This is a genomic window from Streptomyces sp. NPDC020983 (assembly GCF_044333485.1).
In the GTDB taxonomy this organism is placed as follows: Bacteria; Actinomycetota; Actinomycetes; order Streptomycetales; family Streptomycetaceae; genus Actinacidiphila.
The window spans coordinates 86,298-199,324 of sequence record NZ_JBIRRA010000010.1 but is presented as its reverse complement, the minus strand read 5'-3'; the positions used below and the strand labels follow the sequence as shown (position 1 = coordinate 199,324).

The 113,027-nt window shown below is 72.6% G+C and carries 103 protein-coding genes and 2 pseudogenes (1 of these 105 only partly in view); 40 read left to right on the top strand and 65 right to left on the bottom strand.

Going from position 1 to position 113,027, the window contains the following annotated elements; all coding sequences use genetic code 11:
• From ACH4SE_RS23585 to ACH4SE_RS23560, 6 genes are all read left to right on the top strand, one after another.
• Nucleotides 1-1,011: the 3' portion of a hydroxyacid dehydrogenase gene (locus tag ACH4SE_RS23585; protein WP_398545418.1), read on the top strand. Its footprint begins 9 nt before the window's first position; 1,011 of the gene's 1,020 nt are visible here — the last part of the coding sequence; the start codon falls outside the window, past its left edge; it ends in the stop codon at nt 1,009-1,011.
• Between the two features lie 98 nt (nt 1,012-1,109).
• The gene (locus tag ACH4SE_RS23580) at nt 1,110-2,381 is read left to right on the top strand and encodes an ABC transporter substrate-binding protein (protein ID WP_398545417.1); all 1,272 of its coding nucleotides are present in this window, start codon (nt 1,110-1,112) and stop codon (nt 2,379-2,381) included.
• Nucleotides 2,378-3,301 (top strand): carbohydrate ABC transporter permease, encoded by a 924-nt coding sequence (locus tag ACH4SE_RS23575; RefSeq protein WP_398545416.1) that lies wholly within the window; start codon nt 2,378-2,380, stop codon nt 3,299-3,301. Before ACH4SE_RS23580 ends, ACH4SE_RS23575 begins: the two co-directional genes overlap by 4 nt.
• A complete protein-coding gene (locus tag ACH4SE_RS23570) occupies nt 3,298-4,200 on the top strand; it encodes a carbohydrate ABC transporter permease (protein ID WP_398545415.1) in 903 nt (300 codons plus the stop codon). Before ACH4SE_RS23575 ends, ACH4SE_RS23570 begins: the two co-directional genes overlap by 4 nt.
• Before the next feature lie 7 nt (nt 4,201-4,207).
• A complete protein-coding gene (locus ACH4SE_RS23565; protein ID WP_398545414.1) occupies nt 4,208-4,924 on the top strand; it encodes a hypothetical protein in 717 nt (238 codons plus the stop codon).
• Nucleotides 4,925-4,975: 51 nt separating this feature from the next.
• A complete protein-coding gene (locus ACH4SE_RS23560) occupies nt 4,976-5,836 on the top strand; it encodes an Fpg/Nei family DNA glycosylase (protein ID WP_398545413.1) in 861 nt (286 codons plus the stop codon).
• Nucleotides 5,837-5,858: 22 nt separating this feature from the next.
• Here ACH4SE_RS23560 and ACH4SE_RS23555 read toward each other — a convergent pair whose 3' ends face one another.
• Complete coding sequence (locus ACH4SE_RS23555) at nt 5,859-6,254, bottom strand: molybdopterin-binding protein (protein WP_398545412.1); 396 nt, start codon at nt 6,252-6,254, stop codon at nt 5,859-5,861.
• Nucleotides 6,255-6,334: 80 nt separating this feature from the next.
• On the opposite strand from ACH4SE_RS23555, the gene ACH4SE_RS23550 reads away from it, so the two are divergent.
• Nucleotides 6,335-8,038 (top strand): VWA domain-containing protein, encoded by a 1,704-nt coding sequence (locus ACH4SE_RS23550; RefSeq protein WP_398545411.1) that lies wholly within the window; start codon nt 6,335-6,337, stop codon nt 8,036-8,038.
• Nucleotides 8,039-8,122: 84 nt separating this feature from the next.
• Here the strand turns inward: ACH4SE_RS23550 and ACH4SE_RS23545 are convergent, their stop codons facing one another.
• Nucleotides 8,123-9,808 carry a discoidin domain-containing protein gene (locus tag ACH4SE_RS23545; RefSeq protein WP_398545410.1) on the bottom strand — a complete coding sequence of 562 codons (1,686 nt, stop codon included), beginning with the start codon at nt 9,806-9,808 and terminating at the stop codon, nt 8,123-8,125.
• Between the two features lie 363 nt (nt 9,809-10,171).
• Here ACH4SE_RS23545 and ACH4SE_RS23540 point away from each other — a divergent pair, with 363 nt between their 5' ends.
• Nucleotides 10,172-11,113 (top strand): serine hydrolase, encoded by a 942-nt coding sequence (locus tag ACH4SE_RS23540; protein WP_398545409.1) that lies wholly within the window; start codon nt 10,172-10,174, stop codon nt 11,111-11,113.
• A 166-nt stretch (nt 11,114-11,279) separates the two neighbouring features.
• Here ACH4SE_RS23540 and ACH4SE_RS23535 read toward each other — a convergent pair whose 3' ends face one another.
• Together ACH4SE_RS23535 and ACH4SE_RS23530 are read right to left on the bottom strand one after the other, a co-directional pair.
• On the bottom strand, nt 11,280-12,149 hold the full coding sequence (locus ACH4SE_RS23535) for a Gfo/Idh/MocA family protein (RefSeq protein ID WP_398545547.1): 870 nt from the start codon (nt 12,147-12,149) through the stop codon (nt 11,280-11,282).
• A 14-nt stretch (nt 12,150-12,163) separates the two neighbouring features.
• A complete protein-coding gene (locus ACH4SE_RS23530; protein ID WP_398545408.1) occupies nt 12,164-12,538 on the bottom strand; it encodes a 5-carboxymethyl-2-hydroxymuconate Delta-isomerase in 375 nt (124 codons plus the stop codon).
• A gap of 198 nt (nt 12,539-12,736) precedes the next feature.
• Here ACH4SE_RS23530 and glnII point away from each other — a divergent pair, with 198 nt between their 5' ends.
• Both glnII and ACH4SE_RS23520 read left to right on the top strand, forming a co-directional pair.
• A complete protein-coding gene (gene glnII, locus ACH4SE_RS23525; RefSeq protein WP_398545407.1) occupies nt 12,737-13,756 on the top strand; it encodes a glutamine synthetase in 1,020 nt (339 codons plus the stop codon).
• Nucleotides 13,757-13,855: 99 nt separating this feature from the next.
• On the top strand, nt 13,856-15,823 hold the full coding sequence (locus tag ACH4SE_RS23520; protein ID WP_398545406.1) for a hypothetical protein: 1,968 nt from the start codon (nt 13,856-13,858) through the stop codon (nt 15,821-15,823).
• Between the two features lie 105 nt (nt 15,824-15,928).
• Here the strand turns inward: ACH4SE_RS23520 and pulA are convergent, their stop codons facing one another.
• A complete protein-coding gene (pulA, locus tag ACH4SE_RS23515) occupies nt 15,929-21,421 on the bottom strand; it encodes a pullulanase-type alpha-1,6-glucosidase (RefSeq protein ID WP_398545405.1) in 5,493 nt (1,830 codons plus the stop codon).
• Between the two features lie 442 nt (nt 21,422-21,863).
• On the opposite strand from pulA, the gene ACH4SE_RS23510 reads away from it, so the two are divergent.
• The 6 genes from ACH4SE_RS23510 (at nt 21,864) to ACH4SE_RS23485 (ending at nt 29,164) form a co-directional block, all read left to right on the top strand.
• Complete coding sequence (locus tag ACH4SE_RS23510) at nt 21,864-23,162, top strand: extracellular solute-binding protein (protein WP_398545404.1); 1,299 nt, start codon at nt 21,864-21,866, stop codon at nt 23,160-23,162.
• A gap of 162 nt (nt 23,163-23,324) precedes the next feature.
• Nucleotides 23,325-24,323: a carbohydrate ABC transporter permease gene (locus ACH4SE_RS23505; protein ID WP_398545403.1), complete on the top strand. Its 999-nt coding sequence runs from the start codon at nt 23,325-23,327 to the stop codon at nt 24,321-24,323.
• Nucleotides 24,324-24,336: 13 nt separating this feature from the next.
• Entirely contained in the window at nt 24,337-25,239 is a 903-nt protein-coding gene (locus ACH4SE_RS23500; protein ID WP_398545402.1) for a sugar ABC transporter permease, read from the top strand.
• Between the two features lie 113 nt (nt 25,240-25,352).
• Nucleotides 25,353-27,089 carry a glycoside hydrolase family 13 protein gene (locus ACH4SE_RS23495; protein WP_398545401.1) on the top strand — a complete coding sequence of 579 codons (1,737 nt, stop codon included), beginning with the start codon at nt 25,353-25,355 and terminating at the stop codon, nt 27,087-27,089.
• A gap of 34 nt (nt 27,090-27,123) precedes the next feature.
• Entirely contained in the window at nt 27,124-28,224 is a 1,101-nt protein-coding gene (locus tag ACH4SE_RS23490) for a LacI family DNA-binding transcriptional regulator (protein ID WP_398545400.1), read from the top strand.
• 37 nt (nt 28,225-28,261) lie between these two features.
• On the top strand, nt 28,262-29,164 hold the full coding sequence (locus ACH4SE_RS23485) for a phosphatase PAP2 family protein (RefSeq protein ID WP_398545399.1): 903 nt from the start codon (nt 28,262-28,264) through the stop codon (nt 29,162-29,164).
• 15 nt (nt 29,165-29,179) lie between these two features.
• On the opposite strand, the gene ACH4SE_RS23480 is transcribed toward ACH4SE_RS23485, so the two are convergent.
• Together ACH4SE_RS23480 and ACH4SE_RS23475 are read right to left on the bottom strand one after the other, a co-directional pair.
• Nucleotides 29,180-32,176: a bifunctional [glutamine synthetase] adenylyltransferase/[glutamine synthetase]-adenylyl-L-tyrosine phosphorylase gene (locus tag ACH4SE_RS23480; RefSeq protein WP_398545398.1), complete on the bottom strand. Its 2,997-nt coding sequence runs from the start codon at nt 32,174-32,176 to the stop codon at nt 29,180-29,182.
• A 104-nt stretch (nt 32,177-32,280) separates the two neighbouring features.
• Complete coding sequence (locus ACH4SE_RS23475) at nt 32,281-33,042, bottom strand: group II truncated hemoglobin (RefSeq protein ID WP_398545397.1); 762 nt, start codon at nt 33,040-33,042, stop codon at nt 32,281-32,283.
• 77 nt (nt 33,043-33,119) lie between these two features.
• On the opposite strand from ACH4SE_RS23475, the gene ACH4SE_RS23470 reads away from it, so the two are divergent.
• The gene (locus ACH4SE_RS23470) at nt 33,120-33,476 is read left to right on the top strand and encodes a winged helix-turn-helix transcriptional regulator (RefSeq protein WP_398545396.1); all 357 of its coding nucleotides are present in this window, start codon (nt 33,120-33,122) and stop codon (nt 33,474-33,476) included.
• 218 nt (nt 33,477-33,694) lie between these two features.
• A complete protein-coding gene (locus ACH4SE_RS23465; RefSeq protein WP_398545395.1) occupies nt 33,695-34,222 on the top strand; it encodes a ferredoxin in 528 nt (175 codons plus the stop codon).
• A gap of 125 nt (nt 34,223-34,347) precedes the next feature.
• Here ACH4SE_RS23465 and ACH4SE_RS23460 read toward each other — a convergent pair whose 3' ends face one another.
• Nucleotides 34,348-34,875 carry a GNAT family N-acetyltransferase gene (locus tag ACH4SE_RS23460; RefSeq protein WP_398545394.1) on the bottom strand — a complete coding sequence of 176 codons (528 nt, stop codon included), beginning with the start codon at nt 34,873-34,875 and terminating at the stop codon, nt 34,348-34,350.
• A complete protein-coding gene (locus tag ACH4SE_RS23455; protein ID WP_398545393.1) occupies nt 34,872-36,134 on the bottom strand; it encodes a helix-turn-helix domain-containing protein in 1,263 nt (420 codons plus the stop codon). Before ACH4SE_RS23455 ends, ACH4SE_RS23460 begins: the two co-directional genes overlap by 4 nt.
• Before the next feature lie 198 nt (nt 36,135-36,332).
• On the opposite strand from ACH4SE_RS23455, the gene ACH4SE_RS23450 reads away from it, so the two are divergent.
• The 10 genes from ACH4SE_RS23450 to ACH4SE_RS23405 all read left to right on the top strand — a co-directional run bounded on the left by ACH4SE_RS23450 (nt 36,333) and on the right by ACH4SE_RS23405 (nt 45,191).
• Entirely contained in the window at nt 36,333-36,755 is a 423-nt protein-coding gene (locus tag ACH4SE_RS23450; protein WP_398545392.1) for an ATP-binding protein, read from the top strand.
• Complete coding sequence (locus ACH4SE_RS23445) at nt 36,752-36,961, top strand: hypothetical protein (RefSeq protein ID WP_398545391.1); 210 nt, start codon at nt 36,752-36,754, stop codon at nt 36,959-36,961. The genes ACH4SE_RS23450 and ACH4SE_RS23445 overlap by 4 nt, the downstream gene beginning before the upstream one ends.
• 3 nt (nt 36,962-36,964) lie before the next feature.
• A complete protein-coding gene (locus ACH4SE_RS23440; protein ID WP_398545390.1) occupies nt 36,965-38,086 on the top strand; it encodes an adenosylhomocysteinase in 1,122 nt (373 codons plus the stop codon).
• A 9-nt stretch (nt 38,087-38,095) separates the two neighbouring features.
• Nucleotides 38,096-38,647: an NUDIX hydrolase gene (locus ACH4SE_RS23435; protein WP_398545389.1), complete on the top strand. Its 552-nt coding sequence runs from the start codon at nt 38,096-38,098 to the stop codon at nt 38,645-38,647.
• 135 nt (nt 38,648-38,782) lie between these two features.
• Complete coding sequence (locus ACH4SE_RS23430) at nt 38,783-39,601, top strand: hypothetical protein (protein WP_398545388.1); 819 nt, start codon at nt 38,783-38,785, stop codon at nt 39,599-39,601.
• 24 nt (nt 39,602-39,625) lie between these two features.
• Nucleotides 39,626-40,297: a response regulator transcription factor gene (locus ACH4SE_RS23425; protein WP_398545387.1), complete on the top strand. Its 672-nt coding sequence runs from the start codon at nt 39,626-39,628 to the stop codon at nt 40,295-40,297.
• Nucleotides 40,294-41,781 (top strand): sensor histidine kinase, encoded by a 1,488-nt coding sequence (locus ACH4SE_RS23420; protein WP_398545386.1) that lies wholly within the window; start codon nt 40,294-40,296, stop codon nt 41,779-41,781. Before ACH4SE_RS23425 ends, ACH4SE_RS23420 begins: the two co-directional genes overlap by 4 nt.
• 168 nt (nt 41,782-41,949) lie before the next feature.
• The gene (locus ACH4SE_RS23415; RefSeq protein ID WP_398545385.1) at nt 41,950-42,819 is read left to right on the top strand and encodes an alkaline phosphatase family protein; all 870 of its coding nucleotides are present in this window, start codon (nt 41,950-41,952) and stop codon (nt 42,817-42,819) included.
• Between the two features lie 3 nt (nt 42,820-42,822).
• A complete protein-coding gene (locus ACH4SE_RS23410; RefSeq protein WP_398545384.1) occupies nt 42,823-44,100 on the top strand; it encodes an MFS transporter in 1,278 nt (425 codons plus the stop codon).
• Nucleotides 44,097-45,191, top strand: coding sequence for a TolB family protein (locus ACH4SE_RS23405; RefSeq protein WP_398545383.1), 1,095 nt, complete (start codon nt 44,097-44,099; stop codon nt 45,189-45,191). The genes ACH4SE_RS23410 and ACH4SE_RS23405 overlap by 4 nt, the downstream gene beginning before the upstream one ends.
• 68 nt (nt 45,192-45,259) lie before the next feature.
• On the opposite strand, the gene ACH4SE_RS23400 is transcribed toward ACH4SE_RS23405, so the two are convergent.
• The 28 genes and pseudogenes from ACH4SE_RS23400 to ACH4SE_RS23265 form a co-directional block, all read right to left on the bottom strand.
• Entirely contained in the window at nt 45,260-45,478 is a 219-nt protein-coding gene (locus ACH4SE_RS23400; protein ID WP_398545382.1) for a DUF6059 family protein, read from the bottom strand.
• 34 nt (nt 45,479-45,512) lie between these two features.
• Nucleotides 45,513-46,088 carry a hypothetical protein gene (locus ACH4SE_RS23395; RefSeq protein ID WP_398545381.1) on the bottom strand — a complete coding sequence of 192 codons (576 nt, stop codon included), beginning with the start codon at nt 46,086-46,088 and terminating at the stop codon, nt 45,513-45,515.
• 6 nt (nt 46,089-46,094) lie between these two features.
• Nucleotides 46,095-46,547, bottom strand: coding sequence for an SRPBCC family protein (locus ACH4SE_RS23390; RefSeq protein WP_398545380.1), 453 nt, complete (start codon nt 46,545-46,547; stop codon nt 46,095-46,097).
• Nucleotides 46,523-47,968: an MFS transporter gene (locus tag ACH4SE_RS23385; protein WP_398545379.1), complete on the bottom strand. Its 1,446-nt coding sequence runs from the start codon at nt 47,966-47,968 to the stop codon at nt 46,523-46,525. Before ACH4SE_RS23385 ends, ACH4SE_RS23390 begins: the two co-directional genes overlap by 25 nt.
• A gap of 101 nt (nt 47,969-48,069) precedes the next feature.
• Nucleotides 48,070-48,828 (bottom strand): annotated as a pseudogene (locus ACH4SE_RS23380) (SDR family oxidoreductase); the annotation flags it as partial.
• A gap of 34 nt (nt 48,829-48,862) precedes the next feature.
• Entirely contained in the window at nt 48,863-49,807 is a 945-nt protein-coding gene (locus ACH4SE_RS23375; RefSeq protein ID WP_398545378.1) for an aromatase/cyclase, read from the bottom strand.
• Nucleotides 49,808-49,877: 70 nt separating this feature from the next.
• On the bottom strand, nt 49,878-50,663 hold the full coding sequence (gene fabG / locus ACH4SE_RS23370) for a 3-oxoacyl-ACP reductase FabG (RefSeq protein ID WP_398545377.1): 786 nt from the start codon (nt 50,661-50,663) through the stop codon (nt 49,878-49,880).
• On the bottom strand, nt 50,660-50,923 hold the full coding sequence (locus ACH4SE_RS23365; protein WP_398545376.1) for an acyl carrier protein: 264 nt from the start codon (nt 50,921-50,923) through the stop codon (nt 50,660-50,662). Before ACH4SE_RS23365 ends, fabG begins: the two co-directional genes overlap by 4 nt.
• Nucleotides 50,923-52,176: a ketosynthase chain-length factor gene (locus tag ACH4SE_RS23360; RefSeq protein ID WP_398545375.1), complete on the bottom strand. Its 1,254-nt coding sequence runs from the start codon at nt 52,174-52,176 to the stop codon at nt 50,923-50,925. The genes ACH4SE_RS23365 and ACH4SE_RS23360 overlap by 1 nt, the downstream gene beginning before the upstream one ends.
• Nucleotides 52,173-53,444, bottom strand: a complete 1,272-nt coding sequence (locus ACH4SE_RS23355; RefSeq protein WP_398545374.1) for a beta-ketoacyl-[acyl-carrier-protein] synthase family protein — start codon at nt 53,442-53,444, stop codon at nt 52,173-52,175. Before ACH4SE_RS23355 ends, ACH4SE_RS23360 begins: the two co-directional genes overlap by 4 nt.
• Before the next feature lie 2 nt (nt 53,445-53,446).
• Complete coding sequence (locus ACH4SE_RS23350; protein WP_398545373.1) at nt 53,447-53,770, bottom strand: TcmI family type II polyketide cyclase; 324 nt, start codon at nt 53,768-53,770, stop codon at nt 53,447-53,449.
• Between the two features lie 67 nt (nt 53,771-53,837).
• Nucleotides 53,838-55,457 (bottom strand): NAD(P)/FAD-dependent oxidoreductase, encoded by a 1,620-nt coding sequence (locus ACH4SE_RS23345; protein ID WP_398545372.1) that lies wholly within the window; start codon nt 55,455-55,457, stop codon nt 53,838-53,840.
• Nucleotides 55,458-55,491: 34 nt separating this feature from the next.
• Nucleotides 55,492-56,067 carry an NADPH-dependent FMN reductase gene (locus ACH4SE_RS23340; protein ID WP_398545371.1) on the bottom strand — a complete coding sequence of 192 codons (576 nt, stop codon included), beginning with the start codon at nt 56,065-56,067 and terminating at the stop codon, nt 55,492-55,494.
• An 85-nt stretch (nt 56,068-56,152) separates the two neighbouring features.
• Entirely contained in the window at nt 56,153-56,716 is a 564-nt protein-coding gene (locus ACH4SE_RS23335; protein WP_398545370.1) for an ester cyclase, read from the bottom strand.
• Entirely contained in the window at nt 56,713-57,261 is a 549-nt protein-coding gene (locus tag ACH4SE_RS23330) for a nuclear transport factor 2 family protein (protein ID WP_398545369.1), read from the bottom strand. Before ACH4SE_RS23330 ends, ACH4SE_RS23335 begins: the two co-directional genes overlap by 4 nt.
• Nucleotides 57,258-58,808: pseudogene (locus ACH4SE_RS23325) on the bottom strand (FAD-dependent monooxygenase); the annotation flags it as partial. The gene ACH4SE_RS23330 and the pseudogene ACH4SE_RS23325, both read right to left, overlap by 4 nt.
• Nucleotides 58,809-58,832: 24 nt before the next feature.
• A complete protein-coding gene (locus tag ACH4SE_RS23320; RefSeq protein WP_398545368.1) occupies nt 58,833-59,216 on the bottom strand; it encodes a hypothetical protein in 384 nt (127 codons plus the stop codon).
• 135 nt (nt 59,217-59,351) lie between these two features.
• Nucleotides 59,352-60,260, bottom strand: a complete 909-nt coding sequence (locus ACH4SE_RS23315) for a MarR family winged helix-turn-helix transcriptional regulator (RefSeq protein WP_398545367.1) — start codon at nt 60,258-60,260, stop codon at nt 59,352-59,354.
• Nucleotides 60,261-60,298: 38 nt separating this feature from the next.
• Entirely contained in the window at nt 60,299-61,288 is a 990-nt protein-coding gene (locus tag ACH4SE_RS23310) for a hypothetical protein (RefSeq protein ID WP_398545366.1), read from the bottom strand.
• A 41-nt stretch (nt 61,289-61,329) separates the two neighbouring features.
• On the bottom strand, nt 61,330-62,805 hold the full coding sequence (locus ACH4SE_RS23305) for an MFS transporter (protein WP_398545365.1): 1,476 nt from the start codon (nt 62,803-62,805) through the stop codon (nt 61,330-61,332).
• Nucleotides 62,806-62,835: 30 nt separating this feature from the next.
• On the bottom strand, nt 62,836-63,486 hold the full coding sequence (locus tag ACH4SE_RS23300; protein WP_398545364.1) for a hemerythrin domain-containing protein: 651 nt from the start codon (nt 63,484-63,486) through the stop codon (nt 62,836-62,838).
• A 191-nt stretch (nt 63,487-63,677) separates the two neighbouring features.
• Nucleotides 63,678-64,091: a VOC family protein gene (locus tag ACH4SE_RS23295; protein WP_398545363.1), complete on the bottom strand. Its 414-nt coding sequence runs from the start codon at nt 64,089-64,091 to the stop codon at nt 63,678-63,680.
• 1 nt (nt 64,092) lies between these two features.
• Nucleotides 64,093-64,530 carry a nitroreductase family deazaflavin-dependent oxidoreductase gene (locus ACH4SE_RS23290; RefSeq protein ID WP_398545362.1) on the bottom strand — a complete coding sequence of 146 codons (438 nt, stop codon included), beginning with the start codon at nt 64,528-64,530 and terminating at the stop codon, nt 64,093-64,095.
• A 112-nt stretch (nt 64,531-64,642) separates the two neighbouring features.
• The gene (locus ACH4SE_RS23285) at nt 64,643-65,221 is read right to left on the bottom strand and encodes a flavin reductase family protein (protein ID WP_398545361.1); all 579 of its coding nucleotides are present in this window, start codon (nt 65,219-65,221) and stop codon (nt 64,643-64,645) included.
• A 2-nt stretch (nt 65,222-65,223) separates the two neighbouring features.
• On the bottom strand, nt 65,224-66,918 hold the full coding sequence (locus ACH4SE_RS23280) for an NAD(P)/FAD-dependent oxidoreductase (RefSeq protein ID WP_398545360.1): 1,695 nt from the start codon (nt 66,916-66,918) through the stop codon (nt 65,224-65,226).
• A 15-nt stretch (nt 66,919-66,933) separates the two neighbouring features.
• Nucleotides 66,934-68,574 carry an FAD-dependent monooxygenase gene (locus ACH4SE_RS23275; protein WP_398545359.1) on the bottom strand — a complete coding sequence of 547 codons (1,641 nt, stop codon included), beginning with the start codon at nt 68,572-68,574 and terminating at the stop codon, nt 66,934-66,936.
• A 5-nt stretch (nt 68,575-68,579) separates the two neighbouring features.
• Complete coding sequence (locus tag ACH4SE_RS23270; RefSeq protein WP_398545358.1) at nt 68,580-68,897, bottom strand: hypothetical protein; 318 nt, start codon at nt 68,895-68,897, stop codon at nt 68,580-68,582.
• A 422-nt stretch (nt 68,898-69,319) separates the two neighbouring features.
• On the bottom strand, nt 69,320-69,832 hold the full coding sequence (locus tag ACH4SE_RS23265; protein WP_398545357.1) for a MarR family transcriptional regulator: 513 nt from the start codon (nt 69,830-69,832) through the stop codon (nt 69,320-69,322).
• Between the two features lie 918 nt (nt 69,833-70,750).
• On the opposite strand from ACH4SE_RS23265, the gene ACH4SE_RS23260 reads away from it, so the two are divergent.
• Together ACH4SE_RS23260 and ACH4SE_RS23255 are read left to right on the top strand one after the other, a co-directional pair.
• A complete protein-coding gene (locus ACH4SE_RS23260; protein ID WP_398545356.1) occupies nt 70,751-71,944 on the top strand; it encodes a sensor histidine kinase in 1,194 nt (397 codons plus the stop codon).
• An 81-nt stretch (nt 71,945-72,025) separates the two neighbouring features.
• On the top strand, nt 72,026-72,640 hold the full coding sequence (locus ACH4SE_RS23255) for a DNA-binding response regulator (RefSeq protein WP_398545355.1): 615 nt from the start codon (nt 72,026-72,028) through the stop codon (nt 72,638-72,640).
• A gap of 71 nt (nt 72,641-72,711) precedes the next feature.
• On the opposite strand, the gene ACH4SE_RS23250 is transcribed toward ACH4SE_RS23255, so the two are convergent.
• The 3 genes from ACH4SE_RS23250 to ACH4SE_RS23240 all read right to left on the bottom strand — a co-directional run bounded on the left by ACH4SE_RS23250 (nt 72,712) and on the right by ACH4SE_RS23240 (nt 74,483).
• Nucleotides 72,712-72,954, bottom strand: coding sequence for a transcriptional regulator (locus tag ACH4SE_RS23250; RefSeq protein WP_398545354.1), 243 nt, complete (start codon nt 72,952-72,954; stop codon nt 72,712-72,714).
• Nucleotides 72,951-73,454, bottom strand: coding sequence for an OvmZ protein (locus tag ACH4SE_RS23245; protein WP_398545353.1), 504 nt, complete (start codon nt 73,452-73,454; stop codon nt 72,951-72,953). Before ACH4SE_RS23245 ends, ACH4SE_RS23250 begins: the two co-directional genes overlap by 4 nt.
• A gap of 384 nt (nt 73,455-73,838) precedes the next feature.
• On the bottom strand, nt 73,839-74,483 hold the full coding sequence (locus ACH4SE_RS23240) for a TetR/AcrR family transcriptional regulator (RefSeq protein ID WP_398545352.1): 645 nt from the start codon (nt 74,481-74,483) through the stop codon (nt 73,839-73,841).
• A 149-nt stretch (nt 74,484-74,632) separates the two neighbouring features.
• Here ACH4SE_RS23240 and ACH4SE_RS23235 point away from each other — a divergent pair, with 149 nt between their 5' ends.
• Complete coding sequence (locus tag ACH4SE_RS23235; protein ID WP_398545351.1) at nt 74,633-76,114, top strand: MFS transporter; 1,482 nt, start codon at nt 74,633-74,635, stop codon at nt 76,112-76,114.
• A gap of 9 nt (nt 76,115-76,123) precedes the next feature.
• Here the strand turns inward: ACH4SE_RS23235 and ACH4SE_RS23230 are convergent, their stop codons facing one another.
• The 19 genes from ACH4SE_RS23230 to ACH4SE_RS23140 form a co-directional block, all read right to left on the bottom strand.
• Entirely contained in the window at nt 76,124-76,867 is a 744-nt protein-coding gene (locus ACH4SE_RS23230; RefSeq protein WP_398545350.1) for a GPP34 family phosphoprotein, read from the bottom strand.
• Nucleotides 76,868-77,009: 142 nt separating this feature from the next.
• Nucleotides 77,010-77,420, bottom strand: a complete 411-nt coding sequence (locus ACH4SE_RS23225; RefSeq protein WP_398545349.1) for an SgcJ/EcaC family oxidoreductase — start codon at nt 77,418-77,420, stop codon at nt 77,010-77,012.
• Between the two features lie 76 nt (nt 77,421-77,496).
• On the bottom strand, nt 77,497-78,495 hold the full coding sequence (locus tag ACH4SE_RS23220; protein ID WP_398545348.1) for a sigma-70 family RNA polymerase sigma factor: 999 nt from the start codon (nt 78,493-78,495) through the stop codon (nt 77,497-77,499).
• An 84-nt stretch (nt 78,496-78,579) separates the two neighbouring features.
• On the bottom strand, nt 78,580-79,941 hold the full coding sequence (glnA, locus tag ACH4SE_RS23215; protein ID WP_398545347.1) for a type I glutamate--ammonia ligase: 1,362 nt from the start codon (nt 79,939-79,941) through the stop codon (nt 78,580-78,582).
• A 152-nt stretch (nt 79,942-80,093) separates the two neighbouring features.
• The gene (locus tag ACH4SE_RS23210; protein ID WP_398545346.1) at nt 80,094-80,849 is read right to left on the bottom strand and encodes a hypothetical protein; all 756 of its coding nucleotides are present in this window, start codon (nt 80,847-80,849) and stop codon (nt 80,094-80,096) included.
• Nucleotides 80,850-80,877: 28 nt separating this feature from the next.
• The gene (locus tag ACH4SE_RS23205; protein ID WP_398545345.1) at nt 80,878-81,549 is read right to left on the bottom strand and encodes a nuclear transport factor 2 family protein; all 672 of its coding nucleotides are present in this window, start codon (nt 81,547-81,549) and stop codon (nt 80,878-80,880) included.
• Nucleotides 81,550-81,560: 11 nt separating this feature from the next.
• On the bottom strand, nt 81,561-82,241 hold the full coding sequence (locus tag ACH4SE_RS23200) for a hypothetical protein (RefSeq protein WP_398545344.1): 681 nt from the start codon (nt 82,239-82,241) through the stop codon (nt 81,561-81,563).
• A gap of 19 nt (nt 82,242-82,260) precedes the next feature.
• The gene (locus ACH4SE_RS23195) at nt 82,261-82,761 is read right to left on the bottom strand and encodes a hypothetical protein (RefSeq protein WP_398545546.1); all 501 of its coding nucleotides are present in this window, start codon (nt 82,759-82,761) and stop codon (nt 82,261-82,263) included.
• A 119-nt stretch (nt 82,762-82,880) separates the two neighbouring features.
• The gene (locus ACH4SE_RS23190; RefSeq protein ID WP_398545343.1) at nt 82,881-84,182 is read right to left on the bottom strand and encodes an MCE family protein; all 1,302 of its coding nucleotides are present in this window, start codon (nt 84,180-84,182) and stop codon (nt 82,881-82,883) included.
• A complete protein-coding gene (locus ACH4SE_RS23185; protein ID WP_398545342.1) occupies nt 84,182-85,321 on the bottom strand; it encodes an MCE family protein in 1,140 nt (379 codons plus the stop codon). Before ACH4SE_RS23185 ends, ACH4SE_RS23190 begins: the two co-directional genes overlap by 1 nt.
• Nucleotides 85,318-86,433, bottom strand: coding sequence for an MCE family protein (locus ACH4SE_RS23180; RefSeq protein WP_398545341.1), 1,116 nt, complete (start codon nt 86,431-86,433; stop codon nt 85,318-85,320). Before ACH4SE_RS23180 ends, ACH4SE_RS23185 begins: the two co-directional genes overlap by 4 nt.
• Nucleotides 86,430-87,515: an MCE family protein gene (locus ACH4SE_RS23175; RefSeq protein ID WP_398545340.1), complete on the bottom strand. Its 1,086-nt coding sequence runs from the start codon at nt 87,513-87,515 to the stop codon at nt 86,430-86,432. The genes ACH4SE_RS23180 and ACH4SE_RS23175 overlap by 4 nt, the downstream gene beginning before the upstream one ends.
• Complete coding sequence (locus tag ACH4SE_RS23170; RefSeq protein WP_398545339.1) at nt 87,512-88,543, bottom strand: MCE family protein; 1,032 nt, start codon at nt 88,541-88,543, stop codon at nt 87,512-87,514. Before ACH4SE_RS23170 ends, ACH4SE_RS23175 begins: the two co-directional genes overlap by 4 nt.
• On the bottom strand, nt 88,540-89,820 hold the full coding sequence (locus ACH4SE_RS23165; RefSeq protein ID WP_398545338.1) for an MCE family protein: 1,281 nt from the start codon (nt 89,818-89,820) through the stop codon (nt 88,540-88,542). Before ACH4SE_RS23165 ends, ACH4SE_RS23170 begins: the two co-directional genes overlap by 4 nt.
• Nucleotides 89,817-90,632: an MlaE family ABC transporter permease gene (locus ACH4SE_RS23160; protein ID WP_398545337.1), complete on the bottom strand. Its 816-nt coding sequence runs from the start codon at nt 90,630-90,632 to the stop codon at nt 89,817-89,819. Before ACH4SE_RS23160 ends, ACH4SE_RS23165 begins: the two co-directional genes overlap by 4 nt.
• A 4-nt stretch (nt 90,633-90,636) precedes the next feature.
• Nucleotides 90,637-91,449, bottom strand: coding sequence for an MlaE family ABC transporter permease (locus tag ACH4SE_RS23155; RefSeq protein ID WP_398545336.1), 813 nt, complete (start codon nt 91,447-91,449; stop codon nt 90,637-90,639).
• The gene (locus tag ACH4SE_RS23150) at nt 91,446-92,426 is read right to left on the bottom strand and encodes an ABC transporter ATP-binding protein (RefSeq protein ID WP_398545335.1); all 981 of its coding nucleotides are present in this window, start codon (nt 92,424-92,426) and stop codon (nt 91,446-91,448) included. Before ACH4SE_RS23150 ends, ACH4SE_RS23155 begins: the two co-directional genes overlap by 4 nt.
• Nucleotides 92,427-92,490: 64 nt before the next feature.
• Nucleotides 92,491-94,206 (bottom strand): hypothetical protein, encoded by a 1,716-nt coding sequence (locus ACH4SE_RS23145; protein WP_398545334.1) that lies wholly within the window; start codon nt 94,204-94,206, stop codon nt 92,491-92,493.
• 267 nt (nt 94,207-94,473) lie between these two features.
• Complete coding sequence (locus ACH4SE_RS23140) at nt 94,474-95,091, bottom strand: hypothetical protein (RefSeq protein ID WP_398545333.1); 618 nt, start codon at nt 95,089-95,091, stop codon at nt 94,474-94,476.
• 457 nt (nt 95,092-95,548) lie between these two features.
• On the opposite strand from ACH4SE_RS23140, the gene ACH4SE_RS23135 reads away from it, so the two are divergent.
• From ACH4SE_RS23135 to ACH4SE_RS23105, 7 genes are all read left to right on the top strand, one after another.
• On the top strand, nt 95,549-96,823 hold the full coding sequence (locus tag ACH4SE_RS23135) for a helix-turn-helix domain-containing protein (protein ID WP_398545332.1): 1,275 nt from the start codon (nt 95,549-95,551) through the stop codon (nt 96,821-96,823).
• A gap of 282 nt (nt 96,824-97,105) precedes the next feature.
• The gene (locus ACH4SE_RS23130; RefSeq protein ID WP_398545331.1) at nt 97,106-98,131 is read left to right on the top strand and encodes a LacI family DNA-binding transcriptional regulator; all 1,026 of its coding nucleotides are present in this window, start codon (nt 97,106-97,108) and stop codon (nt 98,129-98,131) included.
• Between the two features lie 371 nt (nt 98,132-98,502).
• Nucleotides 98,503-99,909 carry an ABC transporter substrate-binding protein gene (locus tag ACH4SE_RS23125; protein WP_398545330.1) on the top strand — a complete coding sequence of 469 codons (1,407 nt, stop codon included), beginning with the start codon at nt 98,503-98,505 and terminating at the stop codon, nt 99,907-99,909.
• Nucleotides 99,910-100,014: 105 nt separating this feature from the next.
• The gene (locus ACH4SE_RS23120; RefSeq protein WP_398545329.1) at nt 100,015-100,971 is read left to right on the top strand and encodes a carbohydrate ABC transporter permease; all 957 of its coding nucleotides are present in this window, start codon (nt 100,015-100,017) and stop codon (nt 100,969-100,971) included.
• Nucleotides 100,972-100,986: 15 nt separating this feature from the next.
• Entirely contained in the window at nt 100,987-101,877 is an 891-nt protein-coding gene (locus tag ACH4SE_RS23115; RefSeq protein WP_398545328.1) for a carbohydrate ABC transporter permease, read from the top strand.
• 142 nt (nt 101,878-102,019) lie between these two features.
• The gene (locus tag ACH4SE_RS23110; RefSeq protein WP_398545327.1) at nt 102,020-103,660 is read left to right on the top strand and encodes a glycoside hydrolase family 13 protein; all 1,641 of its coding nucleotides are present in this window, start codon (nt 102,020-102,022) and stop codon (nt 103,658-103,660) included.
• A 173-nt stretch (nt 103,661-103,833) separates the two neighbouring features.
• On the top strand, nt 103,834-105,588 hold the full coding sequence (locus tag ACH4SE_RS23105; protein WP_398545326.1) for an NAD+ synthase: 1,755 nt from the start codon (nt 103,834-103,836) through the stop codon (nt 105,586-105,588).
• Nucleotides 105,589-105,659: 71 nt separating this feature from the next.
• On the opposite strand, the gene ACH4SE_RS23100 is transcribed toward ACH4SE_RS23105, so the two are convergent.
• Nucleotides 105,660-106,376, bottom strand: a complete 717-nt coding sequence (locus tag ACH4SE_RS23100) for a class I SAM-dependent methyltransferase (protein WP_398545325.1) — start codon at nt 106,374-106,376, stop codon at nt 105,660-105,662.
• Nucleotides 106,377-106,486: 110 nt separating this feature from the next.
• A complete protein-coding gene (locus tag ACH4SE_RS23095) occupies nt 106,487-106,948 on the bottom strand; it encodes a glycine-rich domain-containing protein (protein ID WP_398545324.1) in 462 nt (153 codons plus the stop codon).
• Nucleotides 106,949-107,347: 399 nt separating this feature from the next.
• Here ACH4SE_RS23095 and ACH4SE_RS23090 point away from each other — a divergent pair, with 399 nt between their 5' ends.
• Nucleotides 107,348-108,406 (top strand): transcriptional regulator, encoded by a 1,059-nt coding sequence (locus ACH4SE_RS23090; RefSeq protein ID WP_398545323.1) that lies wholly within the window; start codon nt 107,348-107,350, stop codon nt 108,404-108,406.
• Between the two features lie 282 nt (nt 108,407-108,688).
• Here ACH4SE_RS23090 and ACH4SE_RS23085 read toward each other — a convergent pair whose 3' ends face one another.
• From ACH4SE_RS23085 to ACH4SE_RS23070, 4 genes are all read right to left on the bottom strand, one after another.
• Nucleotides 108,689-109,621, bottom strand: coding sequence for an endonuclease/exonuclease/phosphatase family protein (locus tag ACH4SE_RS23085; protein ID WP_398545545.1), 933 nt, complete (start codon nt 109,619-109,621; stop codon nt 108,689-108,691).
• 636 nt (nt 109,622-110,257) lie between these two features.
• On the bottom strand, nt 110,258-111,187 hold the full coding sequence (locus tag ACH4SE_RS23080; RefSeq protein ID WP_398545322.1) for an anti-sigma factor RsbA family regulatory protein: 930 nt from the start codon (nt 111,185-111,187) through the stop codon (nt 110,258-110,260).
• Nucleotides 111,187-111,567, bottom strand: a complete 381-nt coding sequence (locus ACH4SE_RS23075; RefSeq protein WP_398545321.1) for an STAS domain-containing protein — start codon at nt 111,565-111,567, stop codon at nt 111,187-111,189. The genes ACH4SE_RS23080 and ACH4SE_RS23075 overlap by 1 nt, the downstream gene beginning before the upstream one ends.
• Nucleotides 111,568-111,793: 226 nt before the next feature.
• Nucleotides 111,794-112,303 (bottom strand): MarR family winged helix-turn-helix transcriptional regulator, encoded by a 510-nt coding sequence (locus ACH4SE_RS23070; protein ID WP_398545320.1) that lies wholly within the window; start codon nt 112,301-112,303, stop codon nt 111,794-111,796.
• A 38-nt stretch (nt 112,304-112,341) separates the two neighbouring features.
• Between ACH4SE_RS23070 and ACH4SE_RS23065 the strand changes: the two genes are divergently transcribed.
• Nucleotides 112,342-112,848: a carboxymuconolactone decarboxylase family protein gene (locus ACH4SE_RS23065; protein ID WP_398545319.1), complete on the top strand. Its 507-nt coding sequence runs from the start codon at nt 112,342-112,344 to the stop codon at nt 112,846-112,848.
• Nucleotides 112,849-113,027: the final 179 nt, after the last annotated feature.

Below are 113,027 nucleotides of genomic sequence, written 5' to 3'. Positions count from 1 at the left end.
AAGCCGCACGCGCTGGTCGCGATGAGCCGGTCGAGTTTCGAGGCGCACTTCGACCAGCGCCGCCTGGAGCGGCTCGCCTCGCTGGTGACGCTGGGCGACCCGCTGTGGACCGACGACCTGGACAGCCGCGCGGCCCGGGCCCGCCTCGCCGGCGTCGAGGTGCTGCTCACCTCGTGGGGAGCCCCCGAGCTGACACCCGCCCGGCTCGCGGCGGCCCCGCAGCTGAGGGCCGTGCTGCACTGCGCGGGCAGCGTGCGCGGCCTGGTCGGCGAAGGGGTGTGGCAGCGCGGCATCCGCGTCACCAGCGCGGCGGACGCCAACGCCGTCCCGGTCGCCGAGTACACCCTGGCAGCCGTCATCTTCGCCGGGAAGAAGGCGCCCTTCCTCGCCGCCGACGAGCGCTTCGCCTACGGCGGCTGGGGCAGCGTCACCGGCTACGGCGACCTGTCGAACTTCGGGCGTACGGTCGGCGTCGTCGGCTTCTCCCGGATCGGGCGCCGGGTGGTCGAACTCCTGGGCCTGCTGGACGGCACGACGTGCCTGGTGGCCGACCCCTACGCCGACCCCGCCGAGGTCGCGGCGGCGGGCGCCGTCCTGCTGCCGCTGGACGAACTCCTGCCCAGGGCCGACGTCCTGACCCTGCACGCCCCCGAACTGGCCGAGACCCGGCATCTGATCGGAGCCGCGGAGCTGGCCCTGCTCCCGGACCACGCGACCGTCATCAACACCGCGCGGGGCAGCCTCATCGACGACGCCGCGCTCGCCGCGGAGTGCGCGGGCGGGCGGCTGTTCGCGATCCTCGACGTCACCGACCCCGAACCGCTGCCGCCGGACTCCCCGCTGCGGCGGCTGGCCCGGGTCATGGTGACGCCCCACGTCGCCGGTTCGCTGGGCAGCGAGATCGGCCGGCTGACCGACCACACCCTCGACGAGCTGGAGCGCTGGACGGCGCACCAGCCGCTCACCGCCGAGATCACCGCGGAGAACTGGGCGCTGGGTCTCAGCGCCTGACCCTTGTTTGCGCAACCACGCTGCGCCACCATCCTGTATCCCCTCGCCCGCCACACCCCGGGCACCCCCCGCCACCCCGGCACAAGGAGCCGCTTCCCATGAGTCCCACCAGAACCACCACCGCGAGAGCCCTTCCCGTCGCGCTGGCCGCCCTGCTCTTCGGCGCCGCGGCCTGCGGCGGCGGCGGTTCCGGCACCACGTCGGACGGCCGGACCACCATCAAGGTCGCGCTGTGGAACTACCGGACCACCCCGGAGTTCAAGGCGCTCATCGACGGCTTCGAGGCGAAGCACCCGAAGATCCACGTCGAGCCCGTCGACATCCTCGCCGACGACTACCCCGACAAGGTCACCACCATGCTCGCGGGCGGCGACCGCACCGACGTGCTGACGATGAAGAACGTCACCGACTACGCCCGCTACGCCACCCGCGGCCAGCTCCTCCCGCTGACCGACGACGTGAACAAGCTCCCGGACAAGGCGTCGTACGCCGGCCTGGACAACTTCGACCTCGACGGCAAGTACTACGCCCTGCCCTACCGGCAGGACTTCTGGGTGCTCTACTACAACAAGGCGCTGGTCGGGAACACGGACATGTCCCACCTGACCTGGGACCGGTTCGACGCGCTCGCCAAGCAGCTCACCAAGGGCTCGGGCTCCTCCAAGGTCTACGGCGCCTACCTGCACACCTGGCGCTCGGTGGTGCAGGCCATCGCCTCGGCGCAGACCGGCGGCGATCTGCTCAAGCCCGACTACGGCTGGATGAAGGACCAGTACACGGTGGCGCTGGACATCCAGAAGGCCGGGGCGGCCATCCCCTTCGGCACGGCGAAGAGCCAGAAGATCACCTACGACTCGCAGTTCACCACCGGCAAGGCGGCCATGGTCCCCATGGGCACGTGGTGGGGCGCGGCGCTGCTGGCGGAGAAGGCGCAGGGCAAGAACCCCGTCGACTGGGGGATGGCCCCGATCCCGCAGGTCAGCGCCGATGGCAGCGCAACCACCTTTGGCTCGCCGACCGCCTTCGCCGTCAACAAGAAGGCCCGCAACGCGGACGCGGCCACCACGTTCGTCGAGTGGGCCGCCGGTCCCGAGGGCGCCGCGACGGTCGCGAAGATCGGCATCGTGCCCTCCTACCACAGCGACTCGGTCATGAACGCGTTCTTCGCCGTGAACGGCATGCCCACCGACGCCCTGACCAAGCAGGCCATGCAGCCCTCCAAGGTCCAGCTGGAGATGCCGGTCAGCGACACCTCCTCGGACATCGACCAGATCCTCACCGAGGAGCACGAACTCGTGATGACCGGCGAGAAGTCCGTCGACGACGGCATCAAGGAGATGGACAGCCGCGTCAAGAACGAGGTCCGGTGACCACCGCCCCCACCCCCTCGGTGCCGGTGCGCGCGCGGGACAGCGCGTCGCGCCGCCGCCGGCGCAACGTGCTGGTCGGCTGGAGCTTCATCCTGCCGAACTTCCTGGGCTTCGCCGCCCTGACGCTGGTCCCGGTGGTGGGGGCGTTCGTGGTCGCCTTCACCGACTGGGACTCCTACTCCACCCCGCACTGGACCGGTACGGCCAACTTCCGCCGGATGTGGCACGACGACACCTTCTGGACCGCGGTGCACAACACCTGCTGGTACGCGGCCGGGCACATCCCGCTCACGCTGGCGGCCTCGCTGGGCCTGGCGGTGCTGCTCAACCAGAAGCTGCGCGGGGTGGGCCTGCTGCGCACCGCGTTCTTCTTCCCCTACGTCACCTCGCTCGTCGCGGTGGCGGTGGTGTGGAACATGCTGCTCAGCCCGGACGTCGGCCCGGTCAACCAGCTGCTGCGGCACCTGGGGTGGTCGCACCCGCCGGGCTGGACCACGTCCACCGACTGGTCGCTGCCCGCGCTGATCCTCACCAGCGTGTGGCGGGACATGGGCTACTACATGGTGCTCTTCCTGGCCGGCCTGCAGACCATCCCCGCCGAGCTGTACGAGGCGGCGCGGATGGACGGGGCGGGCCCGTGGAAGCGGTTCCGCCACGTGACGCTGCCGGGCCTGCGGCCCACCACCTACTTCGTGACGATCATGCTCACCATCTCCAGCTTCAAGGTGTTCGACCTGGTGCAGGTGATGACCGAGGGCGGGCCCGGCCGGTCCTCGCTGGTGCTGTCGCAGCTGATCTTCCGCGAGGGCATCACGCAGGGCCGCTTCGGCTACTCGTCGGCGATCTCGCTCGCGCTCTTCGTGATCGTGCTGGCCGTCACGCTCGTCCAGTTCCAGTTCCAGCGCAGGAGCGAACGATGAACACCACCGTGCTGCGCAAGGGCCGCCTCCCGGCGGCGGCCGCCCCCGCCCCGCACGCCGCCGCGGCCCGGCGGCACGCGGGGCGTACCGCCGGGCGGGCGCTGGTGTACGCCTTCCTGGTCGTGCTCGCGGTGGCGATCCTGCTGCCCTTCGGCTGGATGGCGGTCTCGTCGGTCAAGGCCGACCGGGACGTCTTCACGGTGCCGATCCAGTGGCTCCCGCACAGCTACCACTGGCGGAACTTCACCGACATCTGGACGCAGATACCGCTGGCCACGTACCTGGAGAACTCGCTGCTGCTCAGCGTGGCGATCACCTTCCTCCAGGTGCTCACCGGCAGCTTCGCCGCCTACGGCTTCGCGAAGATGCGCTTCCCGGGCCGGGACGCGCTGTTCATGGGCTACATCGCCACCATCGCGGTGCCCTGGCAGGCGTACATGGTGCCGCAGTACATCATCATGCAGAAGCTCGGCCTGGTGAACACCCGCTGGTCGCTCATCCTCATCCAGTCGTTCGGGGCGTTCGGGGTCTTCCTGATGCGGCAGTTCTACCTCACGATCCCGGACGAGATCAGCGAGGCGGCCCGCCTGGACGGCCTGAGCGAATACGGCATCTGGGCGCGGATCATGCTGCCGCTGTCCAAGCCGGCCCTGGCCAGCCTGGCGCTGCTGACCTTCGTCAACACCTGGAACGACTACATGGGCCCGTTCATCTACCTCACGGACAACAACCTGTGGACGGTCCAGATCGGACTGCGCTCGTTCATCGGGCAGTACGACGCGCAGTACGCGATGATCATGGCGGGTTCGGTGATCTCCGTCGTCCCGATCCTGGTCATCTTCCTGCTCGGCCAGCGCTACTTCGTGCGCGGCATCGCCACCACCGGAATGAAGGGGTGACCCGGCCATGACCGCACCCGCAACCTCCGCCTCCTCCGCCGCCGAGGGCGGGCGGCGCCTCCGGCTCAACGTGTCCTACGGGTCGTGGGAGCTGCTCTGGTCCCATGTCCACCTGGTCCTGGTGGTGAACGCCGGCATCGCGGCCGGCTGCCTGCCGCTGCTCGCGGGTCTCGCGGCGACGCACCAGCCGTGGCGCCACCCGCTGCCCTTCACCGTCCTGTGGCTGTGCGTCGGCCCCGCCCTCGCGGGTGCCTTCGGCTACCTGGAGCGGGCCGCGGACGACGACGGCTCCGCGCGCGCGATCGGCCTGCTCCGCGCCTACCGCCGCCTCTTCCGCCGGGCGGCCGCGCTGTGGACGCCCTACGCGCTGCTGGCGGCGGTCTGCGGCACGGACGCGGTGCTGCTGCGGCACACCGCGCCGGGCCTCGCGGTCTGCCCGGCGCTCGCCCTCGTCGCGGTGCTCGCCGCGCTGTCCGGGGTGCACGCCATGGCGCTGGCCGCGTCCGGGGAGGCACCGCCGCTCTCCCCCGCCCTCTACCTCGCCGCCCCCTACGGCGTGCTCCGCCGCTGGCCCCTGGCCCTGCTGAACCTCGCCCTCCTCCTCGCCGCCGCGGCCCTGGTCGCCCGCTCCCCGCTGCTGGGCCTCGCGACCCTCCCGGGCTGCGCCCTCTACGCGGTGTGGCGCAACGTCCGCGCGGCGGGCCCGGGGGGCGCCGGGGGCTGACGGCGGCCGGGCGGCGCCCCGTTCCGGCCGCGGCGCGGCACACTGGTGGGTATGCCGGAATTGCCTGAGGTCGAAGCGTTGCGGGGGTTTCTCGGGGAGCGGGTCGTCGGGGAGACCGTCGAGAAGGTTCATGCCGTGGGGGTGCACGCGCTCAAGACGTACGAGCCCGGGGTGGGGGTGCTGGAAGGGCGGCGGGTGGACGAGGTGGGGCGGTTCGGGAAGTTCCTCGGGCTGCGGGCGGGGGACGTGTGGCTCGTGATGCACCTCGCCCGGGGGGGCTGGGTGCGGTGGAGCGACTCCGTGCCGGAGGCGCCGCCGCGGCCGGGGAAGGGGCCGCTCGCGCTGCGGGTGCGGCTGGCGGGCGGGGCGGGCTTCGACGTCACGGAGGCCGGGACGCAGAAGCGGCTGGCCCTCCACATGGTGCGCGACCCCGCGGAGGTGCCGGGGGTCGCGCGGCTTGGACCCGACCCGCTGGCGGCGGACTTCACGCCGGAGGTCTTCGCCGGGCTGCTCGCGGGCGAGCGGCGGCAGATCAAGGGCGTGCTGCGGGACCAGAGCGTGATCGCCGGGATCGGCAACGCCTACTCCGACGAGATCCTGCACGCCGCCCGCATGTCGCCCTTCAAGCTGGCGGCGAGCCTCACGCCGGAGGAGGCCGCGCGGCTGTACGAGCTGGTGGGGACGACGCTGACCGACGCCGTGGAGCGCTCGCGCGGGCTGCCGCTGCGCGACCTGAAGGCCGAGAAGAAGAGCGGGCTGCGCGTGCACGGGCGCAAGGGCGAGCCCTGCCCGGTGTGCGGCGACACCGTCCGCGAGGTGTCCTACCGCGACTCCGCCCTCCAGTACTGCCCCACCTGCCAGACCGGCGGCAAGCCGCTCGCCGACCGCCGGATGTCGCGGCTGCTGAAGTAGCGGCCGCGCGGCGCGGGCGGGGTCAGGCCCTGTCGATGTGGACGTTTGTCGACTTCACCCGCGCCACCGCCTCCGCGCCGACCTCCAGGCCCAGTTCCTCGACGGCCTCGCGGGTGACCAGGGAGACCAGGCGGTGCGGGCCCGCCTGGATCTCGACCTGGGCGGCGACGTCGCCGAGTTTGACGGCCGTCACGATGCCGGGGAAGGCGTTGCGCACGGAGGTGTGCGCCGGCTCGGCGTCGGGGTCGGCGGACTGGGCGATCTCGACCGAGAAGGCCGCCAGGTCCCGGCCGTCGACGAGCCGGCGGCCCGCCTCGTCGCGGTGGGTGGCGACCCGGCCCGCGTCCGCCCAGCGGCGCGCGGTGTCGGGGCTGACGCCGAGCAGGCGCGCGGCCTGCCCGATGGTGTACGACGGCATGGCGCCAGCCTAGGGTCCGCGGACGGGGTTTGCGGCCCGAAGACATTCCGGACCGCCGCCGCTCGGGGCAGACTTGCCGCATGACGTCGAAGCCGCTGAGCAAGGGTGCCAACACACCGGTCACCGCGACCGCCGTACGGGTGGTGCTGACATGGGCCGCGGGGCCGCCGGGAGGTACGGATCCGGACGCCTCCGCGCTGCTCCTGGCCCGGGACGGGAAGGTGCGCGGCGACGACGACTTCGTCTTCTACAACCAGCCGCGCCACTCCTCGGGCGCGGTGCGCCACACCGGCAAGCAGCAGGCGGGCGGCGCGCACACCGACACCGTCGAGGTCGAGCTGTCCCGGCTGGAGGCGGCGGTCGACCGGGTTGTCCTCGCCGCGTCCGTGCACACGGGCACGTTCGGCTCGCTGAGCGGCCTCGGGCTGCGGCTGGTGGACGCCGCCACCGGTGCGCAGTTCGCGCACTTCGACGTCACGGCGACGACCGAGACCGCCCTGGTCGGCGGGGAGTTCTACCGGCGCGACGGGGGCTGGCGCTTCCGCGCGATCGGGCAGGGTTACGCGTCCGGCCTCGCGGGGCTCGCGACGGACTACGGGATCAGCGTCGACGACGACCCCGCGCCCGCCGCCCCCCTGCCGCCGCAGGCCGCGCCCGCTCCCCCGCCGCACGCCGCGCCGACCCTCGCCGGGCCCGTGCCCCCGCCGCCGCCCGCCCAGCAGTGGCCGGCCCCGCAGCCGCCCCCGCCCGCGTACGGGCAGGCCCCGGCCCCCGCGTACGGCCAGGCGCCGCCGCCTCCGCCCCCGCCGCCCGCCCCGTACGGTGCGCCCCCGGCCCCCACCGGCCCGGCGGCCCCGCTGCCGCCCCCGCCCCCGCCCGCGTACGGGCACGCCCCGGCCCCCGCCTACGGCCAGGCGCCGCCCCCCGCGTACGGCCAGGCGCCCCCGCCCGCGTACGGCCACGCGCCGGCCCCGGCGTACGCGGCGCCCTCCTACGGCGGCGGCACCCCGCCCAGCCTCGTCAAGGGCGAGGAGCACCTCCCCCCCGACATGCGCAAGCGGCTCTCGCTGCGCAAGGAGCAGGTCGCCGTCAGCCTGCGCAAGCACGGCGCGGAGAACGCCCGGGTGCGGATCGTGCTGGTGCTGGACGCGTCCGGCTCGATGTCGCACCTGTACTCGACCGGCGTGGTCGGCGGGGTGGTGGAGCGGATGGCGGCCGTCGCCGCGCAGCTCACCACGGACGGCACGATGGAGGCCTGGACCTTCGCGACGAACGCGGCGCGGCTGCCGACGCTCATGCTGGGCGACCTGCCGGCCTGGATCGCGCTGCACGTGCGGGTCGGCGAGTTCGCCTTCGGCCGCAAGCGCAAGAAGCCCCCGCAGGGGCTCCAGCCGGGTCAGGTCGACATGCGGCAGATCGGCATCCAGAACGAGGAGCAGAAGGTCATCGCGCAGGTGCGGGACTTCGTGCGGGCGGCGCCGTCGCCGTACGGCACCTTCGTGCTCTTCTTCTCGGACGGCGGGGTGCACCGCAACGCGGCGATCGAGCAGGAGCTGCGGGCGGCGGTGGAGGAGCCGATCTTCTGGCAGTTCGTGGGGCTCGGCAACGGCGGCTACGGCGTTCTGGAGCACCTGGACACGATGACCGGGCGGCGGGTGGACAACGTCGGCTTCTTCGCCGTCGACGACATCGCGCGGCTGTCGGACCCCGAGCTGTACGACCGTATCCTCACCGAGCTGCCGGCCTGGCTGAGGGCGGCCGCCGCGGCGGGCATCCTGCGCTGATCCGGCCCCGGGCGGGCGCGCACGCGGGTGCGGCGGCGGTGCGGCCACGGGATGGCGTCGTGGCCGGGCCGCCGCCGCGGGCTGTCAGGGCCCGTAGACGTGCAGCCCGGAGGCCTGGCCCGCGGGCCAGCCGGTGTTGGCGGTGAAGACCAGCCGGACGTAGCGGGTGGTGACCGCGGCGGGCAGGGTGAGCGTGGCGGTGTTGCCGGTCGCCGGGTCGAAGGTGACGGGGGACGCGGCGAGCAGCGTGCCGAAGGTGCCGTCGGTGCTGCCCTGCACGCCGATCGTCTGGGTGCGGGTGGCCCAGGCGGCGGCCGGCGGCAGGTCGACGACGACGCGCGTGACGGGCCGGGCGCTGCCGAGGTCGACCTGGAGCCACTGGGGGAAGGCGTTGTTGGCGCTCTCCCAGTAGGTGTTCCGGTCGCCGTCGACGGCGTTGCCGGAGCCGTAGTCCTGGGTGTGGCTGCTCTCGGCGGTGGGCTTGCCGCGGGCCAGGTCGGTGGTGCCGCCGCCGGGTGAGGTGCCGGTCGTGGGCGGGGTGGGCCGGGTGGCGGTGAGGGGGATCTGGCCCTTGAGCATGCGGCCGCCGTCGCCGGTGAGCCGCAGGTAGTAGTCGGAGGAGCACGCGGTGCCGTCCTCGTCGAGGGCGAGGAAGCCGGAGCCGGCGGGCACCCAGGCCTGCGTCTCGGCGGTCTTGGCGATCTGGTTGCCCTCGTTGAACTCGTCGAACATCGAGATGTAGACGCCCTGCACGCCGGCGCGGCACATGTTGTAGAACTGCCGCCACATGAAGTCGCCGTGGGCGCGCTGCCGCCCGGTGACGGAGCCGGGCAGCACGCACGGCTGGTAGTCGATGCCGTGCGCGGCGCACTCGGCGAGGTCGGGGACGGTCGCGGCGCCGTAGAAGGTGTCGGCGTCCGCGACGTTGCCGATCCGGCCGACCATCCACGGGCTGAGCATGTCGAAGGCGTGGTAGACGTCGGAGAAGCCCGGCCGCGAGTCGCGGTCGCCGGTACGCCACCAGGTCGGCACGCCGCCGATGACGTAGCAGCCCTGCGCCTTGAACCAGGTGACGACGTCCAGGCACGGCCCGGGGGCGAAGGGGCGCTGGTCGTCGGCGAAGCCGAAGCCCCAGACGCACACCACCGGCCTGCCGTTCTGCCTGGCGTACGCGGGGGAGGCGGTGTGCGCCTTCATCCTGCCGGTCCAGTCGGCCTTGATGTCGGACTGCATCGTGAGCCAGTCGGACACGTCGTACATGACGTAGAACTTCCGCCCGTACGTCTCGGCGGCGCTGCGCACCTTGACGGCCATCGCGTCGCGGTTCGGGCCCTCGGCGCCGGTGGGGTTGAAGCGCTGGAGCGCGGCGGTGTCGATGCCGTTCTGCTGCATCCACAGGAAGTGGGTGTCGACGGTCTGCTGGTCGTACGACGAGAAGAGCGTCGCGGGCTGCCCGTTGCCGAGCGCCGCGTAACCGGTCGGGTACGTCCTGGTGTACTCGCGGACGTCCGGCCAGGCGACGATCGTGGTGTTGGACGGCGACGGGGCCTGCCCGCCGTTCCGGCTCCAGTGCCACCACGAGTTAATGGGCGAACCATCACCAATGCAGGCAAACCACCCCTGGTAGCCGACAGTGATCTTGCCCACAACATCCCCCGCGGAACTGGCCGCGGAGGCGCTCGCGGCGAGGGCCGACCCGCCGAGTCCGGCCGTTCCGGTTGCGCCGGCCGCAAGAGCGGCCCGTACCACCGCCCGGCGTGTGACACCCATGTCCGGTCCCTTCGATCGGCTGGCAACTCCCTTGCCGCGCGGCCGATCCAGCGCCGGCGGCGGTCCGGGAGTCCGTGGTCCGGGGGATCGTAACGACGGGGTTACGCGTCCGCAATAGATCGCGCATCAGGCGAAATATTTGGCGGAAGTTACGCAAGAAGCGGGCACGCCCCCTTGGCCGTCTGACCTGCGGTTGACACGCACCTCAGCCAACTCGGTACGAAAATCTTAGGAGAATGAAATATTCCGCTCTTACGGTCGTGCTCCATGACGCATGCACCACGACCGCCGGGCGGCGGGCACGCCGGAGGGCGGTCCCGATCCCACCGGAGGAGGCCCAAGCCGCGTTGGTGGAAGCGCCCGGTGGTGGTCGGCGCCGCCGTCCTCGCCACGATCGGACTGGTCACCCTGGCCGTCGTCAACCGGTCTCCGTCCTCGAAGGACGACGCCGCCGACGCCGGGCCGCCGGCCGCCACCACGACGGCCACCACCGCCCCGAGCAGCCCCCCGGCGTCCACCACGCCGCCCGCGCCGACCACCACCGCGGCCCCCACGACGCCGAGCGCCAAGACACCGGCCGAGGCCACCAAGGACCTCAGCTCGGCGATCAGGACGCTGTCCGGCGAGCACAGGGGCCGGCTGTCGGTCACCGTCAGCGAGCTCGACGGCGATCTGAAGGCCACCTACGAGGACGGCTCGACGACGTACGACACCGCGAGCATCGTCAAGGTCGACATCCTCGCCTCGCTGCTGCTGCGGCACCAGAAGGCCGGCACCACCCTCACCTCGGCCGAGCGGTCCGAGGCCACGGTCATGATCCGGCAGAGCGACAACAAGGCGGCCACCGCGCTGTGGCACGCCATCGGCGGCAAGCCCGGGCTGGACGGGGCCAACAAGACCTTCGGCCTCACGCACACCTCCGGCGGCGCCGGCGACCTGTGGGGCCTGACGCAGACGACGCCGGCCGACCAGCTGAAACTGCTCCGGGTGGTCTTCGACGGGGACGGCTCGCCGCTGTCTTCTGCCTCCCGCGACTACATGACGGGCCTGATGAGCACGGTCACCAAGGGCCAGCAGTGGGGCGTGTCCGCGGCCGACCAGGACGGCTCCGGCTTCGCCCTCAAGAACGGCTGGCTGCAGCGCAGCGCGACCGGCCTGTGGGACATCAACAGCATCGGCAAGGTCCAGTACCACGGCCACACGCTGCTGGTGGCCGTCCTGTCGAACGGCAACAAGTCCGAGACGTCCGGGATCGACAAGGTCGAGGCCGCCGCCGAGGCCGCCGCCGAGGCACTGCTGTCCTGACGCGGGGCCCCGCGCGGCGCTCGGAGGTACCCGCGGCACCGGCCGGGCACGGTGGACCGAGCAGGCCGCGGACGGGTTCCCCGGCACCCTCCACGGGCGCGGGAGGGGTTTCCGGCGGCCGGGGCGCCGAGGACCGGCCGCCCGGCCGCCGCCCGGCGCGTACGGCTCAGCCGAGAGCCGCCTCGGCCGCCGCGAGGATCTCGGTGACGCGCAGGCCGAAGCGGACGTCGCACGCGTGCGGTTCGGGCGCGAGGAGCGCGTCGACGGCTCGGGCGTAGGCCTCGTCGCCGTCGACACCGGCGGCGCCGGGGTACGTGGCGACCCCGTGGGTGCCGCGCAGTTCGCACGCGACACCCGCGGCGGCCGGCGGCGCGGCGAGGGTCAGCGCGCAGGTGCTGGACGCCCCGCCGGCGTGCCGCAGGGCCAGGTGGACGAGGTCGCCGGCGCCGCGGAAGGCGGCGACGTCCGTGACGTCGCCGAGCACCGGCAGCAGCACCGACAGCGCGTGCGGGCCGACATCCCACAGCCCGCCCTTCTCCCGGCGCCAGGGCGAGGCCGCGAACGGGCCGTCCTCGGCGCCGCCGAACACGGCCCCGTACCAGTCGGCGCGGCCGGTGAGCCAGCCGCCGGCCGCGGCCTGCCCGGCGATCCAGGCGGCGCCGGCCGGGTCGAAGCGGACGGTGAAGAAGACCACCGACCGCACCCCGGCCTCCTCCACCGCCGCGACGACCTCGCGTGCGTCCTCCACGGTCGCGGCGAGCGGCTTGTCCAGCAGCAGGTGCCGCCCGGCGCGGGCGGCGCGCGCGGCCAGCGGCGCCTGGAGGGCGGGCGGCAGGGCCACGGCCACCGCGTCGCAGTCGGCGATCAGCGCGCCGGCGTCCGCGTAGGCGCGGGTCCCGAGCGCCGCCGCGGCCTCGGCGGCGGCACCGGGCCTGCGCCCCCACACACCGGCCAGCTCGACGCCGGGGTGCGCCGCGAGTCCGGGGCCGTGCACGGTGCGGGCCCACGGCCCCGTGCCGAACAGCCCGACCCGCAGCGCGGGCGCCGTGCTCACGAAGCCGCTCTCGGCTCTTCGTGCCGGGCGTAGGCCTCGCGGTCGAGGTCGCGCAGGTCGACGGAGAACTGGACCGCGTACTGCGGGGTGGGAGCGGTGTGCGCGCGCAGCGCGGCGAGGACCGCCTCGGTGACGGCGCGCTTGGTCTCGGGGGTGCGGCCGGACAGCAGCGCGATCTCGACGTGGATCATCGCGTGGTGCGGCCCGCCGTCGGCGATGTGGAGATCGTCATGGCGTACGAAACGGGTCTTGCACCCGTCCGCCCGGCCGCCCGCGACGGTGACCAGGACCTCGTGCAGGGTTGTGGCGAAGCCCGGTTTGTCCAGGGCGTCGGCGAGCGTTCCGGAGTATTCCACGGTGGTATGCGGCATGCCCGGACCCTAGTACCGCCGGGCCGGCGGGGGTACGGGCGTCTCACGTCGCAGACCGGTGACAACCGACGCCTCGGTTACATCCTGTTAACACAAGGGCAATGGCTGGGAAAACCGTCCTTGCGACGCTGCGAGCGGTCCGATCAGCGCAGCTCGGCAGCCGACCCCGCGCCCACGTTCGACAAGGATGGCGTCACCGTGACCTACAAGGCTGAGTACATCTGGATAGACGGCACCACGCCGACCGCGAAGCTGCGTTCCAAGACGCGGATCCTGGCCGACGGCGCGGAGCTGCCGATCTGGGGCTTCGACGGCTCCAGCACCAACCAGGCCGAGGGCCACGCCTCGGACCGCGTGCTCAAGCCGGTCGCGTCCTTCCCCGACCCCATCCGCGGCGGCGACGACGTCCTCGTGCTGTGCGAGGTCTTCAACATCGACGGCACCCCGCACGAGTCCAACACCCGCGCGGCGCTGCGCGAGGTCGCCGAGAAGTACGCGGGCCAGGAGTCGCTGTTCGGCATCGAGCAGGAGTACACCTTCTTCCAGGGCTCGCGCCCGCTGGGCTTCCCGGAGAACGGCTTCCCCGCCCCGCAGGGCGGCTACTACTGCGGTGTCGGCGCCGACGAGATCTTCGGCCGGCCCGTCGTCGAGAAGCACCTGGAGAACTGCCTGGCCGCCGGCATCGGCGTCTCCGGCATCAACGCCGAGGTCATGCCCGGCCAGTGGGAGTTCCAGGTCGGCCCGCTGAGCCCGCTGGAGGTCTCCGACCACCTGTGGGTCGCCCGCTGGCTGCTCTACCGCACCGCCGAGGACTTCGGCATCTCCGCGACCCTCGACCCCAAGCCCGCCAAGGGCGACTGGAACGGCGCGGGCGCCCACACCAACTTCTCCACCAAGGCGATGCGCGAGGACTACGCCGCGATCATCGAGGCGTGCGAGGCGCTGGGCCGCGACGACAAGCCGCTGGAGCACATCAAGAACTACGGCGCCGGCGTCGAGGCGCGGCTGACGGGCGCGCACGAGACCGCCCCGTGGAACGAGTACAGCTACGGCGTGTCCAACCGCGGCGCCTCCGTGCGCATCCCGTGGCAGGTCGAGGTGGACCAGAAGGGCTACATCGAGGACCGCCGCCCCAACGCGAACGTCGACCCGTACGTCGTCACGCGGCTCATCGTCGACACCTGCTGCACCGCGCTGGAGAAGGCCGGCCTCGTCTGAGCCCCCGCGCTGCCTACGAAGGGCGCCCGTCACACGCGTGACGGGCGCCCTTCGGCGTACGCAGGGTGACCATCGGCGGGGACACTCGTTTGACGCACCGTGAAGAGCCGACCCGTGCAGCCGACCGGAACGACCGCGAAGAAGCATGCCGCGCAGGGCGCGGTGGCGGAGGCCGAGGCGGCACTCGTCGAGCACTATCCGCGGCTCGTGCGCCTGGCGTATCTCGCGCTGCCGGCGAGCACCGCGCGGCACCGCCGGGTACTCGTCGCGCACCGCATCGTGCAGCGCGCGCTGCGCGCCGGCGCGGTCGCGGGCAACGGCACCGAGGCGTACGAGCTCCTGCGCCGCGAGGTGCTGCGCGGGGCGCTCGCGCACGGCACCGGCGGGCGGGTGCGGGAGGCCCTCGCCGGGGCGGCGCTGCCGTACGTGCTCGGGCTGCGGCTGCACCCGCGCGCCGGCGGCAGCGACGAACTCGCCCTGGACCGCGCCCTCGCCGCGCTCCCCGCGCCCGCGCGGGCCGCGTACGCGCTGCTCGGCTTCGAGGGCCTCGACGAGCCCGCCGCCCGTGCGGTCCTCGACGCGGCGGGCGCCGCCGACCCGCGCGGGGCGGTCCGCACCGCCACCGGCCTCGGCGGTGACGCGGCCCTGCTGGCCGCGGGCGAGTTCGACCCCTGCACGGTGCAGATGCGGCCCACCGACCTGCTGCGCCGCCGGCAGCGCGCACGCGCCGGGACGGCGGTCGCCGCGGCGGGCGTCGCCGGCGCCCTGCTGCTCGCCTTCGCCGGCGGCGGCTCCCCCTCCCCCACCGGCGCGGCCGGACCCCCCGCCGCCGCGTCCGGCGCCGCCGCCCGGGCCCTCGACCCGGCGGCGCTGGTACGCGTCGCCCCCACCGCGTGGACGGCCACCGGGCGGCTGGAGTTCACCGTGTGGCCGGCGCGCGGCGGCCGCGCCGGGGACACCGCGCTGCTGCGCCGGGCCCTCGCGGTGTGGGCGAGCCCCGGGCCGTCCGTCCAGGTCTCCGCGACCCCCGGCACCCCGCGCACCGCCCCCGCGACGCCGCCGCAGCTCCTCTACGCCGGGGACGCCGACAAGGCCACCGTCGTCCTCTTCTACGACGGGCTGCGCATCATCCGCTACGCCGAGGCGCGCGGCGGCAACGGCAGCGGGGGCGCGGCGCTGGACTTCGCGCAGGTCCCGGACGCCGACATCACGACCGCCGCGGCCGTCGTCCTCGACCGGATCGACGGCAACACCCGCTACCTCACCGCGCCCTGGGTCGCCCAGGCCGAGACCCGCGACCTGCTCGACCCCGCCCGGAAGGCCGCGCCGCTCGCCCTCGCGGCCGACGGCACCACCGGGCCCGTCCGCATGCCGGGGGCGGGCGTGCCCGCCGGGCAGTGCGGCACGGCGTGGACGGCGATGCAGCTGCACTCCTCGGCGAAGGTCGCCGAGCAGCACGCCTTCCTGCTCACCGACCTCGGCGACCTCAGCCCCGTCCACCTCACCTTCACGCCGCCGCCCGCGGCCACCGCGGCCGCCGCGCCCGCCGGGCCCCCCGCCGCGCCCGCCGAGGCCACCGGTGCGGCCGCCCTCGCGAGCTGGGCGCACAGTGCGTGCCGGCTCGGCGAGCTGCGCGGCGAGGGCGTGCGGGCCGTCGACGACTGGCAGTTCGCCCGCAGCGTGCTCCCCGAGAAGGCCGGCGAGGGGCTGTGGACGTGCGACCGGGCCGACACATGGCGCGGGCCCGGCCGCGCGACCGTCCAGTTCGTCCCGCCCAGCGCGCTCGCCGGGGCGCCCGGCACGCTGGCCGGGCAGCAGAGCGACGGCTCCGCCTGCAGCCGCTTCGGGCAGCACGTCATGGCGGGCGTCATGTGGCAGTCCCCCGCGGGCAAGTGGTACCTGCTGGCCGCGGGCAGCAGTGACGTGACGTCTATCACCGCCTCCGCCGGCGTCACGGCCCGCGGCAAGGGCCCGACCCTCGCCGCCCCCGCCGCGCGGGGGGCCCGGGCCACCCTGACGGCGACCACGAGGTCGGGCCTGACCCTGCACCCCCTCGCGGGCAACTGACCGCTCCGGCCCGGTTCCCCCGGCGGTGACGCGAGGGCCCCCTGCGGCGGGAAGGTCGTGCTTCCCGCCGCAGGGGGCGGCCCGGCGCGCGGCCCCGCGGTGGCGTCAGCCGGCCCGGAAGACGGCCACCGTGCGGGCCGGCACGGTGAAGGTGCCGGTCGCGGGAGCGTAGGCCGCCGTCCTGACCACCGGGTCGGAGCCGTGGGCCTGCACGGGGTGCAGTCCGTACGGGCGCCCGGCCAGCGCGCTGACCCGCTGCGAGGTGGCCCGGGGGGTCGCGTTGAAGACGACCACCAGCGGGCCCGCCGTCATCGTGATGACGCCCGGCGTCTCGTCCGCCCCCGACAGCGGGAAGCCGACCTGGCGCTGGACCTCCTCCGCGGTCGTGAGCCGGAAGGCCGGTTCGGTGGTGCGGATCCGCAGCAGGTCCTGGTACGCGGCGGAGGCGGCGCCGATCTCACCGCACCCGGGCACCGCCGCGGAGTCGGTGAGCAGCGGCGTGGCGTAGGGCCACTTGTCCTTGTTGTCGGCGGCGGGGGGCAGGCCCCGTCCGATGCCGTTGCCCTGCGTGCAGTCCCAGTGGATCGCGTTGAACCAGTCGCCGGAGTCGAAGGAGTTGCGGTCCAGCGACTTGGAGCGCAGCAGGTCGGAGCCGGCCTGGTAGAGCGCGGGCCCCTGGGAGAGCGCCGAGGTGGCCTCGGCGAGGACCTGCATGCGGGCCCGGTCGGCGGCGGAGGTGCCCTGGGGGAGCTTGTAGGTGAGGGCGTCGTAGAGGGATTCGTTGTCGTGGGCGTCGGCGTAGGCGAGCGCGTCGCCGGGCGCGTCGGCGTATCCGGCGGGGGCGCCGTTGTAGTCGATCTCCGCGCCGGTGACCTTCTTGCCGGCGGAGTCGGTGAAGCCGAACTGCCGCAGGTTGCCGGTGAGTCCGACCTTGATGAGGTCCTGGTAGTGCAGGAGGCGGGCCTTCTGCTCCTGCGGGGTGCCGTTGGCGGCCGAGGAGTTGGGGTCGGTGAAGAGGCCGGAGGCGAAGCCCTGGACGCCGGGGTCGGCGTCGAAGGGGCTGCCGCCGCGCACGGCGTCGCGCGACCGGTCGGAGAAGGTCGCGATGCCGGTCCCGGCCATGTTCGCCTGCGTGGCCTGCACGAAGCGCGCGTCGTCGGCGACCTCGCCGAAGTTCCAGCCCTCGCCGTAGAGGATGATCTTCTTGCCGTCGACGCCGTCCCTGGCGGGGGTGAGCGCGTCGAGGGCCTTGCGGACGGCGAGGATGTTGGCCTTGGGGTGGTGCCCCATGAGGTCGAAGCGGAAGCCGTCGACCTTGTACTCCTTGGCCCAGGTGACGACGGAGTCGACGACGAGCTTGCCCATCATCGCGTTCTCCGGCGCGGTGTTGGCGCAGCAGGTGGAGTTGGCGACGGAGCCGTCCGGCATGAGCCGCTGGTAGTAGCCGGGCACGATCTTGTCGAGCACGGAGGTTGCGGCCTGTCCGGCGGCGGACGTGTGGTTGTAGACGACGTCCATGACGACGCGCAGCCCTGCTCCGTTGAGCCCCTGCACCATCTGCCGGAACTCCCGCGTGCGGCCGGCGCCGTCCGGGTCCTTGGCGTACGAGCCCTCGGGCACGGTGAAGTGGTACGGGTCGTAGCCCCAGTTGTAGGCGTCGGTGGCCTGCTGCGCGGTGACGCAGGCCTGCTGGGCGTCGCTCGCCGGCCCGTAGGAGGACAGGTCGCATTCCGGGGTGGTCCGGTCGCCGGTGCGCTCGGGGACGGTGGCGAAGTCGAACGCCGGGAGCAGGTGGACGTAGCTGATGCCGGCCTTCGCGAGGTCGCGCAGATGCGTCATGCCCTTGGACGAGGTGTCGGTGAAGGCGGCGTACGTGCCGCGGTCGGCGGCCGGGACGGTGGTGTCGGCGCTGGAGAAGTCCCGGATGTGCAGCTCCTGGATCTGCGCCCGGCTCATGGGGACGGCGGCGGGCTTGCGCTCGCCGGACCAGCCCTCGGGGGCGAGCTCCGGGTCGTCGAGGTCCACCAGCAGGCTCTGCTCCGAGTCGGCGGTCAGCGCGACGGAGTAGGGGTCGGTGACCTTGTTGACGACGAGCTGCCGGACGCTCGGCGCCCACACCGTCACGTCGAACAGATAGGCCTTGCCCGTCCAGGACGCCGGGCCGCTGACCGACCAGACGCCGCTCGCGGCGTCCTCGCGCATCGGGACGGTCTTCCCGCCGATCTCCAGCGCGACCCGGTGCGCGGTCGGTGCCCACACCGACAGGCTCGGCCTGCCGTGGGCGTCGAACACCGGGCCCAGCACGGCCTGTCGGGCGGAGGCCGCGTAGAGGTCGTCGAGCACGCCCTGCGTCTGCACGCCGGTGGCGGCCAGCAGGGCGCCGTTCGCGGCGCGCTGGGTCGCGACGATCTGGCCGCGCAGCGCCTCGCGCACGCGGGCGCGGTCGCGCGGGTCGACGGTGAAGGCGGAGTAGCCCTTCAGCTGCGGGAACGCGGCGAGCTGTGCGGCGGTGAGGCCGCCGGGCACCTTCACCAGCCGCAGCCACCTGCCCTCACCGGACAGCGCGCCGTCCTTGACCGTGATGCCGCCGTCCGCCGCGTAGACGAGCTGCTGGGAGGCGGAGGGGGCGCTGGTCTGCCAGGCGACGGTGTCGCGGTCGATCCACTGGGCCTGCGCCTTGCCCAGGTCCAGGTCGGCGCCGCTGCCCTGGGGCTGCGGCAGCAGGCGGGCGGGGGTGGCCTCCAGCAGCCAGACCTCGTGGCCGGTGCCGGTGAGGTCGAGGGACTGGTCGCTGGGCAGGTCCTTGGTGTCGCCCTTGTGCAGGATGTAGCTGAGCGATGTGGCGCCCGCGGCGAGCGGGACCTCGTAGACGGCGCCGTAGGAGTCGATCCGGGCGGGCTTCAGCGGCGCGGTCCAGTCGGTGGGGTTCGCGGCACCGGTCCAGGTGTGCAGGCCCCAGCCGTCGTAGTCGCCGTCCGCCCGGTGGTAGTGCAGGATCGCCGTGGTGGTGTCCTGCGGCGGGTAGGCACCGTCCGGCGCGCTGGTGGCGACGGCCGGGCTGCCCTGGCTGATCCACACCTCGCCACCGGTGGTGAGGTCGACGGTGCGGTCGCCGTCGGTGTCCTTGACGCCGTCCTTGTTCACCACGATGAAGCCGACGGTGGACGCGCCCGGCTTGAGCCTGACGTACGCGAAGGCGCCGTAGGCGTCGCGGCCGGTGAAGGGGTGCCCGGCGGGCCAGGTCGTGGCCTCGCCGTCGGCGATGTCGCCCCAGGCGTAGAGGTTCCAGTCGGCGTAGTCCCCTCCCCCAGCGCCTTCGGCCTGGGAGGTACCCCCATGGCGCTTGTAGTGCACGATCGCGTAGTCGCGGCTGACCGCGGTCGGCGGCGCCGTCACGGGGGCCGCGCCGGTCACCGTCGCCGCGGTCGCGGAGGCGGTGCGCCCGCTCGCGTCCACCACGACGGCCTTGTAGCGCACGGGCGTTCCGGCGGCGGTACCGGCGTCGAGAACCTGCGTCACCCGGTAGGGGGCGTGGTCGGCCGAACCGAGCACCTTCCACGGGGCGTTGCCGACCTGCGCGGCGAAGACGACGCGGTTCAGGCCGCCCCCGGTGGCGACGGCGGACAGCTCCACGGTGCCGGTGGCTCCGGCGGCGGGCGCGGTGAGCGCCAGGCGCGGGGCGGTCGCGGGCTTCGGCAGCGGCCCGGCGGCGTGCAGCACGACGGCCTGGAGCGGCGGCACGGTCAGGGTGACGCTGCCGCCGCCGTCCGCGGTGAAGGCGCCGGTCGTGCCGTAGATGCCGGTGTAGGCGGCGCCCGCGGTGTTGCCCGTGGGCACGGTCACCTTCTGCGCGGTGGTGGCGTTGTTGACGGCCACGAGGTAGTCGTCGCGGCTCGCGGCGTCGGTGCGGGAGTAGGCGTAGACGCCGGGCCCGTCGCCGGGGGCGGTCCAGCGCTCGGTCTGGACGCCGTCGCGCAGTGCCGGATGGGCCTTGGTGAGCTGCGACAGCGCGGCGATCGTGCGGTAGAGCGGGTGCTGCGGGTCGTAGGCGTCGCTCGCGGCGGTGCGGTCGGTGCCGATCTCGTCGTCGTCGAGGTAGTCGGCGACGTGCGAGGCGAACATGGTCTGCCGGGCGTTCTTGTCGCCGCCGGGGGCGCCGGTGAAGCCCTGCTCGTCGCCGTAGTAGACGACCGGGTTGCCGCGGCCGAGGAACATCACCTCGTTGGCCAGCTCGTCCCGCTTCAGCAGCTCGGCGTCGCTGGCGCCCGGGTTGTCCTGGGCGAGGAAGCTGCCGATGCGGCCCATGTCGTGGTTGCCGAGGAAGGTGACCTCCTCGTACGCGTTGGCCTTGTCGGTGGTGTACCGGTAGTCCTGGCCGTAGACGCCCGCGAGCCCGGCGGGCGAGGCGCCTTGCGAGGCGTAGCGCCGGGCGGCGTCCTGGAAGGGGAAGTCGAGCGTCGCGTCGAGGCGGCCCTGCGTGACGTACGGGGAGGTGACGGCGGGGTCGGCGGAGTAGGTCTCGCCGAACATGAAGAAGTTCTTCCGGCCGTGCCGCGCGGCGTACGCGTCGAGGGCTGTGGCCCACTGCGTCCAGAAGGGCATGTCGACGTTCTTGACGGTGTCGATGCGGAAGCCGTCGACCGCGAAGTCCCTGACCCACTTCTCGTAGATCTGCTCCATGCCGTGCACGACCTCGGGGCGCTGCGTCCACAGGTCGTCGAGGCCGCTGAAGTCGCCCTGGTCGGCGCTCTCGCCGGCGAAGGTGGAGTCCCCGCGGTTGTGGTACATCGTGGGGTCGTTGAGCCAGTCCGGGACCTTGGCGTGCTTCCGGTCCGCGGGCACGGTGGGGGTGCGCGGGAAGGACGCGGCGGTGACGTCCGGGAAGCCCCTGGACCCGTCCGCGTAGGTGTCGTCGTCGAAGGGCGTGCCGTCGGCGGCGATGTACGGGAAGGCGCCCTTGGAGAGGTAGGCGGAGGTGCTGTCGGTGGTGCCGATGACGTCGGCGGTGTGGTTGGTGATGACGTCGAAGAAGACCTTCATGCCCTTGGCGTGGGCCGCCGAGATGAGCGTGCGCAGGTCGTCGTTGGTGCCGAAGTGCGGGTCGACCTGTGTGAAGTCGGTGATCCAGTAGCCGTGGTAGCCCGCCGACGCTCCCCCGGTTCCCGCGCCCTGCACGGGCTGGTTCCTGAAGATCGGCGCCATCCAGATGGCGGTGGTGCCGAGGCCCTTGATGTAGTCCAGCTTCCCGGTGAGGCCCTTGAGGTCGCCGCCCTGGTAGAAGCCCTTGTCGGTGGGGTCGTAGCCGGTGGCGAGGCGGCTGCCGGTCAGGCCGCCGCGGTCGTTGGACGGGTCGCCGTTCGCGAACCGGTCCGGCATCACGAAGTAGAACTGCTCGCGGGTGTCGTCGTGCCGGGCCGCCTGCCCGGCGAGCGCCGTGTCGGACGGCGGCGCGGGCGGCGGCGGTGCGCCGTGCGCGGCCGCGGCCGGTCCGAGGGGGACGAGGGAGGCCAGCGCCGCGAGGGCGGTGGCCGTGGCCACGCGCCGTATACGGCCGCGGTGCCTGTTCCGGTACGCGGGCAGCCTGAAGTCCAGGGCCACGGGCGGTTCTCCTTGCTGGGGACAGCCTCGCGCCCGGGTCCACGCGCATGAACCGGTCGCCACTGCGGCGTCGGTGCCGAAGCTGTCCGGGAAGGTATCGCCGCAAGGGCCTTTGCAGCAAGAGTCTGTAACCACTTCCCGTCACCTGGGGGTTCACCCCCCGCGCGGGCACGGTCCGGATCCCGTCGCCGCCCGCCGGGCCGGCGCCCGCAGAGCTCGGGCTTGCGTTCGGACGGCCCGCCGTACGGCGTACGCCAGAGCACGCCCAGGTCACGGCGGTGTCACGGATGCAGGATCTTGCAGGAAATTTCTTGCAGCCTCTTTCGCAAGGCATTACAACGCTGTTACCTTCCTGCCCAGCCCGACGGCCCACAGGGACGACATCGGCCGGCAGTCAGCCTGGCCAGGGCGAACGGGCACTTCCCTCATCAAGGAGTCAGGTATGCGACGCGGCATATCCGCCGTGGCGATGGCCGCGGCCATCGTTCTCGGGGCGACCGCCTGTGGCGGTAGTGGTAGCGACGACACGAGCGACAAGGGGGCCGCCAAGGACCCGGCGGCCGTCTCCGGGACGATCACCTACTGGGACACCTCGGACGCCAAGAACGAGGCCCCGACCTACCAGGCCCTCATCAAGGACTTCGAGGCGAAGTACCCGAAGATCAAGGTCAACTACCAGAACGTCGACTTCACCACCGTGGAGCAGAAGTTCAAGGCGGCGGCGCAGAGCGGCAAGGGCGCGCCCGACGTGATCCGCACCGACGTCGGTCTGATCCCGGAGTACGCCTCGCTGCACTACATCGCCCCGCTGGACGGCACGGCGGCGCTGAGCGACACGCAGGACTTCATCGCCGGGCCGATGAACACCACCAAGTACGACGGCAAGACCTACGGCGTGCCGTCGGTCACCGACACGCTGGGCCTCCTCTACAACAAGGAGATCTTCGCCAAGGCCGGCATCACCAAGCCGCCGGCCACCTGGGACGAGCTGATCGCCGACTCGGCCACGATCAAGGCGAAGGTGCCGGGTGTCGCGGGCACGTACGTCAACCCCGACTCGTACTTCCTCTTCCCGGTGCTGTTCGGTGAGGGCGCGGACCTCGCGGACCCGGCGGGCAAGAAGGTCACGATCAACTCGCCGGAGGCCGTCAAGGCCGTCACCGAGGCGAAGAAGGTCTACGACACCTCCTCGCTCAAGGTCGACTTCGCGAGCGCGTACGACAACATGCAGACGTCCTTCAAGACCGGCAAGGTCGCGATGCTGGTCCAGGGCCCCTGGTCGGTGGGCGACGACCTGACCGGCTCGGCCTTCAAGGGCAAGGAGGACAACCTCGGCTACGCCCCCGTCCCGGCGGGCTCGACCGGCAAGGCGCAGGCCCCGACCGGCGGCCACGACCTCGCGGTCTACCAGGGCTCCAGGAACCTGGACGCGGCCTACCTCTTCACCCAGTTCATGACGTCCTCGGCCAGCCAGCAGACGATCGCCGCGAAGAACGGCACGCTGCCCACCCGGACGTCGGCCTACACCCCCGAGGTGCTGAAGAACCAGACCATCGCGGGCTTCAAGCCGATCATGGACACCGCCCGGCCGCGCGTCGCGCTGCCGCAGGTCGGCAGCCTGTTCACGCCGCTCCAGCAGGAGTACATCAAGATCCTCCAGGGCAAGAGCTCGGTCCAGGACGGCCTGGACGCGGCGGCCAAGGAGTTCGGCAAGCTGCTCCCGGGCTACACCGTGCAGTAGCCGCCCGCGCACTCCGGACCGGCCGGCCGGGGCCCCGCCCGCACCGCGGGCAGGGGCCCACGCGCCCGGCCGGCCGGTCCGGTCCCCCGCCGCCGCACCCCACCGCCGCCACCCCGCCACAGCCGCGCACCGCCGCGGCCCAGCCGAGAGAGCCGAGGAGCGATGACCACCGCCACCATGGACGACCCCGCCCCGGGGACGTCCGCCCGCCCGCCGCGCCTGCCGCGGCCCGGCCTGATGACGTCGATCAGGCGCTCCTGGGACCGGTACTGGTACGCCTGGGCGATGGTCGCCCCGGTCGTGATCGTGCTGGCGGTCCTGGTCTTCTACCCGCTCGGCTACGGCGCGTACCTGTCGCTGACCAACGCCAACGAGACGAACGTCGCCAAGGACATCGGCCCGGTGCACATCGGCGCCACCTACCACTGGGTGGGCCTGCACAACTACTGGCAGGTGCTGGCCGGCAAGGACGGCGACTTCTACCCGCGCCTGGAGTGGACGCTGGTGTGGACGGTCGCGTGCGTCGCGATCACCTACGCCATCGGCCTGGCCATGGCGATGCTGCTCAACCGCAAGGTGAAGTTCCGGCTCTTCTACCGGCTGTGCCTGATCATGCCGTGGGCGGTGCCGGCCTTCATCGGCGTCTTCGCCTGGCGGCTCATGCTCAACTCGCAGTACGGCGTCTTCAACGACATCCTCACCGGCGTCGGGCTGCCCGCGCAGGACTGGCTCGGCTCGCCGCTGTCGCAGAAGATCGCGGTGATCATGGTGAACATCTGGGTCGGCGTGCCGTTCATGATGGTCGCCATGCTCGGCGGCCTCCAGGCAATCCCCGGCGAGCTGTACGAGGCCGCCGAGATGGACGGCGCCTCGCCGTGGCAGCGCTTCCGCAACGTCACCGTCCCGGGGCTGCGCCCGGTGACCAGCACGGTGGTGCTGCTCAGCACCGTGTGGACGTTCAACATGTTCGCGATCATCTACCTGCTGCTGGGCAACAACACCACCGGCGACACGGACATCCTGGTCACCTACGCCTACGAGAAGGCCTTCACCGGGATGTCCGACTACTCCGGTGCGGCCACCTACGGAATCGTCATCCTGCTGATCCTCGTGGCCTTCTCCACCTTCTACCGCCGCAAGTTGAAGCCCGAGCAGGCCTAGGAGCCGGATCACCATGACCGCCACCACCCACACCGGCCCGGCCGCCGCTCCCACGACCGCCCGGCCCGCCGCCGCCCCGCGGCGCCGCTCCCGGAACGAGCGCAGCCGGGGCGCCTCGATAGCCCTGCACGGCACGCTGCTGGTCGCGAGCGCGATCGCCGTCTTCCCCGTGCTGTGGATCCTGTTCATCTCGCTCGGCCCCAGCACCGCCTGGCAGCAGCCGCACGAGGTGCTGCACCACCTGGGCCTGGGCAACTACCGCTTCGTGCTGTTCCACTCGCACTTCCCGACCTGGTTCCTCAACTCGCTGATCGTGGCCGGTGCCACCACCGTGCTGGGCGTGCTGGTGTCGGCGAGCGCCGGCTACGCGATCTCGCGCATGCGCTTCCCCGGGCACAAGTCGCTGATGTGGACCTTCCTCGTCACCCAGATGTTCCCGATGGCGGTGCTGATCGTGCCGCTGTACAACCTGCTGGCGCAGCTCGACCTCATCGACACCTACGCCGGGCTGGTCCTCGTGTACTGCACGATCGCCGTGCCGTTCTGCGCGTGGATGCTCAAGGGCTACTTCGACACCATCCCGCGCGACATCGACGAGGCGGGCCGGGTCGACGGCCTCACACCGTTCGGCACCTTCTGGCGGCTGATCGTGCCGCTGGCCCGCCCGGGCCTGGCCGTCACCGCCTTCTACAGCTTCCTGACCGCGTGGGGCGAGGTGGCCTACTCCACCCAGTTCATGAGCAGCGACCACTACACCCTGGCGTCGGGTATCCGCACCTTCGCCTCCGACCAGCGCGCGGACTGGGGCTCCATGACCGCCGCGTCGGTGCTGATCGCGATACCCGCCTCCCTCGTCTTCCTGCTCGTCCAGAAGCACCTGGTGACCGGTCTGACGGCCGGCGGCACCAAGGGCTGACGCACCGCACGCACTCCCCCGCAGCACTCCCGCACCGCACGTACGTACGTACGTCCGCCCCCGCCCCGGTCGCTCCGGGGCGCCGGGCGGACCCGCACCCGACAAGGGAATCCATGAGCCAGCACCTCTCCGACGCGCCCCGCTCCGCCGCCGCTCCCGCTGCCGCCGCCGGGCACAGAGACTGGTGGCGCGATGCGGTCATCTACCAGGTGTACCCGCGCAGCTTCGCCGACGGGAACGGCGACGGCATGGGCGACCTGCCCGGCATCACCGCCCGGCTGCCGTACCTGCGCGACCTCGGCGTGGACGCGGTGTGGCTGTCGCCCTTCTACGCCTCCCCGCAGGCCGACGCCGGCTACGACGTGGCCGACTACCGTGCGGTCGACCCGATGTTCGGCACCCTCAGCGACGCCGACGACCTGGTGCGCACGGCCCACGGCCTCAGCCTGCGGGTCATCGTCGACCTCGTGCCCAACCACTGCTCCGACCAGCACGAGTGGTTCAAGCAGGCGCTGCGCGAGGGCCCCGGCTGCGCGATGCGGGACCGCTTCCACTTCCGTGCGGGCAAGGGCGCGAGCGGCGAACTGCCGCCCAACGACTGGGAGTCCATCTTCGGCGGCCCGGCCTGGACGCGCACCACGAACCCGGACGGCACCCCCGGCGAGTGGTACCTGCACCTCTTCGCGCCCGAGCAGCCGGACTTCAACTGGGACCACCCGGCCGTCCACGACGAGTTCCGCTCCGTGCTGCGCTTCTGGCTCGACCTCGGCGTCGACGGCTTCCGCATCGACGTCGCCCACGGCCTGGTCAAGGCCGCGGGCCTGCCCGACATCGGCCACGCCGAGCAGCTCGCCCTGCTGGGCAGCGCGCCCATGCCGTACTTCGACCAGGACGGGGTGCACGAGATCTACCGCGGCTGGCGGCGGATCCTCGACGAGTACCCCGGCGAGCGCATCGGCGTCGCCGAGGCGTGGACGCCCACCCTGGAGCGCGCCGCGCTCTACCTGCGGCCCGACGAGCTGCACCAGGCCTTCAACTTCGAGTACCTGGGCACCTCGTGGGACGCCGCCGAGCTGCGCCGGGTCATCGACCGCTCGCTGACGGTCATGAGCGCGGTCGACGCCCCCGCCACGTGGGTGCTGTCCAACCACGACGTCACGCGGCACGCCACCCGCTTCGCCAATCCGCCCGGCCTGGGCACGCAGCTGCGCGAGGCCGGCGACCGCGAGCTGGGCCTGCGCCGCGCGCGGGCCGCGACGCTGCTGATGCTCGCGCTGCCCGGTTCGGCGTACCTCTACCAGGGCGAGGAGCTGGGCCTGCCGGACGTCACCGACCTGCCGGACGAGGTGCGGCAGGACCCGTCGTTCTTCCGCGCCGCCGGGCAGGACGGCTTCCGCGACGGCTGCCGGGTGCCGATCCCGTGGTCGGGCAGCGAGCCGCCGTACGGCTTCGGTCCGGTCGCGGGCGGCCCGAGCTGGCTGCCGCAGCCGGCGAGCTGGGCCGGGCTGAGCGTCGAGGCGCAGACCGGCGACCCGGACTCGACGCTGGAGATGTACCGCTCGGCCCTGGAGCTGCGCCGGCGCCTGCCCGCGCTGGGCGCGGGCACGCGGGTGGAGTGGCTGGACGTGCCCGAGGGTGTGCTGGCCTTCCGGCGGGACGCGGCGGACGGCGGCGAGGGCTTCGTGTGCCTGGTGAACCTCACCGCGGAGCCGGTCACGCTGGCGGTGCCCGGCGGCCGCGCGCTGCTGTCCAGCGCCACCGGGCGGGCCCGGACGCACGACGGCCTTCAGGGCAACGGCGGCACCGCCGTCACCATCGCCGCTGACACGACGATTTGGTGGGCGATCTGACGTGGTGGCATTCCGTCCAATAGCATCCGGTGCTGTGACCGCGCGGCTCGCAGACATCGCAGCGCAGGCGGGGGTCAGCGAAGCGACGGTCAGCCGGGTTCTCAACGGCAAGCCCGGCGTCTCCGCCACCACCCGCGAATCAGTGCTGGCCGCGCTCGACATGCTGGGGTACGAGCGGCCCGTGCGGCTGCGCCAGCGCAGCGCCGGCCTGGTCGGGCTCATCACGCCCGAGCTGGAGAACCCGATCTTCCCCGCCTTCGCGCAGATCATCGGGCAGGCGCTGACCCGCGAGGGCTACACGCCCGTGCTGGCCACCCAGACGCCCGGCGGCTCCACCGAGGACGAACTGGTGGAGATGCTGGTGGAGCGGGGGGTGGCCGGCATCATCTTCGTGTCCGGCCTGCACGCCGATTCGACGGCGGACATGGAGCGCTACTCCCGCCTCCAGGGCCAGGGCGTGCCCTTCGTGCTCATCAACGGCTTCACGGAGAAGGTCAACGCGCCCTTCGTGTCGCCCGACGACCGCGGCGCCATGCGGCTCGCCGTCACCCATCTGGCGGCGCTCGGGCACCGGCAGATCGGCCTCGCGGTCGGGCAGAAGCGTTTCGTCCCCGTGCAGCGCAAGATCGAGGGCTTCGTCACGTCGATGGCCGAGGTGCTCGGCCTCGCCGAGGACGAGGCGCACGGGCTCATCCGGCACTCGCTGTTCACCCTGGAGGGCGGGCAGGCCGCCGCCGGGGCGCTGATATCGGCGGGCTGCACCGCGATCGTGTGCGCCTCCGACATGATGGCGCTCGGCGCGATCCGGGCGGCCCGTCAGCAGGGGCTGTCCGTGCCCGGGGACGTGTCGGTCGTGGGCTTCGACGACTCGCCGCTGATCGCCTTCACCGACCCGCCGCTCACCACCATCCGGCAGCCCGTCACGGCGATGGGGCAGGCCGCCGTCAACGCGCTGCTGGAGGAGATCGCCGGTACCCCGGCACCGCACAGCGAATTCGTCTTCCTCCCCGAACTCGTCGTCCGGGGCTCGACCGCCGCGGGCCCGAGCGGGCAGGGCACGCCGAGCGCGCCGCTGCCCGCGCAGGGCTCCCCCGCGCGGGCCACCCGTACGGGCGACGACCCGGCGGGAGTCTGAGCCGCACCAGGGGACAGATCTGGCAGACTGGTGTCCTATGGGGGAACCGACTGCGAAGACCGCGAATGAGACGGATGACCACTCCGTCTCGGCGCAGCACTCCAGCGGATCCCGGGCCGCCCTCGGCACGTCCGGCGAGAGCGGCACCGGTGAGCCGGGCCTGGCCCGTACGCTGCTGGAGCGGCTGCGAACCCCACGGCAGCCCAAGTTCTGGTTCGAGATCCTGCTGATCGGCGTCAGCTACTGGCTGTATTCGCAGATCAGGAACGCGGTCCCGGAGCAGCAGGTCGTCGCGCTGCGGCACGCCGACGCCGTGTGGGCGCTCGAACACCACCTCGGGTTGGCGTTCGAGCGCTCGGTCAACCACGCCGTGAACTCGGTGACGTGGCTGATCGTGGGAATGAACTACTACTACGCCACGCTGCACTTCTTCATCACCATCGGCGTGCTGGCGTGGCTCTACCTCTACCACCCGTCGCGCTACGGGCCCGCCCGGCTGGTGCTGTTCGTGACCACATGGGTGGCCCTCGTCGGCTTCTGGGCCTACCCGCTGGCGCCGCCCCGGCTGATGACGGGCGGCGGCTTCGTCGACACCGTGCTGGTGCACCACACCTGGGGCTCGCTGTCGCAGGGCAGCCTGGCGAAGGTGTCCAACCAGTACGCGGCCATGCCGTCGATGCACATCGGCTGGTCGCTGTGGTGCGGGATCACCATCGTCTCGCTGGCCAAGCCGCTGTGGGCGCGGATCCTCGGCGGCCTCTACCCGGTGTTCACGCTGCTGGTGATCGTCTCGACCGGCAACCACTTCTGGATGGACGCGGTGGGCGGCGCGGTGTGCCTGGGCTTCGGCTTCGGCGTGGTGTGCCTGGTCTACGGGCGGTGGGTGTACGCGCTGCCGAAGTACGCGACGGGCGCGCTGATACTGGAGGACCCGGCCTGACGCCCCCTGCGTGCGTCAGCCCTGGTAGAAGATCCGCTCCACGACCGCCCTCGCCCGGCGGGTGCGGCGGCGGTAGTCGTCGAGCATGTCGCCGACGTGGCCGGGGGGGAAGCCCAGGTAGCGGGCCACCGCCGCCAGCTCGCGGCCGTCTCCGGGGAAGGTGTCGCCGGGGCGTCCGCGTACCAGCATGACGGCGTTGCGGACCCGGGTGGCCAGGACCCACGCCTCGTCCAGCACCTCCGCGTCCGCCGCGTCCACGAGCCCCGCCGCCGCCGCGGCGGCCAGGGCCTCCCGGGTGCCGGTGGTACGCAGCTCGGGGAGCCGGCCGGCGTGCTGGAGCTGGAGCAGCTGCACCGTCCACTCGACGTCGGACAGCCCGCCGCGGCCCAGCTTGGCGTGCAGCGTCGGGTCGGCGCCGCGCGGCATCCGCTCGGACTCCATCCGCGCCTTGAGCCGGCGGATCTCGCGTACGGCCTCGTCCTCCAGGCCGCCGGCCGGGTAGCGCAGCGGGCCGACCAGCTCGGTGAAGCGCTCGCCGAGCCCGGTGTCCCCGGCGACCGGGGTGGCCCGCAGCAGCGCCTGGCTCTCCCACACCAGCGACCAGCGCCGGTAGTAGGCGGCGTAGGAGGCGAGGGTGCGGACCAGGGGGCCGCTCTTGCCCTCGGGCCGCAGGTCGGCGTCCACCAGCAGCGGCGGATCGGCGGTGGGGATCTGGAGCAGGCGGCGCAGCTCGTTGGCGACGGCGAGCGCGGCGCGCCCGGCCTCCTCCTGGTCGGCACCGTCGCAGGGCTCGTGGACGAACAGCACGTCGGCGTCGGAGCCGTAGCCGAGCTCGCGGCCGCCGAAGCGGCCCATGCCGATGACGGCGAAGCGGGTGGGCATCGGCCGGGTGTCGTCCCCGGTCACCGCGTTGACGGCGGCCCGCAGCGCGCCCGCGACCGTCGCGGAGGTCAGGTCGAAGACCGCGCGGCCGACACGGTCGACGAGGTCGGCGGGGGGCACCCGGTCGGCCTCCCGTGCCACGTCGTCGCCGTAGGTGTCGATGAGGTCGGCCGCCGCGGTGCGGAACAGCTCGCGGCGGCGCACCCCGCGGACGGCGGCGATGGCCTGCTCGGGGCCTTCGGCGCGGCCCACCGCGGCCAGCACCTCCTGCTCCAGCGCGGTGCCGTCGCGCGGGGCCAGGCCCTCGGCGGAACCGAGCATCGCGACCGCCTCGGGGGCGCGCATCAGCAGGTCGGGGGCGAGCCGCCCGGAGGACAGCACGCGGGCCAGCCGCTGGGCGGTGGCGCCCTCGTCGCGCAGCAGCCGCAGATACCAGGGGGTCTTGCCGAGCGCGTCGGAGACCTTGCGGAAGCCGAGCAGGCCGGCGTCCGGGTCGGCGGAGTCCGCGAACCAGCTGAGCAGCACGGGCAGCAGGGTGCGCTGGATCGACGAGGCGCGGCTCACGCCGCTGGCGAGCGCCTCCAGGTGGCGCATCGCGGCGGCCGGGTCGTCGTAGCCGAGCGCCTGGAGGCGCTGCCGGGCGGCGTCGGTGCTCAGGCGGGTGTCGTCGGTGCCGAGCTGGGCGACGGACTCCAGCAGCGGGCGGTAGAAGAGCTTCTCGTGCAGCCGCCGCACCTCCACGGCGTGCCGCTTCCACTCCCGGTTGAGGCTCGCGACGGGTTCGGAGCGGTAGCCCAGGCCCCGGCCGAGCCGGCGCAGGCCCGCCTCGTCGTCGGGGACGAGGTGGGTGCGGCGCATCCTGTACAGCTGGATGCGGTGCTCCATGAGCCGCAGGAAGCGGTAGGCGGAGTCGAGTGAGGCGGCGTCCGCGCGGCCGACGTAGCCGCCCTCGGCGAGCTGCGCGAGCGCGGTGAGCGTGGTGGGGCTGCGCAGCGAGGCGTCGGTGCGGCCGTGCACGAGCTGGAGCAGCTGCACGGCGAACTCGACGTCCCTCAGGCCGCCGGGACCGAGCTTGAGCTCGCGGTCCACCTGCGCGGCGGGGATGTTGTCGACGACCCGGCGGCGCATCTGCTGCACGTCGGTGACGAAGTGGTCGCGCTCGGCGGCCTGCCACACGAGCGGGCGGATCGCGGCCGTGTACTCGGCGCCGAGCGCGGGGTCGCCCGCGACGGGGCGGGCCTTCAGCAGCGCCTGGAACTCCCAGGTCTTCGCCCAGCGTGCGTAGTACGCCAGGTGGCTGGACAGCGTCCGCACCAGCGGCCCGTTCTTGCCCTCCGGCCGCAGGTTGGGGTCGACCGGCCAGATCGTGCCCTCGGCGGTGGTGTCGGAGCAGATCCGCATCATGCGCACCGCGAGCCGGGTCGCCGCCTGGAGCGCCTCGGTCTCCGCGACGCCCTCCGCGGGCTCGGCCACGAAGATGACGTCGACGTCCGAGACGTAGTTCAGCTCGTGGCCGCCGCACTTGCCCATGCCGATGACGGCGAGGCGCGCGGCCGCGGCGTCCTGCGGGGTCTCGGCGGAGGCGATGGCCAGGGCGGCACGCAGCGTGGCGGTCGCGAGGTCGGCCAGCTCGGCGGCCGTACGCACCAGGTCACTGGTCCCGCACACGTCGCGCGCGGCTATCCCGAGCAGGCACCGCCGGTACGCCGCGCGCAGCGCGTCCGGGTCGGTGGCCGCCGCGAGGCCCCGCTCGAACTCCGCGACCCCCGGGTGCAGGTCGGCCGCCTCGTACGTGACGAGTGCGTGCCAGTCCGCGGGGTGCCGGGCCAGGTGGTCGCCGAGCGCCTCCGACGCGCCCAGCACGCCCAGCAGCCGGTCCCGCAGCGGCTTCGCCGTCGTCACGGTGTCCAGCAGCACCCGGCGCTCCTCGGGCGCGAGCGCCTCCACCAGCCGCACCAGGCCCAGCAGCGCCAGATCCGGATCCGCCGTCGCCCCCAGCGCCTCCAGCAGCACCGGATCGGTCCTGGCCTCCGCGAGCGCGTCCCCCTCGAGCAGCCGCTCGGCCCCCGCGGGGTCGGTGAACCCGTGCCGGAGCAGCCGGGTGAACGTACTGCTGCGGCGTCCCTGCATCGGCCCTCCCGGTCCGTCCCGTCCACCATATCGGGCCGCCTTGCGCCCCGCGCCCCGGCGTGGGGGCGGGGCGGAAGGCGGCCCCGGGGCCGGGAGGAGCCGGGTCAGCCGCGGTAGGGCGGGGTGACGCCCCAGTCCCAGCGCGGCATCGGCGACTCGGGCAGCGGCGGCGGGTTCGGGCCGGAGTAGAGCAGCGCCATCCGCGTGCCCCACTCCAGGTAGTACGCGAAGACGGCACGGAATTCCGGGTCGTCCGGGAGGCCCACCTCGTCCGCGGTGTCGGTGAGCAGCCCGACCCAGCGGCGCCGCTGCTCCTCGGTGAGACCCCGGCCCAGGTGCCGGGAGGCCATGTGGCGGTGGCCGCCGTGCCCGGTGCTGTAGACGGCGGGGCCGCCGAAGACCTCGCCGAGCCAGGCGGCGACGTGCCGCGGGTGGTCCGGGTGCATCCCGGCGAAGACCGGCGCGAGCACGTCGTCCTCGGCGACGCGCGCGTAGAAGCGGGTGAAGAGCCTGTCGAAGGCCTCGGCACCGCCCGCCCACGCGTACAGCGTCGGCAGCGAGGCGCCCTTCCCCGCCACATCGGTGACCTCGTAGTGCCGCATCTCCTCGACGGCCCCGACGTACGGCCGGATCTCCGCGAAGAACGCCGGGAAGTGCCCGCCCTTGCGAAAGCCGTCGAGGTGGCCGGCGGCGGAGGTCCAGCGGATGCGGAGGACGTAGGCGCCGGGGTCCTCGGCGCAGCGGGCCAGCTCGTAGTCCACGCACTGCTCGGCCTGCCCGAGCGGTACGGCGGCCCGCGCGTAGGCCTGCTCGAACGCCTCCCGGTCGGATGCGGCGATCCGGTAGCGGATGTACTCGACAATCATGGGAGGACCCAAACAACGCGCCGGGACGGGTGGCAAGAACCCACCCGGTGGTGAGCAGCCGGAACAGGACACGCCAGATGACGACCGTACCGCCGCCCCGGGAGCCGTCGTGCCCCGTCGAGCTGACCCTGGAGGTCATCGGCGGCAAGTGGGCCACGGTGATCCTGGCCCACCTCAAGGAGGGCGTCCACCGCTACGGCGAACTGCGCCGCCGAATCCCCGGGGTGAGCGAGAAGATGCTGGTCCAGCGCCTGCGCGGCCTGGAGTCCCGCGGCCTGGTCGAGCGCCGCGCGGCCGGCCCGAAGGGCTCGGAGGTCGTCGAGTACCGCCTGACGGAGGAGGGCGCGAGCCTGGTCCCGGTCCTCGATGCCCTCTATACGTGGGGCCTGTCCCGGGCCGCCCGGACCGGTGTCCGGTTCCCGCCCCCGGAATGAGTGATTCCGCAGCCGCGGGGCGCGGGGAGGTCGCTCTTGCGCCGCGGCGCTCAGCTCCCGAAGGCGTACGCCGCCGCACCTTGACCCCGCGCATGCGGGTCCTCGCCGACGCGGTCAACTTTCCGCTGTGACCGGCACTTCATCCTCACCGCACCCCACGAGGAACGGGGCACGGCACCCCGAAACGGGGTGGAGCCGCGCGCGATTAGCATTCCGCCGTGGACCTCTACTTCGACGCGGTGCCTCTGCTCGGCGACGCCCGTGATTCCTTTCGGGGGCAGTGGTCGGAGCGTCAGTGGCTCAACGTACCGGGGCCGTTCTACGGGGCCGAGACCGACAACTGCGGGACGGGGCGGATCCACGCCCCGGGGCTCGTTCTCTACGAGGCCGACTACTTCACCGAGTACGTGTACCGACAGCCGCGGAATCCGGAAGAGCTTCGGCAACTGGTCGACGCGGCCCAGCAGGAGGTCTTCGGCGGTTACGGCTGCGACGGGGACAGCCACTGGACGCCGGCGTCGGTCCGGGAGTGGTGGCGGGAGCGGCGGCGGGTCGTCGAGTATCTGGCGGATCGGCGGGCCGACTGGGAGGCCGACGACGCGAAGGCCGGGCAAGGGGTGGCCGCCGCCGCTCTGGAGTACACCGCCTACATCGAGGGCGGGTTGGCGTCGCACCTCCGCGTCTACCTCTTCTGGCTGGAGGAGCGGCGTTCCCCCGCGGCCACGGACCGGCTGCCCGTGCTCTGACGGACGGAAGCGCTCCGGTCCACCGGCAGGGGATGCGGGGTCTCTCTCCGCCCGGAGCCCCCGCGCGATGCGCCGGTACGTCGCGTCCGGCCGGACCTCGGCGGACTGCCCCGGTACGCCAGGGCCTACGCCAACGGCAGCTCGACGATCATCACGGCGTACACCGGCGAGTCGGGGAACGGCTGGCGCTCGCCGACCTTGCGGTACCCCCAGGACTCGTAAAGGGCCTGGACGCGGGGGTGTTCGACGTCCACCAGCAGCACCGCCAGGTCCTCCACCCGGCCCTCCATGAGGGCGCGGGAGAGCAGTTCCGCGACACCCTTCTTCCGCCAGCGCGGGACGACGGCCAGCTCCGAGTACGAGAACGTGCGGTGCTTCTCGGGCGCGGGATCGAGGTGGTCGCGCCACCACTCGCGCCCGGGTGTCCCCGGGGCCCCGTACGCGAAGCCCACCGCGTCGTCCCCGTCGTAGGCGATCACGCAGGCGAAACCGGGGTTGCCGCCCCAATGGTCGACGAACCAGGGGAAGCGCTCGTCGAATTCCGTCATCTCCCCGGCGTAAGCAGCGGCGTGGACATCGAGGATCGTCTGCCGTATCCGCGGCAGGTCGTCGTGCGTGTAGTGACGAAGGTCGAGAGCGGGGGCGGTCGTCATGCACGGCTCCATTCGAGTCGGTACCGGTCGCCCCACTCTCGCGCGACCGGGGACTTCGGCGCCAGGGTGATCAGGTCCCGGTAGTAGTCCCCGAGCAGCGACCTCATCCGGCCGGGGATTGGGGAGGTGGCCATCAGGCTGAAAACGCTGGCAGCCGTGTCGCAGGACTGCTCGACGTCGCGCTGGTGGAGTTGAGCGAGGGCCAGCCTGGCGGTGGCGAGGGCCCGGTTGCGGCGGAACTGCACGGGGATCGCGGAGAGCGCTTGGTGTGAGGCTGCCTCAGCCTCCGCGGGGTCTCCGATGCGGTCCCGGACGATGGCTGTGATGGCATTGAGTTCGGCTGAGCCGTAGAAAGCGACCCAGCTCGGGCGGGGCGGCAGCGGCTCGGCCTTGATGAGCGCTTCCCGGGCGTAGCCAAGAGATCGCAACGCGGCCTGCCGGTCGCCAAGGTTCGCATGCCCGATGGCGGTGCGTGCGTGCGCGAGAGAGGCGAACAACGGGTCCCGGCGAGTGATGGCAGTAGCCTGGGCTGCCTGGGCGGAGTCCACGGCCTGATTGAAGTCCTGCCGCTGGTGGGCAAGCATCGCGAACGAGTTCCAGACGCGCAATTCGGCTACCGGGTCCTGGGCCAGCCCTGCGAGGTAGAGGGCCCTGTTCAGGTGTTGCTCGGCCCGGTCGGAGTGCCGGGCGTCCAGGGCGGACCAGGCCGCTGTGGCAGTGAAGTCAGCTGCCACGGAGAAAAGGCGCTGGCGGATTCTCTGAGAGGCCGCCCGTCGCTGCATCTCCAACGCTTTGGATGCCCCGGACACGGCCGAATGCTCCAGGCTCTCGTGACCGCCACGGGTGTCGTCGAGAGCCATCAGGTCATCAAGACCGTCGCGCAGTCGTATCACGTCGGAGATACCGACGGTGGAGGGCCGGGAGTCAAGGGGGGCGAGCACTCCGGCAGTCGTGCCGGTAGTCGCGATCAGGAAGGTGCGGCGCTCCACGTGCTGCTCCGATTCGCGAGGGTGGCCGGGTCGGCTCGGCGGGGTGAACCCCAGTTCCGCAGCCGTGCAGCCGAATACTGCCTCCAGAGCCGCACGTTGGCGCGGGTGGGGCCACCGGGTTTTTCCGGTGACCCAGTAGCGGACGGTGCGGTCGCTGACCGTTCCCTCGCAACCGTCCAGTCGTAAGCGGGCGTTCATGGCATCGGCCAGCTCGGACTGCGTAAACCCGGCTTCGGTCATGGCCTGGGTCAGTTCCTGGTTCGGCAGCACTTACCCAACGTAGCTACCTGAAACGCTTCCGTGAAAGCGGGCGACGGGAAATTTCCGGTCCGGGCAGACACGAACCAAAACAGCATTTCCTCCCGCACTGCGCATCGCTGTCGTTCACTCGGCAACGGCGGCCGTTCCCTGACGGCCCGGAGGGGCGGGCTCCTCCCGCCGCCGACTGTGCCGACTGATGAGGTTCTGATGACCGTGAGCGAGAGCGTCACCGGCGCCCGAGACCACCCCGATTACTCCCGTACTCTGCCCTGCGCAGCAGAGAGCGCGGAGGACGCCCGGTACCTGGTGCGTACCGCCCTGCGCGCGTGGGGACTCGAACAGCTGGCGGACGACGGCGCCCTCGTCGTCACGGAGTTGGTCGCCAACGCCGCCCGGCACACCCGGGGACGACTCATCCGCGTCACGATCAGCCGCCCGGCGCACGCGCAAGTCCGGATCGACGTCGTCGACCGTTCCAAGACCCGGCCCGAGCGGCGCCACGCCGGCGAGCTCGCCGAGTGCGGGCGCGGCCTGAACCTCGTCGAAGCCCTCACCGCCCGATGGGGCACCGACCCGCTCCCTTTCGGCAAACGCGTCTGGGGCCTGCTCGAAGGAGACCCCCTCGCATGACCCGCAACGGCAAGCCCTGGGTCGGCGACCAGGTCACGGACAAGGCCACCGGACGCGAAGCCGTCATCACCGACATCCGGCAGGGCGTCTACGTACTCAGGCCCGTGCGTGGGCCCGTCGTCACCTGGACCGCCGACTCCGACGAGCACCTGACCCTCACCGCACCCCGCGAGCAGCGGCGGCACGACACCCTGGCAGAGAGGTGAACCGTGGAGTCCTTCGAACGCGCCCGCCTGGACACCTACTTCAGCAAGATCGCGTCCCGCTTCCGCCCGGACGAACCGCCCGTCTCGTTCCTGATCACGCACCTGCTGCCCGAACGCCCCAGCTTCGTCCGCGCCGTGGCCACCGCCTCCAGCCTGCGGGCGGTTCTACCGAAACCCAAGTCCGTCTCCCCCACCGCCAAGCGCGAAGCGGAGCGCATCGCACCCTGCGACCCGCTCTCCCGCGAGACCTTCGCCGACCCGGACCAGGCCGTGGAGTACGTCGAATCCCGGGCCGCCGGGGAACGCGTCGTCCTGCTCGACGTCGGGGGCTACTTCGCGCCCACCCTCAGCGCCCTCGCCGAGCACTTCTCGGGAACGATCCTCGGCGTCGTCGAGGACACCGAGAACGGCCACAAGCGCTACGCCGAACTCGACAAGCTCCCCTGCCCCGTCGTCTCCGTCGCCCGCTCTCCGCTGAAGGACCCCGAGGACTACCTGGTCGGGCAGTCCGTCGTCTTCTCCACCGAAGCCCTCATGCGCGAACGCGGCGACATCCTCCACGGACGCCCCGCCCTCGTCATCGGCTTCGGCAAGCTCGGCTCCAGCATCGCCCGCCTTCTCCACGCCAAGGGCGTCCAGGTCACCGTGCACGACATCGACCCCATCCGCCGCACCCAGGCCCTCTCCCAGGGCTTCACCGTCGCTCGCGACCGCGACCGCGCCCTCCACAACGCCGGCCTCGTGCTGTGCGCCACCGGATCGCTCTCCCTGCGCGCCGAGGACTTCTCCACCCTCCGTAACGGCGCCTACGTCGCCACCGTCACCAGCAGCGAGGACGAACTCGACCTCGACGGAATCCCCTCGGTCTACCAGCGCGCCCGCGACACCGACCACATCACCCGCTACCAGACCACCGGCCACTACTTCTATCTGCTCAACGGCGGCAACGCCGTCAACTTCCTGCACGGCGCCAGCGTCGGTCCGTTCATCTTCCTCGTGCAGGCCGAGATACTCGCCGCCCTCCACATGCTCACCCGTGGCAATCTCGCGGCTGGTATGCACGACGTGCCCGCCGTCGACCGGGCCGCCATCGCCGACGCCTGGCTCACCGCCTTCAACCGCTGAGAGGCACCCGTGACCGTCACCGCCCAGCACATCCGCGACACCCTGAGCCGCTACCTGGACCGGCACCCCGAGGACGAGGGCGCCCTCTCCGCCCTCACCGGCTCCCTCGCGGACACCCCCGACACGATCACCTCGCGCAAGGAATTCCGCGGGCACGCCACCGCCGGGGCCCTCCTGCTCCGGCCCGACGGGCACGTCCTGCTCATCGAGCACAAGGCCCTCGGCACATGGCTCTTCCCCGGCGGGCATTTGGAGGACACCGACACCACCCTCATCGGCGCTGCCCTGCGGGAGTTGGGCGAGGAGACCGGCATCCCGGCCGGGAGCGTCACCCCCGCCGGTCCGGTCCCCCTCCACGTCGACGTCCACCCCATCCCCGCCAACCCCGCCAAGGACGAACCCGTGCACCAGCACTACGACTTCCGCTACCTCTTCCGCACCGACACCCCCCACCTCATCACCCTCCAGGCCGAAGAGGTCACCGGCTGCGCCTGGCAGCCCGCCGGCACCCTCACCGCCGAGCCCCTGCGCAGCCGGCTCCTGACGGCCCTCACGCGCTGAGCGCCCCTGCCGGGCGGACGAATTCCTGGGCGGCCTCGGGCCGTGCCGACTTCCAAGGAAGTCCTAAGGTGCGGCGAGGGCGGCCCGAAGTGCCGGTTGGTGTGCTGGAGGCAGCCAATCGAGAGGAGGCGCACGATGCGCCACAAGACCACCGCGCTCGCCGCCGCGACCGCCCTGCTCCTCACCGCCGGGGCCACGGCCGCCACCGCCGCCACCGCCGGGACCGGGGGCGCCAAGGGCTCCGGCAAGCCCGGCGTCTGCGCGCCGGACCGGCCCGACAGCAGGCTGGAGAACGCGCTCCGGAACGTCAAGATCGCGCTGGGCGCGAACGGCGGGAAGCTCACCGACAAGGTCGTCGCGGGCTTCGCCAAGGACATGGGGATCTCCACGGCCCAGGCCCGCAAGCAGCTCACGGCCATCTTCTTCGAGGCGAAGCCCGGCGAAGGCGGCAAGCCCGGCGACGAGAAGGCCCGGTTCCCCTTCACCGCCACGCAGTTGGCGAAGGTCCTGGGCGTCCCGACGGCGAAGGCGCAGGCCGCGCTGGACGCCCTGGCGAAGCTGGCGACCGGTCCGAGGGGGACCATCGACGAGAGAACTCCCGCCTACGCGGCCGTCGCCGCCAAGCTGGGGGTGAGCCCGCAGCAGCTCACGAAGGCGCTCATCCAGCTCAAGGTGGCCGCGGGCAAGCCCGCGCCCGGCGGGGAGAAGGACACCAAGGCAGGCAAGGGGGACAAGGGAAGCCACAACGGAAAGGGCGAGGGCAAGGGGAAGGGCAAGGGCAAGGGGAAGCCCGGCCCGTGCAAGCCGGGCGACGGCAAGCCGGGCCCGGTCGCTCCCGGCAAGGGCAAGGGCACCGACCCCGGCAAGGGCACGGACGAGGGCAAGGGCACGGGCGGGAAGACCGCACCGGCCGGAGCCGAACAGGCGGCCTCGCCCACGCTGATCGCGCGCTGACGCGGCGTACGGCACCCTTGCGCCATGCGGCTGCTGGTGGTTGACGACGATGACGCGGTGCGCCGCTCGCTCGCGCACGCCCTCACCCGGGACGGGTACGAGGTGACGGTCGCGGCGGACGGTGCCGCCGCGCTCGCGACGCTGGCCGCCGGCCGGCAGGACGCGGTGGTGCTGGACATCCTCATGCCGGAGCCGAACGGCCTGGAGGTGTGCCGCCGGCTGCGGGCGCGCGGCGACCGCACGCCGATCCTGATGCTCACCGCCCGCGACCTGGTCGACGACCGGGTCGCGGGCCTGGACGCGGGCGCGGACGACTACCTCGCCAAGCCCTTCGCGCTGGACGAGCTGCGCGCCCGCATCCGCGCCCTGCTGCGGCGCAGCGGCGCCGACCAGGAGGTACTGCGCTTCGCCGACCTGGAGATGGACACCGCCGCCTGCCGGGTGACCCGCGGGGGCCAGCCCCTGGACCTGACGCGGACCGAGTACGCGCTGCTGGAGCTCTTCCTGCGCAATCCGCGCCGGGTGCTGAGCCGTACGCTCATCTTCGACTCGGTGTGGGGCTACGACTTCGGGCCCTCCTCCAACGCCCTGTGGGTGTACATCAGTTACCTGCGCGGCAAGCTGGAGGCGGACGGCGCGCCGCGGCTCGTGCAGACCGTGCGGGGACTGGGGTACGTGCTGCGGGAGGAGCCGTGAGCCTGCGCAACCGGCTCGCGCTCGCAGGGGGCGCGGTGGTGCTCGCGGCGCTGGTGCTGGCCTCGCTCGTGCTCTACCCGGCGCTGGGCGCGAAGCTCAACGAACAGCACGACGCCGATCTGGTGTCGGCGGCGGGCCAGGCGCCGGACCTGATCCGGGCCTTCAAGCAGAAGGGCCAGGCCGCCGCCGAGGAGGCCGCGTCGGGCGGTGCCACGGACGGCACCAAGGGCCGGGCCAAGGACGGCACCAAGGACCCCGCCAAGGACAATTCCAAGGACGGTTCCAGGGACAGCGGCGGAGACGGCGGCGAGGTTTCGCCGCAGGCCGTGTTCCCGACCGGGCCGGTACAAGTCGGCTCCGCACTGCTCCAGTTCGTGCTGCCGCCGGTGGCGGTCGGCCCGACCGACGGCTTCGTCGGGGTCAGCGCGCTGGACGTGCAGGTCGCCCGGGGCACGCGGACGGCGTACTTCCACGACGCCGACTACGCCGGACGGCACTACCGCATCTACACCACGGAACTGGCGGACAGCCCCGGCGTCCTGGTGCGCACCGCGGTGCCCACGGCGGTGGTGAGCAGCACGCTGCGGCGGCTGTCGATGCTGCTGGTCGCGATCACCGCGGGCGGCTGCGTGCTGGCGGCGGTCGCCGGCCGGCTGGCGGCCGGACGGGTGCTGCGGCCGGTGCGGCAGCTCACCGAGACCGTCGAGCACGTCACCGCCACCCAGGACCTGACGGCCCGTCTGACGGCGGACGGGCGGGACGAGATCGCCCGGCTCACCCGGTCCTTCGCGGCGATGATGGCGGCGCTGGAGGAGTCGGTGGGCGCGCAGCGGCGGCTGGTCGCGGACGCTTCGCACGAGCTGCGCACCCCGCTGACCAGCCTCACGACCAACCTCGAACTGCTCGGCGAGGGGCCGGGACTGGCCGATCCGCAGGCGCCCGCGCTGGTCGCCGAGGCCCGGGCGCAGGCCGCGGAGCTGACGTCGCTCGTCAACGACCTGGTGGATCTGGGCCGTTACGAGCAGGCGCGGCCTCACACCGAGGACGTCCGCCTCGATCTGCTGGCGGCCCGGGTACTGGAGCGGGCGGCGGCGCGCTCGCCGCGGGCGGACCTCGCGGCGGAGCTGGCACCGTGCCTGGTCCATGCCGACCCGGACGCGGTCGAGCGGGCGATCGGCAACCTGGTCGACAACGCGGTGAAGTGGAGTCCGGAGGGCGGCCGGATCACGGTGGCCACCGACGCCGCGGGCAGTGTCACGGTGAGCGACGAGGGGCCCGGTATCCCGGCCGCAGACCTGCCCTTCGTCTTCGACCGCTTCTACCGCTCCCCCGCGGCGCGCTCCCTGCCCGGTTCGGGACTCGGGCTTGCGATCGTGCGGCAGATCGCGGAGACGTACGGTGGAGAGGTCACGGCGGAGCCGCTGCCCCAGGGCGTACGGATGCGGCTGCGGCTGCCGCCGGTGGAGCCGGCCGCCGGGAGCTGAGCCGGGAGGCGCCTGGGAGGAACGCGGGGCTCACCGCGCGTACACCGGGCGTACCGCAGCGTTCGCCCGTTCTTCACCCCGCGCACCGCTCGGACGTACCCGGGACGCCCCTAACTTTGGCATGCACATCGCACGTTCGTCCCCCACCCCCTCACCGGAGGTAACCCCGTGCGCAGCCGTAGCCGTACCGCCCTGTTGACCGCCGGCGGCCTCGCCGCCGCCTCCGCCGGCCTGTGGGCCGGTCTCGGCGGGAACGCCCAGGCGGCCGGTTCCGTCCCCACGCCCGACCACACGGTCGTGGTGGTCATGGAGAACCACGCCTACAGCCAGGTGATCGGCAGCTCCAGCGCCCCGTACATCAACTCGCTCGCGACCGGCGGCGCCAACCTGACGCAGAGCCACGCGATCACGCACCCCAGCCAGCCGAACTACTACGCCCTCTTCTCCGGCTCGACGCAGGGGATCACGTCCGACAGCTGCGTCACCATCGGCTTCAGCTCGGCCGCGAATCTTGGCTCCGAGGTCGCCGCCGCGGGCAAGACGTTCGGGAGCTACAACGAGACGCTGCCGAGCCAGGGTTCGACCACCTGCAAGAGCGGCAACTACGCGCAGAAGCACAATCCGTGGTTCGGCTTCTCGAACGTGCCGACCTCGTCCGCGAAGACCTTCGCGCAGTTCCCGACCGACTACTCGACGCTGCCCACGACGTCCTTCGTGGTGCCGAACCTGTGCAGCGACATGCACGACTGCTCGGTGGCGACCGGCGACACCTGGATCAAGAACAACCTGGGCGCGTACGCGACCTGGGCCAAGACCCACAACAGCCTGCTCGTCGTCACCTTCGACGAGGACAACTCGCTGAGCGGCAACCGGATCCCGACCGTCTTCTACGGACAGCCGGTCAAGGCGGGCTCGTCGGTCTCGACCACCTACAACCACTACAACCTGCTGCGGACGCTGGAGGACCTGGCGGGCACGTCCTCGCACGCCGGGCAGGCCGCCTCGGCGTCGGACATCACCGGCATCTGGTCCAGCTGACCGATGTACGTCAGCGAGAGCCGCGCGAGCACACCCGCGGTGGCCTCGCCGGCCGCCGCCCGGGGCGCAACCCGCCCCGGGCGGCGGTCCGCCGTGGCCCCCACTGTGCTCGCGCTGGGCGCGGTCAGCCTGATCACGGACGTCTCCTCGGAGATGGTCACCGCGGTGCTGCCGCTCTACCTGGTCACCGGACTCGGCCTGTCCCCGCTGGGTTTCGGTCTGCTGGACGGCGTCTACAACGGCTTCAGCGCGCTGGTACGGCTCGTCGGCGGGCACCTCGCCGACCGCGGCGGGCGGCACAAGCGCGTCGCCGTGCTCGGCTACGGGCTGTCGGCGCTGTGCAAGCCGCTGCTGCTCGCCGTCCACACCCTGCCGCTGATCGGTGCGGTGCTCGCCGCCGACCGCACCGGCAAGGGGCTGCGCACCGCGCCGCGTGACGCGCTCATCTCGCTGTCGAGCGAGCCGCGGGCGCGCGGCCGGGCCTTCGGCGTGCACCGCGCGATGGACACCACGGGCGCGCTGCTGGGCCCGCTGGCCGCCTTCCTGATCCTGCGCCGGGCCGCGGAGGGCTACGACGCGGTCTTCACCGTGAGCTTCTGCGTCGCGGCGGTGGGCGTGCTGGTGCTGCTGCTGTTCGTGCCGTCGCGGGTACGGCAGGCGGGCGCGGGCGGGCAGGAGGCGGACGCGCCGCGTGCCTCGCTGCGGGCCGCGGCCGGTCTGCTGGGGCGGCGGGAGCTGCGCGGGCTCGCCCTGTGCGCGATGGCGCTCGGCCTCGCGACCGTCAGCGACTCCTTCGTCTACCTCATGCTCCAGCGCCGCCTGGGGGTGCCCGACCGCTGGTTCGCGCTGCTGCCGCTGGGCACGGCGGCGGCCTTCCTGCTGCTGGCGGTGCCGCTCGGCCGGTGGGCGGACCGGGTGGGCCGCTGGCGGGTCTTCGTCGGCGGCCACCTCGCGCTGCTGCTCGCGTACGGGCTGCTGCTGTCGCACCTGCGGGCGGGCGTGCTGCCCTACGCGGTGCTGGCGCTGCACGGCACGTTCTACGCCGCCACGGACGGCGTGCTGATGGCGGCGGCGGCCGGTTCCGTACCGGCGGCGCTGCGCTCCAGCGGGCTCGCGCTGGTGCAGACGGGGCAGGCGGCCGCGCGCTTTTTCTGCTCGATCGCCTTCGGCGCGGCCTGGACCGCGTTCGGCGACCGCTCGGCGCTCACCGGCGCGGCGGTCGCGCTGCTGGCGAGCGTGGCGCTGTCGGTGCGGCTGCGGCCCGCGGAGAGGCCGGCATGAGCGAGGAGATCACGGTGGCCACGGGCGAGGACGGCCCCGGTGGCGGCGACGCGCCCGGCGACGCCCCCCTCGGCACGCGCGCGAAGCTGCTCGTGCTGCTCACGGGCGTCCTGGTGCTCGCGCTGGTCGCCGGGGTCGCGGTGTGGCGGGCGGCGGGCCGGGCGGACCGGAAGAACCAGGTGCAGGCGGGCGGGCCGGCGGTGCACGCGGGGGACGTGTCGCTCGCGCCCGGCGCGGGGCCGCGGATCGTCTTCCGCTCCATGGCGTGGGGCCCGCACCGCGACGAGCTGGCCGGCGTCCCGGCGGCCGACCCGGACGGGCCGCGCACGGCGTCCGGCGTGAAGTGCCTGCGCTTCTACGCCGCGGGCGGCACCGGGGTGTGCCTCCAGGCCGAGCGCGGCGCGGTCAACGACTCCTACCGCGCCCTGATCCTGGACAGCCGTCTGCGCACCACCCGGCGTGTCGACCTCGCGGGCATCCCGACCCGCGCCCGGGTCTCCCCCAGCGGCCGGATGGCGGCCTGGACGGTCTTCGTCGGCGGCGACTCCTACGCGGGGACCGACTTCTCGACCCGCACCTCGATCCTGGACACCCGCACGGGCGCGCTCCAGTCCACGCTGGAGGACTACGCCCTCACGCGCGACGGCAGGCGGGTGCGGGCCGCCGACGTCAACTACTGGGGCGTCACCTTCGCGGACGACACGCACTTCTACGCGACGGCCGCGACGGGCGGACGCACGTACCTGATCCGCGGCGACACGTCGACGCGGACCGCGGTCACGCTGCGCTCCAACGTCGAGTGCCCGTCCCTCTCCCCGGACGGGACGCGCATCGCCTTCAAGAAGCGCGTGCCGGGCCTTTCCGCCGACGCCCCCTGGCGCCTGTACGTGCTGGACCTGGCCACGCTGGAGGACCACCCCACCGCGGAGACCCGCAACGTCGACGACCAGGCGGTGTGGGCCGACAACCGCACGCTGTCCTACTCCCTCCCCGGCGACTACGGCTCGGACCTCTTCACCGTCCCGGCCGACGGCACCGGCGCCCCGGTCCTGCTGACGCCCTCGGCCCTGTCCCCGTCCTGGCTGGGCTGACGGCCCGGACCGCACGCGGGCACAAAAAAAGGACCGCGCGGCCCGGGGGGCCGCGCGGTCGGGGGTTTTCAGGGCCGGTCGGCGGTGCCGCCGCCGGCGAGGCGGGTTTCGAGGTCCTGCCACCAGCGGCGCTCGTGGTCGGGCAGCGGCACGAGCTTCTCCGGGTGGCCCGGCGCGGGCGGCGCCCCCGGCGGCGGGACCAGCGGGGGCGGACAGACGTGGACGTAGCCGTAGTCGCGCAGGGCCCGCCCGAGGAAGAGCAGGACCAGGCGCAGCGGTGCGGGCACGGGCGCGCTCTCCTTTCCCGTGCGGAGGGGGCTCTCAGGCCAGGCAGTCCGCGGCGATCCAGCCCATGGCGGACGGCACGGGCAGGGAGCGGTGGGCGACGGCGGCCGCGCGGACGGAGATCTCCCAGCGCGGCGCGTACGGGTCGCGGTCCGTCCCGGCGGCGTAGGCGCACTGCAGCCCGGCCTCGGGACGTACGGTGACGCCGAACTCGGCGCTCGGGCCCTCGCCGTCGATGTCGCCGAGGCCGAAGACCAGCGTGGCGCAGCGTACGGCGTCGACGCTGCCGCGGCGCAGCGGCAGCGGCAGCGGTCCGAGGCCGGTCAGGCGCAGGCTGCCGCCCGGGCCGGGCTCGACGGCCACGTCGAGGTCCACCGCGCCGGGATCGGTGGTGTGCGGGGTGGCACCGGTCCGCAGGACCACGCCCGCCCGCCCGGGCCGGGAGCCCAGGCGCAGGGTCAGCGGGTGGATGAGCGCCCGGGTGACGCCGTACCCGCGGTAGTCGCCGGCGCGGGTGTCGAGGATGGCGAGCGCCTGCCGGGTGAAGTCGGCGGTGTCGGCGATCCCGTAGCGCAGGGCGACGGTGCTCTCGTACCGGCTCAGTCCGCGCATCGCGGGTTACCGTCGGCCGGCTTCGACGGCGCGTTTGACGCGCTCCAGGGTGGTGCGCATGCCGTCGACCATGATCTGCTCGCGGTCCCGCCCGAGGAGCTTGGAGGCGGTGAACAGGCGGGCGGCCACCGGCATCGGCCCGGCGTGCTCGCGCCATTCGGTGAGCAGCGTGCCGCCGGCCTCGGGCTCCAGGCGGTAGCCCCAGCGCATGTTCGACTCGGCGACCTGGAAGGAGAAGCGCTTGGGGGCGTCGTACTCCAGCACGGTGCAGGTCGTGGTCCAGCGCATGACGCCGCGCTTGTTGGTGCCCTTGAAGACGGCGCCGGGGCGCGGGACGGACGCGTTGGCCCAGCGGCCGCCGATGTTCTCCGGGCTCAGCTCGCCGTAGCGGGTGGGATCGGCCACGAGGGCCCACACCGTTTCCGGGGCGGCCTTCACCCAGATACTCGCCTCGTCCATGGTCCTTGTCCTCCTGAGGTGACGCGCCGCGGCGGGCGCGGCAGCAGGTACGTGGTCAGTGCGGCCACCGGTCCGAGCGCGCCGATCGCGACCACCAGCCACACGGCGGGCCGCAGCCCGCCGCTGCCGCTGCCCAGCCCGTTCTGGAAGAGGGCGGCGGCCAGCGCCGGGGCCACGACCGCGGCGATCTGGACGGCGCTCTGGTAGAGGGCCGCGGCGGCGCCGCGCTCGGCGGGGGCGAGTCCGGAGGTGGCCTGGGTGTTGAGGGCGGCGAAGGACAGCACGAAGCCCAGGCCGACCAGCAGCATGGTCGGCAGGACCGCGGTCGCGTAGCCGGGGTGCGCGGGCAGCCGCAGGTAGAGCAGGTAGCCGGCCAGCGGCGGCAGGGAACCGTAGGCGATGAGCCGGCGGGTGCCGAAGCGGGCGATCATCCGCCCGGAGTGCAGGGCCACGAGGGCCAGCGGGACGCTGGCCGGGAGGATGGCCAGCGCCGTCTCCAGCGCCGACCACCCGCGGGTGGCCTGGAACTGGAAGGTGACGACGACGAGCAGGCCCAGGTAGGAGCCGTTGAGGGCGCCGGCGCCCAGCGCGGAGCGGGCCATGGTGCCGCCGGTGCGCAGGGGCAGCTGCACCAGCGGGTCGGTGCTCCTGCGCTCGACGGCGACGAAGAGGGCGCCGAGCACGGCGAAGCCGGCGGCCGCGGCCGCCACCTGGGCGCTGAACCATCCGTGCGCGGGCGACGAGGCGATGGCCAGGTCGAGGCACACGAGCGCGCCGGTCGCGCTGAGGGCCCCGGCGACGTCGTAGCGGCGGCGCGGTCCGGGGGCCGGGGCCGAGCGCGGGATCATGCGCAGGCCGAGGAGGAAGAGCAGCAGCGCCGCGGGGGCGGGAGCGGCGAGTGTCCAGCGCCAGCTGATGTCGGTGAGCACGCCGGACAGCAGCAGGCCGGTGGTGAAGCCGCCCGCGCCGAAGACGGTGTAGACGGAGATGGCACGGCTGCGGTGCGGGCCCTCGGGGAAGGTGTTCATGATGATGGCCAGGCCCGTGGGCGCGGTCAGCGCGGCGCAGAAGCCCTTCACCACGCGGCAGGCGACGAGCAGCGCGAAGCTGCCGGTCACGCCGGTGACCAGCGAGGCGGCGGCGAAGGCCAGCAGCGCCCACAGGTAGGCGCGGCGGGCGCCGTGGACGGCCACGACCCGCGCGCCGAACAGCATGAGGCCGCCGAAGCCGATGGCGAAGGCGGTCATCGCCCACTGCGCGGTGCTGGGTGCGAGGTGGAAGTCCCGGCCCAGGGCGGGCAGGGCGACCAGGGTCGCCGAGACCTCCAGGGCGTCGATGAGCATGTTGCCGGCCAGGACGGCCAGCAGGCCCCCGCGCGGGGCTGCGGTGCCGGGCGCGGTCCGTTGCGGCGCGGTCTTCATGGCGGCTCCCGCGGTCGGGGGAAGGCGGTCTCGGGGGACGGCGCTTCCCGGGGGACGGCGTACGGCGGTCGGGCAGGCCCGCCGTACGCCCGGCCCCGGGGTCAGAGCAGCGTGCCGCCGCTGGCGTCGATGAAGGCGCCGGTGATCCAGCGGGCGTCGTCCGAGCACAGGAACGCCACGACGTCGGCGACGTCCTCGGGCTCGCCGACCCGGTTGAAGGCCGACAGCGCCGCCATCGCCGTGACGACCTCGGGCATCTGGAAGACCGGGTTGTCGTTGCGCGTGATGCCGGGGGCGACGCTGTTGACGGTGATGCCGCGCGGGCCGAGGTACTTGCCGAAGTGCAGGGCGAGCATCTCGACGGCGGCCTTCGACATGGCGTAGGCGATCTCGTCGGGGTTGGAGGTGCGCGTCAGCCCGGAGGAGATGTTCACGATGCGGCCGCCGTCGGGCATGTTCTTCAGCGCGCGCTGGATGAGGAAGAACGGCGCCTTGGCGTTGACGGCGAGGATGCGGTCGAACTGCTCGGAGGTGGTCTGCTCCGGGTTGATGCCGCCCAGCACACCGGCGTTGTTGACCAGGATGTCCAGGGTGGTGGCGCCGGCGTGCTCGGTCAGGCCGGCCTCCAGGGCCGCGAAGAGCGTGTCGACGTCGCCGGGGACGCCGAGCTCGGCGCCGATCGCGAAGGCGTTGCCGCCGGCCTGCCGGGCGGCCTCGACGACGGCCTCGGCCTCGTCCTTGGCGGTGTTGTAGTGCACGGCGACGAGCGCGCCGTCCGCGGCCAGGCGCAGCGCCATGGCGCGGCCCATGTTGCGGCTCGCCCCGGTGACGAGCGCGGTCTTGCCGGAGAGCTTGCCCATGTGGTCCTCCTCGTGTGGTGGTGCTGCCGGGGTCTCAGGCGCGCGATTCGGCGTAGGTCTTGGCGTAGCCGAGGGTCGTGCGGGAGTTGGTGCTCAGGGCGTGCTGGACGTGCTCGCGGCCCTCGGCGACACCGGCGTCCGGTCCGAGGACGGACGTGACGTTCTCCGGGCGCAGCACGACGGTGTGCCGGGAGGTGGCGGCGACGCCGGAGGCGGTGGGGCGGAAGCTCCAGCGGCCGGTGTGCAGGCTCATCAGGACCGGCAGCGTGGTCTGCTTGTAGACGATCCGGTCGTACGGGAAGCACACCCGGTAGGACTTGGTGGTGTGGACGGTGCCATTGGGCGAGCGGGTGTCCATCTCCAGCTCCTGGAGGCCCGGTTCGGGCTCCTGGAGATTCACCCGGGCCACGTGCGGCAGCCGCTCGGACCACAGGTCGGCCTCGTTGATGAAGTCGTAGACGTCCTTGGGGCTGCCGTGGATGTGCACGGTGTCCTCGAAGGACCAGGTGAGCTTCTCGGAGCCGACGACGAATTCCAGGTTGGCGCGCAGCGCGGCCAGCTCGGAGCGGGAGTTGCCGTCGACGGCCTGGTCGATCCACGCCAGCCCGTCCGGGTCGTCGTCGATGGCCCGGTAGTCGTGCAGCAGCCGCACCCGGGACTGCCCGGCCGACAGCGGCTCGATGATCCAGGCGCCGCCCATCGCGGCGACGGGCGGCGTGGAGACCTCCTGGCGGAAGTCGATGCGCAGGGTGTCGGGGTGCAGGGCGCGCTGCGACGTCCAGTTCTTGGGGGCGCCGTTGGCGGTCGCCCAGACCCGGATGCGCTCCCGGCCGGCGCCCTGCGACGCCTGGTCGACGTGGATGGTGGGCGGGAAGATCCGCGGCCAGTTCTCCACCTCGGCGATCAGCCGGTAGACCTCGCGGGCCGGGGCGGCGACCGTGATCTCGTGCTCGACTTCGCGGACGACGGGCTGTGTCATGCTCGTTCCTCCTGTCGCGGGGCCACCAGCGCGGCCGTGGGCGGGGCCCTGGGCAGGGCCGGGAGCGGGTTCAGAAGTTGCCCAGGCCGCCGCAGACGTTGAGGGCCTGGGCGGTGATGGAGGCGGCCGCGTCCGAGGCGAGGTAGCCGACCAGGCCGGCGACCTCCTCGGGCGTGGAGTAGCGGCCGAGCGGGATCTTGGCGGTGAAGCGCTCCAGGATCGCCTGCTCGGTGGTGTCGTACGCGGTCGCGTAGCCCTCCCGGACGCGCTGGGCCATGGGTGTCTCGACGTAGCCGGGGCAGACCGCGTTGACGGTGATGCCGGTCGGGGCCAGCTCGTTGCCGAGGGCCTTGGTGAAGCCGACGACACCGTGCTTGGAGGCCGAGTAGGGGGCGCCGAGGACGACGCCCTGTTTGCCCGCGGTGGAGGCGATGTTGATGATCCGGCCGCGGCTCTTGTGCCGCATGCCGCCGGTCGTCAGCACCTCCCGGGTGAGCCGGAAGACGCTGTTGAGGTTGGTGTTGATGACGTCGTGCCACAGCTCGTCGGGGATGTCGGCGGTGACGCCGCCGCCGCTGCGCCCGGCGTTGTTGACCAGGACGTCGACGGTGCCCAGCTGGTCGACGGCGGCCGCGACGAACTCGCGGACGGCGGTGTCGTCGCGGACGTCGAGGGCGCGGCCGGCGGCCTCGTGGCCCTCGGCCCGCAGCTCCTTGACCGTGGCCTCCACGTTGCCCGCGTCGCGGGCGCCGATGAAGACCCGGTGCCCCTGGACGGCCAGCAGCCGGGCGACGGCCAGGCCGATGCCGCTGGTCGCCCCGGAGACAAGGGCGACGGGGCGGTCCGCGGCGCTCATGCCGAGACCGTCAGCAGCTCGTTGACGGCCGCGATCAGCTCGCGGGGGGTGACGTGCACCGTCAGCACGGCCTCGTCGATGATGACGTCGTACTCGTTCTCGATCCGGCCGCCGGTCTCCAGGATGGCCAGCGACTCGTAGCCGATGTCCTCGAAGCCCTGGTCGAGGATGTCGCCGTCGAGGTCCACGGCGTCGTCGGCGCCGGCGCACTCGACGAGGATGCGTTTGAGGTCGTCCAGGGTGAACTCGCGGGCGGTCATCAGCGTGTCCCTTCTGCGGGGTCCGAACCGGAGGTGGCGCGCCGGCCGGCCCGTACCAGCAGCGCCGAGTTGAAGCCGCCGTAGCCGCGGGCCAGGACCAGCGCGGCCCGGACCGGGCGCACCCGGGGCCGGCCGGTGACCAGGTCGATGCCGTAGTCGGCGACCGGGTCGGTGTTGACGGTGGGCGGGATGACGCCGTCCCGGACGGCCAGCAGCGCGGTGGCGGTGTCCAGGGCGCCGGCGCCGGAGTAGAGCCGGCCGGTCATCGTCTTGGGCGCGGTGACGGGCACGCCGCGCTCGCCGAAGACCTGGTTGATCGCCTCGGCCTCCGCGCGGTCCAGCTCCGGGATGCCGGCGGCGTCGGCGAAGACGACGTCGACGTCCGAGGCGTCCGCGCCGGCGTCGGCGAGGGCCACCTCGATGGCCTTGCGCAGCGCCCCCTCGCGGCCGGTGCCGGCGGGGGCGTCGAAGGTGGCGCCGTAGCCGGCGAGTTCGCCGTAGACGCGGGCGCCGCGCAGGGCGGCGGCGTCGGCCTCCTCCAGAATGAGGATCGCGCCGCCCTCGCCGGGCACGTGGCCGCAGGCGTCGGCGTCGAAGGGGAGGTAGGCGCGGGCTGGCTGGTCGCTGGTGCTCATCCGGCCGCCGGCCAGCTGCGCCACCCAGCCCCAGGGGCAGATGGTCGCGTCGACCCCGCCGGAGACCATCAGCCGGGTGCCGCTGCGGATCTTGCGGCGGGCCTGGGCCAGTGCGTCGAGGCCGCCGGCCTGGTCGCTGACGACGACGCCGCTGGGGCCCTTCATGCCGTGGCGGATGGAGATCTGGCCGCTGTTGACGGCGTAGAACCACGCGAAGGACTGGTAGGCGCTGACGTACTGGCTGCCCCGGCTCCACAGCTTCTGCAGCTCGCCCTGGCCGAACTCGAAGCCGCCGGCGGAGCTGGAGGTGACCACGCCCATGCTGTAGCCGTCCAGGCCGCGCGGTTCGATCGAGGCGTCGGCCAGCGCCCAGTCCGCGGCGACCAGCGCCATCCGCGTCATGTGGTCGGTCTGCACGATCATGCGGCCCGGCAGGTGGTCCTCGGCGACGAAGCCCTGGACCTCGCCGGCCAGCCGGGCGGGGTACTGCGACGGGTCGAAGCGGGTGACGCGGCCGATGCCGCTCTTGCCGCCGCGGGTGGCGTCCCAGTAGGCCGCGGCGCCGAGCCCGTTGGGGGCGACGACGCCGAGCCCGGTGACGACGGTGGTGACGGTCATGTCGTCCTCCGGTCGGCGGCGGCCAGCACCATGGCGCTCTGGAAGCCGCCGAAACCGCTGCCGACGGTCAGGACGGCGTCGGTGCGCCAGTCGCGCGCGGTGAGCGGGACGTAGTCGAGGTCGCACTCGGGGTCGGGGGTGTGCAGGTTCGCGGTCGGCGGGACGACGTTCTCGGCCATCGCGAGCACCGAGGCGGCGATCTCGATCGAGCCGATCGCGCCGAGCGAGTGCCCGACCATCGACTTGATGGAGCTGACCGGGACCTGCCGGGCCCGCTCGCCCAGGCTCAGCTTGAACGCGGCGGTCTCGTGCCGGTCGTTCTGCTTGGTGCCCGAGCCGTGCGCGTTGATGTAGTCGATCTCCTCGGGGTTCATCCGCGCCTGGTCCATGGCGACCCGGATGGCCTCGGCCATCTCCAGGCCGTCGGGCCGCAGCCCGGTCATGTGGAAGGCGTTGCACCGCGAGCTGTAGCCGGCGATCTCGGCGTAGAGGTGCGCGCCGCGGCGGCGGGCGGCACCCAGCTCCTCCAGGACGAAGACCGCGGAGCCCTCGCCCAGGACGAAGCCGTTGCGGGTGCCGTCGAAGGGCCGCGAGGCGTGCTCGGGGTCGTCGTTGCGCGGGGTGGTGGCCTTGATCGCGTCGAAGCACGCGAGCGTGATCGGCGAGATGGGCGCGTCGGTGGCACCGGCGACCATGACGTCGGCGGCGCCCTCGCGGATCACCTCGACCGCGTAGCCGACCGCGTCGATGCCGGAGGTGCAGCCGGTGGAGACGACGGAGGTCGGCCCCTGGGCGCCGGCCTTCCAGGCCACCTCGGCCGCGCCGGCGCTGGGCACCAGGTAGTTGTACAGGTGCGGTACGGCGTACTCGTGGTCGACCAGGTCCTGCCGGCCGCCGTCGCTGACGACGCGGTACTCCTGGTCCAGGCCCATGGTCGCGCCGACGGCGCTGCCCAGGGTGACACCGGTGCGGAAGGGGTCGAGCGCCTCGAAGTCCAGGCCGCTGTCGGCCACCGCCTCGGCGGCCGCGACGACCGCGAGCTGCACGGAGCGGTCCATGCGGCGGATCTCCTGCGGGCTCAGGCCGAACAGCTCGGGGTCGAAGTCGATCTCGGCGGCGACCTGTGAGCGGAAGGGGGCGGGGTCGAAGAAACTGACCCGCCGGGTCGCGGTGCGGCCCTCGGACAGCAGGCTCCAGAAGTTCTTGACGCCGATGCCGCCGGGGGCCAGCACGCCGACCCCGGTGATGACGACTCGCCGGGTGGCCACCGTCAGGCCTCCCAGTTGTAGAAGCGCGTGGCCAGCGCGTCGGCCGGGGAGCGCCAGGTGGCCGGGTCGTAGGCCTGGATGTACGGCTTGAGGTCCTCGCTGATCTGCACGAAGCGCGGGTCGGCCTTGGCCTCCTCGATGCGCTCGCCGCCGTTGTTCTCGTCGAAGTCCTGGACGTGGAAGTACAGGCCGCGGAACTGGAACAGCTGCCGGCGCCGGGTGCCCATCAGGTGCGGCATCTCGGTGCGGTCGAAGTCCGCGAACAACCGGGCCACGTCGCCGCCGCCGCCGGGTTCGATCCGCGCGACGATCAAGCTGCTGTGCATGTCAGTACCCTCTTTCGGTCCGGTCCGGGTCCTGGTACCTGCCGAGGAGCCGGCGCGCTGGGGATGGTCAGGCGAACAGCGACCGCATGTGCTGCGGGGACTGGGTGGTGCCCCACTGGCCGAGCCGTTCCAGCAGCTCCGGCGTCGCCTCGAAGTGGTGGTTGTCCGGGTCGCCCAGGGCGAAGGGCGCGGGGACGAACTCGCTCTCGCGCAGGTGCGCGAAGATGGCGTCGGCCGCGGCGGCCGGGGCGAGGGTGCCGGCCTCCACGGCCTGGCAGGTGGTGCGGGTGAAGGCGAGGAGGTCGAAGATGTCCTTGGCGACGGGGGCGGGGAGCCCCGGCGTGTCGTTGTTCTCCAGGTCCAGGAGCACCTGCTCGTCGCGGGTCTTCTGGTAGTCGCGCAGGGCGTTCTCGATCCGCATCGTGGGCAGGATGCTGGTGACCTTCCACACCCGCAGGACCGCGTTCCACAGCTCGTAGTGGCGGAAGCCCACGAAGGAGCTGTAGACGATGTCGTCGTGGACGTCGTACAGGCCCTGCTGGACCTTGTCGATGTACGCGAACCGCTCGGTGGACCAGTCGCCGTCGCGGGAGGCCGCGATCAGGCGCCAGGCCAGGGAGTTGACGACCTCCAGGGTGTTGGTGATGCCGCGCGAGTAGAGGGCGTCGATGAAGCCGGCCGCGTGCGAGGTCAGGGTGTAGCGCTCGCCGACGGTGTTGGACGCCGAGTACTGGAGCCGGCCGGTGCTGATCCACGGCCGTACCGCGCGGGCGCCGGTGAACTGCTCGGCGATCTGCGGGAAGCGGGCGAGGAAGTCGTCGAACTCCTGCTGCGCGCCGACCTTCGGGTCCTTGGGGAAGACCCGCTCGTCCAGCGTCAGCCCGACGCTGCACAGGGTGCTCAGCGCGCCCTCGTGGTTGTCGAACGGGATGACCCACAGCCAGCCGCCGTCGAAGACGTGGTGCAGGGTGCCGTGGTGCCAGGGGCTGGGGTTCTTGTGCGCCTGGGCGGCACTCGCGTCGTCGAACGGCGTCACGCCCACCATGTGGGTGAACATGCTGCGCGAGTGGTGGCGGGCCCGCGGCGGGTCGTCGCGCAGCCCGAACGCCTCGGCGGTCGGGGAGCGGTAGCCGCCGCCGTCGACGAGGTACTTCGCCCGGTACTCGGTGCCCTGCGCCGAGCGCAGCACGACACCGGTGGCCGGGTCGATGTCGATGCTGGTGATGCGGGTGTCCAGGCACGGCTCGGCGCCGTAGCGGACGGCCAGGTTGAACAGGTACGCGTCGGTGTCCTGCCGGAACAGGTGGCACTCGGTGCGCTGCCACTCGGGGATCACCAGCTGGTTGATCTGGTCGGGCTGCTGCGGCCGGCCCTGCTCGTGGTAGACGAACCCGAAGTTCGACTTCCGTCCGGACATGGGGCTGACGTGCTCGTTGACGCCGCGAAAGCTGGCCAGCGGGGCGATCTCGGGGACGTCGTAGCGCTCGGCGATGATCTTGGTCATCGAGGAGGTGTACGGGATCGTCGACTCCCCCACCGCGAAGCGCGGGTGGGTGCCGGCGTCCATCAGCAGCACCTTGACGTCGTTGCGGGCCAGCACCGCGCCGAGCATGCCGCCGGCCATGCCGGCGCCGAGGATCGCCACATCGTAGGTGTCGTCGGCCAGCTCCTTGCCGGTCTCGTCCATGATTCGTCCTCCACGGGGGTGCGGTCGGTTCGGCTCAGGAGTGGTAGGGGCGCTTGGCCTTCGCGGTGCGCAGCGCGTCGGCCCACCAGACGAGCTGGTCGAGCATGAGCTTGGCCGCGGCGTTGCAGCCCTCCAGCTCGGGGGCGAACGCGCCGGCGGTGTCGAAGTGGCTGAGGATCCGCGGGAAGATCGCGACGTCCTTCACGCCGACGGAGTGGAACTCCGCGAGGATCTGCCGCAGGTGCTCCACCGCCCGCACGCCGCCGGCCATGCTCAGGCCGTACGTCACGAACCCGGCGGGCTTGGCTTCCCACTCCGCGTTGTAGTTGTCGATCAGCGTCTTGAGCGGCCCGGGAATGCCGCGGTTGTACTCGGGGACGACGAAGACGAAGGCGTCGGCCGCGGCCAGTACCGGCCGCAGGGCGACCACCGCGGGCGCGGTGTCGTCCAGGTCGTCGGGCATCGGGTGGTCGAGCAGGTCGACCACCTCGGTCACCAGGTCGGCGCGCTGCCCGGTCTGCCCGACGAACCACTGCGCCACCTGCGGCGCCAGGCGTCCGGCACGGGTGCTGCCGACGATGACCACGACCCGGATCGGTTCGGTGGACACGGGTGCTCCTCCCTTGGGGGACCGGTGACAGCCCCGGGGCCGCGGCCGCGCCCGTCACAGGCGCGGCCGCGGCCCCGGGAGCTGGTCAGGAGGGGGAACCCGCCGGCTGCGGGCGGCCGCCTGCCGGGGGGCCGCCCATCGGCGGGCCGCCCATCGGACGCCCGCCGGGGCCCCCGGGGCCACCCGGGCCGCCCGGACGGCCGCCGGGGCCGCCGAGCGCGCCGGTGATGCCCTGGAGGGTGCGCATCAGCGTGAAGTTGTCGACGATGCCCCACCGCTCGGCGATCCGGTCGTCCTCGAACCGCAGGATGAGCAGCGCGTGGTGCTCGACCTCGCTGTTGGTGGCGGGGATGCCGAGGAAGGGCCCGGTGTGCTTGCCCTTCATGACCCAGCGGATCGCGGAACGGTCGCCCTCGCTGACAACGTCGAGGACCTCGTACTTGATGTCGGAGAAGGACCGGTGCTGCATCTCGATCGTCATCTTGAACGAGGCCGGGCCGCGCACCGAGTCGTCGTAGGAGCCGTGGCTCTGGTAGTCGGGCGTCAGGTAGCGGTCCGCCACCGACAGGTCCCCGTCGTTGAGGCCCTTGTTGTAGACGATGTCGATGATCTCCCGCTGCCTCTCGACACTGGGAATCTGCTTGGTCATGCTCTCGCGTCCTTCCATGTGGTGATTACCTGTTCTCCGTCGGTACCGGTCATGACCTGGGCGATCTCACGGATCCCGGGCCCGGTGGTCCACACCACGCGCAGCTGGAGCCGGCACAGCCGCCAGCCGTCGTCCGTGCGCCGCGCCGCCCCCTCGAACCGGCCGCCGAGGTAGAAGTGCGGCGCGGAGGCGGGCGGCGGCGGCGAGCCGGGGTGGACGTGGATGGCGACGACGTTCCAGGCGACGGTGGCCCGGTCGCCGTCCGGCTCGATGGCGTAGTGCGAGACGTTGTGGTGGGTGCGGTCCCAGTGGCCCATGAAGCCGCGGGTGAAGTCCGCGACCCCCGCGATGCCCTGGTGGCTGCCCGGCGGGAAGTCCAGCTCGATGTCGCCGGTGAAGACCGACCGCGCCCACTCCTCGTCGAAGTCGCCCCCGTCGAGGGCGCGCAGGTAGCGGTCGGCCAGGTCGGCGAGGTCCGCGCGGTCGGTGAGCCGGCGCAGCGCGGCGACGGCCCCGGCCGGCAGCGAGAGGTCCAGGTCCGTCACGGCCGTGCCCCGGCGGCCGGCCGCGGGGCGCCGAACCAGCGGCGCAGGGCGTCCTCCAGGCCGGCGGCCGAGCCCGGCGCCGTCCAGGCGATGTAGCCGTCGGGGCGGACGAGGACCGCCGCGGTGTCCGTGAGCGGGTCGTCGCCGGCCAGGCCGGTGAAGGGCGCGGCGACCACGTCGACCCGGTCGGTCCAGGGCTCCGCCACCCGCTGGAGCTCCGCGTCGCCGGAGGTGTCCAGCAGGATCGGGCGGGCGGTGTGCATCAGCTCGTAGAAGGGCCGGGGGCCGGTCGCGGTGGCCAGCTTCCGGTTGGGCATCCGCCGGCCGAGCAGCGGGTGGTCGCCCGCCCCGACGTCGTAGCGGATCTCCAGGCCGCTGATCATGCCGATCAGGTGCTTGGCGACCACGTCGTAGCCGATCAGCTCGGTGAACAGGTCGCGCATCGGCTGCACCTCGTCGCCGCTGAGGAACAGCAGGCCCTGGGCCTGGGTGTTCATCAGCAGCCGCTGCCCGATCCGGTGGCGCTCGTCGTGGTAGCTGTCCAGCAGGCCCTCGGGGGCCCAGCCGTGGACCTGGGCGGCGAGCTTCCAGCCGAGGTTGACGGCGTCCTGGATGCTGGTGTTCATGCCGAGCCCGCCGGCCGGCAGGTGGATGTGGGCGGCGTCGCCGGCGAGCAGGACCCGGCCGCGCCGGTACTCGGTGGCCTGCCGGGTCGCGTTGCCGAAGGAGCTGAGCCACACCGGTTCGGCGTGGCTGATGTCCTCGCCGGTCAGGCGCTTCCAGGCGTCGGAGATCTCGGCGAACTCGATCGGGGTGGTGCGCCGCTTGGGCAGTGTGCCGCGCTCGCACACGATGAAGCGCTGCACGCCGTTGGTGGGCGGGGTGGCCATGACCATGCCGCCGGGGTAGGACTCGCCGATCATCCGCGGCCGTACGTCGGTGCCGCGCAGGTCGGCGAGGAACATCTCCATCGACGCCGCCGTGCCGGGGAAGTCGAAGCCGGCCGCCTTGCGGACCGTGCTGCGCCCGCCGTCGCAGCCGACCAGGTACTTCGCCCGTAACTCCTCGCGGCTGCCGTCGGGCCCCTGGATCTCGGCGGTCACGCCGTCGTCGTCCGCGGACAGGGCCACGCACTCGTAGCCGCGGCGGAAGGTGGCACCGGGGCCGGGGGCCCAGCCGGCGAGCATCGCCTCGGTGTCGGACTGCGGCAGCGTCTTGCCCGCGAAGTGCGCGCCCTCCAGCTGCCCGAAGTCCAGGGGCAGGCCGCCGAAGTGGCCGACGTTGCTCAGCTCGAAGTGCGGCAGCCGCGGCAGCAGCCCGCGCTGGTCGAAGACCTCCATGGTGCGGGCGGTGAAGCCCAGGCCTCGCGACTCACCGGTCGGCCGCGCCAGTCGCTCCAGCACGACCACCTCGACCCCGGCCAGGCGCAGTTCGCCGGCCAGCATCATGCCGGCCGGTCCGGCGCCGACCACGATCACATCCGTATTCATGGGTACCTCTCTTGTCGAACCCGTCGAAGCCGTCGAAGCCGTCGAAGCCGTGAAGTCCGCACCGGGGACGCGGCCGGCCCGTCACTTGGCCGGCGAGAGCTGCGCCCTGGTCTCGGCGGCGATGGAGAAGATCACGTTCCCGGCGGCGTCGAAGACCTCGGCGGTGCCGGTGCCCAGGAAGGCGGTGTCGAAGAGCTTGGCGTCGATGTTGATGATCAGGTGGTCGATGCCGGTGACCTCGGTGTCGCCGGAAACACCCGAGTCGCCCTCGTCGAGGCGCTCGGTGATGGTGAAGACGAAGGTGTCCTCGCCCGTCATCCGCCACGTGCCCTCACCGCCGGTCTCCGCGGTCTTGAGCTGGGCGGAACCGTCGCTGTGCAGGTTGACGGTGAACTCCTCGACCGTCGTGCCGTAGAAGACCGTGCCGGCCCACAGGCCGACCGGCGCGTCGACGACTTGGGACATGACTTCCCTACTTTCTGCAGCTGTCGTGGGTGGGCGTGGGCAGCACAAAAGCGGCCCGCCCCGGGGGGGCGAACCGCTTGCGTGGGATAACTCGCGTGGAACGAAGGGAAAACGGGGCGCCTGGGCGCCGGGGGCTCAGCCGGCCTGGTCGGCTCCGGCGGCCACCGGTGCGGCCAGCATCTTGTGGATCAGGGCGTGCAGCTCCGTCTCGGCCTGCGTGCCGCCGAGGGTCTGCACGATCTCCGCCTGCATGCGGTCGACCGCGCCGGTCAGGTACGCCAGCCGCTCCCGGCCGAGGGCGGTGAGCTCCAGGGCGTAGCGGCGGCGGTCGTCGGGGTCCTGCCCACGGGTCACGAGCCCCTTCTCGACCAGCTCGTCGACGATCAGCGCGGCGGCGGGCTCGGTGAGCGCGAGGTAGCGCGCGAACTGCTGCTGCGGGCACGGCCCGAGCCGGCCGATCGCGGACAGGGCGCCGAAGTCGCGCACCCGCAGGCCGGCGTCGGACACCAGCGCGTCACCGCGCCGTCGCAGCAGGTAGAAGGCCTGGGTGATCAGGTACTCGGTGCTCAGGCCGCTCGGCGTGCCGTCCGGCTCGCCGAGGACGGTGCGCAGCAGCTCGTTGAGGCGTACGCGCTCGTCCTCGGTCAGTTTCGCCGTGAGCGCCCGGTCGCGCTCCAGGACCGCGGGCTGCATACGGGCCAGCTCCCCGCGGCCGGCGTCGGTCAGGGCGAGCAGGTAGGAGCGGCGGTTGTCGGGGTTGCGGGTCCGGGTGACGTACCCGGCGCCCTGGAGCCGGTCGATCAGCTTGACCATGATCGTCCGGTTGATCTCCAGCCGCTCGGCGAGCGCCTGCTGGGAGGTGCCGTGCCCGTCCGCGAGCGCCGCGAGGACCGCGTAGTCACGCGCCTGCGTGCTCCGCTCGGCGGCGGTGACGTGGGCGAACGCCCTGCGCATCAGGTAGGGCAGGTAGCGCGTGAGCTCCGGGGCCAGTTCGACGCCGGCCAGCTCGGCGGTCCCGCGCCCGTGGCCGTGCGGCTCCGCCATGCGCGTACGCCTCCCTCCGGCCGGTCCGGGCTCCGTGATCAATCATAGAACGAATGCGCGCTGAGGAATTTCCGCAGCCGGGTCGTCGCCGCGTTGGCCGCGGCCGCGTACCGGTCGTCGGGCCGGAGCGCCTGGTGGCGCACGGCGACCTCGGCGAGCTTGATCGCGTGCTCGTCGCCGAGCTCGACGGCTTCGGCGATGAGCTGGTCCTCCCGCGGCACCGCCGCGGCGGGGGCGGTGGCGGGGCCGCGGGAGGAGCTGTAGTAGCCGCGGATGCCGTCGCTGCAGTGGCGGGCCGCCAGGTAGGAGGTCCACTGCAGATCGGCCGGCAGGTGCGGCAGGACCAGGCGGACGGCCGCCGGACCGGTGATCGCGTGGATCAGCGGTACGGGGTGGCCGGTCTGCACGGTCGCGTAGTGGCCGCAGGCGTCCGCGACCAGTTCGTCCAGGGCGGTGTAGGCGGCGCCCTCGGGCCGGGCCGGGCCGGGGGTGCCCCGGCGCAGCTCGGCGTCGACGGCCTGGGCGTCGCTGAGCGAGTAGCGCGCGGCCCAGTAGCCGAGCCCGTGGGCGAGTTCCTTGCGGTAGAGGGCGTTGTCGGACTCGCCGGCCCGGGCGATGGCCCGTACCGCGTGGGCGGTGCGGATCACGCCGTGCGTCATGACGCCGGACATGCCCGACACCAGCCGCGGCCACCAGAGGTTCAGCACCTCCTGCCAGGGCTTCTCGGCCAGCTCGCGGTCGAACATCTCCCACCAGTCGGTGACCCGGTCGAAGTCGCCGAGGGCGGGCCGCCAGTCGCTCTCGTCCGTGGCGGACAGCGGGAAGCGGGGGGTGGGCAGGTCCTTGTAGCGGCGATGGGCGAGGTTGTCCTCGACCCAGGTCGCGATGTCGTCGGCGTAGCCCAGGGTGGCCATGGCCTCGGCGGCCATCGGCGCGTGGTTGACGAGCATGGTGCCGTGCTCATAGCCGATGCTCCGGAGCCGGTCGAGCGCCCCGCTCATGGCGTCGGTGTACGTCAGTCCGGTCATGTCCGCTCCCAGTGCCGATGGTGCCGCCGAGTTCCGCCCGCTCAGGCCTTCTGCGCCCGCACCTCACCGCCGCCCTTGAACGGCTTGACGGTGAGCAGGGCGACCAGGATGCCGACCACGTACAGTCCGACGGCGACCTTGAAGCCCGCGGTGTAGCCGTTGACCAGTGCGTCCGGCAGGGCGGTGCCCGCCGCGGCGTGCCGGGTCGTGGTGGCCGCGACCGTGGCCAGCCCGGCGAGGCCGAGGGCGCCGCCGATCTGGCTGCTGGCCGTCAGCAGCGACGAGCCGATGCCGGCCTCCGAGCTGTCGATGCCGCGCACGCCGATCGTGGTGGCCACGACGGTGGTGGCGCCCAGGCCGATACCGGTGATCAGCGAGGCCGGCATCACCATGGACCAGACGTTGGAGTCCTTGGTCAGGAAGGTGAACCAGCCCGAGCCGGCGGCGGCGATCGCCAGCGCCAGGGAGAGCGCGATCCGCTCCGGGGCGCGGGCCATCAGTACCGGGCCGACACCGCCGGCCGCGATGCCGAAGCCCACCGCGAGCGGCAGGTACATCAGGCCCGTCCGCAGCGCGGAGTAGCCGAGCACCTGCTGCATGTAGAGGGTCAGGAAGTAGTAGGTGGCGAAGCTGCCCGTCGACATCAGCAGCGTGACGACGTTCGCGCCGGTGCGGCCGCGGTCGCTGAGCACCTCGCGCGGGATCATCGGCTCCGCGCCGGTGCGCTGGATGAACGCGAAGACGGCCAGCAGGACGCCCGCCGCGATCAGGCAGGAGATGACGGTGACGTCGCTCCAGCCGTGGTCGCTGACCCGGTTGACGCCGAAGACCAGCGAGCCGGCGCCGAGCGTCGCGGTGATCGCCCCGGGGATGTCGATCCTGACCCGGCGGGCCGGTTCGCCCTCCTTGAGCGCGTTGAGCCCGAAGATGATGGCGACGACGACGGGGACGTTGACCAGCAGCACCCAGCGCCAGCTGGCGTACGTGGTCAGCACACCGCCCAGCACCAGGCCCAGGACCGACGCCAGACCGGTCACCCCGCCGTAGATCCCGAGCGCCTTGGTGCGCGGTTTGCCCTCGGGGAAGGTCGCGACCAGCAGCGACAGCGCGCCGGGGGTGGCGATCGCGGCCCCGACGCCCTGGAGGAGGCGGAAGGCGATCAGCGTGCCGCCGTTGGGCGCGAGGCCGCCGGCCAGCGAGGCGGCGCCGAAGAGCACCAGGCCGGTGGTGAAGACCTTCTTGCGGCCGTAGACGTCACCGACCCGGCCGGCGACCAGCAGCAGCCCGCCGAACGTCAGCGAGTACCCGTTGATCACCCAGTTCAGGTTTCCCGGGGAGATCTTCAGCGCCTTCTGGATGCTCGGGAGAGCGACGATCATGATCGTGCCGTCGAGCACGACCATGAACCGCGCCAGGGCGATGACCATGGTGGCGACACCGAGCCTGGCGCCCTCTTCCGGAGCCGGCGAGGCGGCCTCCACCGGCGGGTCGGCCGTGGCTCCTTCGTACTGTGACATGTCGGGGGTCCCTCCGGGAGAAGCTGAAGATCAGCCGGTGGTGCCGGCTGCCGGCGTCCAGAGAGAGAGCTGGTCGTACGCGGCCTTCCACTCGCCCTCGTACTTGACCCGGCCCCAGCCGGGCAGCCGGCCCAGCACCGTCTCGACCCAGTCCGCGGCGGCGTCGTCGAGCAGCCAGGGCATGTACGTGCCGATGTCGTCGCCGACCTTCTTGAGGTGGACGGCCGCGAAGTGGCTCCACTCCTCCTGGGTCAGCGTGGAGTCGACCAGGGCAAGGCCCTCGGCCTCCTCGTGCTGGAGGTGCCCGCGCAGGCCGGTGTTCAGCTCGTCGACGAGGCCGCCGAGCCGCTCCGTGCCGTGCTCGGGGTCGGCCAGCGCCGCGTCGATGCTCGCGAGCAGCGGGTCGATGGCGGCGTGCTCGGCCTCCATGGCGTGCAGCAGCGCGACATCGGGGGCGTCGGCCAGCCGCTCCTCCATCAGGCCCCACACCGTGTCGTCCTCGGAGGTGTGGTGGATGTGCAGGTAGGTCTTGAACAGCTTCCAGCCCAGCGCGGTCCGCATCACGGTCCGGGGGTCGTCGCTGACGCCGTCGGCCACCTTGGCGATGCGGTCCAGCTCACGGCGGAAGGCGTCGTGGATGGTCAGCATCATCGTCATGTCGAGCTTGTACTCGCCGCTCATGGGACAGCTCCTCTCTCCGGTGTCCACGCTACGGGAAACACCGGCAACCATCAACCCCAACAACTAATCATTCTCGTAACCACACACCGATGTAACCGTCAAGGGTGATAACAGGTGGCCGCGGGGTTACGGGCGGGCCGGGCCCGCCGCCGGCCGCGGCGCGGTGCCGCGGCCGGGGGCGCCGGAACGGGTCAGGCCTCGACCTCGTCGGGAGAGGGGGTGTCGAAGGAGTAGACGTGCAGCTTGATGCCGTCCGGGTCGTGGAAGAAGACGATGTAGCCGATGGCGGCGATCCGCAGGCCGGAGTTCTCGACCCCCTCGGCGTTGAGGTGGTCGACCCAGGCCTGGACCTCGGCCTTGCCCTGGACCGCGAAGCTGACCGGGTCGAAGCCGGACAGCGACTCCGACAGCTCCGCGTTCTCGCGGAAGGCCAGCAGCGTGTTGTCGAGGCCGGTGAGCTTGCCCACCGAGCCGCGCACGATGCCCTCGTCGTCCTTGAACTCCATGGTGGTGGTGAAGCCGAAGACGCGGCCGTACCAGTCGATGGACCGCTGGATGTCGCTGACCGCGAACTTCACGTGGTGGATTCCGCCGAGAGCGGGCATGTCAGTTTCCCTTCGCTTGTGAGGTCTGTCGTGCGTCTGTCGTCGGGTGTGTCACGGGGTCGGCCGCGGGGACCAGGGTCAGGAACTCGCTGACCCGCAGGACCGAGAGCGCCAGCCGCAGGCTCCGGCGGATCCGCACCGACCCGTCGTCGGCGACGACGACCGGGTCGGTCATGTGCAGCCGGCGGCGGCGTACGAGCAGGTCGCAGCCGCCCGCGGCGCGCACGTTGCGCACCCAGTCGGTGCGCGAGCCGTACGGCAGGGTGATGACGTACGTGCCCTGGTGGCGGAAGACCTTGACCGGGGTCCGGTACTCCCGTCCGGACTTGCGTCCGCGGTGCAGGACCAGGCCGAAGCCCGGCATCCGCCCGAAGAGCGGGCCCGCGACGCGGTTGCCCACGGTCTTGTTGAAACGCGCCCATCGTCGGCCGAGTGTCATGGGTGCTCCTCCCGGAGGCAGGGGTGTGGGGTGACAGTGGCGGAAACCCAACGGTCCCACCGGGAACGGGCGGCGCGGCGCTTTCCCGCCAGCCGCCGCGCGTCCCCTTGGCTCAGCCGTCCCACCGTGCGTACGCTGCTCGCAGCTCCTCCTCCAGGCGCCCGAAGGACCCCTCGAAGAACGTCAGCGGTTCCTGCCGCTGGCGGTGCACCCCCAGTTCGGCCACCTCGCCCAGCACGATGACGTGGTCGCCGCCGGGATACTCCGCCCGGATGTCGCAGTCCATGTAGGCCAGCGACTCGCCGAGTACCGGCACGCCCCGGCGGCTGCGGCCGGAGAACACCCGCTCACTGGCCGGGACCTGCCGGCCGGCGAAGGTCGTCGCCAGCTGCTCGTGCCGGCGCGCCAGCAGGTTGACCGCGAAGCGCCCGGTGCGCGACAGCTCGCCGCGCAGCCGGGAGTCGCGGTGGATGCAGAAGAGGATCAGCGGCGGATCCAGGGAGACGGAGGTGAAGGAGTTCACGGTGGTGCCGTCGCCCTGCTCGCCGTCCCCGGTGGAGATGACGGTGACGCCGGTGACGAACAGCCCGCTCACCGTCCGCAGGGACCGGCCGTCGACCGGGAAGACCTGGTGCGTGGGTCCGGGCGGGTCGAGGTGCCCGCCGGGGCGTGCGGTGCCCGCCGCCGGCACGGCTACAGCAGCTTCCGCGCGCGCGGCCCGGCCTTGAGCCCGCCGGAGACCACGAAACGGGTCAGCTTGCGCATGTCGGGGCCGGCCGACATCAGGCCCCACCGCACGAACTTGGCGAGGTCCCAGGTGCTGGGCGCCACGAAGCGGGTGGCCGGGTCCTTCCAGCCGAAGGTCGGGTTGACCTCGGGGCTGTCCTGGACGACCTTGAGGATGATGTCCGCGGCCTGGTCGCCGGTCAGCTCGCCGACCTCGAACTTCTCGCAGGTCTCGGCGGTGACCTCCAGGATGCGCTGGAAGGTCTTGCTCTCCGGCCACCACAGGCCCGGGTTGTCGGTCTTCTCCAGCGCGTCGAAGTGCTTCTCGTCGCCGTCGACGACGTAGCGCAGCCGGGCGCCGGTCAGGCGCATGACCCCGGGGGTGATGAAGCAGCCCCACACCCGGAAGACCGCGTTCCACAGCCGGAAGTGCGAGAAGGAGATCATCGCGCTGTTGACCAGCTCGTCGTTGAAGTCGAGCAGGCCGGCCTCCAGCTTCTCGACGTAGGAGAAGCGCTCCTCGGAGAAGTCGTTGTCCTTCAGCGCCGCCAGCACCCGGGAGGCCAGCGCGTCCACGACCTCCATGGTGTTGGACAGGCCGCGCGAGAACAGCGGGTCGATGAAGCCGGCCGCGTGCGACATCAGGCACCAGCGCGGGCCGACCGACTTGCGCGAGGAGTACTGGAGCCGGTCGGTGGAGATCCACTCGCGGACCGGGCGGGCGCCGACGAACTGCCGCTTGATCGCGGGGTACTTGTCCAGGAAGGAGTCGAACTCCTGCTGGGGCGTCATGTCCTTCGGCTTGGGGTAGACCCGCTCGTCCAGCTGGAGGCCGACGCTGACCAGCGGGTTCTTGGACTTGCGGTAGTTGTTGAACGGGATGATCCACAGCCAGCCGCGGTCGATCATGTGGTGCATGGTGCCCTTGTGCCACTTGATCGGCGGGCGGTGCTCGGGCGGGAAGTCGACCACGTCGTCGAACGGCTTGATGCCGATGAAGTGGTTGAACAGCGACCGCGAGTGGTGCTTGAAGCGGGCCGGCTTCTCGCGCAGGTCGAACTTCTCGGCCAGCAGCGAACGGAAACCGCTGGCGTCGACCAGGTAGCGGGCCCGGTAGACCTCGCCGTTGGTGCCGCTGATGGTCACGCCGTCGTCGTCGAAGTCCATGTCGGCGGCCCGCCACAGCTGGCGCACCTGCACGCCGTACTTGACCGCGACGTGGAACATCCACGAGTCGGTGTCCTGGCGGAACATGTGGCTGTTCTGCGCCAGCAGCCGCGGGATCGCGAACTGCGTGGACTCCGCGGGGTCCGGCTCCTTGCCGACGTCGTGGCGGACGAACCCGAAGTGGACCTTCACCCCGTGGGTCGGGCCGACCACCTTGTTGGTGACGCCCACCTTGGCGAGGGCCGCCAGCTCGGGCACCCCGTAGCGCTCGGCCAGGATGTGCAGCCACTCGGCGAGCTGCGGGGTCTGGGACTCGCCGATCGCCATCCGGGGGTGCTGGGCCGCGTCGACGAGCACCACCTTGGCGCCCTGCGCGGCGAGGACCGTGGCGATCGTCGAGCCGGCCAGGCCGGAGCCCAGGACGAACACGTCACAGTGCTGCGCCTTGCTGAGGTCCGCTCCCGAGGCCGCGGGCGGCGGGGCTTTGGTCGCCATGAGATTCTCCCATCGTCAGACTTGGGTTCGTACGGGGATGGCACCGGCCGCCGCGGGGGAGGCGGCGCCGAACCAGTGGGCGACCGCGGGCCCGGGATCGCTGTAGCGGTCACCGGCCCAGGCCACGTAGCCGTCCGGGCGGAGGAGCATCGTCTCCAGCCCCTCCAGCGGACCGCCGGGCGGCGCCGTCGCCGCCACCAGGTCCACCCGCGGCGCGAAGGGGGCCGTACGGCCGGTCAGCCAGTCGTGCCGGCCGGCGCATGCGGCCAGGTCCAGCAGCACCCCGCGGCCGTCCCGCAGCAGGGCGGTCGTGCTGGTCGCCGCGCCGTCCACGGTCAGTGCCGCGTGCGGAACGGCGGCCCCCGCCAGGCGGGAGCCGCCGTCTCCGTCACCGCCGCCGTCACCGTTGACGGCCGGACGGTCCGGGGAGGCGCCGTCGGGACGGTGGCGGGTGCCGGGGAGGCCGGGCGGGTCGGCGGGAAGGTCGTAGCGGATGTCGACACCGGCGATCATGGCCGCCAGCCGGTCGTTGACCTCCCGGTGGCCGATGAGCTCGCGCAGCACCGTGCGGGCCGCGTCGACCTCCGGGCCGCCGAGCAGCAGCAGTCCCTGCGCCCGGATGTTGCCCAGGACCCGCCGGGCGACCTCGTGCCGCTCGTCGTGGTAGGTGTCCAGCAGCCGGTCCGGTGCCTCGCCGGTCGCCACCGCGGCCAGCTTCCACCCGAGGTTCGCCGCGTCCTGGAGGCCGAGGTTGATCGCCTGCCCGCCCGAGGGCATCTGGACGTGCGCGGCGTCCCCGGCCAGCAGTACCCGCCCGGCGCGCAGCCGCCGGGCGAGCCGGCTGGTGTCGTCGAAGGCGTTGCGCCACACCGGCGTGCCGTGCCGCAGGCTCTCGCCGGTGACCTTCTCCCACGTCGAGCAGATCTCGTCGAAGTCCGGCGGCCCGGGGCGCGGCCCGACCGGGGCGCCGAAGACCGAGACCATCACCCGCGTGGCGCCGTTCGGCAGCCGCGAGGAGATGGCGAGGCCCGCGGGCAGCCGCTCGAACCGCCGCTCGGGGATGTCGACGCCCACCACGTCGGCGCGCAGCAGCTCGTGGGTGCCGGCCGTACCGGGGAAGTCGATGCCGGCCAGCACCCGGACGGTGCTGTCCTCGCCGTCGCAGCCGACGACGTAACGGCCCGTCAGCCGCACCTGGCCGGACGGGGTCCGGGCGTGGACCCGTACCGCGCGCCCGTCCGGGCCGTCCGTCTCCAGCGCGCACACCTCGTGCTCGCGGCGGACCTCGGCGCCCAGCTCGGCGGCGCGCCGCGCGAGGACCTGCTCGACCTGCGCCTGGAGCACCTTGTACTGGCCGGGGAAGCGGGTCGGCAGCGCGCTGAAGTCCAGCGGTACGCCCCCGAAGTGCCCCGACCGCTGGATCGGGGGCGAGCCCAGCTGCTCCAGCAGGCCGCGCTGGTCGAAGAACTCCATCGTCCGCGCGTGCAGGGTCGACGCGCGCGATTCGGTCGTCGGCGCCGCGAGGCGCTCCAGGACGGTCACCCGGGCCCCGCCGAGCCGCAGCTCGCACGCGAGCATCAGGCCGACCGGGCCGGCGCCGACGACGACCACGTCCGTGTCCGTACTCGTCACGTCCATGCCGCTCGTCACGTCCACGCCGCTCAGGCGCGCCGCGATCCGGTCACGCCGATCTTCGGCAGCAGCCGGCTGACCTTCGAGTGGCCCGACAGCGTGTCGCCGACGAAGGTGACGTCGAATTCGAGGTTGAGCTTCGCGGGTTTGGTGACCGACTGCTTCCAGGTGACCCGCCGGCCTTCGGCGGTGTCGTTGCTGACGACATTCGCCAGCGGCACCGTCTCGGCCTCGCTGGAGGCCGTGCCCGCGACCGTGCCCGCGGAGTCGGTGAAGGTGTAGACGACCGCCAGATCACCCACCGGCGATTTCACGGTCACGTCCCAGGTTCCGGCTATGGAACTCACAACGGATTCCTTTCGGCAGCGGGAAAAAGAAAAGCCCGCACCCCCGGGCCGACGAGCGGGCCGGGGGTGACGGGCTGGGCGCAGTCACGAGGTGCGGGGATCGGCGGGAGCCACCCGGTCCGTGTCCGGGCACAGCTCGACCGCCGGAAGAAGCGTGACATAGCCGGACGAACCATGTCAACCGCCTCTGTGGCGGGGCATGAAAAAAGCGGCGCGGGTAGCGCCGCCGGGAAGCTCCGGGCATGCCGTGACGCCGGCCGGGGGGCCGGTCGGCAGTGTTCTCGGGGGGAGGGCCGATCCGGGATCAGGACACAGATCTGGCGCCGCCGGAAATCGTGACACGCACCGGAACGCGGCGTCAATCCCCGCCCGGCACCGGGGCATTACGGGCCCGGCCCGCGCCGGAGGACCCGCGGCGGCTCTCACCTCGGACCCCCCGGCGGGACCGGCCGGCCGCCCCGCGGGAAGTGCCGGCGGGCGCGCGGTACCGGCGGACGCTCCATCAGCTCGGCGTCGATCCGGGCCGTCACCTCCACCAGCGTGCGGCTCGTGACACTCAGGTCCTCCGCGGGAATGCCCAGGTAGAGCCGGTCTATCGCCTCGTCGAACACGTCCCGGATGCGGCGCTGCAACGCCAGCCCCTCGGCTGTCGCCCGCACCGGACAGCTCGCCCCCGGCAGCGCCACCAGCAGCCCGGCCACGAGCATCTCGGCCACGACCGCGCCGGCCGCCTGGCGGTCCGACTTGGTCGCGATCGCGAGCCGCGCGACGAGCCGGTCCCGGTCCAGCTCCGCCTGGCTGAGGGTGCTGATGTTGAGCGCGATCCACTGCTGGTGCGAGGCGCCGGCCTCCCCCAGCACGGCTTCCATCAGCGCCCGGTGAGCCGTCTCGGCACGGCCGAGGACGCGCGGGTCGAGGATCGGACCAGTGGTCATGGCTGCTCCCTGGTAAGGCCCGGCGGTACCCCGGGGGGGCCGGCCCGAGCGGGCGGCCGGCGGGCCGCGGGGCCCGTGCCGGCGTCGTGTGTCGACACCTGGGTTCTTCCAGAAAACCCGCCCATGCACACTCCTCCCGCCCACGAGCGCACCACCCATCCCACCCCTACCGCAATCCGGCCAAGCCGGACCCGCCTCTTCCGGCCGCTTCCGGCCGCTTCCGCCCGGCACCCCGCCCGGGTTCCGCTCAGGTTCCGGCCGCCGGCGGAGGGGAGGCGGCCGGTGCGGGACTGGTGCGGACCCTGGGGTTGGTGGGGGTGATGGTGGAATCCGCAGCGAACGGCGGGGGATTCGCGCATGCCGCGCTCCGTTTTCGGCGGGCGAACCGGAACCCACACCCTGACCTGGTACGTCGCCCGCCGGGGCGGTCCGCGACACGCCGTGGAAGGCTTCGAATGGCTGTCCGCATGCGGGATCCCGACTACCGTTGGACGGGAGCCTCACGCATACTGCGGACAATCAAAACGTCGAGAGACCGTCGTCCCGGAAGGCCGCGACAGCGGGCGAGCCGATCGTCCGCGCCCGGCCCGCCGCGCCACCGCGGGGGGACGGGCGACGCGGCACTGCCCGCTCGTGCGCCACCCGCGTCCGCACCGCCGTCTCCGTGCCCCGCCGGCGACCTGCCGTCAGTTCCACGCCCCACCGGCGACCTGCCGTCAGCACCGCGTCCCACCGGCGACCCGCCGTCAGTTCCACGCCCCGCCCGCGCCCGCCGTCAGCACCGCCCCCGCCCGAGACGGGTCCGGGGCTCCCGTCCCTCCCCCGGCACGCCTGCCGGGCCTGCCGGAAGAACAGCGACAAACCCGGTCACGAGCCGTTCCGCATCCGCGCCTGTACCCACCGCTCCCGGAGGTTGTGATGCTCTTCGCCGCAGACCCTGACGGCGGCCCGTCACCCGGTCCCGGCTCACCCCCGGCGGGCGCCACGGCCTGCCAGGTACGCGCGATCACGTCGACGGTGCTCGCCTGCTGGCTGCTGATCTTCCTGGTCACCGTGTGCGCGGGCCAGCCCACCGGCCCCGAGGTGGCCGCCGCGGCCCTCTCCGCCCTGGGCGTCTTCGGCACCCAGCAGCTGCACTCCTCGCCCCGCGCCGCCCGCTGGGGCCTGTGCCGGAAGGTCCTCTCGCTGACCGCCCAGTGCCTGTGCGTCCTGATTCCGCTCTTCGTCTCCGGCCACGCCTGGAACCCCGACAGCGGATTCCTGGCCGGATCCTGTCTGCTGCTCTTCTCCGGTCCGGTCGCCTGGGCGCTGTCCGCCCTGCCGGCCGCCCTGGTGCTCCTCACCGCCGTCCACGCCCGCACCCCGTGGCCGACCACCGCGGTGCACACCCTCACCACCGTCCTGACCGGCATCGCCGTCTACGCCCTGGCCCGGCTGGCCCGGCTGGCCGCGCCGGAGGGGGGCGCCCACGGCGACGCCGCGCAGCGGGAGGCCGCCCGCAAGGCCGTCACCGAGGAGCGCCTGCGCATCGCCTCGGACCTGCACGACCTGCTCGGCTACAGCCTCTCCGCGATCGCCCTCAAGTGCGAACTCGCGGGCCGCCTCGTCACCCGCCATCCCGACCGCGCGCTCACCGAGATCGGCTCCGTCCTGGACATCACGCGCCAGGCGATCACCGACGTCCGCACCATCGCGCAGGGCTACCGCGACCTGTCGCTCGCGGAGGAGACCGCCGCCGCCCAGGCGCTCCTCACCGCGGCCGACATCAAGACGACCGTCTGCAACGAGTGCGGGCCGCTGCCCCAGGCCCAGGACACCGTCCTGGCCAGCGCGCTGCGCGAAGGGGTCACCAACATGCTGCGCCACGGGGATGTCCGCGCATGTGAGATCTCGGCCGTCGACAACGGGCGGACGGTTCGGCTGGAGCTGGTCAACGACGGGCTGCGGCTGCCCACCGTCGTGCCGGCGCGGCGCGGCACGGGGCTGGAGAGCATCGAACGCCGGGTGTCCTCCGTGGGAGGCACCGTCACGACCAGAATCGCGGAGGACGGCCGCTTCCACCTCGTCGTCTCCGTGCTGCGGAACACCGCCGGGCAGCGGCGTTCCGCCTGAGAGCGACAACGGCCGTGCACGAGGGACGACCTGACCACCGCACGGCTGTACACCGGACACTGTCGATCTATGGGGGCGGCAATGAGGCAGCTCAGAATTCTGTTAGCCGAAGACGTGCAGATGGTCCGCGGAGCACTCGTCGCCCTTCTCGAGCTCGAGGACGACCTGACCATCGTGGCCGACATCGGCCGCGGCGACGAGATCCTCCCGACAGCCCTTCACCACAACCCGGACGTCGCCGTCATCGACATCGACCTGCCAGGGCTCGACGGCCTCACCGCCGTCACCCAGCTCCAGCAGCGGCTCCCCACCTGCCGGACCCTCATCCTCACGAGCCTCGGCCGGCCCGGCACGCTCCGCCGCGCGCTCAACGCCCGCGTCACCGGTTTCATGCTCAAGGACTCCCCTCCGGCCCAGCTCGCCGAGAGCGTGCGCCGCGTCGCCACCGGGCAGCGCACCATCGACCCCGAACTGGCGCTGGCCGCCTGGGACGCCGGGGAGTGTCCGCTCTCCGACCGCGAACTCAGCGTGCTCCAGCTGGCCGCCACGGGTGCCGAGCCGCACGAGATCTCCGACATGCTCTGCCTCTCGCTCGGCACCGTGCGCAACTACCTCACCACCAGCGTCACCAAGCTCAACGCGCGCAACCGGATCGACGCCATCCGCATCGCCCACGACACCGGCTGGATCATCTGACGGGCCGCCGGCCACGGCGGTCGGGCCGCCCCGGCCGGCGGCCCGGTGCCGGGGCGGAGGGGGCGTACGGCTCACGCGGACTCCGCCGCGGAGCCCTCGGGCTCCGCGAGGCCCGCGCCCCGGCCGGTACCGGTACGCGCCTGGGCCAGGGCGAACAGCTCGTCGAGGTCGTACTCCGCCCGCCCGGGCCGCCCGTAGCGCGTCAGCTTCCCGCGGCTGGCCCACTTGCGTATCGTCGCGGGCGGCACCCCGAGGGCCAGCGCCGCGAGTTCGGTCGGCACGACGCGCGGCGGCACCCGGCGAGGCGCGGTCATGACGCCGCCCGGTGGCCCAGCAGCATCCACTGCTGCGGGGTGAGCACGTGGCCGGAGCCGCAGCTCACGGCGAAGTCCCCGCCCGGCAGGACACCCGACTGCACCGTGCTGCCGCAGTCCGGCTCCGGGCACCGCCCCAGCTCGCGGGAGGCGCCGCGGCCGTGGACCGCCCGCAGCGCGGCCTCCTCGACCATCACGATCTCGCTCACGAAGTCGTCGGCGGCCGGGTGCGCGAGCAGCCAGTCCAGGTGGCCGGCGACGAAGCCCGCGAGGTCCCGTACCGTGCGCCCGCGCGGCGCGGAGGCCCGCCGCTCCCCCACGACCATGTCGGCCCAGGACGCCAGCACGCCCACCATGTCGCTGCGGGCCTCCATCGCCCGCTCGTTGAGCGGCATGCCGCGCCCCCTGGTCCCGCTCACCCGCTCCTGGAAGCCGCTCGTCACCGGCCCCAGCGCGTGCTCGCACGCCGCGTACAGCCGCGGCAGCGCGCGTAAGGACACCCCGACCCGGTCCCCGCACGCCCGGCAGGACCGCAGCCCCGCCAGGAGCCGCCGTGGTCGGTGCCCGCCCAGCGCGTCGAAACCGGAGCAGTACGCCCCCTCGGCGGCCTGGTCGCTCCCCTTCTCCCGAGTGCCCCGTCCCCGCTGAGCCTGATACACACCCATCACCCCGCAGTCAGCAGCCGTCACCGGCATCCCTTTCCGGCGCTCCGGCCGGCCCCACCAGGATGCGGACTGGCCCGAAGCCCGCGACAGGCCCACAGTCACCAGTCCCGCGTGAGTCCCCCCTCCCCGCGGCGTGAAAAAATCACACGCCCGTACGGAAGCCCCCACATAGCGCCAGATGGGCGTCTGACCTGCGACGACGCCTCCGGCGCTGACGGCTCAGCGGGTGACCGGGGCGTGCCAGAGGCCGGTCAGCGCGTCGATCAGGCTGGCGGCCAGGCCGGACCAGGTGGGGTGGGCGAGGGGGGCGCCGGTGGCGAGTGCGCGTTCGCGTTCCACGCACATCTGGACGATGAGGTGGCGGGCCATGACGCCGCGGTCCGCCTTGACGTCGTCGGGCAGGCCGGGGAGGCAGGCGTTGAGGCCGTCCAGGAGGGCGCGCAGGGTGGGGGAGGCGGAGATCTCCGGGACGACCGCCTCGTAGAGGGCCGGGTCGGCGGACACCTGGGCGCTGAAGCGGGCGTACCAGGTGGGGCTGCCGAGGGCGTCCAGGTGCTCGGTGAGCGGGCGGACCATGCAGCCCACCCAGTCGCGCAGTTCGGTGGAGCCCTGGGTGCGGGCGACGTGGCGGGCGCGGTTGCGCTCGATCTGCTCGGTGTGGCGGCGGGAGATCGCCCGTACGAGGTCGGTCTTGCCGCCGAAGTGGTAGTTGACGGCGGCGGTGTTGCCCTGCCCGGCGGCGTTGCTGATCTGCCGGTTGGAGATGTTGTAGACGCCGTGCTCGGCGAACAGCTGCTCGGCCGCCGCGAGGATCGCCTCCCGCGTCGCCTCGACCTTCTCCGCGCGGACGCTCCTGGCTGGCATGGCTACGACCTTACCGAGCGCGGGCCGGCGTACCCCGCCCGACCTGCGGTGGCTTGACGGGTCTCGCACCCCTCTCTACATTTAATTCAATCGTTTTATTTAAAATATCCGCCCGTGCAACCGCCTGTCCAGACCGGAGGCCTGAGTCCATGTCCGAGACCCCCGCACCCCCCGGGAAGGTCGCCTCCGGGCGCGCCGACGCCGTGGTCGCCGTGCTGGCCTTCGCCGGGATCGTCGTCTCCCTGATGCAGACGCTGGTCATCCCGCTCGTCCCGGAACTGCCGGACCTCCTGCACGCCTCGCCCTCCGACGCCACCTGGGCCGTCACCGCGACGCTGCTCGCCTCCGCCGTCGCCACGCCCGTCTTCGGCCGGCTCGGCGACATGCACGGCAAGCGGCGGCTGCTCCTGCTCAGCCTGGCGCTGCTGACCGCCGGGTCGGTCGTGTGCGCGCTGTCGGACTCGCTGGGCCCGATGATCGTGGGGCGGGCCCTCCAGGGCGTGTCCTCCGGTGTGATCCCGCTGGGCATCAGCATCATGCGCGACGAACTGCCGACCGAGAAGCTCGCGTCCGCGACCGCCGTCATGAGCGCGTCCCTCGGCGTCGGCGGCGCGCTCGGCCTGCCGCTGGCCGCACTGGTGGCCGACCACTTCGACTGGCACGTGCTCTTCTGGGTGTCCGCCGCCGCGGGCGCGGTGGCGACCGCCCTCGTCGTCGCGCTGGTGCCGGAGTCCCGGGTGCGGACGGGCGGGCGCTTCGACGTGCCCGGGGCGCTCGGACTGTCCGCGGCGCTGGTGTGCCTGCTGCTGGGCGTGTCGAAGGGCGCCGCGTGGGGCTGGGCGAGCGGCACGACACTGGGCCTGTTCGCCGGCGGCGTGGTCGTCCTGCTCGTGTGGGGCGCCTACCAGCTGCGGCTGCCGTACGCCCTGGTGGACCTGCGCATCGCCGCGCGCCCGCAGGTGCTCTTCACCAACCTGGCGTCCGTGTCGTACGGCTTCTCGATGTTCGCGATGTCGCTCGTGCTCCCGCAGCTGCTCCAGCTGCCGGAGGACACCGGCTACGGGCTCGGCAAGTCGCTGCTGGTCACCGGGCTCGTGCTGGCCCCCCAGGGGCTGGTCATGATGACCGTGGCGCCGTTCTCCGCCCGGATCACCCGGGCCCGCGGCCCGAAGACGACGCTGATGCTGGGCGCGGCCACGGTCGCCGCGGGCTACGTCGTGAACATCCTCCTGATGTCCGCGGTCTGGCAGCTCGTGCTGGTGTCCTGCATCATCGGCGCGGGCGTGGGACTCGGCTACGGCGCGATGCCGGCGCTGGTGATGGGCGCGGTGCCGGTGTCCGACACGGCCGCGGCGAACAGCCTCAACTCCCTGATGCGGGCCGTGGGCACGTCGGTGTCCAGCGCGGTCGCCGGCGTGGTGCTGGCCCAGATGACCGTCGCGTACGGCCCGCTGCACGTCCCGTCGCAGAACGGCTTCCGCACGGTCATGGCGATCGGGGCGGGCACCGCGCTGCTGGCCCTCCTGCTCGCGTCCTTCATCCCCTCCCGCCGGCCGGCGGCCTCCCCCGGGGACGCCGCCCCGGCGGAGGCGTCCGAGCCCGCGCTCAGCGCCGGGGACGCGACCGCCTGACGGGGCCGGTCACCAGGTGCCGCCCGGCGTCTGCCCGTCGTAGCCGCCCAGCGAAGCGTCCGAACCGCCGCCGTGGACACCCCGGTCGGGGTATTCGCCGATCCGCGCGGCGGCCGCCTCCGCGGCGTACGCGGCGGCCACCGCGCCGCCCAGCACCGCGCAGTCCCCGCCGGAGGCGGTGAGCGCGGCCAGCCGCCGGCGGGCCGCCCAGCCGCGCGGGCCCGGGTGGACGGCGGCGGTGAGGCGCGCGCTGCGGACGAGCACGGCCAGCGCGAGGTCGTACGCGAGGCCCGGGTCGCCGTCCGCGGAGCCGTCCAGCGCACGGACCGCCGCGGCCAGCCGGGCCACCCGCTCGCGGCGGCGGGGCAGGTCGGCGGCGAGTACGTCGTTGCGGGTGCGCCCGTCCCGGCCCCGCCACCGCCGGACGCGTATCACCTTGCGGTCCTGGAGCCGGGAGACGTACTCGGCCAGGAGCGAGCGCGGGGCGGCGCGCAGCCACTCCTCCAGCGTCGGCGGCGGTTCGGTCCCGGCGAGCACGCGCAGGACGCCGCTGAGCCGGGGCACGTCGACCGGTGTGCTGTCCCGTACGGCGATCCGCCGCTCCCCCACCTCGACCCGCCCGGCGAGCGCCAGTTCCGCGAGTTCCGCGGCCCGTAACGCCAGTCGCAGCCGCTGCGGCGACCTGATGCGCATCCCTGCGCGCAGCCTGCGCGGCGTGATCGCCAGCAGCAGCAGTTCATCCCCCATGGTCATTCCGTCAGCGTAGGTCCGGTGTGGGAGGGAAGCTCCCGTTCCGCGCGGTCCGTGACGGAATCCGGACACCGCCGGCGTACCGCGTGACGCCCGCCCCGCGGCCGGGGTCACCGGCGGCGGGGCGGGCGTCACGGGCGGGGGCTCAGTGCGCGGGCGCCTGCACCGGGCTGTTGTGGTAGGCGGCGATCAGCCACCGTCCGTCCCGCTTCTCCAGGACCCAGGTCGCGTGGACCCTCGCCGCCTCCGGGACCTCGGAGTCGCCGGGGAAGAGGATCCCCGACTCGCTGACGACGATCGCGGCGTCCCTGCCCGCGAAACGCAGGCCGAGCTGCCTGTTGACGGTCGCAGTGCCCTTCAGCGGCCCCTGGAAGGCCGCGGCCATGCTGTCGCGGATGACGTCCCGGCCGTCCCGCAGCGAGCCGGGCAGGACGGCGGTCGCGTCCGCGGTGTAGGCGGCCACCATCGCGTCGGCGTCCCCGTCCTCCCACGCCTTGTACGACTCGGCCAGGACGGCCTGGATCGCGGCCACGTCCTCCGCACGGTTGTCTGACATCCGGCACTCCTTCGACTGGCGGCCGCCGGGTGTTTCCGGCGGGCTCGGCAGTACATACCGGCGGCGGAGCCGGAACTCATCGCGCCCGGGGAAAATCCGCCGCGAAGACGTCGCCGGCGCCCAGCCGGGCCGGCAGCCCGAAGGACGCGAAGACCTCCGCCTCCTGGAACACCGAGTTGCGGCTGATACCCGCGGCGGTCACGGTGAAGACCTGGAGCGTGTGCAGCTCGAACACGTCACCGTCGCGGCGGTAGGCGGCGAAGGCGGGCTGGCCGTTGGCGCCGACCGGCTCCAGCCGCCAGCCGGTGCCCGCCTTCCCGAAGACCCACTCCATGAACAGGCCGTAGTTGCCGCGCCCGGTGAACCAGTTGAGCATCGGCGGCATCTCCATGACGACGTCCTCGGTGAGCAGCCGCTTCAGGCCCTCCACGTCCGCGCGCTCGAACGCCGCCGCGTAGCGGTCGACCCACGCCCGCTGCTCGGCGGCGGACGGCTCGCCCAGGCCGTCCTGCCGGATCCCGGCCTCCTTCATCCGGGCCCGCGCCCGCTGCAGCGAGCTGTTCACCGACACGACGGTGGTGCCGAGCGCCTCCGCCGTCTCGGCCGCGGAGAAGTCCAGCACGTCCCGCAGGATCAGCGCCCCGCGCTGCCGCGCCGACAGGTGCTGCAAGGCGGCGGCGAAGGCCAGCCGCAGGCTGCTGCGGCCCAGCACCGCACCGGTCGGGTCACCCGCGCCGCCGGGCCCCAGCATCGCGTCCGGCAGCGGCTGGAGCCAGGTGTTCTCCCCGCGCACGAGCGGCCCGAGCGGATCCGCCTCGGCCACCAGCCCCGACGGCAACGGCCGCCGCCCGCGCGCCTCCAGAGCCGTCAGGCAGGCGTTCGTCGCGATCCGGTAGAGCCACGTCCGCGGCGAACTGCGCGCCGCGTCGTACCGCTCCCGCGCCCGCCACGCCCGCAGGTACGTCTCCTGCACCAGGTCCTCGGCATCGTGCGCGGAGCCCACCATGCGGTAGCAGTAGGCCACCAGCTCCCCGCGGAACGGCTCGATGAGCCGCTCGAACCCCTCCACCGCCATGCCCCCGCCTCTCCCCCGCTCCGCACGCCGCCGCCCCGGCGGCCGGCCCCGGCACTCCCCGTGCCGGGACCGGCCGCGGAGCACTCACAGGTTGGGCAGGTTCTTCATCAGCTCGAAGGCGGTGACCTGGGAGCGGTACTCCTCCCACTCCTGCTTCTTGTTGCGCAGGAAGAACTCGAAGACGTGCTCGCCGAGGGTCTCGGCGACCAGCTCGCTGTGCTGCATCAGGTCGATGGCCTCACCGAGGTTCTGCGGGAGGGGCTCGATGCCGAGGGCGCGGCGCTCGGCGTCGCTGAGGGCCCACACGTCGTCGTCGGCGCCGGCCGGGAGCTCGTAGCCCTCCTGGATGCCCTTCATGCCTGCCGCGAGCAGGACGGCGTAGGCGAGGTAGGGGTTGGCGCCGGAGTCGAGGGAGCGGACCTCGACGCGGGTGGAGCCGGTCTTGCCGGGCTTGTACATCGGCACCCGGATGAGCGCCGAGCGGTTGTTGTGGCCCCAGCAGATGTACGACGGGGCCTCGCCGCCCGCGCCGGCGATGCGCTGCGAGCCGCCCCAGATGCGCTTGTAGGAGTTGACCCACTGGTTGGTGACCGCGGAGATCTCGCCCGCGTGCCGCAGCAGGCCCGCGATGAACGAGCGGCCCACCTTGGAGATCTGGTACTCCGCGCCCGACTCGTAGAAGGCGTTGCGGTCGCCCTCGAAGAGCGACAGGTGGGTGTGCATGCCCGAACCGGGGTGCTCCGAGAAGGGCTTGGGCATGAAGGTGGCGTGCACGCCCTGCTCCAGGGCGACCTGCTTCATCACCAGCCGGAAGGTCATCACGTTGTCGGCGGTGGACAGCGCGTCGGCGTAGCGCAGGTCGATCTCCTGCTGGCCGGGCGCACCCTCGTGGTGCGAGAACTCCACCGAGATGCCCATGGACTCGAGCATCGTGATGGCCTGGCGGCGGAAGTCCATGCCGACCGCCTGCGGCGTGTGGTCGAAGTAGCCGGAGTTGTCGGCGGGGGTCGGGCTGCTGCCGTCCAGCGGCTTGTCCTTGAGCAGGTAGAACTCGATCTCGGGGTGCGTGTAGAAGGTGAAGCCGAGGTCGGAGGTCTTGGCGAGGGCCCGCTTGAGCACGTAGCGCGGGTCGGCGTAGGACGGGGAGCCGTCCGGCATCAAAATGTCGCAGAACATCCGGGCGGTACCGGGGCCGTCGGAGCGCCAGGGCAGGATCTGGAAGGTGCCCGGGTCGGGCTTGGCGATCATGTCCGACTCGTAGACCCGGGCGAAGCCCTCGATCGCGGAGCCGTCGAAGCCGATCCCCTCGTCGAAGGCCTGTTCGAGTTCGGCGGGGGCGACGGCGACCGACTTCAGATAGCCCAGCACGTCGGTGAACCACAGCCGCACGAAGCGGATGTCCCGCTCCTCCAGGGTCCGGAGCACGAACTCCTGCTGCTTATCCATATCCATCCATCCTCGCCGGTCAGGCACCGCACCCCCGCCTGGTCCGGGCGGGGGATCACGAGCATTGCATCACACCGTTTCGGGTGCGTTGCCGCCATGGCTCACTGTCCATAGTGCCGGTTGCGAGGGCGTGCGTCCGTACTCCCCCCGGTCTATCCGAAGGTGTCGATCGCGGCGATCCTCCAGGTGCCGCCGGTGCGCACGGCGTCCACCGCGAACATGGCCGGGGCGTACGTGCTGCCCGCGCCCGCCTTCGCGGTGCTGGTGTTGCGCTGGTCGGCGTAGACGAGCACATGGGCGCGGTTTCCGTCGATCGTGTCGACGCCCGTGTCGGTGACGGTGGTGGTCAGCACGAGTTTCCGGGTCGGCGCCTGCGCGCGCACCTGCGCGAGCATGGTGGCGTACTGCTGGACGGCCTTCCCCGTGAGCAGCCGTTTCGCGGCGTCGTCGGTACGGGCCGGGTCGGCGTAGTCGTAGGAGAAGACGGCGTTGACGGCCTCCGCGACCTGGCCCTTGACCTCGCTGGTGCGCGCGGTGTCGGTGAGCGCCGTGTTGTGCGCGGCCACCGAGTCGTGCAGCCCGGAGGCCCGGCTCGCGGCGAGGGCGGCGAAACCGCCGAGCAGCACGGTCGCGGCGGCGAGCAGCGCGAGCGCGACGGGGAGCCGGCGGCGGGGCACCGCCTTCCCCGGGGCCCCGGCCGCGGTCCCCGGCGGGCTCTTCGCCGCGGACTGCGGCTCCCCGGGACCGGCGCCGGGGCGTACGGCCGTACGGGTACGGGTGCGGGCCCCCTGCCGGGGGCGGACGGCTCCGGCGGGCTCCGGCTCGCGCTCCGCCGCGCGCTCCTCCGCCGCCGCGGACACCGCTGCCAGCCTGCGCTGCCGGTTGATCAGATGACGGGTGGTCGACATGGTGCGCCGGTCCTCTCGCGTGCGGCCGTCAGTGGCTCGCGGTGGGCTTCGGGGTGGTCGCCGTGGGGGCCGGGCCGGACGGAACGGTGCCGGTGCCGGTGTCCGCGCCGGAGTCGCTCTCGCCGGTCGGCGCCTGGCCGAGCGCGCTGAGCTTCCAGCCCGCCGCCGTACGCGTCAGCTGGCCGAGCATCCGCGACTCCTTGACCGCGGGCTGCTGCTCGGGCGCCTGGACGGTGATCCGCAGCGCGACCATCACGCTCGCCCTGCCCGTCCGGGTGTCCAGCTCGGTGACGGCGCCGGAGAGCACCTTCGCGGTCGTCGTCGTCCGCGCCTGCTGCACCTGCTTGGCGAAGGCGGCACGCCCCTGCGTGAGCTGGGTGTGCAGGTCGCCGGTGGTGGAGGACTCCCAGATGTCCAGGCCGTGGTCCAGATCGCTGTGGTCCAGGGTGTTGAGGTTCTGCACCGCCTGCTCGGCGGCGGCCAGGACGGTGTCCCGGGTGCGCGCGAAGGAGGCGTCGTCGTCGTGGGCGGCGCCGTACCAGGACCAGCCGGTGATCGCGGCGGCCACGGCCGCGGCCACCGCGAGGGCGAGCGCGACCGCGAGCAGCGGGCGGCGGCCGGTGGCGGCCCCGCCCTCCGGGCGGTCCGGCGCGTCCGGGCTGCCGGACGCGGTACGGGAGGACTGCGGCGTACGTGCCATCGGGGCTTCTCCTACCGGGCCGTGAGCTGGTCGATCTTCCAGTGGCCGCCCACCAGGTGTGCGGACACCGACAGTTGGGCCGCCGCGGTGGTGGGCGCGGCGCCCGCGCGCTGGGCGGTCTGGTCGAGGAAGACCAGCAGCCGGGCGCGGTCGCCGGTGAGGGACACGACCGCGGCGCGCACCACCCGCGTGCTGAGCGTCAGCTGCTGGCTGGTGACCTGGTCGCGGATCTGCGCGAAGAGCGTGCGGTACTGCCCGGCGGCCGCGCCCTCCAGGCTGTCGCGCGCGGCCTGCTCCGTGGAGCGCGTGTCCCCGGGTGTGTACGCGAAGATGCGGCCGAGGGCGCTGCTGATCTCGCCGGTGAGCCTGCTGGTGGCCCCGGTGTCGGTGAGGGCGTGGTTGCGGGCGGCCGCCGGGGACTTCATCTGCTGGGCGGCGTAGCCCAGCCCGCCGCCGGTGAGCAGCAGGGCGGCGATCGCGGTCACGGCGGCGGCCCGCCGGGGATCGCGCCGCAGCACCCCGGGCAGCCGCAGCCGGACGCGCCGGCGGGGGGCGTCCGCGTCCTGCTCCTCGCCCGGGCCGGCGTCCGGCGCGGACCCGTCCTCGGGCTCCGCGGGATCCGGTGCCGCGGGATCCGGCTCAGCGGGATCCGGTGCCGCGTCCTGCGCGGCCCTCTGCTCGGTCGTCGTCACCTTGACTCGTCCTCCGCTCTCAACTCGCCCCGACCGGTACCGCGGTGAGCGCGGTGAGCTTCCAGCCGTCCCCGGTGCGCGCCAGCCCCGCCTCGAAACGCTTGCGGTCGGTGGTGGCCGCGCCCGACGCCGGGGTGACCCGTACCTCGACGGTCGCGATGAGCTTCGCCGTCCCGGCCCGGGTGTCCAGCTCGGTGAGCGCGGCGTCGGTGACCTCGCCCCGTGTGGAGGTGCCGGACCGCTGGACGGTCGCGGTGTCGGCGGCGTGCGTGCTGCTCAGCCGGTCGTGCAGCGGTCCGGTGGTCACCGCGAGCCAGCGCGTGAGGTCGCCGGCGGCGTGCGCGGCGTCCACGGTGTTGAGCCGCGCGATGTCGCCCCTGCCGTCCGCGAGTGCGGCGTCCCGCGCCTTGCCGTAGCTCAGGGCGTCGTCGCCGCTGGTGTCCGCGTAGGACCAGGCCCCCAGGGCGCACACCACGGCCGCGACCGCCGCCCAGGCGGCGGTCCGCGGGCGCCGGCGCAGCGCCCGCAGGAGCCCGCGCGGCGACGGCAGCACGAGCACGTACGGGCCGGCTTCGTCCTTCCGCGCCGGAGCCCCGGCGTCCGGCTCCTCCGCCGGCTCCGGCTCCTTCTCCCGCTCCGTCATCCCGTCACCCCCAGCAGTCCGGCCATCGTGGTCGGCCCGCCCGCGGGCAGCGCGGGCAGTCCCAGCGCCCCGGGCAGCGGCGGACCGGCCGCCGTCGCGGCGGGCGTGCCCGTGCCGCTCGTCGCCGGGCCCGGCGTCGTGCCCGTCGGCAGCACCGAACCGGGCTCGGCGGGCTCCGGGACGGCGCCGTTCCCCGGCGCGTGCGCGGAGCCGCGGACGTCGATGCCGCTGGAGGCGGGCGCGGTGCAGCGGGCGGCGGTGTTGAAGGCGGTCTTCGGGCTGCTCGTGTCCAGCCCGGGGCGGTAGGCCGTGCCGCCGTAGCCGGAGGTGCAGGGCAGCGGCGAGAAGAAGGTGACGGCCTGCCCGAAGTGCATCCCGCTCGCGTCCACGGCCGTCGACCCGGCGGCGACCACCGCGGGCACGGTCACGAGGTACTCCTCGATACCGCTCTGCCGGGTGACGGCGATGTCGGAGGTGGTGAGCAGGTTGGCGAGTACGACGCTGAGCTGCGGTCCGACGTCCCGCAGCAGCGCGCTGACCTGTGTGGCGGCGTCGGGCGCGGCGGTGATGAGGCGGCGCAGGTCGGCGTCGGAGGTGTTGAGCTGGGCGGCGAGCTGATGGGCGCTGTCCGCGAAGGAGCGGATGGCGTCGCCCTCGTCGGCCTGGGTCCTCAGCACGGTCTGCCCGTCCAGGACGAGCTGCGTGTCGGTGGGCAGATTGGTGTCGGCGGCGTCGATGAACTGCCCGCTGGTGTCCAGCAGCGACTGGAGGTTGTCGGCCTGCCCGTTGAACACGAGCCCGAATTCGTCGACGACGGTGCGCAGCGAGGCCAGCGGCACCGACGCGGCGAGGTCGTTGACGCTGGTGAGCAGGTTGGTGACGGGCGCCGGGATCTCGGCGCGGGCCTGGTCGATACGCGAACCGTCGTGCAGGTAGGGCCCGTTGTCGGTGCTGGGCTGGAGGTCGATGTACTGCTCGCCGACCGCGGACAGGCTCGCGACGACGGCCTTGAGCTGCTGCGGGATGTGCGGCGCGCTCCGTTTGATCCGCAGCTTGGCCTCCACCCCGTCCGAGGTGAGCGAGATGGGCCCGACCCGGCCCACCGACACACCGCGGTAGGTGACGTCGGAGTGTTCGAACAGCCCGCCGGTGGCGGGGAGTTCGACGGTCACGGTGTAGTAGCCGCGCATCCCGACGTAGCGCCCGAGATCGGCGTAGTTGACGCCGAGGTAGCCGAGCACGAGGACGGCGACGAGCAGGAAGGCGATGTTCTTGGCGACGGTGGCCCTGGTGAGCATCAGCGCCCCCTCGTCGTGGTGGTGACCGACGGCAGCGGCAGCGGCAGTTGCGGCTTCGGCCTGGCGGCTCTGCTGCCCGCAGCCGGTTCGGCGGTCGGCGGGTACGTCGGGGGGTAGGAGTTGTCCTTCTCCTCCAGGATCGGGATGAGCGAGGTGCCGGGGGCGGCGGTGAGGTCGAGGTAGACGTTGAGGTAGTCGCCCTTGACGCCGTTGAGCACCTCGTCGGTGAAGGGGTAGGTCAGCATCACCTGGAGGGAGTCGGGCAGGTCCCGGCCGGAGTCGGCGAGCCGCCGCAGGGTGGGCGCGAGGGCCTTGAGGTCGGCGACCATGTCGTCCTTGCTGCGGTTGACGGTGTCGACGGCGACACCGGAGAGGGTGTCGAGGGCCTGGAGCATGGTCACGAGCGAGCCGCGCTGCTCGTCCAGCACCTTCAGCCCGGGGCTGAGCCCGTCCAGCACGGTGCCGATCTTGGTGTCGCGGGCGGCCAGGGTGGCGGAGAGCTGGTTGACCCCGTCGAGGGCGGAGGTGATGTCGGCCTTGTGCGCGTCGAGGTCGCCCACCAGCGTGTCGACCTGGGTGAGCATGTCGCGCACCTGCGGCTCGTTGCCGGTCAGGGCCTTGTTCAGCTCGGTGTTGATGGTCCTGAGCTGCTGCACGCCACCGCCGTTGAGCACCAGCGACAGGGCGCCGAAGACCTCCTCGACCTCGGGGTTGCGGTTGGTGTGCGCGACGGGGATGACCGGGCCGCCGCGCAGCGTGCCGGTGGCGGCCTCGTTCGCGGGCGGCGCGGAGAGCTGGACGTACTTCTCGCCGAGCAGGCTGGACTGCTCCAGGTGCGCGTAGGCGTTGGCGGGGAGCTGGACCTTGCCGTTGACCTTCATCGTCACCAGTGCCGACCAGCCGTCCGGGGCGACCTCGACGGAGGTGACGCGGCCCACGGCGACGTCGTTGACCCGTACCGACGCCTGCGGCACCAGGTCGAGGACGTCCGCGAACCGGGCCCTGACGGTGTAGGGGTGGCTGCCGAGGTCGGCCCCGCCGGGCAGGGGCAGGCTCTGCACCCCGCCGACCGAGCAGCCGGTCAGGGCCAGCCCCAGCAGCGCGGCCGCGGCGCCGCGCGTCGTACGGCGGCGGCTCATCGCGCGGCCCCCTCGGTGGTGGTCGTGCCCGTCGCGGGGAAGGGCAGGGGGAGGCCGGCCGCGGCCGGGGCCGTGGAGCCGGTCTTCGCGGGGGTGGCCCCGGCCAGGCTCAGCTCGTTGATGTCGGTGCGGCCGTCGATGGTGCGGGTGGCCGGGTTGTACGCGGCCAGCAGGTTGTCGGCCGCGAGCGGTGCGGTGTCGAGGAGTTCGGCCAGCGAGGCCCGCTGGTTCACCAGGGTCTGGGTGAGCGGCTGGAGCTGGTCGATGCTGGTCTTCAGGCGGCCGCGGTTGGTGTCGATGAAGCTCTTCACCTGCCCCAGGGCGGTGGCCAGTTGCTGGAGCGCGGCGCCGAGGTCCTGCTTGTCGGCGGCCAGGAAGCCGGTGACGGTGGAGAGCTGGTCGGCGGCGGCCTTCACCTTGCCGTCGTTGTCCTTCAGCATCGTGGTGAAGGACTGGAGGTAGGCCAGCGTCGAGAACAGGTCGTCGCTGTGGCTGTTCAGCGTCTTGGACGCCTGCCCCAGCTGGGTGATGCTGTCGCCGATCGCCTTGCCGTTGCCGTCGAGGTTGTCGGCGCCCACGGTGAGCAGCTCGGACAGCGCGCCGGTGGTGTTGGCGCCGTCCGGCCCGAGGGCGTCGCTGAGCTGCGTGACGCTGGTGTAGAGCTGGTCGATCTCGACGGGCGTCGCGGTGTGCGCGGAGGTGATGACGGCGTGGTCGCGGAGCTGCGGGCCGCCGGTGTACGCGGGTGTGAGCTGCACGTAGCGGTCGGCGACGACGCTGGGCGCGACGATGACGGCCCCGGCGTCCGCGGGCACCCTGACGCCGCTGTCGAGCCGCAGGTCGACCGCGACCTGCTTGCCCTGGGGCCGCACCGCCTCCACCGTGCCGACCTTGACCCCGAGGATGCGGAGGTCGGAGCCCTTGTAGACGCCCACCGTCCGGTCGAACCAGGCGGTGACGTGCTTGCCGTCCGGGCCGCCGAAGGCGACGAAGCCCGCCGTCACGGCCCCCGCGGCGACGACCGCGAGGACGAGCACGGTCGCGATCACCCGCCGGGGCAGCCGCAGGCGCCTCCCCTCCGGCAGCGGCAGCCGCGGGCGCGGGATCCTCATTTCGCTCCTCCCGTCGCCTTGGGCGGGATGCAGCCGCCCGCGGGCGGCTGTGTGCCGGCCGGCAGGTAGCTGTCGGGCAGCAGCCCGCACAGGTAGTTGTCGAACCAGCGCCCGTTGCCGAGGGTGTTGCCGATGAGCCGGTAGTAGGGACCGGCCAGCGCGAGGGCCTGGTCGAGGCTGGTCTGGTTGGTGAGCAGCACGCCCGTGACCCGGTCCAGCGCGTCGAGGGTGGGGCCGAGCTGCTTGTTGTTGTCGGCGACCAGACCGCTGAGCTGGGTGCTCAGGTCCTGGGTGCCGGTGAGCAGGTCGTGGATGGCGCCGCGCCGCTTCTCGATCTCGCCGAGCAGCAGGTTGCCGTCCGAGATGAGGGACTGGAAGTGCCCGTTCTGGTCGGAGAGCGTCCGGGTGAGCTGCTTGCTGCCGGTGAGCAGCTGGGCGAGCTGGGCGTCCCGGCTGGAGATCGTCTGCGACAGCGCGGACAGGCCGGTGGCGGCGCTGTGCACGGAGCCGGGGGTGTCCTTGAAGGTGTCGGAGATCGTCTGGAAGCTGGTCGCGAGCTGCTGGGTGTCGATGGCCCCGAGCGTCCTGCCGAGCCCGTCGAAGGCCTGCGTGACGTCGTACGGGGAGGTGGTGCGGCTCCTCGGGATGCGCTGGTGCGGATCCTGCTTCCGGCTGCCGAGCGGGTCGACGGCGAGGTACTTCTCGCCCAGCAGCGTCTTGATGCCGATGGCGGCGGTGCTGGCGTCGCCGATCCAGGTGTGCCGGACCTTGAAGGTGACCTTGACCGTGTAGGCGGTGGATCCGTCCAGCGAGACCCCGGTGACCTTGCCGACCTTGACGCCCGCGACGCGTACCTCGTTGCCCGGGCGCAGCCCGGCGGCCTCGCTGAAGTCGGCGGAGTAGCTGGTGCCGCCGCCGAGGTAGGGCAGCGCGTCGGCGTTGTAGGCCAGCAGCCCGACGAGCGCGAGCACGAGCAGGCCGACCGCCCCCACGGCGGCCGGGTTGCGGTCGCGCAGCGGCGTGAAGAGCGGCCGGCCGCGGTCGGCGCGGGCCCGGCGGAGCCTGAGTCGCGGGCGGTTCATGACCGGCACCTCGCTTCGCTGATCGCTATCCCGGTCGGCGGGGTGCTGCCGTCCGTGGTGGTCGCGCCGTGCAGCGTGGCCTGGCACAGGTAGAGGTTGAGCCAGGAGCCGTACGAGGCGGCGCGGCCGAGGGCCTGGAACTTCTTCGGGGCGTTGGTCAGGAAGGTCTGGATCTGCGGGGTGGCGTCACCGAGGGTGGACGACAGCCGGCCGAGCTGGCCGATGGACTCCTTGAGCGGCGCGCGGCCCTGTGTGAGCAGCCCGGCGGTGCTGGTGGTGAGCTGCGAGATCGCGGTGATGGACTGGCCGATCGGTTCGCGGTCGCCGGAGAAGCCGGTGACGAGCTGCTGGAGGGTGTCGACGAGGTCGTTGAAACCGGCCTCGCGGGTGTTGACGGTGGTCAGCACGGTGTTGAGGTTGTCGATGACCTGGCCGATCACCTGGTCCTTGGCGGCCAGCGTGGTCGTCAGCGAGCCGATGGAGCCGATGAGCGAGTCGACGGTGCCGCCCTCGCCCTGGAGGACCTGGACGATCTCGCCGGAGAGCTGGTTGACCTCGGGCGGCGACAGTCCCTCGAACAGCGGCTGGAAGCCGGCGAAGAGCTGGGTGAGGTCGAGCGCCGGGGTGGTGTGGTCCAGCTGCACGGTCCCGCCCGGCTCCAGCGTCTCGCCGACCGGGCCGGTGCCCTGGGCGAGGTCGACGTAGCGCTGGCCGACGAGGTTGAGGTACTTGATCGTCAGCGTCGCGGACCTGGGCAGCGTCCGCTCGCGCTGCACCGAGAAGTGCACCTTGGCGAGGTTGTGCCGGTAGACCGACACCGAGTCGACGGTCCCGACCTTGACGCCCGCGATCCGCACGCTGTCGCCGGACGTCAGCCCGGTGGTGTCGGTGAACAGGGCGTTGTAGCCGTACGTGTCGCCGACGCCCGCGCCCGCGATGCTGATCGCGAGGACGGCGGTGGCCAGCGAGGTGACCAGGATGAAGATCAGCGACTTGACGATCGGCCCGGTCAGGCTGCGGCGCTTCACCGGACGGTCACCTCCGCTCCGCGGAACACCGGCCCGGTCAGCAGGCTGCTCCAGTCCGGAAGCGCGCCCGGGGCGGTCTGCGTGCCCGGCGCGAGCAGTTCGTTGATCAGCTCGTTCTCCTGCGGGGAGTTGGCCAGCGGGGTGGTCCCCCTGCCGCCGGTGTACGGGACGGCGTAGCACTCCGGGCCGCCGCTCTTGCCGTAGACCGGGGTGTCCCTGCCCGGCAGGTACTTGCCGCGGGAGGCCACGGTCGTGAGGTTCACGTGCAGGCCGGGCTCCTTGGTGCCCTTGCCGAGCGCCTTGTCCATGACGGGAACGAAGTCGGCGAGGGTGCGGAAGGTGCACGGGAAGGACGGGGAGTACTTCGCCAGCAGGTTCAGGGTGCCGCGGCTGTCGGCCGCGAGCCGGATGATGTTGGGGCTGTTCTGCTGGAGGTAGGTCGTGACGTCCTGGGCGGTGCCGGTGGTGGTGCCGTACAGGGTGTCGAGGTTGGCGCGCTCGGCCGCGATGGTGCTGCTGGTGCGCGTGAAGTCGGTGAGTGCCTGCACGAGGTCCGGGGCCGCGTCGTCGTAGACGTGGCTGACGGTGACGAGCTGCTTGATGTCGTCGGTGAGCGCGGGCAGTTCGGGGTTGAGCCGGCGCAGGTAGCCGTCGAGCTGGACGAGGGTGCTGCCGAGCTGGGCGCCGCGGCCGTCCAGGGCGGTGGCCACGGCGTTCAGGGTCGCGGCGAGCTTCTGCGGCTGCACCGCGGTGAGCAGCGGCAGGACGTTGTCCAGCACCTGCTGGAGCTCGACGGCGTCCTTCGAGCGGTCCTGCGCGATGGTGCTGCTCGGCTGGAGGGTGGGCCCTCCGGCGCCGGCGTCCTCGGGCGGAACGAGCGCGACGTAGCGGGCGCCGAAGAGGGTGGTGGGCAGCATCTGGGCGGTGACCCCGGCGGGGATGCGGCGCAGCTGGTCGCGGTCGATGGCGAGGGTGAGCCGGGCGCCCCGGCCGTCGGCGTGGATGGAGCTGACACGGCCGACGACGACACCGCGGACCTTGACGTCGGCGCCGGGGTGCATCTCGTTGCCGACGCTGCCGGTCATGACGGTGACGGTCGCGTCGTCGCTGAAGTCCTTGTCGTAGACGGCGACGGCCAGCCACGCCAGCAGCGCGGGCACGAGCAGGAAGACGATCCCGGCGGTGCGGCGCCCGGCCCTGCCGGGTCCGCTCCGGCGGCGGGCCGCCGCGGGCGGCGGGGGCACGGGGGCGGGGGAACGGGTCTCGGTGGCGGTCATCCGGCCACCCGCACCGTGGTGGTGGCGCCCCACAGCGCCAGCGACAGGAAGAAGTCGGTCACCGCGATGATGACGATGGCGTTGCGCACCGACCGGCCGACCGCGATGCCGACCCCGGCGGGCCCGCCCGTGGCGGTGTAGCCGTAGTAGCAGTGCGCGAGGATCACGATGACGCTGAAGATGAGCACCTTCAGGGTCGACAGCAGCACGTCGGTGGGCGACAGGAAGATGCCGAAGTAGTGGTCGTAGGTGCCCGGCGACTGGCCGTTGAAGAAGACGGTCACCGCGCGGGAGGCCGCGTAGGAGCTGAGCAGCCCGACACCGTACAGCGGCACGATCGCGACGACGCCGGCGATGATGCGGGTGCTCACCAGGTACGGCATGGAGCGGATGCCCATGCCCTCCAGGGCGTCGACCTCCTCGTTGATCCGCATCGCGCCGAGCTGGGCGGTGAAGCCGGCGCCCACGGTCGCGGACAGCGCGAGTCCGGCGACGAGCGGGGCGATCTCCCGGGTGTTGAAGTAGGCGGAGATGAAGCCGGTGAAGGCGGCGGTGCCGAGCTGGTTCATCGCCGCGTAGCCCTGGAGGCCGACGACGGTGCCGGTGGCCAGCGTCATGCCGATCATCACGCCCACGGTGCCGCCGATGACACCGAGCCCGCCGCTGCCGAAGGCGACCTCGGCGAGCAGCCGCTGCACCTCCTTGAGGTAGCGGCGCAGGGTGCGCGGGATCCACAGCACCGCGCGGACGTGGAAGACGAAGTGGTCGCCGGTCTCGTCCAGCCAGCGCAGGGAGCGGTCCAGGAGTGCCATCGGCTCAGGCCCCCTTCTGCGGCACGAGCTGGAGGTAGATCGCCGTCAGCACCACGTTGACGACGAACAGCAGCAGGAAGGTGATGACCACCGACTGGTTGACGGCGTCGCCGACACCCTTGGGCCCGCCCCGGGGGTGCAGGCCCCGGTAGGCGGCGACGATGCCGGCGATGAAGCCGAAGACCAGCGCCTTGATCTCGCTGATGTAGAGGTCGGGCAGCTGGGCGAGCGAGGAGAAGCTCGACAGGTACGCGCCCGGGGTGCCGTGCTGGACGACGACGTTGAAGAAGTAGCCGCCGGCCGTGCCGACCACCGACACCAGGCCGTTGAGCAGCACCGCGACGAGCATCGTGGCGAGCACCCGCGGCACGATCAGCCGCTGCACCGGCGAGACGCCCATGACCTCCATGGCGTCCAGCTCCTCGCGGATCTTGCGTGAGCCGAGGTCCGCGCAGATCGCGCTGCCGCCCGCGCCCGCGATGAGCAGCGCCACGATGAGCGGGCTGGCCTGCTGGATCACCGCGAGGACACTCGCGCCGCCGGTGAAGGACTGCGCGCCGAGCTGCTGGGTGAGCGAGCCCACCTGGAGCGCGATGACGGCGCCGAACGGGATCGACACCAGCGCGGCGGGCAGGATCGTCACGCTCGCCACGAACCAGAACTGCTCGATCAGCTCACGGACCTGGAAGGGCCGCCGGAAGGTGTCCCGGACCGTGGTGGCGGCCAGCGTCATGAGCTGGCCGGTCTGCCGCAGCGCCCCCGTGCCGGGGAAGGGCCGGCGCTCGGCCGGCTCGCGCAGCCGCACCGGTGCGCTCATGCCGGCTCCCCCTGCACCGGTGCCAGGCCCGCCTGCACGGCGGCGCGGGCCGCGGCCGGCAGCTGGTCCCACATCGCCAGCACCCGCGCCCGGCGCCGCTGCACGGCCTGCCGCGGCGGCAGCCCGGGGCTCGGCTCCAGCTGCGGTGCGAGCGCGCCCGGCGCGGGCGGCAGCGCGCCGCCGCCGGACTGCTCCAGCGCGAGGGTCGCCTCGTCCTTCTCCTCCGCCATGCCGATGGGGCCCTCCCGGCGGCCGCTGAGGAACTGCCGTACGACCGGCGTGTCGCTGGTCAGCAGCAGTTCGCGGGGCCCGAACGCGACGAGTTCGCGGCGGAAGAGCATGCCCATGTTGTCCGGCACGGTCGCGGCGATGTCGAGGTTGTGGGTGACGATCAGCATCGTCGCGTCGATCTGCGCGTTGAGGTCGATGAGCAGCTGCGAGATGTACGAGGTGCGCACCGGGTCGAGGCCGGAGTCGGGCTCGTCGCACAGGATGATCTGCGGGTCCAGGACGAGTGCGCGGGCGAGCCCGGCGCGCTTGCGCATACCGCCGGAGATCTCGCCGGGCAGCTTGCCCTCGGCGCCGACCAGGCCGACCATGTCCATCCGCTCCATGACGATGCGGCGGATCTCCGACTCCTTCTTGCGGGTGTGCTCGCGCAAGGGGAAGGCGATGTTGTCGAACAGGTTCATGGAGCCGAAGAGGGCGCCGTCCTGGAACATCAGGCCGAAGAGCCGGCGGGTCGCGTAGATGTCCCGCTCGGGCCCGTTGACCATGTCCACGCCGTTGACGAGGACGCGGCCGCGCTCGGGTTTGAGCAGGCCGATCACGGACTTGAGGAAGACGGTCTTGCCGGTGCCGGACGGTCCCAGCATCACGCTGACCTCGCCGGGCGGCAGGGTGAGCGTCACGTCCTGCCAGACGGTCTGCTTGCCGAAGGACTTGGTGAGGCCCTCGACGGTCACTTCGATTCCCATGGCACCGCTTTCCTCCAATGGCTCAGCGGCAGGACGTCGGGTACGGATGGCATGTCGGGGCCGCTCAGCGGTGCGGCGGCGTCGGGTACTGGATCTCCGGCGTGCAGTTCATGTTGTCGGCGCTGGGGATGCACAGCGGGCCCTGGATGAAGTTGAGGGAGTTGTCGGGCCCGGAGATCGACGCGGTGAGGAGGGCGTCGACGTCGTCCCCGTGCGCGCTGCAGCCGGTGAACGGCGGGATGGTGAGCTGGTCCTGGTGGAGCGGGCCGCCGATGATCTCGTTGTAGTCCGACGGCCGGGTGGTGCCGTCGTGGCCCATGTAGGTGTAGTCGGTGCCGACGAGGTTGAGCTCCAGGGGCCTGACGGTGTGGCAGTTCGGCCCGACGTCCAGCGTCCTGCCGTTGACCTTGATGTCGCTCAGCCGCAGGTCCAGCCGGCCGTGGACGTAGGTGTAGGTGATGTACTGGTCGCCGCTGCCGCCGGCGATGATCAGGGTCAGCGGGGCGAGCTGGGTCAGCGTCATCACGGCCGTGGTGGGCATGAACCCGAAGGTCAGAAAGGTGGACCTGGCGGGAGGTATGGCCAGCTCGACCACGCTGTCCAGCTCCAGGAAGGTCGACCCGTCGTCGGGGTCGTAGGAGAACCAGGTGCCGACCTGGGTGACGGCGGTGATCGCTGGGTGGTCGTCGAGCCCGTTGACGGTGGCCGCGCCCTTGAGCTTGCCGACGTTGGACAGCCCGGTCAGGAACGTGCACTCCGGCTGCCGGTACTCCGGCGGGAGCACGTTGTGCATCGCCCCCTCCGGGCGGGGGAAGGCGTCCAGGATCGCCTGGTCCGGTTCACCGGTCGGCGGTGGGGGGCAGTCCGAGACGCCGGAGTGCGGGGGTGCGGCCACCTCGAGGGTGCCCTTGCGGGTGACGGCCGCCGATCTCCCGGGGGTGGCCGGGGCGGCGGCGGTCCCCGACGCCGGGTCCAGTGCCGCCGGGCCGGTGCCGGAGTGCCCGGACCCCGGCCGGGTGGCCACACCGACCTCGCCGAGCAGGGTGTCCTGGCCGTCCTTCGGGGTGCAGGCGGCGGTCACCGCGGCGGCGACCGTGCCCGCGGCCGGGGGGACGGGGGAGCCGGTGTCCGCGGGCGAGGCCGCGGTCGCGTCCGCCGCCGCCCCCGAGCCGGTGGCGTCCGGCGTGGAGCCGGTGGCGTCCGGCGCGGAGCCCGCGGACGGGGCGGTGGGGGCGGCCAGGGCGTCGACCGCCAGGTCGAGCCGCGCGGCGTCGAACCGCACGGTGCCCGGGGCGGTGGCGGTGACGTCGGTGGCGTCGCCGGTGAACGTGAGGTCCAGGCCGTCGCCGGCCGGTGCGGCGGCCGCCCGCAGGCCGGCCCACACCGCGTCGGCGGCCGACGAGCCCTGCGTGACGCGGGCGGTGAGCGACGCGGTGGCGGTGGCCGAGGTGGTTCCGGCCGGCAGGACCGCTCCGGCGGCGTCCTTGCCGAGGGCCACCTCGACGGTCAGCGCGCCGGGCCGGAAGCGCTCGCCGGCCACGGCACCCGCCGGGTACGCCTGCTGGACGGTGACGGTGGCGTCCTCCGTCACGGTGGCCGTGCCGTCGCCGTCTCCGCCGTCCTTGCCCCCGGTGCCGAACGCGCAGCTGTAGGAGATCTCGACGGCGCCCTCGGGTCCGGAGGCCGCGGAGGGGGTACCGGGAAGCATCCCGGCCAGCACGGCGACCGACGCGGTGGCGGCCGTCAGCACCACCCGGCGCGGGTTCACGGCACCTCGCATCAACGGACTCCTCTGCCTGGCGCGTCGGCGACGCACGGACATTACGGGCGGGTAATAAGGCCGTACAAGTGATCGACGCGGGCGAATTCGGCGGACCCGCGCGCGGGCTGATTTCTTGTCAACCGATGACAAAGCGGAATCCCGTTCTTGTCACCGGACGAGTACGCCCGCGGCTCTCCCGGAGGACAGCGAGCCCCGGCGGCAGCGGTGCCCGCCGGGGCTCGGTGCAGACGGTGCGGGATGGGCGGCGCGGAGACGCGCCGGGCATCAGCTCGCGGTGACCTGGAGGGCCGGGGTGGTGACGTAGTTCGCCGTGTAGGTGACCGAGTCGCCGTTGTTGATCAGCCCGAGGCACAGGCCGCTGACACCGGAGACGGTCAGGTTGCCGGCGTTGATCGCCAGCGTGTGGGTGCCGTTGGTGTAGGTGCCGGTGACCGTGCCGGACACGGTGGCGGCGCACGCACCGGACAGCTTCGCGTTGACGCCGGTGATGTTGCCGGCGGTCACGCCCGAGGCGTTGGTGACGTCGGTGGCGTTGAGCGCCCACGGGAGCGCGCTGGCCGTCACGGAGAACGGGATGCCGGAGATGGAGCACGACGTCCACGTCAGGGACGACAGCGAGGCCGCCTGGTTGCCGGAGTGGGTACCGTTCAGGGCGGTGCCCTTCGCCCCGGCGGAGGAGCAGGTGAGCGTCACGCCGGTGTTGTTGTCCTTCAGCTTCGGGCTGGATGCGGTGGCGGTGAAGGAGCCGTCGGCGTTGCTCCCGCTGATCGTCACCGAGGTGGGGGTGACAGCGGAGGCCGGGCCGGCCGCCAGGCCGATCGCGGCGACGATCGCGGCACCCGTCGCCGCCGTACCCGTGAACGCCTTGGTGAGCTTGCGCATGGGCTGATTCCTTTCGTGAAACCGAGGAGTTCGACGTACCTGATTAACCGAGACCGCACACCTCGCGGGCATCATCACCGCACGTCGGGGGCGGAAATCGGCTGCGACTGCAACCTGGAACGCGGGGCACCGATTCCCTCGGGGTGCCCTTGCAGAGCTGGACGTTACGTACGGGTAACCGGAGGGCGCAACAATCCCGTCCAAGATTCCTTCCGGAACCTTACCGTCGGGTAATTTTCTGTCACCGGGGCAACATCACCCCAGCCGTTTTTGTCGGGAAGTGAGCGTTTTCCCGGCCCCCGCCCACCGCCCCGCTCCCCCGCCCCGCCGGGGCCCCGCGCCCGGCGCCCGCACGGCCGACAACGTTTACGCATCCGCGGGGCTGCGCAGCGTGAACATTTAGTCTATGTTGCAGCGAGGCCACCGACGCGAAGAGGCGGTACGGAGGGGGAGGCTCATGTCCGTCATGCGGCAGGTCCCGGATCAGGGGGAGATCACGGGTCCCATACCCCGGGAGTTCGCCGCCATCATGCGCCCGGAACTGCCGGGCTTATTGAAAGAGATGGCTGCTGAAATCGTCGCGGCGATCCCCGAATACGGGCATCTCCTGGAAGGCCCCAACAGCAGGGTGATCCGCTTCGGGATCGAGCAGAGCATCGCCAGTTTCGTGGACCGGGTGGCCGCCCCCACCGCCACCACCGCGCAGCGCGACGACCTGTGCCGGCGGTTCGGCCGCTACGAGGCGTACGAGGGGCGCAGCCTGGACAACCTCCAGGCCGCCTACCGCATCGGCTGCCAGGTCGCGCTGCGCCGGGTCCGGGCCGTCAGCCGCCGCTACAACCTGTCGGCGGCCTTCATGCTCACCTTCGCCGACGCGCTCTTCGCCTACATGGGCGACCTGGCCGAACTCTCCCGCGAAGGCTACGTCCAGGCGCTCGCCGAACTGGGCGAGGAGCCCGACAACCGCCGCCGCCGATTACTCCGCCGCATCCTCGGCGGCACCGCCGTGGCGCGCAGCGCACTCGCCGAACTCGCCGAGCACTGCGGCTGGAAGCTGCCGGACGAGGTGACCATGGTGGCCGTCGCGCCGGGCACCCACCCCCGGCGCCAGGCCCTGGACCCGGACATGCTCCAGGACTTCGCCGACCCCGAGCCGCACCTGCTCGTGCCGGGGCCGCTGACCGAGGCCCGGCGCGCATGCCTCGACGACGCGCTCGGCGGCTGCCGGGCCGCGGTCGGCCTGACCACCGGACTCGGCGAGGCGGCGGACTCCCTGCGCTGGGCCCGGCAGACACTGTCCCTCGCCGGGACGGGGGCCCTGAAGGGCGGCCCGCTGCTGCTGAGCGAGGACCACCTGCTGGATCTGTGGCTGCTGGGCGACCCGGCACTGGCCGACCAGATGGCCGCCCGCTTCCTGGCCCCGCTCTCCGCGCTGACGCCGACGCAGCAGGCGCGGCTGGTCGACACCCTGCGGATCTGGCTGACCACGCGCGGGACGGCCGCGCAGATCGCCGAGCAGCTCGACGTCCACCCGCAGACCGTGCGCTACCGGATGCGCATCCTGGAGCGGGCCTTCGGCGAGCAGCTCACGCGTCCCGACGAGCGCTTCGCCACCGAGATCGCCCTGCGCGCCCTGCACCTGCGCGACGGCAGCCCCGCCGCGGCCCCCGCCGCCCCCGCTGCCGCCCGCCGCCGCCCGCCGGCCAGGCCCCGGACCGCGAAGCAGCGCTGAGCCCGCCCACCGCGCCGCCGGGAGCACCCGCGCCGCCGGGACCGCCCGCACCGGCGCGGCCGGCCGCGCCAGCCGCCCCTGCGGGGCGTGCGAACTGCGCGTCATCCCCCACCGGCTTCCGGCGCCTGCGCACCGGGGACCCGTACGGCGTGCGGCAACCCCAGGAGCACGCGTATCTGACGCAGCAATATGTCGACCGGCTTCCGCAAAATTCGGATGACTTGCAGAGAATCCGCAAAATCACCGCAAGAAACTTGCGCCACCTGTACTAGAATCGACGCCATGACACGACGACTTGCCGAGGTGGCAAAGAAGGTCGGAGTGAGCGAGGCCACCGTCAGCAGGGTGCTGAACGGGAAACCGGGCGTCTCCGACGCGACCCGGGCCGCGGTCCTCACCGCTCTCGACGTGCTCGGTTACGAACGGCCCACCCAGCTGCGCGGGGAACGCGCCCGGCTGGTCGGCATGGTCATGCCCGAGCTGCAGAACCCGATCTTCCCCGCCTTCGCGGAGGTGGTCGGCGGCGCGCTGGCACAGCAGGGCTTCACCCCGGTGCTCTGCACCCAGACCGCGGGCGGCGTCTCGGAGGCCGATTACGTGGAGCTGCTGCTCCAGCAGCACGTGTCCGGGGTGGTCTTCTTCGGCGGGCTCTACGCCCAGGCCGAGTCGCCGCACGACCACTACGCACGCCTCGCCGAACGCAACCTGCCCACCGTGCTGATGAACGCGGCGATCGACCATCTCGACTTCCCGCGCGTCTCCTGCGACGACGCCGTGGCGGTCGAGCAGGCGATGAACCACCTGATGTCGCTGGGCCACCAGCGCATCGCGCTCGTGCTGGGCCCGCCCGACCACGTGCCGTCGCGCCGCAAGCTCGCCGCGGCGCGCCGGGTGGACCCGTCGGTCACCGTGGAGCACGCGCTCTTCACGCTGGAAGGCGGCCAGGCGGCGGCGAGCCGGCTGCTGGCGCGCGGCATCACGGCCTTCATCTGCGCCTCCGACCTGCTGGCCCTCGGCACGATAAGGGCCGCCCGGCGGCGCAGGCTGTCGGTGCCCGAGGACGTGTCGGTGATCGGCTACGACGACTCCTCGCTGATGAACTGCACCGAGCCGCCGCTGACCACCGTGCGGCAGCCCATCGAGGCGATGGGCCGGGCCGCGGTGGACCTGCTGGCCGGCGAGATCAGCGGCGCCTCTGTCGACCACGACGAGCTGTTCTTCGAGCCGGAGCTGGTGGTGCGCGGTTCCACCGGACCGGCCCCGCACTCCGCCCGCATCCCGCACCCGGAGGCGCGCACCACCGCGTAACCGCCGGTCACCGCGGGGTCCCGCAGGATCTCCCCAGGTCTCCCCCCGGCCTCCCCAGGGCTTTCCCGGCCCTTTCCCCGGCGCTTCGCCGGGCGTTCGCAGGGCTGAGCGCGCACTTCCGCGCACCGGTTGCCGGTGCGCGGCGGGTGCGCGCTCCGTCGTCTGCGCAGCGTGACCCGCTCACCAGGCGTCGTAACCAAGTCGTGTCTTTGCGAAATTCACGCGACATCTTGCGGACATCTATCGGGTTAAGTACGTTGAGCCAACCCGAGACGGTCGCGCTGCACCTGCGCCGGACATGTGCATCATGCGCCGCGGGGGTCCCGATCGCAGTCCAACGACGCGCAGTGGTTCAGGGGAAGGGTTTGATCATGAACGGAATCCGCTACCGCAGACTGGTGGCATTCGCGCTGGTCGCAGGCATCGGATTGACGAGCGCCGCGTGCTCCGACAGCAAGGACACGAAGGACGACGGCGGCGGCAAGGCCAGCAGCTCCAGCGCCGGTACCCCCTTGGACCCGAAGACCAAGGTGACGATCAGCGTCGACTGCATGCCGCCCACCACCAAGAAGGCAGAGCGCAAGCAGTGGCTCGACGATGTCGCCGAGTTCCACAAGACGTACCCGAACGTGACGATCAACAGCAAGGACGCGTTCCCCTGCGAGGAGACGGACAAGTTCACCGCGCAGCTCCAGGGCGGGTCCGAGACCGACGCGTTCTACTCGTACGTCACCGACCTCCAGCAGGTGCTGGACGCCGGCCAGGCCGCCGACATCACCGACTACGTCAACGACAAGACGGTCCCGAACCTCAAGGACATCGACCCGGGCGTCCTCGGCATCCTCAAGGACGGCGGCCGCCTCTACGGCCTGCCCACCACGAACTACTCGATGGGCCTGATCTACAACCGCAAGATCTTCACCGAGGCCGGTCTGGACCCGAACAAGCCGCCGACGACCTGGGACGAGATCCGCACCGACGCCAAGCAGATCCAGGACAAGCTGGGCAGCAAGGGCATCCACGGCTTCTTCGAGTACGGCGCCGGCAACCAGGGCGGCTGGCACCTGACCTCGGCCCTGTACGGCGCCGGCAACAGCGTGGTCAGCGACGACGGCTCCAAGGCGACCTTCAACGGCCCCGAGGCCAAGCAGATCCTGCAGACGATCCACGACATGCGCTGGGTCGACAACAGCATGCCGCAGAGCGCCGGCAAGGAGTGGGGCGAGAGCCAGAAGGCGATGGGCGCCGGCCAGATCGGCATGTACCTCGCCGCCCCCGACGACATCCAGCTCATGGTCCAGCAGTACGGCGCCAACTTCGACGACCTCGGCATGGCGCCGATTCCCGGCGGCAAGACGTCGCTGATGGGCGGCAACGACTACTTCTTCAAGAAGTCGGACACCCCGGACCAGATCAAGGCGGGCATCGCCTGGATCAACTTCAAGTTCCTGACCCTGAAGAAGGGCCAGTTCAACTACGCGCGCAACAAGGCGGACGGCATCCCCGTCGGTCTGCCGCAGCCGTTCTTCTTCACCGGCCAGTCCAAGGCCACGGACACCGCGGACAAGACCCAGTACGCCACGGTGCCGGTCGCGAACTACAAGTCCTACGTGGACGCGCAGGTGCCGGTGAAGGGTGAGCCGCCGAACGCGCAGAAGCTCTACACGGTGCTCGACACCGTGATGTCCGGTGTGCTCAGCAACAAGGGCGCCGACGTCGGCAAGCTGCTCTCGGACGCCGAGACGCAGGCCAACCAGCTGCTGGCCGCGAGCCAGTAGCGGCGCAGCCCCCCGCGGGGCCGGTCCCCGACCGGCCCCGCGGGCGCGGCCCCGGCCCCGATCCCCCCCTCGACCACGCACCGCTTCCAGCCGAGGAGCTTCCCCATGGCGGCGACGACGACCGTCCCCGACAAGACAACACGGCGCCACGCCGGCCGGGCCCCCGGCCCGCGCACCGCGGGCGGCCGGGGCGGCCTGGGCCGCAAGGTCGGCCAGAACCTGCGCGCGTACGGCTTCCTGATCGGCGCGATCATCTGCTTCGGGCTGTTCTCCTGGTACCCGATGGTCCGGGAGTTCATCATGAGCTTCCAGCACACCAAGCGCGGTGTGACGAGCTGGGTGGGATTCCGGAACATCAGGACGGTCTACCACGACCCGTACTTCTGGACGGCCTGGAAGAACACCGGCCTCTTCACGCTCTACGCGCTCGTCATCGGTTTCGCCGTGCCCTTCCTGGTGGCGATCCTGCTCAACGAGCTGCGGCACGCCAGGGCTTACCTGCGGGTGCTGGTCTACCTTCCGGTGATGCTTCCGCCGGTGGCCGGGGCGCTGCTCTTCAAGTATTTCTACAATCCGGAGTACGGCCTCTTCAACCGCATTCTGCACTTCCTGCACCTGCCGACGTCGCAATGGCTGGACTCGTCGCACACCGCGCTGATCTCGGTGGTCGTCGCGGCCACCTGGATGAGCATGGGCAGCGCGACGCTCATCTACCTGGCGGCGCTCCAGAACATCCCCGGCGAGCTGTACGAGGCCGCCGACCTGGACGGTGCCGGCCTGTGGAGCAAGATCTGGCACGTGACCATCCCGCAGACCCGGCTCGTGCTGTCGCTCATGCTGCTGCTCCAGGTCGTGGCGACCATGCAGGAATTCACCAACGTGTATTTGATGGCCGGCGGGAACGGGCCGGAGAACTCCACGATGACGGTCGTCTACATGGTCTACCAGTACGGCTACCGCTACAACAACTTCGGCGGCGCAGCGGCCCTCGGCCTCTTCCTGCTCCTGGTACTCATCGGATTCTCCGGTGTGTACGCGCGGCTCAACCGGAACAGCGACTAGGACGGATCACAGGTCATGGCAGAGTTCACTCCGCAGAACCGGACGCTGATATCGTCCGCGACGCTCGCCCGGCCGCGCGGCAGGCGTATCTACTGGACCGTTCTGACGCTGGTCCTCGTCGTCTTCACGGTGGTCTTCGTCGGGCCCCTGTACTGGATGGTCACCAGCGGCTTCAAGTCCGTGCACGAGGTGGTGCAGAACCCGCCCACGCTCTTCCCGCACCACGCGCACCCGTCGAACTACTCGACGGCGTGGACGCAGCTGAAGCTCGCCAGGCTGCTGTGGAACACCTTCTACTACGCGTTCGGCGCGCTGGCCTTCCAACTGGTCCTCGACGTCGCCGCGGCCTACGCGCTGTCCAAGCTGCGGCCGGTCCTGGGCAACATCGTGCTCGGCGGCATGCTCGCCACGCTGATGATCCCGTCGGCGGTGCTGATCATCCCGCAGTACATGACGGTGCTGGACCTGCCGCTGATCCACGTCAACCTGATCAACCACCCGTGGGCGATCTGGCTGCCGACCGTCGCCAACGGCTTCAACATCTTCCTGCTCAAGCGCTTCTTCGACTCGATCCCCGACGACCTCATGGCCGCGGCGGCCATCGACGGGGCCGGCCCGGCGCGCACCCTGCTGTCCATCGTGCTGCCGATGTCCCGGCCGATCCTGGGTGTCGTGTCGATCTTCGCCGTGGTCAACGTCTGGAAGGACTTCCTCTGGCCGATGCTGGTGGAGCCCGACCCGACGAAGCAGCCGATCAACATCGGCATCAACTCGCTCTCGCAGGGCGTCCCGCAGAACGTCCTCATCGCCGCGCTCGCGATCTCGGCGCTGCCGACCCTGCTGATCTTCCTGCTCTTCCAGCGCAACATCATGTCCGGTCTGACCGCCGGCAGCCTCAAGGGCTGACCGGCCCGCCCGGGCACCGCCCCAGCCTTCCGTAACGCACCACCCACAGCACTCCGCCGCCGGCCCCCGGGCCCCCTGACCCCCGGCACCTCAGCCGTCCCGGGTCGGCGGCGGGGTCCCACCTGCCCGAAAGGACGTTGACGTGGCAGACACCCCTCAGCCCGAGGCCGACGAGAACTGGTGGCGCGGCGCGGTCATCTACCAGGTCTATCCGCGGAGCTTCGCCGACAGCAACGGTGACGGGACCGGTGATCTCGCCGGCGTGCGGTCCCGGCTGCCGTACCTGGCCGAGCTGGGCGTCAACGCTCTGTGGTTCTGCCCGTGGTACCCGTCGCCCATGGCCGACGGCGGCTACGACGTCGCCGACTACCGGGACGTCGAGCCCGTCTTCGGAACGCTCGCGGAGGCCGAGAAGCTCATCTCGGAGGCCCTCGCGCTCGGCATCAGGACCATCATCGACATCGTGCCGAACCACATCTCGGCCGCCCACCCGTGGTTCCGCGAGGCGCTGACCGCCGGACCGGGCTCGCCCGCCCGCGAGCGCTTCTGGTTCCGCCCCGGCCGCGGCGAGAACGGCGAGCTGCCGCCCAACAACTGGCCCTCGCAGTTCGGCGGGCCCGCCTGGACGCGCACCACGAACCCGGACGGCACGCCCGGCGACTGGTTCCTCAACCTCTTCGACTCCGAGCAGCCCGACCTCAACTGGAACCACCCCGAGGTCCGCGCGGAGCACGAGGACATCCTGCGCTTCTGGTTCGACCGCGGCGCCGGCGGCGTGCGCATCGACTCCGCCGCGATGGTCATGAAGGACCCGGCCCTGCCCGACCTCACCGACGCGCCCGGCGTACCGCACCCGTACATCGACCGCGACGAGCTGCACGACGTCTACCGCGGCTGGCGCGCCATCGCCGACTCCTACCCAGGTGCGCGCATCCTGGTCGGCGAGGTGTGGCTGCCCGACGCGGAGCGCTTCGCGCGCTACCTGCGGCCCGACGAGATGCACACCGCCTTCAACTTCGACTTCCTGTCCTGCCCGTGGGAGGTCGACCGGCTGCGCACCTCCGTCGACGTCACCCTGGCCGCGCACGCCCCCGTCAGCGCGCCCGCCACCTGGGTGCTGTGCAACCACGACGTGACGCGTACGGTCACCCGCTACGGCCGCGCCGACACCGGCTTCGACTTCGCCACGAAGGCCTTCGGCATCCCGACCGACCTGGAACTCGGCACCCGCCGCGCCCGGGCCGCCGCCCTGCTCACGCTCGCGCTGCCCGGCTCGGTCTACCTCTACCAGGGCGAGGAGCTGGGCCTGCCCGAGGTCGAGGACATCCCGCTGGACAAGCTCCAGGACCCGATGTACCTCCGTTCGGCCGACACCAACCCGGGCCGCGACGGCTGCCGGGTGCCGCTGCCGTGGAGCGGTTCCGAGCCGCCCTTCGGCTTCAGCCCCGCCGGCGCCGCCACCGGGCCCTGGCTGCCGCAGCCCGCGGGCTGGGCGTCCCGCACGGCCGAGGCGCAGGCCGCCGACCCGGACTCGATGCTCTCCCTGTACCGGGAGGCGCTGCGGCTGCGCCGGGCCGAGCCGGGCCTCGGCGACGGCACGTTCGTGTGGCTGGAGTCCGGCCCGGCGGTGCTGGCCTTCCGCCGCTCGCCGGAGTTCGTCTGCGTCGTGAACCTCGGGGACGAGCCGGCCGCACTGCCCGCGCACCACCGGGTCCTCCTGACGAGCGGGCCCCTCGTGGACGGCCGCCTCCCCGCGGACACCGCCGCCTGGCTGCGCGGGTAGGTCCCGCGCCGGGGCACTCCCCCGGCGCGGGGAACGGCGCTCCCCGGGGCCCCGCCCCGGGGAGCTGTCCGCGCCGGCCCCGCGCCCCGTGCGGCGGGCATCCCCGGGGACGACAGGGCCGGGTGTGACCCGGCAGACACGCATTTCGTCGAGGTGACGATTACACTGGGGGCGTGCCTCGACTACGACTCGCCCTGAACCAGATCGACTCCACGGTCGGCGACATCGCCGGCAACGCCGAGTCCGTGCTGCGCTGGTCGCGGCACGCCGCCGGCCAGGGGGCCCATCTCGTGGCCTTCCCGGAGATGATGCTCACCGGCTACCCGGTGGAGGACCTGGCCCTGCGCTCGTCCTTCGTCGAGGCGAGCCGCTCCGCGCTCGCCGAGCTGGCGGCGCGGCTGGACGCCGAGGGCCTTGGCGAGCTGCCGGTCGTCGTCGGCTACCTCGGCCGCAGCGAGAACGCCCGCCCGCGGTACGGCCAGCCGGCGGGCGCCCCGCAGAACTGCGCCGCCGTCCTGCACGGCGGGAAGGTGGCGCTGCGGTTCGCCAAGCACCACCTGCCCAACTACGGCGTCTTCGACGAGTTCCGCTACTTCGTCCCCGGCGACACGATGCCGGTGGTCCGGGTGAACGGGGTGGACGTCGCGCTCGCGATCTGCGAGGACCTGTGGCAGGACGGCGGCCGCGTCCCGGCCGCGCGCGCCGCCGGCGCCGGCCTGCTGCTGTCGATCAACGCGTCGCCGTACGAGCGGGACAAGGACGACACGCGCCTGGAGCTGGTGCGCCGCCGCGCGCGGGAGGCGGGCTGCACGACGGCCTACGTGGCGATGGTCGGCGCGCAGGACGAGCTGGTCTTCGACGGCGACACGATCGTGGTGGACGCCGAGGGCGAGGTCATCGCGCGCTCCCCGCAGTTCACCGAGGAGTGCGTGATCCTCGACCTGGAGCTGCCGGCCGCCGCGCCCGAGCCCGCGTCCGGGGTCGTCGACGACGGCCTGGAGATCCAGCACCTGACGCTGTCCGGGGAGCAGGTCCCCCCGTACCCCCCGCAGTTCACGGGGACGGTCGCCGAACCGCTCGGCGACGAGGCCCAGGTCTACGGCGCGCTCGTGACGGGCCTGCGCGCGTACGTCCAGAAGAACGGATTCCGCTCGGTGCTGATCGGCCTGTCCGGCGGCATCGACTCGGCCCTCGTCGCGGCTCTGGCGTGCGACGCGGTCGGCGCGGAGAACGTCTACGGGGTGTCGATGCCCTCCGCGTACTCCTCGGACCACTCCAGGGGCGACGCCGCCGAACTCGCCCGCCGGACGGGGCTGAACTACCGCACCGTCTCCATCGCGCCGATGTTCGACGCCTACATGGAGTCGCTGAAGCTCACCGGGCTGGCGGAGGAGAACCTCCAGTCCCGGCTGCGCGGCGTCACGCTGATGGCGATCTCCAACCAGGAGGGCCACATCGTCCTCGCGCCGGGCAACAAGAGCGAGCTGGCGGTGGGTTACTCGACGCTCTACGGCGACTCGGTCGGCGCCTACGGCCCGATCAAGGACGTCTACAAGTCGACCGTCTTCCGGCTCGCCCGCTGGCGCAACGCAGTGGCCGCCGAGAAGGGCGAGACACCGCCGATCCCGGAGAACTCGATCAGCAAGCCGCCGAGCGCCGAACTGCGCCCCGGCCAGGTCGACACCGACTCGCTGCCGGACTACGACGTCCTCGACCGCGTCCTGGAGCTGTACGTGGACCGCGACCAGGGCTACGCGGCGATCGTCGACGCGGGCTACGACCCGGAACTGGTCACGCGCGTCCTGAAGCTCACGGACACCGCCGAGTACAAGCGCCGCCAGTACCCGCCGGGCACGAAGATCTCCGCGAAGGGCTTCGGCAAGGACCGCCGGCTGCCCGTCACCGACCGCTGGCGCGAGGGCGACTGAGCCGCCTCCGCGCAGCGCGTCACTGTCCCTGGCGCCCGCGGCTGCGCCGCTCGTTCCACCGGCCCGGCCTCCTACGCCGGCGTGGCTGACCGGGTCGCCCGGATCAGGGTGGTGGCGACGGGAGGCTGTTCGCCGTTCCCGGGGTCACGCACGGTGTCGGTGGTGAGGTCCGTGAAACCGGCGTCCGTGAGGAGTTTCTCCCAGACCGGTGTGTCCAGGACCCAGCGGTGCAGGGAGCTGGTGGTGCCGTCGTCGTGGCGCATCTGGATGGTGCCTGGGCGGACGTCGGACTCGGCGGCGCGGCCACCCTTGTAGTGGGCGAGAGTGGCGATGACGAAGGTGCCTCCCGGCCGCAGCCCCTCTGCGACGGCGGGTAGCAGGCGGTGCGGGTCGGTGAAGTCGGCGGCACCGAAGTAGGAGTACGCGATGTCCAGGCCGCCGGGGGCGGCCTGGAGGGTCGAGGCGGCGTCGGCATGGACGAATTCCAGGGCGGCCACGTGCCCGTACAGTGCGCGGCCACGGGCAACCTGAGCTCCGGAGGTGTCGATGGCCAGTACCCGGGCCGCACCGAGGGCGCCGGCGATGTGCGCGGCCTGCCGGCCGCTGCCGGAGCCCAGGTCGGCGACCGTGCGGCCGGCGACCTCGCCGAGGACGTCGGCGCCGGGCCCGAGCCGCTGGTACCAGTCCCAGTACAGGCGCCCGGCGGTTCCACGCGCCCGGTCGTCGGAGATGCGGCTGCGGCCGTAGGCGTTCCAGGGATCGGCGGCACGCGCCTGGGAAGAAGTCACCCCCCACATCCTGGCGACTCGACGGCCCGCGCGAGGCCGCCCCTCCGCAATCCACTCGAACGGCTTCGGCGCCTGCCTCCGGAGGCGGAGGCAGGCGCCGAGATGCGGTGTCAGTGGCTGTCGTTGCCGGGGTGGCAGGGGCCGCAGTCCTTGGCGTCGGCTGCCCACAAGGACTCGTCGACGAGGAAACCGTGGAGGGTGATCTGCTCCGCGGTCCGCGGCACGCTGCCGTCGAGCTTCATGTCGACCAGGGGCACGTGGTGCAGGAAGCGACCGTCGTTGTACTTCATGCAGAACTCGGCGTAGGCCACGGTGTCGAGGATCATCGTGTGGACGCCGATGTCCACGATCTTGCCCGGGGCCAGGCCGAGACGCCGGCCACGGGTCTCCATGGCGGTGATGAGGTAGGCGATGGCCTGCCCGAGGACGCGTTCGGCCATCACTCTGTCGAAGGGGTGGTCCCGCATCAGCAGGCCGACCAGTTTGTCCCAGTGGTCGGCCGCAATGAAGGTCCGCGGGTCACGGACCGGCGCGAGCGCGCCGGCGGTGGGGCGTGCCAGGATGGTGGTCATCAGGTGCTCCCTTCGCGAGGCCCCCGGGAGTTCGGGGGCATCCAGGCCAGTACGCCACCGGCGGTGGCAGCACGCCGGCCGGCTACCGGGCTGTGCATGGCGTTTGCAGATCCTGCACAGGGCGTGGACGGGGCGTGCCGCCCCTACTACGGTCGGTGGACCGGCCCTTCCGCCCGTGGAGACGCGATAGTCAACGTCGATCCGCTGTGGAGCAGTCAGCTGGCGCGTCAGCATGTGGAACGCCGACGACCGGGGGGTCTGATCCGCCTGGGGCGCCGCCAGCGGGGCTGGCGGCAGAACGATTTAGGGCATCGGATCGGCTGCTCCGCATCAACCGTGTCCCGACTGGAATGCGGCCCGGTAGGGGATCTGCAACTCCTCCGACAAGCTGCTCGCGAGGTGGGCGTACCGAACGAGGTTCTCAGCGCGGCACTGGGACTGTCCGAGTCGCCCGCCTATACAGTGGCGGGCAGCCGTGACGAGGAGGACCTGATGCGCCGCCGATCCGTGCTCGCCGCCGGTCTGGTCGCCCCGCAGCTCCTGGCGGGGGTCGATGACGCCCTGGCCGCAGTGCCCGCACCCACCGCGGAACCCGTCGCGTTCCGGGCGCAGATGTTCCGGGCCCGGAGCATGTTCGACGCCGGCCGGTACACCCAGGTCCTCGACGGGCTCCCCGCCGTCCTCGCCGGCGCCCACCAGGCCGCCCGCCCCGGCAGCGCAACGGGCTTCGGCCGGCTGTCGACCTGCTACTCCCTCGCGGTGGACGTCCTGACCAAGATCGAGAGCTATGACCAGGCCAGGGTTGCCGCCGACCGCGCCACGGTTTACGCAGACCTGTCCGGTTCGGTCATCGCCGCAGCCGAGGCCGCCCGCCAGACAGCGATCGTCCTGCGGCACCAGGGCAGGAGCCGGGCCGCACAGAAGCTCGTCACGAACGCCGCGGTATCCGTGGAAGCCACCGGACTGGCCACGGACGCCCAGCGAGCTGCCTATGCCCAGATGCTGTGCACAACCGCGTACACCGCGGCGCAGTCCGGGAACAGGGCGGAAGCGCTGACGCTGATCCGGGAAGCAGCAGCCGCTGCACGCGTTCTCCCAGCCGTGGCGCCCCAGGGCAGGGTGTTCCCGGTGACGCCGTCATCGGTCGACGCGTACGCCGTGGGCGTCCACTGGGCGCTCGGCGATTCCGGGGCCGCACTCGACATCGGCAACCGGCTGGTTCCGCAGCAGTTCGCCACGGTCGAGCGGCAGGGACGCTTCCATACCGACATGGCCCGCGCCTGGTGGCAGTGGGGCCGTCCTGAGCAGACCGCAGCCGCTCTGATGGACGCGGCGCGCGTCTCCCCTGCCGAACTCCGCGATCGCCCGGCGATCCGGCGGATCGTCGCCGACCTCCGGCACAAACACCAACACGTCGTCGGCGTAAGGGAGCTGGTGCGGCTGACCGCTGCCCACTGACCTCGAATCCGCGACGTCGTCATCCGCGTACTCGGCGTGTCGCCCCCTTTTCACCCTCCGGGGCAGCCGGTCACCAGGTCCGTCCCATTCCTCGGACGTGGTCCTGCGGTGGCTCCGGCAGCGGCCGGACGAGTTCTGCCGCGGTCATTGCAGTGCGTTGCATCCGGTGGAGGAGCAGGGCCGCGGCGGTTGCGTCCCGGGGCAGCTCGGCACCATCTGCCTCGCCGGACTCCACATCGGGCCATCTGCAGCTGGTTGGCGAGATGATCCGAAAGAAACCGACTAGTCCTTTCCGCCGGGCAGTTGGAGGCGGGCGGCGACCGGGAGGTGGTCGCTGCCCGTCTTCGGCAGCGTCCAGGACGAGCGCGGCTCGGCGCCCTTGACCAGGATCTGGTCGATCCGCGCCATGGGCCAGCTCGCGGGCCAGCTGAAGCCCATGCCGTTGCCCGCGGCGCCCTGCGTGGAGCGCATCTGCGAGGTCACGGAGGCCAGGGCGCGGTCGTTCATCGTGCCGTTGAGGTCTCCGAGCAGCACCACGCTGTGCAGCGGCTCGGAGGTGATGGCCCGGCCGAGCGCGTCCGCCGCCCGGTCGCGCTGCCCGGCGGTGAACCCGGCGTCGAACTTCACCCGCACGGACGGAAGATGCGCCACGTACACCGCGACGGGGCCGTCCGGCGTGCTGACGGCCGCGCGCATCGCCCGGGTCCAGCCCATCCGGATGTCCACCGGACGCACCCCGCTCAGCGGGTACTTGCTCCACAGCCCGACCGTGCCCTGCACCGAGTGGTACGGGTACGCCGCCGCGAGATCGCTCGCGTAGCGCCTGGCCTGGCTCTCCGGCAGTTCCTCCAGCGCGACGACGTCCGCCCCGGCGGCGGCCACGTCCCGCGCGGTGGCGTCCGGGTCGGGGTTGTCGGCGTTGACGTTGTGCGTGAGCACCGTGAGGTCGCCACCGGACCGCGACTTGTCCAGCAGCAGCCCGCCGAAGAGGTTCGACCACACGGCCACCGGGAGCACCAGCGCGATCAGCGCCGTCGTCGACCGGCGCAGCACCGCGACCACCAGCAGTACCGGCAGCACCAGGCCCAGCCACGGCAGGAACGTCTCTGTCAGGCTCCCGAGGTTGCCGATCCGGTTGGGGATGTCGGAGTGGAGGAACAGCACGCCGGCGAGCGCGACGCACACCACCGCCGTGACGATCCCGCGCCGCCACATCCCGGCAGGCCGCCACCACCGCACGAACCTCCGCGCCGCAGCCCGCACCCGGCTCTCCCCCGCCGCGGGCCGCACCTCCTCATCCCCCGCGGTGGCGTCCGTGCCGCTGTGCGCCTGCGTCATTCGGGAACCTCGCCTCGCCGTGCATAGCCGTGCCGGGTGCTGTGCCGACCTTAGGCGATCGGCATGTGAACCGACGGCCCCGCCCGCCCCGCGGGTTCCGCCCGGGGGCGGCTTGTGACGAAACCCGGATGTTCCCCCCTTTTTTCACCAACCGCGCCTGCCGCGGGGGGCGGCCACCGTCCGCGCCTGCCGCGCCCTGGGGCGCGCGGAGCTGGTCCGACACCTGAGGACCTTACCGAGGGCGGGCCGTTTCCGCAGGCCGCAAGGGTACGGCACGGCGGTGGCCGCCCTGACGCGCACAACGTCGCAAGCCGGGCCGGTGTGACGTACGAGCACTGGCGCCGCACCAGCGCGTCCATAGTACGTGTGCAGGTCCTGGACCGTGAGGTGGTACCTGTCGGCCCCGCCTGGTGGCGGGCGGACGTCGGCGACGTGGGTGTCCTGTGCGGTGTCGAGGGCGTGGCCGGGGCAGCGGCCGACGGGATGCCGCCAGGGCCGTGCACGGTTGCGTTCTCAGCGGTTGCTGATCCAGCAGCGGATGGTCGTGCCGTCGGGCCCCGTGTGGATGCGCACGAGGTCGGTGAGGTAGTGCACCATCAGGAGTCCCCTGCCGCCGAGTTGGCCGGGGGTGGGGGGACGGCGGCCGGCCAGTGGGTCGCGCAGGTGCCCGCGGTCGCGTACCTCGCACACCACGTGCCCTTCGTCCGTCCACACCCGTACGCTGCCCGTGCCTCCACCGTGCACCACACTGTTGGTCGTCAGCTCGGCCACGACCAGGGTGAGGTCGTCCAGGCGGATCCCGGACAGCCCGAGCCGCACGGCCTGCTCGACGGCGAAGTGCCGGGCGACCGGCAGCGTACCGGCGGCGAACACCATTTCCTCGGCCTCGGCCGCCGGCGGCAGGGCCTGGTTGTAGGTGGCGATCACCTGGTCGGGAGCGTATGCGGGACTGCGCCGCTCCTCACCCTCGCTGATGACGACGGGGTGGGTGGCGCGGGCGTCGGAGAGAACGCGTTCGCCCAGGCGGTCGGCATCGTACGGGCAGAGGATGGTCGCCTCGCGGCCCTGGAAGGCAGGGTTGATCAGGGCCTCGTGCTGGGCGCACGCAGGATACTCGTCGCTGGTGCGGCCGGCCCAGATCGGCTCGCCGATGATGCGCACCCGCGTTCGGGGGTGGGCGTCGGCGAAGGCGCGCAGCACCTTGGGGATGATGCGGGCGGGATTACGGCCCGCCTCCGTCATGTCGAGGAACCGCACGGCCGCGGCGTCGTCGCCCAGCGCTGTCCTGAGGAGCGCCAGGTTCGGCCCGGGCACGGCGATCGCCACCGGTTCTCCGGCCTTCAGACCGTCGCGGACGAAGGGCACCGTGCCGTCCAGGTACTCGTCCTCGCCCCGGTAGAACAAGGCAGGGTGCTCGAAGGGCTCGATGGCCGGGGCAGTCATCACGCCACCACCTTGATGGCGGGCAGGCCCGGCCAGAACGTGTCCAGGACGCGCCGCAGGACGGCAGGTGGCTGCTCGATCATGACGTGTCGCCCCTCAGGAAGGCTCTGGGCGGCAACCGCCAGGGCCGAGACACCAGCGACATCGACGAAGGTCACCGCGGAAAGTTCCAGATGGCACGCTGCTTCTTCGCTCTGGACGAGCTCGTTCAGCAGCCGCTCCCACACCGGGCGGGTGAGCAGACTGATCTCGCCGGCTGCCTGCCAACCCGGCCGGCCTGCCAGGGGGTGTACGCGCAGCGCGTCCGCGGACCGGGCCGCCGATCCCGCCGTGACATCCGCCTCCCGCACGCCGTCTCCCCCCGAAATGCCACCGATCACCCTGCACAGTATCCCTCACGCACACGATGGTGGGGGCGTGGCCTCCGAGCAGGTGGCCGGCTTTGCGTGCGCGCGGGAAGCCTCCGCACCGACGCGGTGGGCGAGGCGGTCGACCTCCCGGAGCCGGTCCAGCTCGCCGGGGTCGGGTGACGTCGTGGCCCGGAGCCTCGCGCGCTGCCACCGAAGTGGCGCGGGTGATCGATCCGGCATGCGGCACACGCACCGCTCAGGGCGCGATCCAGGCCGCGGCGTCCAGCCGGAAGGCGCCCGGCGCGGCGACGGCCCGCAGACCGTCCTCCATCGTGCGCACCGCCTGCTCGCCGAGAGCGTCGGCCCACTGCGACCGGAGCCGGTCGAAGACCGCGGCGGAGCGGCCGAGGACGTCGTAGCCCGCGGCGCTGATGCGGACGAGCTTGCGGCGCGCGTCCGCCGGATCGTCCGCGCGTACGGCGTAGCCGAGCGCGACCAGCCTGTCGACGGTCTTGCCCGCGGCCTGCTTGGAGATCCCCAGCGCGCGCGCCATGCCGCTCGCGGTGGCCCCGTCCGGTCCGATGGCCTGGAGGGCGAAGGCGTGCGCGGGCCGGAGGTCCGGGTGGCCCTGTGCGGCCAGCTCGGCGTGGACCTCGTCGATGAGCGTGCGGAAGCCCGCGAGGAGCAGCAGCGGCAGCTCGTACCCGGGCCGCGGCCGTTCCTCCGGCTCTTCCCGCTTCCCCGAAACGACAACCTGGTTTACCATCGGATCGTCAACCATGTTGTCCACTTTAGGGGGCTCCCATGTTCACTGCACACACGATCGAGGACGCGCCGCCGGAGTCGCAGCCCGCGATGCGGGCGGTCAGGGAGGAGTTCGGCGTGCTGCCCGACGCGGTCGCGCGGCTCGCCCACTCCCCGGAGCTGCTGAACGGCTTCCTCGCGCTGAACGAGAGCTTCGAGGGCTGCACGCTGGACACGCTCTCGCAGGAGACCGTCGCGATGGCCGTCTCCGTCCGCAACCAGTGCCACATCTGCATCGGGATCCACTCCGCCCGGCTCCGCAAGCTCGACGCGTCCCCCGACGTGATCGCCGCCTTCCGCGAGGGCCGCCCCGTCCCCGACGCCCGCCTCGAGGCGCTCCGCACCTTCGCGCTCGACGTCATGGCGACGGCCGGAGCGGTCGACGACGACACCCTCAAGGCCCTGTTCGCGCACGGCTACACCGAGCGCAACGCCCTCGAAGTCGTCCTGGGCATCGGCGCGTACACCCTCAGCACGCTGGCCAACCGGCTGACGAAGGCGGTCTGATCCGCGTCCCGGACGCCGGAGGGCCCCACCGTTCATCGGCGGGGCCCTCCGGCGCGGCCGGGGGGGGGGCCCCCCCCCCCCCCCCCCGGGGCCGCCCCCCCCCCCCCCCCCCCCCCCCCCCCCGGGGGGGGCGCCCCCCGCCAGAGCCGCAAATCAACCACCCCCCAGACAGAGCGGAG

Coding starts and splice junctions, on each gene's coding strand:
- ACH4SE_RS23580 (WP_398545417.1), top strand. CDS start 1,110: ATGAGTCCCACCAGAACCACCACCGCGAGAGCCCTTCCCGTCGCGCTG.
- ACH4SE_RS23570 (WP_398545415.1), top strand. CDS start 3,298: ATGAACACCACCGTGCTGCGCAAGGGCCGCCTCCCGGCGGCGGCCGCC.
- ACH4SE_RS23565 (WP_398545414.1), top strand. CDS start 4,208: ATGACCGCACCCGCAACCTCCGCCTCCTCCGCCGCCGAGGGCGGGCGG.
- ACH4SE_RS23560 (WP_398545413.1), top strand. CDS start 4,976: ATGCCGGAATTGCCTGAGGTCGAAGCGTTGCGGGGGTTTCTCGGGGAG.
- ACH4SE_RS23555 (WP_398545412.1), bottom strand. CDS start 6,254: ATGCCGTCGTACACCATCGGGCAGGCCGCGCGCCTGCTCGGCGTCAGC.
- ACH4SE_RS23550 (WP_398545411.1), top strand. CDS start 6,335: ATGACGTCGAAGCCGCTGAGCAAGGGTGCCAACACACCGGTCACCGCG.
- ACH4SE_RS23545 (WP_398545410.1), bottom strand. CDS start 9,808: ATGGGTGTCACACGCCGGGCGGTGGTACGGGCCGCTCTTGCGGCCGGC.
- ACH4SE_RS23530 (WP_398545408.1), bottom strand. CDS start 12,538: ATGCCGCATACCACCGTGGAATACTCCGGAACGCTCGCCGACGCCCTG.
- ACH4SE_RS23510 (WP_398545404.1), top strand. CDS start 21,864: ATGCGACGCGGCATATCCGCCGTGGCGATGGCCGCGGCCATCGTTCTC.
- ACH4SE_RS23505 (WP_398545403.1), top strand. CDS start 23,325: ATGACCACCGCCACCATGGACGACCCCGCCCCGGGGACGTCCGCCCGC.
- ACH4SE_RS23500 (WP_398545402.1), top strand. CDS start 24,337: ATGACCGCCACCACCCACACCGGCCCGGCCGCCGCTCCCACGACCGCC.
- ACH4SE_RS23495 (WP_398545401.1), top strand. CDS start 25,353: ATGAGCCAGCACCTCTCCGACGCGCCCCGCTCCGCCGCCGCTCCCGCT.
- ACH4SE_RS23485 (WP_398545399.1), top strand. CDS start 28,262: ATGGGGGAACCGACTGCGAAGACCGCGAATGAGACGGATGACCACTCC.
- ACH4SE_RS23480 (WP_398545398.1), bottom strand. CDS start 32,176: ATGCAGGGACGCCGCAGCAGTACGTTCACCCGGCTGCTCCGGCACGGG.
- ACH4SE_RS23475 (WP_398545397.1), bottom strand. CDS start 33,042: ATGATTGTCGAGTACATCCGCTACCGGATCGCCGCATCCGACCGGGAG.
- ACH4SE_RS23470 (WP_398545396.1), top strand. CDS start 33,120: ATGACGACCGTACCGCCGCCCCGGGAGCCGTCGTGCCCCGTCGAGCTG.
- ACH4SE_RS23460 (WP_398545394.1), bottom strand. CDS start 34,875: ATGACGACCGCCCCCGCTCTCGACCTTCGTCACTACACGCACGACGAC.
- ACH4SE_RS23450 (WP_398545392.1), top strand. CDS start 36,333: ATGACCGTGAGCGAGAGCGTCACCGGCGCCCGAGACCACCCCGATTAC.
- ACH4SE_RS23445 (WP_398545391.1), top strand. CDS start 36,752: ATGACCCGCAACGGCAAGCCCTGGGTCGGCGACCAGGTCACGGACAAG.
- ACH4SE_RS23430 (WP_398545388.1), top strand. CDS start 38,783: ATGCGCCACAAGACCACCGCGCTCGCCGCCGCGACCGCCCTGCTCCTC.
- ACH4SE_RS23425 (WP_398545387.1), top strand. CDS start 39,626: ATGCGGCTGCTGGTGGTTGACGACGATGACGCGGTGCGCCGCTCGCTC.
- ACH4SE_RS23410 (WP_398545384.1), top strand. CDS start 42,823: ATGTACGTCAGCGAGAGCCGCGCGAGCACACCCGCGGTGGCCTCGCCG.
- ACH4SE_RS23405 (WP_398545383.1), top strand. CDS start 44,097: ATGAGCGAGGAGATCACGGTGGCCACGGGCGAGGACGGCCCCGGTGGC.
- ACH4SE_RS23395 (WP_398545381.1), bottom strand. CDS start 46,088: ATGCGCGGACTGAGCCGGTACGAGAGCACCGTCGCCCTGCGCTACGGG.
- ACH4SE_RS23390 (WP_398545380.1), bottom strand. CDS start 46,547: ATGGACGAGGCGAGTATCTGGGTGAAGGCCGCCCCGGAAACGGTGTGG.
- ACH4SE_RS23385 (WP_398545379.1), bottom strand. CDS start 47,968: ATGAAGACCGCGCCGCAACGGACCGCGCCCGGCACCGCAGCCCCGCGC.
- ACH4SE_RS23375 (WP_398545378.1), bottom strand. CDS start 49,807: ATGACACAGCCCGTCGTCCGCGAAGTCGAGCACGAGATCACGGTCGCC.
- fabG (WP_398545377.1), bottom strand. CDS start 50,663: ATGAGCGCCGCGGACCGCCCCGTCGCCCTTGTCTCCGGGGCGACCAGC.
- ACH4SE_RS23365 (WP_398545376.1), bottom strand. CDS start 50,923: ATGACCGCCCGCGAGTTCACCCTGGACGACCTCAAACGCATCCTCGTC.
- ACH4SE_RS23360 (WP_398545375.1), bottom strand. CDS start 52,176: ATGACCGTCACCACCGTCGTCACCGGGCTCGGCGTCGTCGCCCCCAAC.
- ACH4SE_RS23350 (WP_398545373.1), bottom strand. CDS start 53,770: ATGCACAGCAGCTTGATCGTCGCGCGGATCGAACCCGGCGGCGGCGGC.
- ACH4SE_RS23345 (WP_398545372.1), bottom strand. CDS start 55,457: ATGGACGAGACCGGCAAGGAGCTGGCCGACGACACCTACGATGTGGCG.
- ACH4SE_RS23335 (WP_398545370.1), bottom strand. CDS start 56,716: ATGACCAAGCAGATTCCCAGTGTCGAGAGGCAGCGGGAGATCATCGAC.
- ACH4SE_RS23320 (WP_398545368.1), bottom strand. CDS start 59,216: ATGTCCCAAGTCGTCGACGCGCCGGTCGGCCTGTGGGCCGGCACGGTC.
- ACH4SE_RS23315 (WP_398545367.1), bottom strand. CDS start 60,260: ATGGCGGAGCCGCACGGCCACGGGCGCGGGACCGCCGAGCTGGCCGGC.
- ACH4SE_RS23310 (WP_398545366.1), bottom strand. CDS start 61,288: ATGACCGGACTGACGTACACCGACGCCATGAGCGGGGCGCTCGACCGG.
- ACH4SE_RS23305 (WP_398545365.1), bottom strand. CDS start 62,805: ATGTCACAGTACGAAGGAGCCACGGCCGACCCGCCGGTGGAGGCCGCC.
- ACH4SE_RS23300 (WP_398545364.1), bottom strand. CDS start 63,486: ATGAGCGGCGAGTACAAGCTCGACATGACGATGATGCTGACCATCCAC.
- ACH4SE_RS23295 (WP_398545363.1), bottom strand. CDS start 64,091: ATGCCCGCTCTCGGCGGAATCCACCACGTGAAGTTCGCGGTCAGCGAC.
- ACH4SE_RS23290 (WP_398545362.1), bottom strand. CDS start 64,530: ATGACACTCGGCCGACGATGGGCGCGTTTCAACAAGACCGTGGGCAAC.
- ACH4SE_RS23280 (WP_398545360.1), bottom strand. CDS start 66,918: ATGGCGACCAAAGCCCCGCCGCCCGCGGCCTCGGGAGCGGACCTCAGC.
- ACH4SE_RS23265 (WP_398545357.1), bottom strand. CDS start 69,832: ATGACCACTGGTCCGATCCTCGACCCGCGCGTCCTCGGCCGTGCCGAG.
- ACH4SE_RS23260 (WP_398545356.1), top strand. CDS start 70,751: ATGCTCTTCGCCGCAGACCCTGACGGCGGCCCGTCACCCGGTCCCGGC.
- ACH4SE_RS23255 (WP_398545355.1), top strand. CDS start 72,026: ATGAGGCAGCTCAGAATTCTGTTAGCCGAAGACGTGCAGATGGTCCGC.
- ACH4SE_RS23250 (WP_398545354.1), bottom strand. CDS start 72,954: ATGACCGCGCCTCGCCGGGTGCCGCCGCGCGTCGTGCCGACCGAACTC.
- ACH4SE_RS23240 (WP_398545352.1), bottom strand. CDS start 74,483: ATGCCAGCCAGGAGCGTCCGCGCGGAGAAGGTCGAGGCGACGCGGGAG.
- ACH4SE_RS23235 (WP_398545351.1), top strand. CDS start 74,633: ATGTCCGAGACCCCCGCACCCCCCGGGAAGGTCGCCTCCGGGCGCGCC.
- ACH4SE_RS23230 (WP_398545350.1), bottom strand. CDS start 76,867: ATGACCATGGGGGATGAACTGCTGCTGCTGGCGATCACGCCGCGCAGG.
- ACH4SE_RS23225 (WP_398545349.1), bottom strand. CDS start 77,420: ATGTCAGACAACCGTGCGGAGGACGTGGCCGCGATCCAGGCCGTCCTG.
- ACH4SE_RS23220 (WP_398545348.1), bottom strand. CDS start 78,495: ATGGCGGTGGAGGGGTTCGAGCGGCTCATCGAGCCGTTCCGCGGGGAG.
- glnA (WP_398545347.1), bottom strand. CDS start 79,941: ATGGATAAGCAGCAGGAGTTCGTGCTCCGGACCCTGGAGGAGCGGGAC.
- ACH4SE_RS23210 (WP_398545346.1), bottom strand. CDS start 80,849: ATGTCGACCACCCGTCATCTGATCAACCGGCAGCGCAGGCTGGCAGCG.
- ACH4SE_RS23205 (WP_398545345.1), bottom strand. CDS start 81,549: ATGGCACGTACGCCGCAGTCCTCCCGTACCGCGTCCGGCAGCCCGGAC.
- ACH4SE_RS23190 (WP_398545343.1), bottom strand. CDS start 84,182: ATGCTCACCAGGGCCACCGTCGCCAAGAACATCGCCTTCCTGCTCGTC.
- ACH4SE_RS23185 (WP_398545342.1), bottom strand. CDS start 85,321: ATGAGCCGCCGCCGTACGACGCGCGGCGCCGCGGCCGCGCTGCTGGGG.
- ACH4SE_RS23180 (WP_398545341.1), bottom strand. CDS start 86,433: ATGAGGATCCCGCGCCCGCGGCTGCCGCTGCCGGAGGGGAGGCGCCTG.
- ACH4SE_RS23175 (WP_398545340.1), bottom strand. CDS start 87,515: ATGAACCGCCCGCGACTCAGGCTCCGCCGGGCCCGCGCCGACCGCGGC.
- ACH4SE_RS23165 (WP_398545338.1), bottom strand. CDS start 89,820: ATGACCGCCACCGAGACCCGTTCCCCCGCCCCCGTGCCCCCGCCGCCC.
- ACH4SE_RS23160 (WP_398545337.1), bottom strand. CDS start 90,632: ATGGCACTCCTGGACCGCTCCCTGCGCTGGCTGGACGAGACCGGCGAC.
- ACH4SE_RS23155 (WP_398545336.1), bottom strand. CDS start 91,449: ATGAGCGCACCGGTGCGGCTGCGCGAGCCGGCCGAGCGCCGGCCCTTC.
- ACH4SE_RS23150 (WP_398545335.1), bottom strand. CDS start 92,426: ATGGGAATCGAAGTGACCGTCGAGGGCCTCACCAAGTCCTTCGGCAAG.
- ACH4SE_RS23145 (WP_398545334.1), bottom strand. CDS start 94,206: ATGCGAGGTGCCGTGAACCCGCGCCGGGTGGTGCTGACGGCCGCCACC.
- ACH4SE_RS23140 (WP_398545333.1), bottom strand. CDS start 95,091: ATGCGCAAGCTCACCAAGGCGTTCACGGGTACGGCGGCGACGGGTGCC.
- ACH4SE_RS23135 (WP_398545332.1), top strand. CDS start 95,549: ATGTCCGTCATGCGGCAGGTCCCGGATCAGGGGGAGATCACGGGTCCC.
- ACH4SE_RS23130 (WP_398545331.1), top strand. CDS start 97,106: ATGACACGACGACTTGCCGAGGTGGCAAAGAAGGTCGGAGTGAGCGAG.
- ACH4SE_RS23125 (WP_398545330.1), top strand. CDS start 98,503: ATGAACGGAATCCGCTACCGCAGACTGGTGGCATTCGCGCTGGTCGCA.
- ACH4SE_RS23120 (WP_398545329.1), top strand. CDS start 100,015: ATGGCGGCGACGACGACCGTCCCCGACAAGACAACACGGCGCCACGCC.
- ACH4SE_RS23115 (WP_398545328.1), top strand. CDS start 100,987: ATGGCAGAGTTCACTCCGCAGAACCGGACGCTGATATCGTCCGCGACG.
- ACH4SE_RS23095 (WP_398545324.1), bottom strand. CDS start 106,948: ATGACCACCATCCTGGCACGCCCCACCGCCGGCGCGCTCGCGCCGGTC.
- ACH4SE_RS23085 (WP_398545545.1), bottom strand. CDS start 109,621: ATGTGGCGGCGCGGGATCGTCACGGCGGTGGTGTGCGTCGCGCTCGCC.
- ACH4SE_RS23080 (WP_398545322.1), bottom strand. CDS start 111,187: ATGACTGCCCCGGCCATCGAGCCCTTCGAGCACCCTGCCTTGTTCTAC.
- ACH4SE_RS23070 (WP_398545320.1), bottom strand. CDS start 112,303: ATGGTAAACCAGGTTGTCGTTTCGGGGAAGCGGGAAGAGCCGGAGGAA.
- ACH4SE_RS23065 (WP_398545319.1), top strand. CDS start 112,342: ATGTTCACTGCACACACGATCGAGGACGCGCCGCCGGAGTCGCAGCCC.